Below are 115,343 nucleotides of genomic sequence, written 5' to 3'. Positions count from 1 at the left end.
TATCTCGACCACGCCCCGGATCGTCGCCTTGCCCGCGGCATAACTCGGGCACGTGGCGCTGATCAGAGCGACTGGCGCTGTACCGAGTAGCAGCGAGGACAGAAAAAATGCCTTTACTGACATGACAGGCACTCTTCGTAGCTCGTGGTCGCGGCGGTCTTTTTTGCCGCCTCGGCAAGGTCGGAGCTGTAATCCTCTTCCTCAAGAATATTGTTCTTGAGTGCCATATCGCTCACAGCATCGGCGCGCTGGATGGAGAGAGAGCGGCAGTAATAGAGAGACTTCACGCCGCGCTTCCACGCCAGATAATGGATCTGGTGCAGGTCACGCTTGTGAATATCCGCGGGCAAGAAGACATTGATCGACTGAGCTTGACAGATGAACGAGGCGCGGTCCGCCGCATGCTCGATAACCCAGCGCTGATCGAGCTCGAATGCCGTCTTGTAGACGTCTTTCTCATCCTGAGTCAGGAAGTCCAAATGCTGGACAGAGCCTTGTTCAGCGTGATGGACGACCAGATTGCATCGGTGTTCTTACCCTTCTTCTCAAGCAGCTTGAGAAGATGGCGGTTACGCACCGTGAACGAGCCCGACAGGGTCTTTTGCAGGAACACATTTGCCGAGATCGGCTCGATGCCAGGGCTGGCATTGCCAGCAATGATCGAGATCGACGCTGTCGGCGCGATGGCCATCTTGTTGGAGAAACGCTCCATGAAGCCGTATTCTTCAGCATCAGGGCACGGGCCGAGCAGCTCGGCGAGATGCTTTGACGCGGCATCGGCCTGCGTCTTGATCTGCTGGAAGATACGCTTGTTCCAGACACGCGCCATAACGCTCTCGAACGGGATCTCGCGCGCTTGAAGGAAGGAGTGGAACCCCATCACGCCAAGCCCAACCGAACGTTCGCGCATGGCGGCATAACGGGCGCGTTCCATGTCATCGGGCGCACGGTCAATGAAGTCCTGCAGCACGCGATCGAGGAAGAGCAGCACGTCTTCGACAAATTGCGGCTCGTCCTTCCACTCATCCCATGTTTCGAGATTGAGCGAAGAAAGGCAGCAGACCGCCGTGCGGTTTTTGCATGATGATCGAGGCCGGTCGGCAGGGTAATTTCGGCGCAGAGATTGGACGTCTTAACTTCAAGTCCGGCCAGCTTGTGGTGCTCGGGACGGGCCTTGTTCACATGGTCCGAATAGACAATGTAAGGCTCGCCCTGCTCCATGCGGGCCGTCAGAATACGGATCCAGAGCGAGCGCGCCGAGATGCTGCGGATAACGGACATATCCTTCGGCGAACGCAGACCCCATTCCTCATCTTTCTCAACGGCGCGCATGAAATCGTCGGTAACGAGAACACCGTGGTGAAGATTGAGGGCCTTGCGGTTCGGATCGCCGCCGGTCGGACGGCGCATCTCGACGAATTCCTCGATCTCGGGATGCCAGACAGGCAGATAGACAGCAGCCGATCCACGACGCAGCGACCCCTGAGAGATCGCAAGTGTCAGGCTGTCCATAACCCGGATGAAAGGAATGACCCCTGACGTCTTGCCATTGCGACCGACATTTTCACCAATCGAGCGCAGATTACCCCAGTAGGACCCAATCCCGCCTCCTTTAGAGGCCAGCCAGACGTTTTCGTTCCACAAATCGACGATGCCACGCAGGCTGTCATCTGCTTCGTTCAGGAAGCACGAAATAGGCAGGCCGCGTGTCGTCCCACCATTGGAAAGCACCGGCGTCGCGGGCATGAACCAATGCTTGGAGATATAATCATAGAGACGCTGCGCATGAGCAGCATCGGCACCGTAATAGGAGGCGACGCGGCCAAAAAGATCCTGATAATGCTCTCCGGGCAGGAGATACCGGTTATCGAGCGTCGCCTTGCCGAAATCGGTCAGCAGCGCATCGCGCGAGCGGTCGACACGCACCGGGTGATGACCCTCGAGCTGCACCACGTCGTCGAACATGTCAGGCTCGGCCTCAATCTCCTGCGGGGCGCGGGCGCTTGGATCAGGCAGAACATCAGCCGAAGCGGAAACCGGCTCACGGGTCGTGTCTTCTAGCAGGCTCACGGGCCATCTCCCCAAGGTTAAAATCGGATCAAATTGGAAAATTCAGATTGTCCTCTTGGCGCAACTGACACCCCTGAGACAAGCAATATATCGGGTAAAATTTCTTCAGACACACTATATATGGTGTTGACAGGGCGGAACCCCTTGGGAGAGCTCGGCATTCCCGCAAAGCGTTTTTTTGCCTTTCCGAATTCCCGTATCCGAGCGTGGCGCTCACGACACAGCATCGACTCATCAATCGCGATGAACATTTTTCATCACACCGCGTTGGCAGCACAACCGACCCGGATCGGGTTCGGAGCAGCAGGAGATCATTCCATGACGATCAAGAAGTCAGCCAGCGCCCAGTGGAGCGGTGGTCTCAAGGACGGCAAAGGCAGCATCTCAACCCAGAGCGGCGCCCTCTCAACCCAGCCTTATGGTTTCAACACACGCTTCGAAGACAAGCCTGGGACAAACCCGGAGGAGCTGATCGGCGCCGCGCATGCAGGCTGCTTTACGATGGCTCTCTCGATGATTCTGGGTGAGGCCGGTCTTACCGCGACGTCGCTGGAGACCAAAGCGACCGTCTCTCTCGACAAAACCGACAGCGGTTTCGAGATTTCGGCCATCCATCTCGACCTCAAGGGGAGCGTACCCGGGGCCGATCAGGCCAAGTTTGAAGAACTCGCGACCAAGGCCAAAAACGGCTGCCCGGTCTCCCAGCTTTTCAAGGCCGAGATCAGCCTGACCGCAACGCTCGCCTGAGCTTGCACAAATGGCATCGTGTCATGGCCGTTCAGCAGAACGGCCATGAACGACGTCTATCAAGACCGCGCGCGATGCCAGCTATTCTGGGCGTGATCGCGAAAAAGATGATCGACCAGCAGGCAGGCGACCATTGCTTCGGCGACCGGCACGGCGCGAATTCCAATGCACGGGTCATGCCGGCCCTTCGTCACGACGTCGATGTTTTCGCCCTGACGATTGACCGAGGGTACAGGCACCAGAATAGAACTTGTCGGCTTGATCGCAAATCGTGCATGATCGGTTGACCGGTCGAGATCCCTCCGAGGATACCGCCAGCACGATTGCGCTCGAAATGGATCGCACCGTCGCGCATGCGCATCGGATCCGCATTCTCTTCGCCTCGAAGAGAAGCGACGCCGAAACCCTCACCAATCTCCACGGCCTTGACGCCATTAATTCCCATCAACGCCGCAGCGAGATCGGAATCGAGCTTGCCATAGAGCGGTGCGCCGAGCCCCTGAGGGAAGTTCTCAGCAACAACCTCGACCAAGGCACCGATGGAAGAGCCGTCTTTCCGGACACCTGACAACACCCCTTCCCATTCAGAAGCGGTCACAGGATCGGGACAGAAAAACGGATTACGATTGACCTCGTCCCAATCCCAGCGATGACGGTCAATCGCCAGGCCGCCAATCTGCACGAGGGCTGCACGAATGAGAGCGGCCTCGCCGAGGAGCTCGGTGATCACGCGCCGCGCCACACCACCAGCCGCAACACGACAGGCCGTTTCGCGTGCCGAGGACCGCCCGCCCCCCCGATAGTCGCGATGACCGTATTTCATGTCATAAGCGACATCGGCGTGGCCCGGGCGATAGCGCTGGGCGATCTCGGAATAATCTTTCGAACGCTGATCGGTGTTCTCGATCATCAGCGAAATCGGCGTTCCGGTGGTCCGACCTTCGAAAACACCAGAAAGAATGCGGACCTGATCCGCTTCCTGCCGCTGGGTCGTGAACTTGGATTGCCCCGGACGACGACGATCCAGCCAAGGCTGGATATCAGTTTCGCTGAGCGCGATTCCAGGCGGGCACCCATCGATCACGCAACCGATGGCTGGCCCATGGCTTTCGCCCCAGGTTGTAACTCTAAAAAGCGTTCCGAAACTGTTATCCGACATATCAGCCTTCTGAAGACACAGCCGCAATATCGGGTGCGCCAGGGTTCTTCATGCCAACCACGTGATAACCACAATCGACGTGATGAATCTCGCCCGTCGTCCCCGAGGAAAGCTCGGAGAGGAAATACAGCCCCGCGCCGCCGACATCCTTGAGCGACACATTGCGCTCCATCGGAGCGTTGAGCTGGTTCCAGCGCAGAATATAGCGGAAATCGCCAATCCCGTTTGCGGCCAGTGTCATGATCGGGCCGGCAGAGATGGCATTGACACGGATGTTATCCTTGCCGAGATCCGCAGCCATATAGCGAACCGACGCTTCAAGCGCGGCTTTCGCCACACCCATCACATTATAATGAGGCATCACGCGCTCGGCCCCAAGATAGGAGAGCGTCAGCAAAGATCCGCCCTCGTTCATGAGCGCTGCCGCACGACGCGCCACGGCTGTGAAGGAGAAGCAGGAAATATCCATCGCTTTGAGAAAAGCGTCGCGAGGCGTATCGACATAGCGCCCGCGCAGATACTGCTTGTCAGCCCAGCCGATAGCATGGACGACGAAATCGATCTTGCCCCAGGCTTTCTCGATTTCATCGAATGTGCGATCGATATCGGCATCATCTCCGACGTCACAGGACAGAACGAGTGAGGAGCCGACGCTCTCTGCCAGTGGCTTGACCCGCTTGCCCAGCGCTTCACCCTGATAGGTGAAGGCAAGCTCTGCTCCTTGGGCAGCGCAGGCAGACGCGATGGCCCAGGCAATGGAACGGTCATTGGCGACGCCCATTACAAGGCCGCGCTTGCCCGCCATCAGCGTCCCGGTTGGGAGATCGAAGGAAGCGGTGGACATGAGGCAGATCCCGGTTAATGTCAGCAGTGAGAATAAAAGCGAACCGCTTCGTCGCACATGCCCGCCGCGCAAACAAGTCTGGAGTTGACACGTTAGGTTAGGCGAAGAAGACGGATCGAATTCAAGCAGGAGGCTCCTGTCATGCCACCAGAAACCACCCTTCCCCTTATTCCCCTCGATGCAGACCCCTTTGCGCTGTTTACTGAATGGATGGAGGAGGCCGAGGCAAAGGAGCCAAATGACCCGAACGCGATGGCCATCGCGACTGCTACGGCCAGCGGCGTTCCTTCTGTGCGCATGATCCTTCTTAAAGGCGTCGATGAGCGCGGTTTCGTCTTTTATACGAACCTCGAGAGCCGCAAGGGGAGCGAACTGCTCGCCAATCCTCATGCAGCGCTGCTGTTCCACTGGAAATCGCTGCGGCGTCAGATCCGTATCGAGGGACCGGTGGAGCCTGTCAGCAACGAGGAAGCCGATCGTTATTTCGCGAGCCGCAGTCGTAATTCGCGCATCGGCGCGATCGCCTCGGACCAGTCTAGGCCGCTGGCCTCGCGCGTCGAATTCGAAGAGCGGATCAAGGCAGTGACGGATCGCTTCGAGGGGCAGGAACCGCAAAGACCGGATAACTGGTCTGGTTTCAGGCTTGTCCCCGATCAGATGGAATTCTGGCAGGACCGTCCTTTTCGCATGCATGACCGCGCCACCTGGACCCGACAGGAGAATGACTGGGCGGTGACCCGTCTCTACCCCTGATCCCAATGCCTCTCCGGGTCCGGCTCTGAACCCGGCTGTCTCTGTTCACCTTGATGACTAAGTGAGATCCCCATGGCCAACGACATCCGAAATATCCTTGTCCCCCTTAATGGTGCCGGGAACATCGATGCGGTTCTGCGTGTGGGGCTTTTGCATGCTCGAGCGTTCAACGCCCATCTTTCGACGGTTCTGGTAGGGGACGACCCCAATGAGATGTCGGCGCTGACCGGAGAGGGTCTTTCGAGCTCGATGATCCACGAGATGATGGAAGCTGCCGAACATGAAGCCCATCGTCGGATGCTTCAGGTACGTCTGAAATATGACAGCTTCATCAAAGAGAACGACATCGACGCCAAACAGGGCTTTCTCGAAAACGAGCCTCTTGCCGCAGCCAGGCTGAGCGCCTCTCTGGAATTTCTGACCGGTTCGGAACATGAAGCCGTCACCTGGCGCGCGCGTCTGTCGGACATCACCTTGATGCCGCATCTGGGGCCCAACGATAACGCAAGAGCGTCTGAAGTCCTGCACGCCGTCCTGTATGATAGCGGCTGTCCTCTGGTCATTGCCCCGCCAACCCCGCCTGCCAGCTCAGGTAAGCGGATCTGCATCGCCTGGAACGGAACGGCCGAAGCAGGATCGGCCCTTCGTGGCGCTCTGCCTTACGCCAAGCGCGCCGAGGCCGTTCAGATTCTGACCAGTGTCGATTACCACCGTCGCGGTCCAGAAGCGGATACGGTTCAGGACTATTTGAAGCTCCACGGCGTTGATGCCGAGATTTGCGTCTTCAAACCAATAGAGCGTGACATTGGGGCCGGCATCCTCGCAGCCTGTAAAGAATTCAACGCCGACATGCTCACGATGGGGGCATACTCCCATTCTCGTTTGCGACAGATGATCCTCGGCGGGGCGACCCGGCACGTTCTGGAACATGCCGAATTGACCGTTCTCATGAGCCGTTAATGATTTTTGCTATCAGAGGTCGGACATGCTACCGGCCTCCCATGCGTGCTTGCCCTTCAGTCACCGAATGAACCGCATCACTCTCAAAAACCTGAGAAACCGGGCGCTTATGATTTTGGCGCGGGGTTATGTGGATCTCACCATACGCACCACGCGCTGGACCGTTACAGGGGCATCCGAAGCACTTCCGTCTCTCCTGCAGAAATCCGACCGAAGCGCTAACGGGTGCATCACGGTCGCGTGGCACCGGACCTTGCTCATGCTGCCCGCAATGTGCAGATGGGCCCACACACTCAAGCCCGAACTCAAGATCACGGTCATGGTCAGCCGCAACCGAGATGGACAGTTTATCGGCGACCTCATTGCGCCATGGGGCATCACAGGGATCGAAGGGTCGAGTGATCGAAACGGCAAGAACAAGGGCGGAAGCAGAGCCCTGCGTCAGGCCTGTTCGGTCCTGCGTGATGGTGCAATCTTCGCGATCACACCCGACGGCCCTCGCGGGCCTGCGGAGACTGTCCAGCCCGGTGCGGAAGCCTCATGCGCCTGGCAGGCTCACCACTGGTACCGATCGGTGCCGCATGCACGGGCATCACCCTGCCCAGCTGGGACCGGCTTCGTGTGCCCCTTCCTTTCGGTCGGGGCTATCTTCTTTATGGAGCCCCCTGCACGCTCCCGGTTACCCCCGAAGAAATCGGCCAAAAACTGAAGGCTCAATCGGCCCGTGCCGAGGCCTGCCTGAAACTGGGCCGTGCTGGCCTGGCCGATCACCTCTGGATGGCTCTGGGAACCGCGCTCATGCCGGGTCTGCGGGCCATGATGCTGATCCGTCTACGCCGCGGTAAAGAACGCCTTGAGCGCCTTCCCGAGCGGCGCGGCCGGACCAAACTGGCGCGACCCGAGGGCACTCTTCTCTGGCTTCACGCCGCAAGCGTCGGTGAGACGCATTCCATCCTGCCTCTGATCGAAGCCCTGGCGGAACGACATCCGACACGTCAGTTCCTAATCACCACCGCGACGATCAGCGGAGCGGATATCGTCACAGGGTTCTGTGCTCAGGCAGGCGAGCTTTCCAACCGCCTGATCCATCAGTTCATCCCCTATGACGTGCCGCTCTGGACAAGGCGCTTCCTCGATCACTGGCGTCCCTCTGCCCTGCTGCTGACAGATAGTGAGCTTTGGCCCGGCATCTTACTGGCCTGCACCCGCCGGGCTATTCCCGTCGGCGTTCTGAATGCGCGCCTTTCAACCAGATCCTGGAAGCGATGGCACCAGATGAGACGTCTGGTACCACCGATCTTCAAACGTCTCGATTTCGTTGCCGCGCGGGGCGAGCAGGACGCGGCCCATTTTGCCGCACTGGGAGCCCGGGACGTCGTTTGCTATGGCGATCTCAAGGCAAATGCACCGCCCCCTTCTGTCAATATGGACGAGCTTCGGTCGCTCAGGGCGCAGATCGGGACGAGACCTGTATTTCTCGCCGCGTCGACCCATAGCGGCGAAGACGAGATCATCCTCCGGGCCATTGCGAAACTTCGTCTCAGCATCCCGGATCTGCTGACAATCATCGCGCCAAGGCACCCGGTGCGCGGGGCCCAGATCGCCACGTTGCTCGACAGCAAACCGCCCTTGCGCTCAAAAGGTGCCGCACCAGGTCCGACAGACTCCATATGGATTGCCGATTCTCTGGGCGAGCTCGGACTCTTCTACCGCCTGGCCCAGTGCGCTTTCATCGGCAACTCCCTTGTGGCTCCAGGTGGGGGACACAACCCTTTCGAACCAGCCAGACTGGAAGTGCCTCTCGCCACCGGACCGTTTTGCGACAATTTTCGGCCTGCCTTCGAGCAACTCACGGGGCTCGTAGCCCCTATACAGAGTGACAACGATTTGGCTGACTGGATTGACTCGGTGATGAAAGACCCCATGCCTTGGCGGGCGCGTGCGCAGCAGGCGAGGGCAAAGCTCCAGTCGGAGGAGGGCGTCCCCGCAGCCCTTCTCGACCGCATTGACGCCTTATGCGTCTGAAGCTCGGCCCTCCCGCATTTTGGAAACGCACGACGCCGACATGGCAGGCGCACGCCCTAGCCCCCCTTTCCTGGGCGGTGGGGGCGGTCGGCAGCCTGCGGACCCTTCGCGCGTCCCCAGCCCTCTCCTCCCTGCCCGTTCTCTGCTGCGGCAATTTAAGCGTCGGCGGTACAGGCAAAACCATCCTGGTTCGCGATCTGGCCAAACGCCTTCAGGCACGCGGCCAGGTCCCACATCTCCTGAGCCGCGGCTACGGTGGCACTCTTGAAGGCCCCCTGCGTGTCATTCCAGGTGAGCACACCGCTCGTGATGTCGGGGATGAACCTTTCATGCTTGCTCAGGATTTCCCTGTCTGGATAGGGCGTGATCGGGGAGAAACGGCATTTCTGGCTGCCGAGGCAGGCGCGACCTGCCTTGTGATGGATGATGGGTTACAGAATCTGACCCTGCACCAGACTCTCAGGCTCATTACGATCGATGGCGGAGCTGGACTGGGCAATGGGCGTATCGTCCCGGCTGGCCCCCTGCGAGAACCCGCCCACAAGGGGCTGGCACGCTCTGACGCGGTTATCCTGATCGGGCGCGACGACACCAATCTCGCCCCCTCCCTGCCTGCATCACTCCCCTGTCTTGCCGCAAAGCTCATTCCCTCAGCCTCGATCAGAAAGCTGCAAGGGAAGCAGGTCATCGCGTTTGCCGGCATCGGCAGGCCGGAGAAATTCTTCGACATGCTGACCGAAGCGGGCGCCCCTCCCATGCGGACGATCGCCTTCGACGACCATCACGATTACACCGAGCGTGACTGCCGGCGCCTGTCGGTGCTCGCGAGGCAGCCCGGCACCGTTCTGGTCACGACGCGAAAGGACTGGGTCAAAATACCGGGATGGCTTCGCGACGATGTCGTCGTGATCGATGTGGAGCTTCTTTGGGCGGATCCCGGAGCACCCGAACGTCTGCTGGACCTGCTTCTGACGAATGTGTAGAGCCGCCTTATGAGCGAGACACCTGCCATCACACTGCTACACAGGGCCGAATATGCACTGGCCCGCATTTTGTTGGCAGGACTCTCCAGCCTTCCTCCAGCCACGGCGTCAAATCTCGGCGGCTGGTTGGCCCGAAAGATCGGGCCTCGTCTGCCCGTCTCCGGGGTCGCTCACGCCAACCTTGCTCTCGCCCTGCCCAGGACAAGCGAGGTCGAAAGAGACAGAATCGTTCGGGACTGCTGGGAAAATCTCGGACGTACCGTGGCGGAGTTCCCCCACCTCTCCCATCTCAAACGTGACACTGCCACGGGCCCGGGATGGAGTATCGGCAACTCACAAATACTTGAACAGGCTGCCGCAACGAAACGACCGGTTATCTTTTTCTCCGGCCATATCGGCAATTGGGAGATGCTCCCGCCCATCGTGGCGCGTCACGGATTACCCTTTGCCTCTTTCTACAGGGCAGCGGGAAACCCCCTGATCGACCGCTTGATTATCGACCTGCGCGCGAGGGCCATGGGCTGCGATGCACCCATGTTTGCAAAGGGTGCCAAGGGAGCACGCCTTGCTTTACGTCACCTCTCTCTGGGACATCATCTTGGTATTCTGGGCGACCAGAAGATGAATGATGGCATTGAGTGCCGATTCTTCGGTCTGCCTGCCATGACCGCCTCGGCGGCGGCCGTATTCGCAGTCAAATATAATTGTGTAATCGTGACCGGACGCATCATTCGTCGCGGGCCGGCCCGTCTCCATCTGGAAGTCGGACCGGTTTTATCGCCAGATCCGGAAGCACCCAGACAACTCGAAATCGGGTCTCTTACCCAGCAACTGAATGATTGCTTGGAACGATGGATCCGTGACATCCCGGGATCCTGGCTCTGGCTGCACCGACGCTGGCCCAAAGAGATCTATACTAGAACAAAGAGCTGATTATCTTCTTTTTGAAAGTATTTGATACTTTTACTTGAGAGCGTCGCCCGCGAAACAAACCATTGTTTTTATGCAACACCAAGTCATTCTCATGACAGAAATTGGTCACAAGACGTAATTTTACGTTGAGGCCGTCCACTTTTGCCGTCTAGCCTCTGAGTCGAACCCAGATATGTAGGACGCAACGTATGGCCCAGACGCTGCCGTTTCCCAAGAACGAAACTCCAGCACCTCTCAGCAATGTGATTCCATTGCGATTCAACGTCCTGCCCCGCCATCGCGAGTATCTCTCGCAGTGGCTGCAGGCCGGCATGGCGATGGGCCTGTGCGACGCGGACATCGAAACCGAGACGTTGGATGGCCGCGACGAGACTGTCGCCCATATTCTGGTTTGGGTGCGTGAAAATGCAGACCCCGCCTATATGATCAAGCCGCGTGGTCTGCGCTGGGTTCTGATCGACCACATTCGGGACCATGAGCTTGGCGTCTATGCCAGCCTTGAGCTTGCACTCCACACAGTGCGACCGGTCCTTCCGCTCAAGTCGATCGCCGCAGCCTGAGCATCCTCATCGCCCCCATGCTGTGTCAGGGGCGATAAGAAAACATCGATTTAATAGCGCTGCGTCTGAAGCAGCGCCGATCAGGGTGCGGTTCGGGCAAGCCGCCTTGGTGCCGCAGAAGTCATTTTCACACCCCCACCCGGCAGGATCTCGTAGACAGCAGCCCACGAGCGACCGTTCCATTCGATTGCAGGACGAAGGTCCCGTCAGATCCGGCAAAACCGTCGGGACGAAGCAGCGATTTCGGTGAGAACCCTGTAGGCTGCTGGCTGAGTACAGCCGCCATGGTCGCCGTGTCATAGGCAACATTTGCCAGCACCGACGGCGCATATCCGAAACGACTGCGATAACGCTGAACGAAATCTGTGCGCGCCGTCGGATCTGGAGCCGCGTACCACCCGCCCTGCAGCGCGCCCAGCTTGCCCGCGAAGACACTCCAGAGTGCGGGACCGAGAATACGGGTCTGATGAGGATCGATCGCGGCCTGTTTGAGACCGTCAATGACGGTTGCGAGCTGGAGACCCGTATCCCCAAGCAAGAGCGCGTCGAAAGGCGGCGGAGGAAGCGCCACGGTCGCAGTCGGCACAGTCGGTGTCGGCGGTGGCGATGCCGTGTAGGGCGTCATGCCAGTTGCAGACGCCTTGGTGGCGGGAAGCGTCGGCGCCGCAGGCTCACGACCGAGAGGATTGATGGCATCGGGCTCAGCCGGTTTCGCATCGAGCGGCGCGGGTGCGACCTGGCCCTGTCGAAACTGCAGATTGGCAAAGGTCTTGAGCGCGCCGGCAATCGACTCCGGGGTCGAGGCATGGAAAAGAATCTGTGGTGCCGCGAGGCCCTTGATCGAACAGGCTCGCAGCAACGCGTCACCCAACGCATGACCGAGGGCGTTATCAGGCAGGAAAGCCGCAAAATTCTTGCGTCCCTCAGCTGCCGCTGCGTCGACAAGACGATTTACCTGCTGTTCGACCGTGATCCCCATCACCCAGACACCGGGAGCGGCCTGAGCCTGATCGCTCGTATAGGCGAATTCCGGGACTCCGGCAGGCTGAGCAAGCGTGGCGACCGCCGCCGTCTGCGGCGCCGTCAACGGACCGAGCAACGCGATATCGCCCTGCTCCAGAGCCGAGCGGGCTGCGCTCTCCGCCGTTTGACCGGGCGCATCGGTATCGCGGATGTCGAGTGTCACGCCGTGGCCTTCAGGCACGGCGATGCGCGCGGCATTCGCCATCTGCTGACCAAGCTTGCCAAATCGGCCGGTCAGCGGAAGCAGCATCCCGATTTTCTTGGTGCCGGAATCCTGCTGCGTTCCTGAGGGCGATACCGGAGAGATGGGAGGAGCCGTCTCAGGTCCGCTACAGGCGTTGAGCGAAAGTAACGCGACACCAGCGAGCGCTGAGACCTTGCATGCAGAGGCCGACCTGAGCGATGTGAAGGAAATCACGCGCTGACGGGGACCGAATGTCCGACTTACCATCTTGCACCCATACTCCTGTTGACGATTCGACCCCTGAAGGTCCGCAGCATGCTTATGACACTTCACCAGCTTCTGCGACCCTGCCCGCAGGCAGCCTCACTCTTGTTGCGACGCCGATTGGCAATCTCGGCGATATAAGCGTTCGTGCAATCGAGACGCTCAAGGCTGCCGATATTATCCTGTGTGAAGACACACGGGTAACAGCCAAACTGCTCAAGGCCTATAATGTTTCCACACCGACACAGATTCTTCACGATCACAATGAAGAAGGCCGGATCGCAGGGCTTCTGACACGGCTGCATTCCGGTGCCTCGATGGCTCTCGTCTCCGATGCCGGAACCCCTCTCGTGTCAGATCCCGGCTTCCGGCTTGCACGAGCCGCGATTGCAGACGGCGTCCCGGTAGGTGCCGTGCCGGGTGCCAACGCCGCAACACTCGCCCTCACCCTCTCGGGCCTGCCCCCTCATCCTTATCTCTTCAGCGGGTTTGCATCTCCGCGCTCTTCTGCAAGACGCAGTCAGTTCTCCATCCTGCGTGCAGCAGAACAGGTCGGCTTTTCTGCGACTTTGATCTGGTATGAAGCGCCACACCGTCTGCTCGACATGATTGAAGACCTGATTGTGGTTTTTGGCCCAGAGCGTCAGGCTGCCGTAGCTCGTGAGCTGACAAAGCGCTTCGAGGAAATTCGCCGCGGCAGTCTCGCAGAGCTTCAGGCTCATTTTGTCGATACCGCACCTCGTGGCGAGATCACCATTCTTGTGGGACCACCAAAGGAAGATTCTGCTCCCTCGGAAGACGATCTCGATTCACGGCTTCGCGAGGCGCTTAAAACGCATTCGATCAAGGATGCCGCCGCACTGGTCGCGGGCGCCGTCAATCTTCCCAAACGCGTCGTCTATGCCCGCGCTCTGGAAATCGGGAAGGAATAAGCCCGTCGGTCGCGTGTTATCGAGGTCGGTTCAGTCCTGCTCTTTGGGCAGGGCAAACAGACTCTCAGCAAGGCTCTGATCGGCCGCGACATCGAACAGATCGATCTGTGTCTCACGCCCTTGCGCGTCCTTGACGACCCAGGAGCGCAAGGTGAGCGGCGATTCTGCAAAAATGAGCGTCAGGCTGCCTTCGGAAGGTGTCGCCGTTCGCACGAGCGTGACCTGCACCAATCCGTGTCCATGTTCAAAAGCGGTCACGGTCACATCGCCTGAGAGCTTGAGATCGGGCCGCAACAAAAGACCGAGCGGTGTCCGGTCCAGAGGCAGTGTCGTCACCTGCCCCAGTTCGCGGTCCTGATAAACAATCTTCCCCTGATTGGCGACGAGGAGCAGCGGGCTCGGCTTGTCATAATCGAAGCGCATCTTTCCCGGACGCTCAAGCCAGGCCTGCCCGGTCGACCGAGCCCCATCGGGTGCGATCTGCTGAAACCGCGCCTTGATGACATGGATTGCGTTCAGGGCATCCTGAACGCGGGCGATCCAGCCTGCGTCAGTCGGACGCAGGGCAGCCGGCTTGAAAGCGGCCGAATCAGCCGGTGCGGCTTGGCCGGGATGCACAAGTCCAAAGCTTGCGATGATCGAAGAGAGAGCGACAAGGCGAAACTTCATGGTCGTACCGTCAGACTGCTGCTTCTTGGAAGATATGCCTGACATCGCCCTGCCACGCTCCGTGATAGCGCTCAAGCCAGTGCTCTGCCTGCGTCTTGCCGCCTTCGGCAATCGCCTGCAAGGGGGCAAGATAGGCTTCCTCGCCGAGGTTGCGGGCACGCAATCCTTCATGAGCGAGCGCGATCACTCTGGCCGCAAGGGCACGTAATCCCCCCGGAAACGACGCCTCCATGCCTTTTTCCGGCACGTCTGCCCGCAGCCCGCGATAATCGTCCCATGCGTATTCGCGCACAAGCGCTTCAGCTGCCTGAAGTGTCGCGGGGTCGTAGAGAAGTCCAACCCAAAGCGCTGACTGCGCCAGCATCATCTCGGGGCTGCCAGCATCGGCGCCGCGCATTTCGAGAAATTGCTTCAGTCTTACATCGGGAAAGGCTGTCGTCAGATGGTCTTCAAAGTCACCCATCGTCGGGGTCAGTCCGTCGAGAGCGGGTTGCGCCTTGCCGGCCAGCCAGTCCCGAAAGGATGCCCCTGCGACATCCCGAGATTCGCCGTCGCGCATCACGAAATACATGGGCACGTCCAAAACCCAGTCGACATAATGCTCGAAGCCGAACCCGTCTTCAAAGCAGCATTCTGGCATTCCCGATCGAGCATTATCCGTATCGGTCCAGACGCGGGCCCGGTTGGAGAGCAGTCCGTTCGGCTTTCCCTCATAAAAAGGCGAGTTCGCAAAGAGCGCCGTTGCCAGAGGTTGCAATGCCAGCGAGACGCGCATCTTGCGCGCCATGTCTTCTTCCGACCCGAAATCCAGATTGACCTGAACGGTGCAGGTGCGGGTCATCATGTCGAGACCCAGCATGCCGACCTTGGGCATGTAGTTCCGCATGATCGCATAGCGGCTTTTGGGCATGATCGGCATCGCACTGGGAGACCAGAGCGGCTGAAAGCCAAGCGGCGCAAAACCCAGACCGAGCGCCTTGGCCGGACCACGCGCCTCTTCGAAATGCGTGGCCATCTCCGCTTTTGTCTCATGCAGATCGGCCACGGGGCGGCCCGACAGCTCGAACTGCCCGGCGGGCTCCAGAGAAAGAGATTCTCCCTTATGGGCACCCTGCCCCTTGAGGCCGATCAGCTTGCCATGATCTTCGATGGCCTGCCATGCGCTGCCATCGCCCTTAATCGCGTGCAGAAGCGCCTCAATGCCGTCCTTCTCATAGGATGGGGGCGAAAAGGCTTCGCGACCCGACCGATCGTCAGGAAGAACGAACCCGAATTTTTCGTGTTCCGTGCCGATGCGCCAGGAAGACTGTGGCTTGGAGCCCTCTGCTAGAAGAGCGATAAGCTGGGCCTTGTTCTCGATGGGCGTATCGTTCAGGTCACCGGGATTAGACATGGGCGGTACAGGAGCCTCAGAGGGAATTTCTGGAAAAAGAAACTAATCAGTTCCGTTCTATATGGACCGGGATGCACGAAACGCCAACTGTGCAAGTCCTGCAACAACTGCCGTATCGGCCCGAAGAATACGTTTTCCGAGCGAAAACGGTATAATCGACTTATGTTCCGTCAGAAGACGGCGCTCGATTTCCGAGAATCCCCCTTCAGGCCCGATCAGCAACGCATGATCCTGCGGCACCTCCTCAACGTGCGGTGAGTCCTGTCGTTCCAATGCCGCAAAGAGCCGACGCTCCTCCGGCCACGCGGACAAAACCTCACCAAGCGACCGAAGAGGGTCGATCTGCGGAATGTCGAGCCTTTCGCATTGCTCGGCGGCTTCGATCGCAATGGCCCGGAACCGCTCGGCGTTGATTCGATGCGTATTGGTCCGGTCGGTAATGACCGGGCAGAATCGCGTAACGCCCATTTCGGTCCCCATACGAAGGACAAGGTCTGTGGCATCTCGCTTGAGGGGCGCAAAGACCAGAACAGGCCCAACGCTTGGTTCCGGCGTCCGCGCCTGCTTCACAAGAACCGCAGAACCCCGATCCTTGCGCTGGATATCGAGCCGCGCTTCCCATTCCCCGGCTCCCTCATTGAAGACATGAACCGGATCACCGTTTGCGAGACGCAGCACCGTCGCGAGATAGCGCATCTGTCCAGGATCGAGCGTAATCGCATCGCCCTCGGCAGAGGTCGAAAGCAGCAGATCGAGATAAAGCCGGGGCGCGTCCTGCATGGAACCCTCATGATGCGTGATTGACGTTCCCCGTTCATAGCCGCAATGAACCCTCATGACGACATGGAGACCCGAATGATGCGCGAGACTGTGCCCCATACCGATATTCGCGCACATGGCTGGGTAGCCCGTCTCCCCGAGGGGCTGCGCCCCTACGTGCTTCTGGCGCGGCTCGATCGCCCCGTCGGCACCTGGCTGTTACTCCTGCCCGGCATCTGGGGCATCGAGCTGGCACAGGGCGCCACATCGGAGAGGCGTGCATTCCTGATCCTGCTCTTTGCCATCGGCTCTCTGGCCATGCGCTCGGCGGGCTGTGTGGTCAACGATATCTGGGACCGCAAGATCGACGCTCAGGTTGCCCGCACCGCAGGGCGCCCTCTGGCGAGCGGTCGTCTTTCCGTCACGCAGGCTCTGATCGTCCTGGCTGGCCTCCTCGCGATCGGCGCTTTCGTGCTTTTTCAGCTGCCTTTTATCTGCTGGGCGCTGGCCCCCCTCGCCTTGCTGTTGGTTGGCCTCTATCCCGCTGCCAAGCGTGTCACCTGGTGGCCGCAACTCGTCATGGGTTTCACCTTCGGTTTCGGGGCCCCCATGGGCTATGCCGCCAGCGCCGGGAAAGTCGACTGGATCTGCGCCCTGCTCTACGCAGGCACGATCCTGTGGCAGCTCGGTTTCGATACGATCTACGGCTTTCAGGACATGGATGACGACGCCCGTATCGGCGTGCGCTCCACCTCACGGCTCTGGGCGCCACGGGCAAAGCCTTTCATTGCGGGCTGTTATGCGACTGCCATTGCGCTCTTCGCAGCCGCCTTGGCACTTGGGGGACTGCACTGGGGTGTCTGGCCTGTGGCCGCACTGGCCTCACTCCTTCTGGTTAGCCAGATCACCAAACTGGATATCCATAATCCATCGCTCTGCCTGAAGCTTTTCCGTCAAAACGTGCCTTTTGGCCTTGTTCTGGCGCTCGCGCTCATCATCGGACGCGCCTTCGCATGAACGATCCCGCTGAGTTCATCTTCAGCCAGACCGTGATCGGGACTGCGCCGCTCGTGCCAGAGCTACGCCTTCATCTTGCGACCGAAATCACACCGATCTGGCAGGCCACGGAAAGCCATCTCGCGGCGCTCAACATCGAGCCTCCGTTCTGGGCTTTTGCCTGGCCCGGTAGTCAGCTCCTCGCCCGATGGATCCTTGACCACCCGGCGTTGGTGCAAGGACGAAAAGTGCTCGATTTCGCTTGTGGTGGCGGCCTTGCCGCCCTCGCCTGCGCCAGGTCAGGGGCCAATACGGTTCTGGTCAATGATATCGACCCACTGGCTTTGGAAGCTGCCCAGCTCAATGCGGGTCTTAACGCGCTGTCCGTGACGCCCCTCTCGGGTGACCAGATCGGGACGCTTCCTGAAGTCGATCTGCTGCTCTGCGGTGATGTCTGCTACAATCAGCAAATGGCAGACCGGATTATTCCCTGGCTACGCAACTGCGCGCAGACAATGGAAGTCTGGATGGCCGACCCGGGTCGGCCTTATGCGCCGAAAGAAGGCATTGAAGTCATCACCTCCAAGACCTTGCCAACGACAATGGAGCTTGAAGGCAAGACGAGCCGGGACACCCGGCTCTGCCGTATTTTACCGCTACGGGCATCAGGGTCTTCTCATCGCTCTTAGGTCCGTAGCGTTTCCCTGAAAGTCGCTTCACCACAAAGAAGTCCAACAGAGAGAAGGGCTGTCGTTCCCCTTCAGCAGCGATCTGTATTCAATCACCCGATCTCCGACGAGCGGATATCGTCTCTCGGTAGGCATCGCAAATGATCGACTCACGAAGTGCGGCATCGCTCTCGGCGTTCAACATCGTGGTCGTGCGGGCTAGTGCTTCGACCTCTGTCATGAGACTCTCGATCTCCTCCCCCACGGGCTCTGCCCTGAGGTGACCGAGCTTGATATCGCGAAGGTGAGTCGCCTCAGGACGCGGGAAGGTGATCGATCCTGTGCTCAGCAGCTCGCGTATCTGATATCCCACACGCACCGCATGGCTTAGCCCCTTCCAGTCCATCCCTTGGGTCGATGCCTTGGCGCGCGCACCGTAGCTATCGGCAGCGCGTCCCAGAACAGCGAGCGCATCGCCCAATTTGCTCGTGAAGGGGATCTTCCGGCCTGCGCAGCTCAGATGCGCCAGAGGCACGTCGCAACCCGGCTGCTCAATGAAGATGAGTTCGGTGTGAGCGTGGCGGCCATCACTCAGATAGCAGCGGATCTCCTCATCAATCTCTTTCAGCCGCGCGGCTCGACCATGCGTCGTGATGGCTTCCTCAATCGCTTCGATCAGCTGATTCAGTTCAGACAGCCGGGCACCTCTCGCGCCATGCGTTCAGCATGGGTCCGGCAGTAACCGAGGAAGCTCGCCGCATTCAGCCCGATCAGAGACAGCGTGAACCGATAATCCGATGCCAGACCGGGTGGGGTGGTTCGCGCCAGAACGCCGGAGGGGTGAAGACCATATCGAGCGCTATGATCTGGCCTTGCCCCAAAAAATCGAGAAAGCGATGAAGCGCAAATCCGGTTTCATCGAGATCATCGGCGTTGTTACGCTCGCCTTTTGCCTTCTCACGCCCGTGCACAACGACATCCTGACAGGTCTGCATCAGGATATCGCGAGCGGGCGGGATAAAAACCGATTTGATATCTGTATCGGATGCGGGGGTTTCTGTGCCGTACAGATGAGCACCGGCAACCAGGCGGCTAACGGGAGTCATGGGCGTGAACGCTCCCACTCATCGAGCACGCGGCTGACCTCACGATGCACTCCGCGATCCCCTTTCTTTAGAAGAGGAAGGAGCAGTTTCATTTCGCGCAAAAAGGTCACGGCAAAGTCCTTGTCGTGACGAATGATCGACCGTGCATTATCGAGCAGATCTGCCAGCTTGATTGTCTGCCCTTCAGCTGTCGCGCGCGCCGAGTGCGCCCTGTCGATCGCCTTGCGAGCGGTGCGGTTGCCGTCCTCGGGCTTGCTGATATCGGTCAGCATCTCGACCAGACTTCCGACATCTGGCCCGAATTCGCTTTCGATCTCGGCAAGGGTAACGGGCGTGTCTTCGACCAAATCGTGCAGCCAGGCTGCTGCGACTGCCTCGGGTCTTCCCCCTGCCGTTGCAACAATCAGCGCCACGGCTTCGGATGGACGCTGTAATCCTTGCCGTCATATTTGCGCTTCTGCCCGATCGATTCATGAGCCCTTGTCGCGAAAATCTTGGCGCGACGGACGAGACCGTTCATGGTTTGACCTCTCCCCTGTTGGTGGCAGTGACCCAACTCTCAACGCGTGCGGACGCATCGCAAGCCCAGCCCTCAGGCCCGTGATCGGCCACCGAAAGCACGCGCCAGACTGAGGCTGGCGCCGAGCCACGCAATCAGCATGGCACAGACGAGGCACAGCGTAGAGGCGTGCGTGCTGAAGCGAAAGACACTGGCCACCAGCAGGGCGCCCAATGTCTGACCGCCAAGACGCGCGACGGAGACAAGACCGCTTGCGCTTCCCTCACGACCACGCGGCGCCGCGAGCATCATGACCCGGTTATTCGGAGGCTGGAACATACCAAACCCCGATCCGGCAAGCAGACTGCGCCAGATGATATCGAAATTCGAGGCATCCGCAGGCAGAAGCCAGAGCAGCGCAAAGCCGGTTCCCGTAATCGCCAGACCCAGGCTCGATAAAAGGGTGGCAGGAATACGATCGGTCCATCGTCCGATCAGAAAGGACATCATTGCCACCCCGACCGCCCAGGGCGTGATCAGAAAACCCGTTACCGTCACGGGCCGATGAAACACGGTCTCGAGCGTGAACGGCATGGCAATGATGAAGAAATTGGACGCGACGAAGCCGGTCATTCCGACGATGAACGCGATCAGAAAAGACGGCAAAGCCAGAAGATCGACCGGCACAATCGGTTCTGCACTGCGACGTTGATGGCGGAGCAGCGCAATCCAGCAGACAATGCCAACACCAGAGAGCACCAGCGCACTCAGCAGCCCCCCATGAACGGCGTCATCCACGCCGATCACCGTGAAGGTAAAGGCCGCAATCGTCAGCAGAACCGCTTTGACATCGACGGCCCTGTCCGAGCGGGGGGTGATTGGCAAGGCGAGGCTCGCCATGAGCAACGCCATCCCGCCGAGCGGTACATTGATCCAGAAAATCCAGGGCCATGGGGCCACCGCCATCACCAGCGAGCCAATGGTCGGACCTAAGGCCACCCCTGTCCCGACAACGAGACCATTCAGGGCAAGACCCTTGCCAAGAAGATGTCTGGGGTAAATGAAGCGAATGAGGGCGATCGCGACGCTCATGATACTGGCGCCCCCGATGCCCTGAAGAGCCCGGGCCAGAGCCAGCTCCAGAAGATTCTGCGACAAGGCGCATAAAACCGACGCCACCAGGAAAATGGCAATTCCCAGCCGGCACATCCGCGCAAAGCCGATCCGCGCGCCGATTGACGCAAGGGGAAGCAGCATCGCCAGAGAGGCGAGCTGGTAGGCATTGATCACCCAGATCGACTGGGATGAGGCGATGTGCAGATCATGGGCGATGTTCGGCAGCGCCACATTGGCAACCGCATAATCCAGAACCGAAAGCAGCACAGCAAGTGCGACGGCCAGCATCGCCTTGGCCCGCTCCCAACCGTAAAGACCGTCTCCCTGCTGCCTCGGCTCCATGAGTCAGGGCTGAGCGATGAAGGTGCGCTGGAACAGGGCATTCGTCCAGTTCATGCCCTGAAGGAAAAGTGCGGCGTCAAACCGTGGGGCTCCGTCACGCAGAAAGGCATGCTGACCATCGACCTCGTGCCACTCCAGCGCAGTTGCTGCTTTTTCGAGCGCCTCGCGGATCTTGTAGCGCCCCTCGAAGGGAACATGGGGGTCGTGACGACCCCAAACCATCATGATCTCGCCTTTGATCTCGTCGGCACGCGCCAATGTGCCGTCGTTGCGTTCGCCGCCCAAGGTGCCGGTATGAAGATCTGTCGCGTAGAAGCAGGCAGTCGCCTCAATGGCGGGATTGAGCGCTGCCCTGAAGGCGAGATGCCCCCCCAGACACACGCCGAAAGCGCCGAACCGCCCGCTACACCCCTCATGACCACGCAGCCAGTCGATCAGGGCGACGTTATCGCTATCGAAATTGCCGACAGGCTTTGTATATTTGAGGTCGTTTCCGCGATCTGTGCCGGGCTTGTCATAGGCAAGCACGCATCCCGCGCCTCATACTCATGATAGACTTCCGGCACCGCGACCAGATAGCCCAGACCTGCAATCATGGCGGCAAGACGCTCGATCGGCGCCGTAACCTGATAGATCTCCGAGAAAAGCAGGATGGCGGGAAACCGCCCGGCGCGCGTTGGACGGAAAAGATGCACCCGCATGGTCCCGGTCGGGGTCTCGATATCCGTTTTCTCGTCGCTACGAATCAGCACGTGAACTCTCCCTGCACGATCATGGTCTCGCTCCGGCCTCTGGCTGCGATCAAGACTCGTTCATTCACCATAAGAAGCGCATGAGCGACACATGACAATCGTGCTTAATGCGTCTGCCTCCATGACGCCATGCTCGCGCCCGCTCAACGACTCGTGACCTTATGGATCATCGACCTGGATCGATCCGATCTTTTTTCCAACGACAACCGAGGCGTCGTGCGGCTTGTAAGATTCTTGCCCAATATGTGAAGTTTCTAAACTGCTCCGGCAGATTGACAGAACCCCGCTAACGGTCCCGAGATCACGCCATGTCTCCGCTCTTCGCCATCTCCCTTGCTGTCGCCGCGATCCTCGCGATCGTCGTTCTCATCGCCTATTTCAGGCTCAACCCCTTTATCGTGCTCTTCACCACATCCCTCGCCCTCGCCCTGGCAGCCGGCATGCCCGCCAACCAGGTCGTGAAATCCTTCGAGGAAGGGGCTGGCCATGTCCTTGGCCATGTCGGGACGGTGATCGCTCTCGGGACCATGCTCGGCAAAATGCTGGCTGAATCCGGCGGTGCGGACCGAATTGCCCTGACCATCTCAAGCTGGGCGGGGCGCTCACGCGTCGACTGGGCGATGATGGTTATCGGGCTGCTCATCGGGTTGCCGGTCTTTTTCGAAGTCGGCTTTGTGCTGCTGATCCCGCTGGCTTTCGTTCTGGCGGCCCGCACCAACACGCCGCTTTTGCGGGTCGCCCTCCCCATGGGAGCAGCGCTGTCTGTCACCCATGCGATGATCCCGCCGCATCCGGCCACCCTGCTGGCTCTTTCGGCCTATCACGCCAATACGGGTACGACGATTTTCCTCGGCATCCTCATCGGCACGCCCATTGCCATCATTGCGGGTCCGCTTTTCGCCCGGTTCATCGCCCCGCGCGTGCCGCTGACCGAGGCCAATCCGCTTGCCGAGCAATTCGTCAATCGTGAGCCGCCCAAGAACATGCCGGGCTTTGGGATCACCGTCTTCACGATCCTCTCCCCCGTCGTGCTGATGCTGATCGCCTCGATTGCCGACAAGGTCTCGAGCCCCGGCACCCGCCTCAATTCAGCGCTGCATTTCGTCGGCAATACCGATATCGCGCTGGTTCTGGCTGTCATTCTCTCGTTTTATGTTCTCGGTCTGGCACGCGGCTTTTCGCGCGACACCATCCTGCGTTTCACGAATGAATGCCTCGGCCCGACCGCTCTTATCATGCTGCTCGTCGGCGCTGGCGGCGGGTTCGGGCGCGAACTGGTCGATAGCGGCGTCTCGAAGGTCATCACCGACACGGCGCTCAACTTCAACGTCCCCATTCTTGTTCTCGGCTGGCTTCTCGCGGTGATCGTCCGCGTTGCCTGTGGATCTGCCACGGTCGCCATGAGCACGGCCTCGAGCATTGCCGGACCGATCCTGCTGCAAAGCCGGGGGGTATCGCCCGAACTCATGGTGCTCGTCACCGGAGCGGGCTCTGTCGCCTTCGGCCCGATGAACGATGCCGGGTTCTGGCAGATCAAGGAATATCTCGGCCTGACCGTGCCTCAGACCATCAAGACCTGGTGCACCATCGAGACCCTGATCGCCTTCCTCGGTCTCGGTTTCTGCCTACTCGCGTCACTGTTCATCTAAAACCGCACTGAAATCGGTGCCGGGTTCCCGGTCCTCCTTTCTCAGGATGGACCGGGTAAAATGATCCAGACAGACGGCCCGCCAAGCCTCCCCCGCACGCGATAGAACATGGTCGCGCCGGGTTGCCAGTGCCAGCTCAAAATCCATGCTGGGTGATTGCAGATGCAAGGCGCGCAGACCCTCCATCCAGCCGCCTCGGCAGAGGCTGATGGGACGATACCCAGCCCGACGCCGCCCGGACCATGGCCATCAGAAGATAGATATCGCTCGTCCGCCCGGCCACAATAGGGCTTGCCCCGTGCCCCGCAAAAGCCTGAGCGATGAAGCTGTTGATCTTAAAATCTTCCCGCAGCAGAACCAGCCGCTCTTGCAGGATATCAATCAGAGCGCACTCCTCCTGCCCTCCAATGCGTGCTGCTCCGGCACAACAAGACAGAGATGGTCGCGCCCTAGAGAGTAGAAGCGGAGATCCCTCTCGCCGATGGGCAGGATCAGGGCCGCAATTTCCGTCTGTCCCCCTCTCAGGCGCGGGATGAGCCTGTCGGACGGGCACTCATCGATCTCTAGCCTGACGCCGGGATACCGACTGCAGAAACTTTCGATGATGCCGGGAAAACAGATCGAGGAGATCGCTGGCGGGACTGTGACGCGTAGGGGACCCTCCAGCGTCTTCTGATCCACTGAAAGCGCCTCGCGCAGAGCAATTTCTTCCCTGAGGGTGCGCTCGGCATAACGCCGGAACATTTCCCCTTTTTCAGTCAGGATAACGGTCTTCTTGCTGCGGATGATCAGCTGCGTCCCGAGCTTGGCCTCGAGCGCCTGAATGGCCTGACTGATCGACGGTTGGCTGATATTGAGCGCTTCACTCGCTCTCACAAACCCGCCCTGACACACGACCGCCAGAAAGTAATTCAACTCGCGAAAGGTGATCTGAGATGTTATCATAGCCAAATACCTATCGTCCCCATCAGAAGATTATATTATCTTATGGGTAACAATCCCGTTAGAGGCTGCGTGTCCCTTCCTTTTTTCGTCTCTGAGCCCTGTCATTGCGCCACATGACAAAGGCACGAGATCGCCCTCCGGATTTCGACCGCCATGACGTCTCTCGCCGAAACGCCCTACGAACCGGGCCTTCGTCACTCAACCGCCGAAGATATCTACGCTTTCCTCATCGGATGTTCGCTGATCGTCATGGGGTTGATCTGTCTGCACAAAGCCGGGCTCGTAACAGGGGGTATGGCAGGGATTGCCCTGCTCATTTCCTATTTCGTCCCAATGGCGCCCGGACTTCTCTTCACGCTGATCAACATCCCGTTTCTGGCTTTCGCGCTGCGCGCCATGAGCCCGGTCTTCGCCATCAAGACGATGATTGCGAGTTTCGGGATTACCTTTTTCGCGAGCCTGATGCCTCATGTCATTACAGTCTCGCAGATCGATCCGATCTTCTCCGCCATTTTTGCCGGAACGATCATCGGGCTGGGGATTCTTTGCCTCGCCCGTCATCAGGCCGGTGTCGGCGGGACCGGCATCATGGCCCTCTGGCTCCAGAAGACGCGGGGGATCAATGCAGGACGAGTGCAGATCTCAATCGATATCGTGATTCTGGCTATTTCGGCCTACTTCCTGCCTGCCTATAAAATTGCCTTATCGCTCCTGAGCGCAGTCGCGATGAGCGGGATCCTGATCGTCTATCACCGTCCAGGCCGCTATATCGGGCATTGAAGTGCGCGATAATGTCAGCGCTACGGGTCGGTCAGATCAGTCAGCACTCGTCTGAAGAAAAGCCTGGCCCGTCATGGGATGCGAGAACATCGGAAAGGCATGAGCGATGGCCGCTTCATGCTGCGCCTGAGACAGTGTCGCCGTGCAATCGGTCAGACCCACCACGTCGTACCCGAGCTCGTATGCCGTCCGCATGGACGACTCAACGCAGCAATCGGTCAGCAAGCCACCGAAGGCGACGCGTGAGATGCCGTTTTGTCGCAATACAAAATCGAGATTCGTGCTCGCGAAGCCGCAGAGGCCGCGCTTGCCTGCAATGACGATCTCATCGTCCTGAGGCCGTAGCGCGTCGATGATCTGCGCACCCCAACTGCCACTCTGAAAGGCGTTGGTTGCCTTGACCCCTGCCAGAATACCGTAGGGCTCGGCAGAAAGTTCAGGATAGCCGGGCGCAAATTCGATTGGCACCCAGATGATCTTGATCCCCTTCTGACGCGCCTGTGTCACCAGATGCTGGGTATTTTCCAGCATCCGTGTGCGCGCCAGTTCCGATCGCAGGCCCTCATGAAGAGCCCCGCCCTCGGACAGAAAGTCATTCTGATACTCGATCAGGACGAGGGCAGTTCTGGTCATGATTTGCTGTCTGCGTAAGGGTTCTTGGTTCCACGAAGCTGCAGGCGAATTGGCGTTCCGGGCAAATGGAATGTCTCGCGCAGTCCATTGACCAGATAACGCTTATAGGCCTCAGGCAGCATCTCGCACGAGTGCCGAACAGGATGAAGGTCGGCGGGCGCGACTTGGCCTGAGTCATGTAGCGCAGCTTGAGCCGACGCCCATCGACCAATGGCGGCTGATGCCGCTCCAATGCGCTTCGAACCAGCGATTGAGCTCGCCTGTCGTGACGCGGCTGTTCCAGACCTCATGCGCCCGGCGTACGGCGGGGAGCAGCTTGTTCACACCAGCCCCGGTCAGCGCCGAGAAGGTAACGACCGGGATACCGCGCATCTGGGCAAGCGACGTCTCGATACGATCAGCAATCGCCTGACGGGTCACGGCACGGTCTTCGACCGCATCCCATTTATTCAGCGCAAGCACGCAGGCTCGACCCTCACGCTCGATCAGACGGGCGATTTGCAGATCCTGCTCATGCACGCCGAGCGTGGCATCGAGCGTCAAAACGACGACTTCCGCCATTTTGAGCGCTTCGATCGACGCCGAAACCGACATCCGCTCGAGGTCTTTTTCGATGCGGGCCTTACGGCGTAGTCCGGCTGTATCCACGAGCTGGATCGGCCCGACCTCGTCATGCAACGCGACGGAAATGGAATCGCGCGTCAGCCCCGGCTCTGGCCCGGTGATCATGCGCTCTTCGCCCAGAAGGCAATTCAGAAGAGTCGATTTCCCGGCATTGGGACGACCGACGATCGCGAGACGCAACGGTCCAGCGGGGCGCTCGTCTTCTTCTTCGGTCTCGCCATCTTCGTCAGACGGTTTCGAACGCGAGCGGGATTTGACGCGGACGCGCTCCCCTTCGGGCAGTCGATCGGCAATTTCACCCATGAGATGAGCGATGCCCTCACCGTGCTCGGCTGAAAGTGCCAGCGGCGCCCCCAGACCGAGCGAATAGGATTCGAGGACCTCGCTCGTCGCGGCGGACCCTTCAGCCTTGTTGGCAAGAAGCAGGACAGGCTTGTTCTGCTTGCGTAGCCACGCAGCAAAATGCTTGTCCGCAGGCGTCACGCCTGCGCGGGCGTCGATGCAGAACAGCACCAGATCGGCCTGAGCCACAGCGGACTCGGACGAGGCACGCATACGCCCGTAGAGCGTATCAGGCGCCGCCTCTTCGAGGCCTGCCGTATCGATCAGACGGACCCTGCGCCCTCTGAGAAGGGCCTCCCCTTCCTTTCGATCGCGCGTTACGCCCGGCATGTCAGACACGATGGCCTGACGACGCCCTACCAGCCGGTTGAAGAGAGTCGATTTACCGACATTGGGACGCCCGGCGATAACGACGAGCGGAAGAAAGGAGGAGTCAGTCACGAATTAACCATATGCGTTCAGAGTGCCATCCGTGGACAGCACAAGCGCCTTGCCGTCACAGATGATGGGTTCGACAAGTGTCGGAGTTTTGGTCTTGATCGGTGCTTCGGCCTTGCCGGTCACGGCGTCAATGACCTGAAGCCCGGTTTCTTCGAAAGAAGACGCGCAGAACAGCTTTCCATTCCCCATGACCGGTCCGAGCCAGGTCACGGCGTATTTCTGCTTGTTCTCGTTCTTGAAGCGACGCAGGTCATGAATCCAGCGAACATGGCCAGACAGGCGATCCAGACAGGCCAGTTGCTGATCCGAAGAGATGACATAGAGCCAGTCTCCGACGATCAGCGGCGTATTCTGCCCACTCGCTTCACGCTCCCACAGTCGGCGGCCGGAGCGCATATCGATCGCGACCAGCACCTTGGAAAGCGAGATGGCATAAGCCGTACCGTCCTTGATGACTGGCGCCCCACGAACGCAAGCGAGATCGAGCATGGCGCCACGGCCATTCGACCCGCCCAGGCTGTCGCTCCAGACGAGCTCACCAGATTCTGCACGCAGCGCGACAAGGTCACCACTGCCGAACCCGGCCACCACGACGCCATTCGAAACCGCAGGAGCAGCCTGACCGAAGATCACCGTATCGGCTTCGGTCGCCTGATAGGTCCAGATCTGTTCACCGGTTTCGGCATTCAGCGCGAAGAGACGTTCGTCCATCGTCCCGAAATAGACACGACCATCGACGATTGTCGGAGCCGAACGTCCCGGCACAACCGTCTCGGCGCGCCACTTGACCTTGCCCGTCTCGGCGCCAACCGCAATGACCTGCCCCACGCCGTCAACGATATAAAGCGTATCGCCCGACACACCGATGCCACCGCCTATATCGCTCGAACGGGCCTTGTTGCCCTTTGGAATGAACGTCCAGAGCGGGCTCATGGCAGGCCAGTACCAGGCGCGCACAGTACCGACACCGTCACGCGTATAGATACGACCGCCCTCGATAACCGGCGGTGACTGGATCGCGCCGCGTCCATTCGGCCCAAGCGCTGCAAAATGCAGAAATGCCGGTTCGGACACGCCATGCCCGATGGAGTGAGACCAGGCAGGATGCGGACCGGCCCATTCGGCATTGACCGAAATATGGTCAGGCACACGTCCGACGATGGGATAGGAAGAGACCGCCTGAGCCGGGGGCAGCACGATCTGCGTGTGGTCTTCATCATCGATCACGAGCGGCGCCCGTGGACAGCACGTCGTAGCGCTTGCCCGCGAGGATCGGCTTGGGATCGTCCTTGAAGATACCGCAGCCCGTCAGCATGGCCGTACCCGCGAGGGTCGATCCAAGAAAGAAACGACGCCCCGGCCGGCGCAGGGTGTTTTTGTTATCGATGGGCATCAACCGGCTCCGCCGAGAGTTTGAAGAAGGATGGAAGCGCGCTGCCTGACACCGTCAGGCGCGTCAGGAGACTGGAGCAGACCGGTGAGAAGACGACGCGCTTCCGCATGCTGCTTCGGCGTTGCATCATCACGCAGATCCAGAGCAGCAAGCCCTTCCTGCGCGAAGGCGCGCCATGGTCCTGCATTGGCAGCAAGAAGCTCGAGCTGCTTGCGCGTGTCTGTCACGTCGGCATCGTTGATATGGCTGTTGAGCATCAGCAGACGCGCCAGCGCCTTGAGCGAGGGATCGACATCCTTGGTATCGATCACGCCCTGCCAGGCTTTTCTGGCCCCCTCGATGTCACCCTTCTGCGCGCGCAGCTGAGCCAGTCGAATGGCTGCAAAGCCGCGGGTCGCCCCCGGAGCCTGCGCCGCCAGATCGGCCAGAGTGGCTTCGTTTTCTTTTTCCGAGGCTACACGACGGGCCGCGTCGGGCTGCTCAGCCTGAAGGCCATCCAGCGCCGTAAAATAGCGGCCTGACGCCTCTATCCGAGCCTGATGCTGACGGTGGATCTGCCACTGCCAGCCACCCACGCCAATCAATACCACCAGCGCCGCACCGATCGCGACACCTCCGAAACGCCGGGCAGTTGCACGCAGCTCTGCTGCACGCATTTCCGCCTGGGCCTGACTGAAAAACTCGTCTGCCACCGTGATCCTCTTGCGACACTATCGTGAGCAGCATACAGACGGCGCGACCCTGCGGCAAATCGCTTTGTCATTTTGGTGCCGCATCGGTCAAACTTCGGCCACAACCCGCCGTCAGAAAGAGGCACCACCTCAGGAAAGAGACCCATGCGATCACTGCCCGACATGCAACTGGCAAGGCGAACCCTGCTCGTCAGCCTGCCCTTGATCGGGATATCCACCCGCATTCGTCCCGCCTCGGCACTCCCGCAAGCCAAAGACAGCACCACCGTAGCACCGCTTCAGAACGCCCTTTCTGACATCGCGACACGCTACGAGCGCGCTAGCGGAGGGCGGATCGGCGCGCATCTGTTCTGCCCGCAAACCGGTCTCGCAATCTCCTGGCGCGGTGAAGAGCGATTCCTGATGTGCAGCAGCTTCAAGGCCTCGCTTGCAGCCTGCGTCCTGAAACGCTGTGAAGGAGACGAAGACGATCTGACACGCCGTCTCTCCTTCGTCGATTCCGATTTCAAAACTGAGTGGGCGCCCGTTGCACGGCAGAACCGGGATGCGGGAAGCCTGAGCCTGGCTGCACTCTGTGCTGGCGCGGTCAGCATGAGCGATAATGTCTGCGCCAATATGCTGCTACGTCATATTGGCGGACCTGCGGCTCTCACGAAGTTCTGGCGCGACAGTGGCGATGATATCACCCGGCTCGATGCCTATGAGCCGGAACTCAACCGCCCCTCTGCCGACCCGGAAGCAAACACCACCTCCCCCATTGCCATGGCACGCACCCTGCATCGGCTGATCCACGGGACGCTCCTGCGCCCCCATTCGGCGGCTCTGCTTCGCGACTGGATGACAAGCTGCGTCACCGGGACGCACCGGTTACGCGCCGGCCTGCCTCTGACCTGGGCGGCCGGAGACAAGACCGGCAATAACGGCAAGGATATTTCCGCCGATATCGCTTTTGCCTCCCCCGCGGGAGAGAATAGCGGTTCGGTCATCATGGCCGCCTATACGGCAGGCGGCAAACCGGACGAAGCACGGTTTCGCTCGGTATTCCATGACCTTGGAGCCCTTGCCCCGAAACTGATCGCCTGAACGAAAAAGAGGCGGACAAGCCGCCTCTTCATCATCGCGTGCTCAGAATCGATTTCTGATGATCAGTGCTTGGACAGTTTCTTGCCGCCACTGGTCAGATCAGCCGCAAGTCGGCTGAAATTGGCCGAGATCTTTTGCTGAACGCTGGTGCTGAACGCGTGCACCTTGGCGATACGATCCTTGGCCTCATCACTGATCGCCTGCTCTTCTTTCTGAGCCTGCGTTGCGACACAGCTATTATAAGCACGCGCCTCTTTCTCATACGCCTGAAACTTGTCCACGCTCGCATTGTAATGCGCGGTATCGCTGGCGTTCACCGTGGGCGCTGTGGGCTCCTGCCCGCATTTAGCCCGCGGGTCAGCAAAGGCAGAAGCTGCCGTCAGACCCGAGAGGATCAAAGAGGCGATGAGAAGCGTACGAACGATGCGTGTCATGATCTGATGATCTGCCGGTTGGGTTGAAAAAGCACTGATAGATTTGAACAGAAATTAAGGCGCAAATCGGGCCAATTGTCCGATCGGACCAGAGACGATTTCGTCATCACGCATGACGATATTTCCGCGCACGATCGTGCCGACAGGCCAACCCTTCACGCGCTTGCCGTCAAATGGCGTCCACCCAACCGGGCTTGCAATCCAGTCATTGCGGATCTCGCGCTCGGCCCGCAGATCGATGAGCGTCAGATCGGCATCGAACCCGACAGCAAGACGTCCCTTTGTCTGCAATCCATAGATCCGCGCGGGCCCGGCAGCCATCAGATCGACGAGACGTGTCAGACTGAGACGCCCTGCATTCACGTGATCGAGCATGACCGGCAGGATCGTCTGCACGCCCGTAAGGCCCGCCGGGCACTGAGGCCAGGGCTTTTCTTTCGCTTCGCGCGGATGCGGCGCGTGATCGGACGACACCACATCGACACGACCGTCACGCACGGCAGCCCAGCACGCATCGTAGTGGCGCTGATCACGGATCGGCGGGTTCATGACTGCGTAGGCGCCGAGCGTCTCGTAGCAATCAGGACCGATCTGTGTGAGGTGATTGACAAGCACTTCGACACTGACATGCGAGCGATGAGCCGCGAGCCAGTCCAGCTCTTCAGCGGTGGAGGTGTGCAGAATATGAACAGGGCGCCCCGTCTTGCGCGCCAGTGCCGTGATACGGCGCGTCCCGAGAAACGCACATTCCTCATCACGCCAGATCATGTGGTTTACATGCGGCATGCCGGTCTCGAAAAGCGCCTTACGGTCCTGAAGGCGGTATTCATCTTCGGAATGAAAGGCCACGCGGCGATGACCGTGACGCAGCACGGCTTCGATCCCCGCGTCATCCTCGATCATCAGATCGCCGGTCGAAGATCCCGCAAAGACCTTGATCGCACAAACACCTTCTTCCTGCTCCAGTGCCCCGAGCTGGGGTGTATTGACACGGGTGGCACCGACATAAAGCCCCATATCGATCAGGGCGTTGTCTGCAACGGTGCGGCGCTTGTCGGCAATCGTCTCCGATGACGTGATCGAGGGCGAGGTGTTCGGCATGTCGAACACTAAAGTGATGCCTCCCAGCGCCGCTGCCCGCGTCCCCGTGGCGATAGACTCGATGGCGGCATTACCGGGGTCACGCAGATGTACATGCGCATCGATCATGCCGGGCAATACATGGAGCCCTGTTGCATCGATTTCCTGCGCGGCGCTGTCCTGCGCGGTGACGGCAAGGCTGGCAATGCGCCCGTCCTTGATACCCAGATCGGCCTGAGCTTCACCCCAGGGAAATACGCAAATGCCGCGCCTGACAATCAGATCGTAATGCAAGAGTTTCTCCTCAACTGCGGAAAAGAATGGAACAGAAAACTAGGAAGCCAATGTCTCGAACACGTCGCCATCAACGGGTGTTCGTTCGATATGAAGGCGATGCCACAACGCATAGAATAACAGCGCCCAGGCGGCATGACGCTCGCGTCGCCCCTCCGCCTTGTCAAAGACGCCTCTGATCACATTCGGCGCAATCACGCCACGAAAGGCATCACAATTTGTCACAAGCGGACCGAGACGGGCTGATTTCGAGGCAATCCACTGCCCCACCGGCACGGTGAAACCCTGTTTGGGGGCAAATGGCGCGGAACCGGGGACATGTTTTTCGACCCAGAGACGCAGCAGATATTTTCCATGCCCGTCCCGCACCTTGAGCGTATCGGGCAGGCTCCAGGCCAGTTTACTCAGGGCCGGATCGAGTAACGGGGTGCGCCCCTCGATCGCATGAGCCATGAGACAGCGATCGAGCTTGATGAGCAGATCATTGGGCAGCCACTCATCCAGATCGAGCGCCTGCACGGCGCGAAGCCGGGTCTCCTCAACAGGTGGCGCAAAAACCTCGCGCCATTGCTTGCCCGTTTCGAGAGAGACGATTTTGTCCACGATGCCGCGTCGCCAGGGCAGACGACCGCCGCGCCACCAGGGCCGCATGGCGCGACGATAACGGCCATAGCCGCCAAACAGCTCGTCGCCGCCTTCACCACTGAGAATAACCGTCACGTCCTTGCGCGCCTCGCGCGCCAGAAACCAGCTCGGTATCACTGCGTAATCGGCCACAGGATCATCCAGACAGCTCACAATTCGGGGCAGATCCTGCCAGACCATCGCTTCCGTAACCGTCAGAACCCGATGCTGCGCTCCAAGAACTTTTGCGGTCTCAGCGGCGGAAGCACTCTCATCGACAGAGCCTGCGTCAAACCGGGCTGTCCAGGCCAGCGGGGCCCCATTGCCGAGACGCGTCATCGCTGCCAGCACCGCCGTGCTGTCGATCCCGCCTGACAGAAACATACCGAAAGGTACATCGGCACGCTCATGGGCCTGCACGGAGTCCATCAAAGCCTCATCGAGGCGCGTGAGCGCTGCCTCTTCAGTCAGGCTGTGATCGATCTTGCCAGAGCGTGAAGGCTGTCTTTTGGCGCGGTCGAGCACCCCATTGACGAAGCGAAGCGTCTCCCCCGGCAGGACACGCATGATCCCCGGATAGATCGTCTCACGCCCGGCGACAAACTGCGCCTGAAGAAGCTGATCGCGCGCTTGCGGCCGCACGGCACGCGACGTCAGCCCCGTCGCGAGCAGAACCTGCGGCTCAGAGGCGAAAATCACGCCACAAGAAAGCTGGGCATAATAGAGTGGCTTGATCCCGAACGGGTCGCGGCTCAACGTCAGAACACTGTCGGACCCGGTCTCGTCGAGAAGCGCAATGGCATACATTCCGCGCAGCTGGAGTGTGTAATCGACATCGCTGTCCGGCCAGAGAAAAAGCGGTGCTTCGCAATCGCTTCCGGTCTTGAACGGTGCATTAGCCAGACCCTGACGCAAGGCCGGATCGTTGTAGATCTCGCCATTGGCGACCAATGCAAGCTTGCCCTGCACCAGAGGCTGCGCCCCGCCCTCCAGATCGACAATGGAAAGACGGCGATGCACGAGCGCGGCAGAGCCCGTTTCATAAAAACCTTCACCATTGGGTCCACGATGACACAAGGCCCGCGCCATACTCTGCAAGACCGCCTTGTCGGGCCGGTGTCCGGGGAGACAGGCAATGCCCGCAATGCCGCACATCGGCTTAGACGCTCCCGCAGCGGCGAGAGGCCATCTCATGCAGAAACACATCCCAGCGTGCCAGAACGGTCGGAGCAGAAAACTCACGCTCGAACCGCGCCCGACCATTCGCACTCAGCCGGTCGGCCAGCTCAGGCGTCTCCAGCACAGTCGCGATCGCTTCGGCGAGAGCTACCGGGTCTTCCACCGGGGCCAGAATACCGTCCTGCGTGCCGGATAGCACCTCTTCAGGTCCCTGAATGGCGCTTGCAACAACGGGGCGACCCGCTGAAAGGGCTTCGATCACCACATTACCCAAAGGCTCGATCCGGGAGGGGCAAACCAGAAGATCGCAGGCCTTGAGCCACGCACCGCTATCCTGCACCCAGCCCGGCATATGCACGCGATCTGCCACGCCCTCACCCACGGCCAAAGCAGTCAGCGCCTCGCGCTCAGGACCCTCTCCGGCAATCACCAGATGCACGCCCGGCAATGCTTCATCGCGCGGATCAGGACGTCGAAGGCCTTGTTCTGGTGGAGCCGCCCCAGAGCCAGAATGAATTTCTGCCCCTCGGCCACACAGCCGGGACGTTCCGGCGCAACATCCGCCAGATCGGTGGCGAAGTTGGGAAGGTAATGGACTTTCTCGGCAGGCCAGCCCTGCGCAATCATCCAGCGCGCCAGCCCTCTCGTATTGCCGATCAGATCGGAGCATCGCCGATAATTCGACAGGTCGTAGTATCCGCCAAGGCGGCCGGCGATGGGCCAGGGGCCTTTCGGCATCATGCGGGCGGCACGGCTCATCCAGGCAATCACAACCTGCGGGTCGAAGCGGGTGAGGCTCTGCCGCAGCCTGGGTGTGGTCCACAAATCCAGTCGTCCGCCAAAGCGCAGCGCTTCGGTTGTCACGCCCCTGGCCTTGAGACGTGCTTCACGGGCCGGGTCACGGCGCAGCAAGGCGCGAACCTCATGCTCTGCGTCGTGCTGGGCTATGCAGAGACGCTCGTAAAAGAGTTCGGCGCCCCCGCTTGGAGCCCCTGCCATCACGTGGGCGATGCGCAAGGCTGAAATGGGATGATGGCGCGCCTGACTCATGGCTGCTCTATCCTTCATCCGCCAAAATCGCACAAGCTTCCTGCACGACGCGCTCGGTGGTGAGGCCCGCAATCGGTGCCTCCCCCTCTGGTCCGGGAGCCGCGACAAAGCGGGCTTTCGGCCCAGAGGGCGCATATTCAGAGGCGCGACTTGGTCCGAAAAGGCCAAGTGTGGGGATGCCCGCCGCAGCAGCCAGATGCATCAGACCCGAATCATTGCCGACAAACAGCGCGCACCGACGCAGCAACGCCGTCACTAATCCAAGCTTTGCCTGACCTCCAAGATCGATCGCGCCTTCCAACCCGTCCAGCACGGGTTGTGCCCGTGCGCGTTCGTCATCACCGGGACCGTAGAACAGGACCGGCACGAGACCGCGCGCGCTCATCTCCCGACCGAGCGCGATGAAGTTTTCAGCAGGCCAGATCTTTCCGTCCCAATTCGCTGTGGGGGCCAAGGCACAATAACGCCCTGTCTCGGGGAGGATCGCACCGGCAAGGCGTTCCTGATCGGGACGCGCCCAGGCCTGCGGAGTCAAAACCGGCTTGTCACGAAACAGCGCTGAAAGATGGCCGATACGCGCGCCCGGTCGTCGTCCACCACGCAGAATACGCTTACGAAAACTTGGCAGGAAGAGAGAGACACCTGACCCACGCAGATCGACGACAAGGCTCCACCACTGACCCACGCACGCCCACCAGAGCGCCGCCCAATGCAGATCGAAGCGTCTCTTGCTGACGACGATGACGCGCTCGACACCGGGACATGCCTCGAAATAAGAGGCCGCAACCGGCCCACAGGCGATTGTAAAGCGCGCATCGGGATAGCGGCGCCTGAGTTCAGCCAGCGCGCCGGAGGAAATGACGGCATCGCCCAGACGATTGGCCGTGATGAACAAAATGCGTTTCATTGCAGCCAGATCGGCTCCTTGAGGCTGGCCACGAATTTTTCATGCGCGGCAAGCGTCTCCTCATCTGGCGCGGCCATGGGACGCGGCGTGCGGTGCGGATTGCCTCGGTAGGTCGCAACCCCGCCCCCGCTCCCGGATACGGCAAGCCCGAGACCGCGCTGACGCCCGCCCATCAATTCGAGATACACCTCGGAGAGCAGCTTGCAGTCGAGCAACGCATTATGGGTCGTGCGGGCTGAGAGATCGATATCATGGCGACGGCAGAGTGCATCGAGAGAGTTCGGCAGACCGGGGTAGCGCTTTTTGGCCATCTCCAGCGTGTCGACCATCCGCTTGCGATCGAGCGGTGGCTTGCCGCAGGCTTTGAGCTCGGCATTGATAAAGCCGAAATCGAAGGGCGCGTTATGGGCGATCATTTCATCCTCGCCGATGAAAGCGAGAAACCCATCGGCAATCTCGGCAAATTTCGGCTTGTCGAGCAGATCGTCGAGCGTGAAACCGTGCACCCTGCTCGCCTCAGGCGGGACATCCCGCTCGGGATTGATCAACACATGAAAACTCTCGCCCGTCGCAGATCGTCGATCAACTCGAGGGCCGCGATCTCGATCACCCGATCGCCCGTTGCCGGGTCGAGCCCTGTCGTTTCCGTATCGAATAGGATCGACCGTTTCATCGGGCGCTCTCCAGACTGGCCATCAGGCGTTTCACTTGCTGGGCGGTATGGCCGCGTGACAGCCCATTGCGCAACACATGATCGGCGCGTTTGTTCCGCTCGCGCTCGTTCATCTGGCGGGCAAGAAGATGGCGCGCCTGCGTCTCGCTCAGGGACCGCCGCCTCATGACGCGCCTCAGACGCACCGCGAGAGGCGCCGTCACCGCGATCACGACGTCACAATCACGGTCTGCCCCGGTTTCGAACAGGAGCGGTATATCGAGCACGCAGATCCTGATCCCACGCCGTGCCATGCGTCGCAGAAAAAGACGACGTTCCGCACGAACGAGAGGATGAATAATGGCCTCAAGCGCTGCGATTTCTTCCTTATGCCCTATCACGGCATGGCGCAGCGCATTTCGGTCAACAGCATGATCGCGAACCACGGCAGGCCATCGGCGGGCGATTGCCGTAACGGCCTTGCCCCCTCTGGCCTGCAGAGCGTGGACGGCGGCATCAGCATCGAAAACCGGCCACCCCGCCCGACGCAGGAACCGCGCAACGGTCGTCTTCCCAGCCCCCATGCCGCCTGTCAGCCCCAAGACGATCATCTCAGTCGAGCGTCTCAACCACACGGGCGCGCAAAACGGGATCGGCATCGGGATAGGTGCCGAACCATGCCTTGAATCCGGGACGAGCCTGATGGATCAGCATTCCGAGCCCGTCGACGCCGATAAGCCCATGCGCGCGCGCAGCGGCGAGAAGTGGGGTTTCCAGCGGCATATAGACGATGTCCGAGACCACGAGCTCCGGATCGGCATGGGTCAGGCTGCCGACCCAGTCGTACCCGTCCTGCCCCGCCATGCCGAGCGAGGTGGTGTTGACCAGAAGATCGAACTCACCGAGGCGCTCTGACCAGCTTTGCCAGTCCGTGACTGCGCCACCACCCAGCGCCGCAATCAGGTTGTCCGCCCGAGTTCGGGTGCGGTTGGCAAGCGTGAGGCTGCACCCGGCATCAAGCAGGGACGCACAGACTGCCCGTGAAGCGCCACCTGCCCCTAGCACGAGCGTCTTGCGCGGCAGCTCGACCCCGGCCTCTCGCAGGGAATCGACATAGCCCACGCCATCGGTGCATTCGCCCCGTATCTGCCCGTCAGCCTCGAAAATCAGCGTATTGACCGAGCCCGCACGTTGAGCAGACAGACCACGCTGATCGACCAGCGCAAAGGCGGTCTCCTTATGCGGGATCGTGACATTGAGCCCGGCAAAACCAAGCGCCTGAAGCGCACGAACTCCGCGCTCGAAATTCTCCGGGGCAAGCGGGAGACGCAGATACAGCCCCTTGATGCGGTAGCGCTCACACCAATAGCTGTGCAGGATAGGCGAGCGCGTATAGGTCAGCGGCCAGCCTGTGACAGCAGCAAGTTTGGGCATGCCCGCGGGGAACAAGGCCGCAAGAACCTCCCTCGCCTCCTCAAGGCTCAACGCGCCTACGAGATGGCGTTCCAGTAGAGCGGCAATAGCCGCGCCAGTCTCTGTGCCCAAGATATCTGCCCTGCCTCGTCTGCTATCAGATCCTGACGGATCTCAATCTCCAGATAGGGCAGATCTGCCCCCTCTGCATGATGGGGAACGGTATAATCCGATGTCGCTGTCAGGACATAGGGTTCATTATCACCGACACAAAGGTCCCCCTCCTGCCGAAGCAGATCGAGCATGATGCCTGCCGAGCGCTTGTCTCGATGATAGAGGATACCGACCTGCCAGGGCCGCTTCACCCCCTTCATCTCCGGCGTGAAACTGTGCAGGGCGATCAACGCGGTCGGGCGCGTTCTCTGGCGCAGCGATTCAGCAATCCGGTCGTGATAGGGATGCAGGATCTCGCGCTCCCGCTGCGCACGACCGGCCTCTGAAAGCCCGGCATTTCCCGGAATTTCGGTACCGTCTGAGAGATCGGGGATCGATGTCGGATGGCCGGGTGCGCGGTTGCAGTCGATCACAAGGCGCGAATAGACCTGCTCGATCAGCTCGGCGCCGAGCAACCGCGAGAGCGCGATACCGACACCGTGGATGCCGATATCCCAGGCAATATGTCTCTCCCAGTCACCCTCCCCAACACCGAGACGATCGAGAGTCCGGGGGACCGCGCGCCCGGCATGATCGCTGACAAGGACGAACGGCCCCTCCGCTGTCGCTTGCGTGACACGAAATGGCACCGGATCATCCGGGCCAAGAAGAGACAGAGAACCGCTCATGAATTGCACGCACCATGCTGACTGATTAGGTTAGGTCTTTCTTGACCATAATCCTTACGCCATGGACAACCCCGTGACCGAGACCGAACAAAGACTGGCCAACCCGCAATGGGGTGGACGCTTCGCCGCTGGCCCCGCCGCCATCATGGCAGACATCAATGCCTCGATCGATTTCGACCGGAAATTATGGCGTCAGGATATACGCGGCTCTCTTGCCCATGCCGCCATGCTGGCACGCGTCGGACTGCTGACCGAAGCCGAAGAGCAGGAAATCCGTGACGGGCTGCATGGGATCGCCCGCGATATCGAGGCCGGGAATTTCACCTTCTCGCAGGACCTTGAAGATATTCACATGAATATCGAAGCGCGCCTTTCCGAGCGCATCGGCGAGGCCGGCAAGCGGCTGCACACGGCGCGCTCGCGCAATGATCAGGTGGCGACCGATTTCCGCCTCTGGGTACGCGACGCCATTGACGGCATCAGCGGTCAGATCACGGCGCTCATGCGCTCGCTCTCCACGCGCGCGCTGGAGCATGCCGCCGACGCCATGCCGGGCTTTACCCATCTTCAGGTGGCGCAGCCCGTCACCTTCGGCCACCATCTTCTGGCCTATGTCGAGATGCTGTCGCGTGACCGCGATCGTCTGCACGATGCAAGGGCTCGCCTGAATGAATGTCCGCTCGGTTCTGCGGCGCTGGCGGGCACCTCCTTTCCGATCGATCGTGGCTTTACCGCCTCGCTTCTTGCTTTGATCGCCCCACAGCCAATTCTCTGGATTCGGTTTCGGACCGCGATTTTGCGCTCGAATATCTCTCGGCACTCTCGCTTCTGGGCATGCATCTGTCGCGTCTGTCAGAAGAACTCGTTCTGTGGTGCTCGGCACCTTTCAGCTTCGTGCGGCTGTCAGACGGGTTTACAACCGGCTCCTCCATCATGCCGCAGAAGAAAAACCCCGACGCTGCCGAACTGGTACGGGCCAAGGTTGGGCGGATCACAGGTGACTTCATGGGTCTGCTCATGGTCATGAAGGGCCTGCCTCTCGCCTATGCCAAGGACACGCAGGAAGACAAGGAACCGGTCTTCGACGCAACCGAGGCCGCCACCCTATCTCTGGCGGCCATGGATGGCATGATCCGTGACATGACAGCCAATACCGACAAGATGCGCGCTCTGGCCGGTGCCGGCTTTGCGACAGCGACCGACCTTGCCGACTGGCTGGTGCGCGTGCCGCGCCTCCCCTTCCGCACCGCGCATCATGTCACCGGTCGTCTGGTCGGCATGGCCGAAGCGAAAAACTGCGATCTGGCTGACCTGACGCTGGAAGAAATGCAGAGCGTCGAACCGCAAATCGATGCCAGTATTTTCGACGTGCTCACCGTTGAGTCGTCTCTGGCATCGCGCACGAGCGAGGGCGGAACAGCCCCGGAAAATGTCAGCCGTGCCGCTCAGGCCTGGCTCACCCGCCTTGAGGAAAACGCGGCATGAATCTCTCAGCACGCCTGCTTTGTCTAACCTTGCTCGCCTCGGTCATGCTGACCGCCTGCGGCAAGAAAGGCGCGCCACATGCGCCCGGCCCGGCAAGCAAAATTACCTATCCGCACACCTATCCGCCGGGATAATCATCCTGGATTGAAGGACCTCCCGCGCCCGGGCCATCAGCCCGGCTGCGGTATGGCCGTTTTCCCGGAGTGCACGCAGGCTCTCTGCTCCGTCCCGTTTCGACAGCTTCTGGCCTGACGCATCCAGAGCGAGCGCGTGGTGTGAATAAAGAGGCTGGGGAAAGCCAAGTAATTCCTGCAGCACCCGGTGGACCGACGTCGCTTCGAACAGGTCCGCTCCACGCGTGACATGGGTCACACCTTGCCTGGCGTCATCGCAGGTGACGCATAGATGGTAGGAAACCCCATTATCGCGTCTGCCCAGAACCACATCACCGAATTCTGCCGCACGGTTAACGATGGTCCTGCCGGAGAATTCGCGCCATGAAGGGCCTCCACCAAGCCGTTTGAGCGCCTCAGCCATATCCAGACGCCAGACATGAGGGCGGTCAGGCTCAAACGACTTCCCCCTGCATGAACCGCCATAGACAGCACTGCCATCCGGAGCGGTTCCTTTCGCATGGGCCTGAACCTGTGTCCGCGAGCACGTACAGGGATAGACGAGATTTTCGTTACGCAACCGATCGAGGATAGAGTGATAAAACGGTAATTCTGCTGATTGCCTCACTATCGGTGCATCACTCTTCACACCGAGCCAGTCGAGATCTTCCAGTAATGCCGTCTCGAACCGGGGAAGACAGCGTTGCGGGTCTATATCTTCGATGCGGATCAGGAACTTACCCGCATCTCCCGCAAGATCCCGCGCATGACACGCCGAAACGACATGGCCAAAATGCAGAAATCCGGTCGGACTTGGGGCAAAACGCGTACAGAATCGTGTCATCAAACCTTCGCTTGCCCTGCTCACGGAAAGCTGAAATAGTCAGCTAAATAAGACAGACGGCGCGTATCTAAAGGCGCTGGTTTCCCGTCGCGCTTAAGATAATACGATCGTGCCGCCCTGTAAAAGAGGATGCGATCGATGCTTGCCCACGCCCAGCATTACCCCGCCCTTGTATTGAATGCGGATTTTCGTCCGCTTTCTTACTTTCCTCTCTCGCTGTGGTCATGGCAGGAGAGCGTCAAGGCGGTCTTCCTCGATCGCGTGTCCGTTTTAAGCGAATATGACGAGATCCAGGTGCATTCGCCAAGCTGTGTCATGCGAGTTCCCAGCGTCATCGCGCTCAAGGAATATATCCCGACGGCACGCCGCCCGGCTTTCACACGCTTCAATGTCTTCCTGCGTGACAATTTCGCGTGCCAGTACTGCCATGATCGGCTTCCGACGCACGAACTGACTTTCGACCACGTCATCCCCCGCGCCAAGGGCGGTCGGACGACCTGGGAAAACGTCGTGACAGCCTGCAGCCCGTGCAATCTGCTCAAGGGATCGAAAATGCCCTCCGAGATCGGGATGCACCCCCGCCTCAAGCCTGCTCAACCAACGACACGGCGCCTGCAGGAAAACGGGCGCAGTTTCCCACCGAATTACCTGCATGAGAGCTGGCGCGACTATCTCTATTGGGACACCGAACTGGAGGGGTAAGTCTCCACCCTGTTGCGCTCAACCTGCGGTGAACAAAGCGCCGTAAAGCTCAGGTTTAAAGCCCAACGTGACTGAGGCGCCTCGAACGAGGACAGGCCGCTTGATTACTGTCGGATATGTAAGCATGAGCTGACGCGCCTCTGCGACTGAGGTAACGCCCTTCTCTGCCTCCGACAATTTACGAAACGTGGTGCCTGATCGATTGATCAGCGCCTCCCATCCGACCGCCTCTATCCATGCGGCTAGATCAGTCTCGCTCAAACCATCCTTGCGAAGGTCATGGTAGCGAAAGCTAATATCCTGCTCCTCTAGCCAGCGCTTCGCCTTGCGCACTGTGTCGCAGGTCGTAATTCCATACAGAACCGTATCACTTCTCATCGAATCAGCCGCCCCTGATGCTGAAGCCTCTCCCGTGGATGGCCTTATTCAGCCGCCTCACGCAAGCACTAGCCGAGCAGGTCGAATACGGCAATTCCGGGCGCCAAATTGAACGGGTACTTGCCAATATAACCAAATATATGATGCTTCTGACAGCAGTCGTGGAACTCGTTCCCAAGTCCGCACGTTCAGGCGCATTCGTATTATCTTTCGATAAACCATGAACTATAAGTTATATATCTATAAGTAAATAACGTTTTTTTTATGCTCCCTTTTGATGCGGTTAATCTCCTTTTAATCAACTTTCTTCAATCTGTAATAAGTTCACGAGGTCTGTTCGCGCACGCTTCGAGACCAGGGATCTTCTCTGATTTTCCTTAAATTATGGTGGTCTTTATGACGTGGTTTGCCAATTTAACCGTCTATCGCAAAATGGCCTTTGGTTTCGGCAGCATTCTCATTATTTTTGCGATCAGTTCCGGAATTATATTTCAAAAGTCGCAGCGTTTGACTGAAGTGACACGCTTGAACAATACTTCAGACAAGGCAATTGACCTCCTTGATCAGGTTTCGTTCGCCTTGGCGAGATCGCAAGGAATGGTGCGTAAATACATTATCACCCGCCGATCCGTTGACGGGAAAGCTGTGCAGGATGCGGAAGCGCTTCTGGCGGAGAGAACCCAGCAACTCAGAGAAATCATCCGCAAGGACAAGCCTGATTTTCTCCCATTGGTCGATGCTCATACTGCCGCGGTCAAACGTTACGTCGATGAAGCCGTAACGCCTGAATATCGCCTTAGTGCCGATCCGACCAAACAGGCTGAAGCCATGGCTTTGGTCGCCTCTCCCGAGGCGGATCATCTCATTCGCGAACAAAGAGCCGCCTTCAAAGCACTGAGCGAAAAGCTCACCGTGTGGGCAGACTCATGGACAGTGACGGCCATTAAGACGGCACGACAGATTGATGCTGTCGTGCTGACCTCAGCTTTCGTCAGCTCCATCATCGCTATCGCAGTTGGCTGGTTCATTGCACGTTCGATCGGCGGCCCATTGGGAAGCATGACGAACGTGATGCAGCGCCTCGCAAGTGGCGACCTCTCCGTCGAAGTTCCAGCACGGAACCGCCGCGATGAAGTTGGAAAGATCGCTGCCGCTGTTCAGTTCTTCAAGGAAGCAGGGCTTGAAAAAGTCCTTCTTGAAAAAGAGGCTCGCCTTTCTCGTGAAGCGGCTGAGGCAGAGCGCCAGAAGCGCGCAGCTGAGGACGCCGCCGCCGCAGAGAGACAAAACGCCGTCATCAAGGCTCTTGCCGTCGGGCTCGGGCACATGGCTGACGGCAATCTCGTCGCGCAGATCACCACGTCTTTTTCACAAGAATACGAACAACTTCGCGCAGACTTCAACGCGGCAATCGGCGCTTTGTGCAGAGCGCTGGCTGAAGTGTCTGACAAGACCGACGGTATCAATACGAGCGCTTCGGAGGTCGGTTCTGCCTCTGACGATCTATCACGTCGTACCGAGCAGCAGGCGGCAGCTCTCGAGGAAACCGCTGGCGCCCTTGAACTCATCACCAAGAGAGTTGAAGGCACGGCGAAGGGCTCCAAGGAGATGCGTCATGCAACACAGCTTGCCAGTGAGGAAGCAGCCCGCTCGAGCGTGATCGTCGAAAACACGATGAACGCCATGGCCCGTATCGAATCTTCTTCGACCGAAATCGGTGAGATCATCGGCGTCATCGATGAGATCGCTCTGCAGACCAACCTTCTGGCTCTTAACGCAAGCATCGAAGCTGCGCGTGCAGGTGACGCCGGACGCGGGTTTGCTCTGGTCGCCTCTGAAGTTCGGACACTGGCGCAGCGCTCGGCAAATGCAGCAAACAAGGTCAAGGACCTCGTGACCAAGGCCCGGACGGAAGTCACAAGCGGTGTCGATCTCGCCAAAGACGTTGATGCGGCATTGCAGCGTATCGTCGGGCAGATCAGCGGGATCAACGGTACAGTCGTCGAGATCGCATCCAGCTGTGAAGAACAGGCGAGCGGCCTTGCACAGGTCAATACGGCCATCGGAGAACTCGATCGCACGACCCAGCAGAACGCCGCCATGGTTGAAGAGAATACGTCCGCAGTGCTGAGCCTGGGCAACAACACCCGCGACCTGGCCATGCTTGTCAGCCGCTTCAAAACGACACGCTGAGAGGCGCATTTAAATCTCTAACGGTTACGTCAGAGGTTTTCGGACCGCGCGTTTCCTGCCTCAGCCTCCTGAGAAAACCACGTCGAGCCGAGACCCCATAAAAAGCCCGCTCATTGAGCGGGCTTTTTTACTCTCATCAGTGATCGGAAAAACGAATTTCGTTCACTCCCACTCGATCGTTGGATTCCAGAAAATAACCCTTGAATTCAAATTCCTATCCAAGAACTTATTGTCGATACCATGAGAAATACCATATAGAGAAACGGCTTTGATTGGGAACCGAAGCCTGTCAGGCTACCTTGTTGCGCCGGCATTGAGCGATTTGGCCTCCTACGGGATCAGATCAACGGCACCGAACCACCCCGCACTATTTCAATAACTCGGGAGTGGCACCGAGAAGGCAGCCCTAGTTGTGCAACGCCGCTTCACACCCTCACCTTGGGCGCAAGGGGCTACGCAGCGCAAAAGATGCATTGAGGCCGATCCTGATTCCGGACATAGGAGAAGCTGACCCATACACTGACTCAACAAGACGATGGATCTCCTAGACCAGCAACTTCCGGCGCCGAATAATTGGGACAAGTTCGAAGCACTGACGCGAGCCCTGTTCGCGGCAGTATGGAAGAACCCGCTCATACAGCGGCACGGCCGGACGGGTCAGGCGCAGCACGGCGTCGACGTCTTCGGCTCATCGAAGGACGAGCCCGGTCGCACCTATGGTGTGCAGTGTAAAGGGAAGGATCAGCTCTACAGCGCCGCCGCGACGGCTGACGAGTTCGATACCGAACTCGCAAAAGCGGAACACTTTTCGCCGCAACTCAGTCAGTGGGTGTTTGCCACCACAGCTCCAAACGACGGGGCGCTTCAACGACACGCCGCGGCTATATCGGAGCGGCGTGTAAAGGCTGGCCAATTCCGCGTGGCAGTGCTCGGGTGGGAGTCGATCGTTGGCTTGCTATCGTCCCACCCCGAGGTCGTCGAAGAGTTCTACCCAGAGCGGTCAAGCGCGATCCAGCAGCTCTTCGGCGCCCTAGCTACAAAGACTGCCCCGGCGCCTGACTGGGCAAAGATCTCATTCACGTCGCTGCGCGATCTTGGCCCTGCCCTCATGGGGCGCCCACTTGGGCCCGCAGACGTTGGCGCCTGCCCAACCTTGCCAGAGGCCGAAACCCTAATCCAAGAGCTTCGCCAAGCCGGGACGGCGCGTCTGGCCGGTGTTCCTGGCGCGGGAAAGTCGATCTGCGCCTTGCAGGCCGCCCGCGCCATAGGCACGAGCGGGTGGCGCATCTTCCGTCTTACCGACCCGACAGCGGGTCTTCCAACCGCAGCGTCGAGTCCGGAGCCGACGCTCTACATCGTTGATGACGCTCATCTCGCGCCACCCGCACAGCTAAGGGCACTGGAGGAATCAGCCTCAGAAAACCGATGGGTACTGAGTGCTCATACCCTGTCGGATGGAAGGGTGACTGCCGCTGGCACCATTCACCTTGACGCCAAGAGAGCGGTCGCGGTCATCGCCCACGGCCTTCGTGCGGATGTTGAACGTACACTTGCCGCCGTCCGGAAAGCTGATGACCGCGTTGGGCCTGGGTTGTCCGAGGAACCTCTCGACTGGCGCCTTAATCAGGCTGAAACTGCGAAATTTCCATGGCAATTCTGTTTTATCCTCGGTGGAGGCTGGCGACGGTCTAAATCTATGGCCGATTCTGCGCGCGCCGCCGGCGCGGACGTGGTACTGGCTGCTGCAGCCATCCGACAGCTTGCCTCTCGCGACGCGTCCTGTCCGTTTGATAGTCTGAGAGAACAAGTGGAAGGCCACGTCACAGATGCCGAACTGCAGCCCGCCGTTGACTGGTTGGTTGCCCAACGCCTGCTGCTCACTCGCTCCGACTTGCGCTGCCCTCACCAGCGCCTAGCCGGCGTTCTGCTCGGGCAAATTCTCAAAGGCCAGAACCCGGAAGGGATCAATCGAATAGCTCGCCTGCTGCAATCCACACTCGCAAACCCGATGCTCCCCTTGGGAGGCTTTGCGGTACTTCTTGGTGAATTGTTGCGCACTGGCGACTTTGGGCGCTGGTCGTACCTAATAAAGCCGGAATGGCTGCGTCCGCTGCTCGACCGGGCTTGGGCCGCCAGTACCCCTAATGAAATCCTCCACGCAAGCTGGGCCCTGAACGAGGTCAGAAGCTACCTCACACCTAACGGTATCGGCGCCGCAGACCATCAAGATGTCGTCGTCGGCTGGATCGAGGCCGCGCCAAAAGGCGCCTGCTATGCCTTGGGCAGGCTTGTGAGCCAGATCATTTCTTATGAAGAAGAACTGGGCGCCGCCATCAAGGCCCGAATCTCTCCAAACGTACTCGCGGACGCGATCAGCACCGCGGCCCCGGTCCATGCCTGCGAGATCGCCGAGCTGGTCTCAATAAGTCAATTGACGAACGACGAGCCATGGAAGGTCGCCTACCTAGCTGCGCTTGATCGCGACCACCTTTTTCGCGTGGTCTCCGCTTGGCCCATCGACGCCCCGCTCTCCCTTGTCGCTGACCTTTGCAAGCACATCAGCTACACCGATGAGGCTTTGGCCTGCGAGCTGATCGAAGCGCTCGCGCCTTCGATCGCAGGGCGGCTTCAAAACGATCCGCAAGGCGCGTTCCGCGAGCTCGACGATCTCTTCTGGCATGCGCTACGAGTCTACGATCCGCTTGGGATATACGTGGGAAAGCGGCGCCCCACGACCAGGATGAAACACGCCGCACGCCGGATATGCACCTGCTGGAAACCGAGACACCTGGCGGACAAGCTGTCGCAAAGCGACCCGCGATCATTTCAAGCAGCTGCCGGTATCTTGCATGTCCTGAGAACAGTCTCCCCCACCGTCTTCGCGGAAACGGTCCAAGCGCTCGATTGGCAAAGGATTGGAACCGCCATCGGACCCGGCTGGAAGGAGGAGATCGGCGGCGCGCGCACGCTGTTGTCTGTGGCTTGGCAGCTTCCCGCGGCCCGGCCGACTATCAGCCAACTTATTGCACGCAATGAAGCCCAAATCGCCAACCTCTCGCCCCATCTCGCCTGGATGGCTCCCGAAGTAGCTTTTCGTCACTTGGCCGCGGGCAAGCCCGTCTTAATTACCAAGCACGGTCACGGTGAATGGGGGCTCGGCGTAGCATGCTGGCACTCGTCGCGCGCACTAGACCCAGCCTATTGGCCGCCCTCCTCGAGCCGCACTATGCCCCCATCGCAGCGATCTTGTCGCAGCAAAGTCCGACCTTCTGTGACAAGGCCGCCCTGTTTATCCGCGCTCTCGCCGAAGTCGATGAAGCCGGCTTGACCCGCATCCTGGATCAGATCGATCCGGCAAGGGCCACGGAGGGATGGCGCAAGGCCCTGCTCGGGGGGGAAGCCCAACGCAAGCACAATAAGGATGCCAACCCGCGCGAAGCGGCAGCGCTCCTCATCCACTATGCCATTGACCGCGTGGATGCCCTCGGTGATGTGGCGCGATCTCTGCGCCGCGAGTACCCCAAACGCTCGACCCCTTCCGCGAAAATGCTGGAACCGATCGTGTGGCCGGAATCGTTTGATGACGCTCTTGTTACCGGAAAGCCATCAAATGCTGTGCCGCGAGAGGCCTGACAAGGTGTCTTCGCTCGACCCATTGACCCATTTCCGTCGTGCTCCGATGACGATTGCCGGAGCTCGCTTGTCGTTGCTCGCGCGCGATTTTGAAGCCCTGATCGTGAAGGTCCGAGGACGTTCACGGTGGTTCCGCAAACGGATTCGTTGTTTTCGATTAGCCGCTAGAAACACCTGGCGAAGAGGACGACTAAGAAATGGAACCGCAAGCCTACGTTCGCGCCCTGCACGCACAATTCACATACTTGTTCACCTATGCGCGGACGATCAACGAGATCGACACCGCCGCAGCTTTGTCAAGCGAGTTTCGCGGTGCGCAGTTTGGTGTCAGTCAGCATCGGTCCATGGCACTCCAAACGGCGATACCATGACCAAAAACCATTAAAATAACCGGATAAAATCACTATTATTCATATGGTTATTAAACATCGATACCGTGACTCGCGTAGAGTTCCCGACATGGTATCGATAAAAATCATGGCATCAGACTTAATCAGTGCCATGCACCGTGCCATAAAAAGTTACTGCTGGGCGATACCTTTCGGTGCCAGAGAATGCCGAACCAAAGAACAAAAAAGCCCGCATTTCTGCGGGCTTCGAGGCACTTTCATGCCGGGTAACGCCACCCTATGCCAGACGCGGAATCATTCCCACTCGATCGTGCCCGGTGGCTTTGACGTGATGTCGTAAGTCACGCGGTTGATGCCGCGCACTTCGTTGACGATGCGACCAGCGACACGATTCAGGAAGCCGAAATCGAAAGGATAGACTTCAGCCGTCATACCGTCAGTGCTGGTTACTGCGCGCAAGGCACAGGCCTGATCGTAAGTCCGTCCGTCTCCCATCACGCCGACTGTCCGAACCGGCAGCAGAACCGCGAAAGCCTGCCAGATCGCGTCATAAAGACCCGCATTGCGGATCTCTTCCAGATAAATGGCGTCGACCTTGCGCAATAGATCCAGCTTCTCACGATCGATCGCACCCGGGATACGGATGGCGAGCCCTGGCCCCGGGAAAGGGTGACGCCCGACGATTGCTTCGGGAATACCCAGCTCACGACCGAGCGCACGAACCTCGTCCTTGAACAGCTCACGCAAGGGTTCGACGAGCTTCATGTTCATACGGTCCGGCAGACCGCCGACATTATGGTGCGACTTGATGGTTACCGATGGGCCACCCGTGAAGCTGATCGACTCAATCACGTCAGGATAAAGCGTGCCCTGAGCCAGGAATTGTGCACCGCCGAGCTTGGTTGCCTCTTCCTCGAACACTTCGATGAACAGACGACCGATCGTCTTGCGCTTGACCTCCGGATCGGTAACGCCAGCCAGAGCGTTCAGGAACAGGTCCGACGCGTCACGATGCACAAGACGGATATTGAACCGCCCACGGAATGTCTTGACCACCTCATCGGCTTCGCCCGAACGCAGGATACCCGGATCGACGAAGATACACGTCAACTGGTCGCCGATTGCATCGTGAATAAGCTTGGCGGCAACAGAAGAATCCACCCCACCTGACAGCCCGCAAATGACGCGGCCGGAGCCTACCTGCTCACGGATGCGCGCGATTTCCAGATCGCGGAACCCCGCCATGGTCCAGGTGCCCTTGCAGCCCGCGACATCATGCGTGAAATTTTTGATCAGTGCCGCACCATGAGGGGTGTGCACTACTTCCGGATGGAACTGCACACCGTAAAGGCGACGCCCTTCATCTGCGATGATCGCGAAAGGCGCGCCTTCCGACCAAGCGACAGCGCGGAAGCCAGGAGCAACGCCGTGACACGGTCGCCATGGCTCATCCAGACCTGCTCACGATGACCGCGCGACCACTCTCCGCGGAACAGGGCACAATCCTCGGCGATCTCGATATGCGCGCGGCCGAATTCACGATGCTCATGAGTTTCGACCTTTCCTCCCAGACGGGCACACAACGCCTGCTGGCCGTAGCAGATGCCGAGCACGGGAATGTTGAGATCGAAAACCACTTCGGGAATCGTCGGCGCATTTTCGTCATGCACACTCGCTGGGCTGCCCGAAAGGATGACACCCTTGGGATGAAACCCACGGATCTTTTCCTCTGTCGCGGTGAAAGGCCAGATCTCGCAATAGACGCCGCTCTCACGCACACGGCGCGCAATGAGCTGCGTCACCTGACTGCCGAAATCGAGGATCAGGATCCGATCCTCATGGAGCTGCTGATCGAGATTATCGGCGTTCAACGGGGCTGTGTCGGTCATAGCGCTCTTTCAACACGTCATGCATGGGCAAATTCTGTGGGCATCGTATAGAATGTCTGAGAGGCAACGTCATCCCAAACGACACGTTAGAGCCGCTCCTAATGTCATGATTCCTTCATTCAGACGAGACTGATATGCGCCATCACCGTTTTCCCCACCTGCCCCATGGGGCAATTCTCGGCGTCCTGGCTCTTTTGACGGCTTGTGGTAGCCCACAGCCCCCGAGCAAGGATCCAGTCGGGATCTGGACCGGTGCCCTCGTGACCGATCAGGGATCATGCCCGACCGACACGAATTCGACGCTACAGATCGGTACATCCGTCATCAGCTTCACGCCGGGAGACGACGCGCTGGTGTTGAAGGGGACGCGTAGCAATGACAAACAACATTTCCACGCTCAGCTCACGCTCAAGGACGCTCAGGGCAAAGCCTACAGCATCGTCTTCAACGGCTACCCGGTCGGGAATGCCATCGGTGGCATCTACGGTGCTCCGACCTGCCGGGCCCATATCGTCATGACCCGTCCAAATCACTGATCAAAAAAATTTCTTTATCCCCCTTGCCGGTCGGGAAACTCGCAGTAGAACCCGCCCCACGACGCACCCGTAGCTCAATTGGATAGAGCACCAGACTACGAATCTGGGGGTTAGAGGTTCGACTCCTTTCGGGTGCGCCACTACAACATCATGAGCACGCAAGCGCTCATTTCGCACCCGTAGCTCAATTGGATAGAGCACCAGACTACGAATCTGGGGGTTAGAGGTTCGACTCCTTTCGGGTGCGCCATTCTTACTTAAAACAAATCAGATACTTCTTCTGTCCGCTGGCTGGTGACGCACCATCGTGGCGAGGCGTTGATTCGAGGGTGCATCGCTCGACGAACCCTCCACGCCCCTTTCCTGAAGGAGCGTTGGATAGTTGAAAGATCGACCAGGCGGCGAAACTCAGTGCACCAACTGCGCCAGAACAGCACGCACGTCGATCTCGAAGAAAGGCTTCGGCACAAAGAGGCTTTTAGGCGGTAAGGCGGAGCGGTCATCGACCTGGCGACCCGAAGTCAACACGAACGCCATCTCAGGGTGGGTTCTGAGCAAATGATGCCCCAGATCGAGCCCACTCATTTTACTCGGCATCTCGAGATCGGAAAAGACGAGGCGAATATCGGGATTTTTTCCGATCATCAGCAGAGCCTCATCGGCGTCGCCTGCAGAGAGAACAGTATAACCTGCTGCCTCAATCATGTCCGAGACGTGCAGTCGAAGAACGATATGGTCCTCAACCACAAGCACCGTCGGCGGCTTGATCGTCAGTCGACGACTTTTTACGCCTTGATGAGCCTCTCCGAACATAATCCCTGCACCTCTCGCTGATTGTTGTTAGCAGTCTGTTAACGATGTTTAGCGCAAGGGGTTTGAAGAAGCGGATTATTTTTATCTGACGGTTTCGTTAGATGTTGACGTCCCTAAAAACTTGACGGCTGTCCCTCCCTGTCCCTGCTGCGCTGTGACATCGATCCCAGCCACTCCCCAGCCGGCCTTTGTCTTGACAAGAAGCGGCGCACCGCTCGCACCGTGGGTTGCCGCACAATCATGGTCGATAAGCTGACCGCGAACACGGACCACCTGACAAGCGAGATCGCCCATAGCGAGTTCCTTGCGGTCCTGCTGATATCCTGCGAGCATCGCTTGATCGCCTGCGTGTGCCGTCACGACCGGAGGCAACTCGCCAGACGTTGCCAGGGCATGATCGAGAATGATTGTCGCATGATCGGCCTGACTCGTTCGCAGAGGATGGACGGGGTCATAAGCAGGTGGGATCACAAAGCGCACCGCGCGGGCGGTCGCACGCCATGAGCCTGTGTCGTAGCCCAGCATGAAATGGACACTCGACGGCTGGATGAAAGCAGCAGCCTCGTCGCGCCACAGACAATGAGCCGCAGTCATAATGACCGAAGGCGCAACCAGAAAGCCGGTGCACCGTCCCCCGAGTTCGGTCTGCACGCGCCCAAGGATCCGCCAAGCGCTCGGCTCACGTCAATGACATGGCGAGCCCCATTTCCGACTCCGGGCAGATCTACCTTTGCGGCATGAGCCTGCACGCATGATGCTGCCCATAATGCTGACAGCATGCTGATCTTGCACAGAAAACGAATCTTCATTCCCTCCTCCGCCATCGCTTCACGCGAGATGATCTGGACCGAACGACCAGGGAAGCAACGCGCCCAGCGTCGTCTCCAGAAGGAGAGCACCCTGCGGATTGACGATCCTGATCGGCAGATCGATTGCCGCAAACTCCCGCAATCTCTGGCGACACCCGCCGCAAGGCGTGCAAGGAGCTTCACCGCCACCGACGATGACGATCTCGTCAATGTGACGACCGCCACCAAGCACCATTGCCGCAATCGCCCCCGCTTCAGCACAATTTCCCTGAGGATAGGCGGCGTTCTCGACATTGCAGCCCTGATAGACCACCCCCTCGCAGCGCAGCGCCGCGCCGACCTGGAAGCGCGAATAGGGGGCGTAAGCCTGCTCGCGTGCAGCAAGTGCCGCCCCAATCAGCTCGTCAGTCATGAATAATCCTTCCTTGGCACAATCCCAGCTTGGAAGCTGTCGAGGTCAACTGTAATCTATTCGACATGACACGCCATGACCCTGATATCATGAACCTTCTCGCCTCTCGTCCTTCACTGCATATGGACGGGCAAGACGGTCTGCTTTTTGAGGGGGTGCCTCTCCAGACCATTGCGAGCCAGGTCGGCACACCCTGCTGGGTCACGGGAGCAGGCACGTTACGTCGCCGCACCCGCAATCTGAGAAAAGCCTTTGTCGAGCGCGGTCTCGATGTCGCCCTGCATTATGCGCTCAAGGCCAATGATCACCTCGCGACCCTGACTGTTCTGCGTCAGGAGGGATGTGGTGCCGACGTCGTCAGTGGCGGTGAGCTCAGACGGGCGCGAGAAGCAGGGATCGATCCCGCTTCCATCGTGTTTTCTGGTGTGGGCAAGACGGATGCAGAGCTGACACTCGCGTTGCGCGAAAATATCGGCCAGATCAACGTTGAGAGCGCTGAAGAACTGCATCGACTCTCCAGAATCGCTTCGGCTCTCGGACTGACAGGCCGCGTCGCCCTGCGCGTCAATCCGCATATCGACGCCGCGACCCACGACAAGATCAGCACAGGCCGGCTCGGTGACAAATTCGGCATCGACTGGGCGGATTCTGCGGCACTTTACCGCGAAGCCTCCCGCCTTCCTGGCATCGAAATCCTTGGTCTCGCGACCCATATCGGCAGCCAGATTCTCTCACCCGCTCCTTTCAAGGCCGCCTATGCCCGCATTGCCGAGCTGGTGATTGGGCTTCGTAGCGAGGGTTTGACGGTCAGAAGCGTCGATTGCGGCGGAGGACTAGGCGTCCGCTATCGTGACGAACTGGCGCCTCCCCCCGCTGCTCTGGCCGGAGCCATTGCCGAAACTCTGGGTGACCTCGATCTCAAACTTGCTATCGAGCCGGGACGCTGGATTGCCGCGCCTGCCGGGGTTTTGTTGACATCGGTCATCGATCTCAAGGCACAACGAGAGGGCGTCTCTGATTTCGTGATTGTCGACGCTGCCATGAACGATCTCGCCCGCCCCAGCCTTTACGGCGCCTGGCACGGCATCGTCCCCGTCGCCCCCGATCTCGCCTATGCAGAGACGGTGTCGCAAACCGTTGTTGGCCCAGTTTGCGAGTCCAGCGATATCTTTGCAAAAGAACGGCAGCTCCCTGCTGTTCGCCCGGGTGATCATCTCGCCATTCTCGACACAGGCGCTTACGGTGCCGTTATGAGCTCAACATATAACAGCCGCCCGCTTGCCGCTCAGGTGATGATCGAAAACGGTCAGTGGGCAAGTATCCGTCCGAGACAGCGCGTAGAAACGCTCTGGACTGACGAGAGCATGCCGGAGTGGCTGGACGCTGAATGAGCCTGGCTCCCCACGTGGCTTCACCCTCCTCTCTGCTTGAGAAGCGCGTCGACCGTGCGCGACAGCGGACACGGCGCGTTCTCTGGATCGAATCAGCCTGGTCGGCCATTCAATGGCTTTGGGTCTTGTAGGAGGGTACACGCTGAGCGGGCTTTTCCGCCTGCCCCAATCCTTGCCCGATACCCTGCACGCCTTTTTGCTTGCCGGTGTCGGCGGAGGCGCCATTGCTCTGGCGCCCGCAATCTGTCGCGTCTGCCGCCCCCGCACCGCACCGCCATCGATCGGCGCATTGAGACGCGCTCGGGCCTGCGGCATCAGCCTCTTGCCGCTCTGGACGATTTTCCGGCCTATGAAGAAGATACCGCCCTGTGGGATATCCACATGGTGCGCCTGCGCGAAAGCCTCGGCTCGTTACGCTCAGGCTGGCCCGGTATCGGCTGGACAACCGGACGGAAGTTCGGCTGGGCGGGGTTTTCCGTGGCGCTGCTCGGCGCCTTCATCCTCGCTGGCCCTGCGGCACCATCGAGACTTGAGGCCGCCTTTCTGCCGGGCGTTGACGACAGCGATGTGCCTCTGCCGCAGATCGAAGCCTGGGTTGACCTGCCTGATTATGCGAGCGGCGCTCCGGTTTACCTCAACGACCAGTCAGTACCGCCCCGTATTCCACAAGATGCAAAGCTGACACTGCACGTCACAGGGGCACGCTCCGGTCCCCATCTGCTGGGCGTCGATTCCGGCGATGTTTCCGCCAGACAGCTCGACCCGAGCAGCTGGACCTTTGTTACAACCCTGAGCCATAGCGGCAGAATCTCGATCCGCTCACGCGGCCGGACAATCGGCGAATGGCTCTTTGACATCGAGCCCGATCTTCCTCCCGATATCAGCTGGAAAGCCCCGCCAACGCAGGCCAAGGACCGACCGGATGTCGTCCTGCCCTGGCATGTGGCACAGGCGCATGGCGTCGCAGGGCTTGATGCGGAAATCACGCTGAACGCCAAGCCCGACCTGCCCAGGATCACGGTACCGATCCCGCTCAAAGGTCAACCCACCAAAGCAGAAGGCGAATTTTCGACCGATCTGACGGACTCCCTCTGGGCGGGCGAACAGGTGACGATCCGGCTCCGTGCGCGCGCCAAAAGTGGACGCGACGCAACCAGTTCCGCTGAAAAACTGATCCTCCCCAGTCGCGTTTTTCACGATCCTACTGCCCGCGCGCTCGTCGCGCTCAGGCATCGCTTCGGCCTCGATCGCGAGACGACCGAGCAGGCATCCGACGAACTTAAAGCTCTGGCGCAGACACTTCCCTTGGGAGAAAAAGGCAGCATCCTCGCCCTGCTCTTCGCGGCAGCACAGCTCGATGATCCCGATGCTGCGGAATCAAAAGAACATGCGCTTGGCCTCTGCTGGGCGGTTGCTCTTTATCTCGAAGAACTTCGGGAAACGGGCCGGGAAACGGCCCAGGCCAATCTCGAAATCCGTGCGGCGCAAAAGGCTGTGCAGAACCAGATTGCGCATATGCGCGCTCTCGGAGAGGCCGGGCATACGGAAGAGGAACAGCAGGAACTCGCAACACGCATGAAGCGTCTGCGCGAGGCGTTGAACCAGCGTATGCAGGCCCTGATGCAGCGCAGCATGCAGCTCGGCACCGTCATACCCGATATCGGTGGGTCGTCTCAGGACGGTTCCGACCCGGTATCCCGCCTTATGAGAAGACTGCAATCGGACGCTGCCGGTGGCCATTCCGACGACGCGCTGAAGCGTCTCGAAGACCTATCCAAGATGGTCGAGCGCATGCGCAGTGCAACCCCTCAGGATCTTGCCCAGATCGCACAGCAACTTCAGGCGCAGGCGAAAGCCCAGGCTCAGAAAGCCACACTGCACGATCTGGTACGGCGAGAAACGACATTGCTCGATCATGCTCAGGCCCGATTAGGCATTGGCGTGCGCGAAGCCAAGGAAGCACAGCAAAACCAGAATGGGCCCAATGCCCCCGGCTCGGATGTCAGCACCATGCCGACAGCCGAATTGCTGAGGCGTCTCGGCCTGACGCCTCCGCCCGATATGGAGGCTCCGACGCCTTCAGTGTCCAGCCCGCCTGCCGCACTCTCTCCCGCCGAGGAAACCGCGCAGCACGAACAACGTCGCGATGATCATGCCGTCCAACGCGCCCTGCAAATGGTCGCGCGTCTCCTCAATGAAGACATCAAATCGCTGACAGGCAAGACAATGGACGGTCTGACCAAGGCGGATAAAGACATGCACGCCGTGCGTCAGGCGCTTGCTACGGCCAAGGACGGTCCTGCTGAAACCGCTATTCGTCAGGTGTTGAAAGATCTGGCCGAGACAGGGCAGCAGATGAGCGAAGCCCAGAAGGGCAAGAGCCATGGAGGCGGCCCGCTGGCTCTGCTCCCGACAATGGGGAGCGGCGCCGGAAGCCAGGGCGGCAAGGGTAAAGGCCAGCAGGATCAGGCCCAGAGCGATGACGAGGACGACGAAGGTCAAGGGTCTGACAAGAGCGATCGGGATCCGCTGGGCCGCAAGCTCGGCAAGGGTAATTCCGGTGCTGACACAGACGGGACAGTTCCCGATGCGGATAGCCGTGAAAAAGCCCGCGCGATCGAGCGTGAGCTAAGGCGGAGAGACGCGGATCGCACCAGATCGCAAAGCGAACTCGACTATCTGGACCGGCTGCTCAAATCCTATTGAGCGCACCTGTTTCAGGAATGTTGGCCTCATTCCTGAAACGCTTGGTTACGCCCTCCAGGCGCTCAACTCTCTCGCAATGAAACCCATCAGAGACTTCTAGACCAGCCGAGGCCTCACCTCGTGTCGCTGTGGCTGAACAGACCCGCCCCAAAATTTGACGGTCTATAACGAACTAACCATCTTGGGAGGACCCACCCTCTCTGCAGCTGACACATATTGATGCAAATTCGCAACAGAGCGTCGCATGAATAACGCAACAGGGCGTCACAGAACGATAACACTCTTGCAATGAAATGACGAAAACCGCAGCCTCGTGACATAATGTTATTTCGAGGGTCATTTTTATGAAAATCGTTAAAATGCGAGGGCGCGCCCGCCTGCTTCTGGGGGCGGTCATTTTCCTCTCCCCGGTCGCAGCCATGACGACCAGCCATGCGCAGACGGCCTCCGCCACAACGCATCATCGCAAACCTGTCAAATCCGCCACCCATAAGAGCAGTGCAACAAAGAGCGCCGCCAACGGCCCTCTCCTGAGTGCCCAGACGGCTCCGGCTGCAACTCTGGTGCCCAGTCATTCCCAGAATGCACTGCAGAACGTCACCAGCACCGAGAGCCTTTCCTTCAATGGCAAGGGCAAGTCCGAAGAGCTCATCGTTGTCGGCTCGGCGCTCAACACCGCCAACAACACCAGCGCCAATCCGGTACAGATCGTCACGTCCAAACAGATCCAGCAGACGGGAGCGACCAACCTTAACGATTACCTGTCACGCCTGCCTTCAATCGGCTCCAGTGGCACGACAAACAACAACACAAATGGCTCAGGTGGCGCCGCGTGCGTTGATCTGCGTAATCTTGGATCAAACCGCGTTCTGGTGCTTATCGACGGCAAGCGCACCACGCCAAACGGCAATAATGACTGTATCGATCTCAACACCATCCCGGTGCAGATGATTCAGTCGGTTGAAATACTGAAAGACGGTGGTTCGGAGCTTTACGGCGCCGACGCAGTCTCGGGTGTCATCAACATCAAGCTCCGCCATGATTTGAATACCGGAAACGTCACAATCCGTGGTGGGATCACTGGCCATGGTGACAACCGCACCGGAATGATTTCAGCCATGAAGGGTTGGAACTTCGACCACGAGAAAGGCAATCTCACCCTTGGCGGTAGCTACATGACCCAAGGTGGAATCCAGCAGCGTAACCGCTCCTGGTCTTCTACCGCTCTGGGTGCTGCTGGCAATTATCCGAATCAGTCCACGCTTCAGGTGGGTTCGATCACCACGCTAGGCGGCACTTATTTCGGTCAGGATAGCGGCAATCGATATGTTGGCAATCTGGATACCGGCGCGCTGAGTCCGTACAGCAGAAGTAAACGTTATAACTACGCTCAAAACCAGTGGCTAGCGAACGCCCTTCAGGACTCAACCCTGTCTGGCGATCTCCATTACGAGTTTAACAAACATTTCGATGCCTATTCGAATGTGCTTTATGCACATCGCTCATCGAAAACCCAGCTTGCCCCCCAGCCGGCAACCGGTAGCGTTCCCCCCTCGCCGCTTCCGAACTCCATCATTCTGCCTTCTGATTATCCCGGCAATCCGACGGGTGAAGACCTTCAGCTCTATCGTCGTCTGGGCGAATTCGGTCCCCGTATCAACAACAATACCAGCGACACGGTGACGGGCATGTTCGGGTTGCGCGGTGATATCGTGCATGACTGGAAATATGACCTTTCCTACACCTATGGTGTAAGCCAGGATACAGATCAGCTTCAGGGCGTCGGAAATTACGCCAAGCTTCTGCAGCAGTGGGGTCTCGAAAATACCGTTGATCCCAACGACCCCGATGGTGCGCTGATCTATAACCCGAATTCTTGTGTGGGTTCGGCCGGTTGCGTGCAGTCCAACGCATTCAAGCGCCTCTCACCGGGTGCGGTACAATACGCAAACTACACCACCTATCAGCACACAATGTATCAGCTGCGTGATCTCAATCTTCGCATTCACAACAATCACGTCGTTCACATGCCCTGGACGGGAGGCGGTGATCTCGGCATCGCGCTCGGCATGGAGCATCGCGGCGAGCAGCTTTCGAATAACCCTGATCCGCTGGTTCAAAGCGGCTATTCATTGACAAACACGGTTGCGTCGACTTCAGGTGGTTTCAACGTCACGGAAGGCTACTTGCAGGGCCATGCTCAGCTTCTGAAGGACGTTGCCTTCGCCAAGGATCTCTCCCTCGACGCGCAGGGCCGCTACTCGTCTTACAATACTTTTGGCGGTGCCAAGAACTGGAAGGTCGGCCTCGACTGGGCACCGACACGTGACATCCGCTTCCGCGGCACGCTCGGCACCTCATTCCGTCAGCCTAACGTTTATGAGCTGTTTGGCGGCGTCGGCCTCAACTATGTTTCTGCATCCGATCCATGCGCCGGCGCCACCAGCCCCACACTCGTCGCAAATTGCATTAAGGCGGGTGTCGCCAATCCACAGAACTTTGCATCGGCCAATTCTGGCCAGGTGCCGACCTTGCAAGGGGGCAACAAGGCACTTAACCCTGAAACGGGCCGTACCTATACATTTGGCACGGTCATCACGCCGCGTTGGGTCCCTGGTCTAGCAGCGTCTGTCACCTATTGGCATTACACGATCGGCGGCCTTGTTGGGTCTCTTCCGACCCAGTTCATCCTGAACCAGTGCTACCAGGAAAGCGTGCAGTCTTACTGCAACTCGGTCAACCGCTTGTCGAATGGGCAAATCAACACCGTCTCGGCTGTCGATCAGAACCTGGGCAACCTGCTGACCAGCGGAATCGATTTCGACCTGAACTATCGTTGGAAGCTCACCCATCATGATGCCTTCATCGTCGATAACAATTTTCAGCAACTCGTGAAGTATAAGCAGCAGCAACAGCCGGGCGGAGTTTACCTAAACCAGACCGGGGCATTGTTCTACCAGAACGGCTCCAGCAATCCGCGCGTGCGAGACTATGCCACCCTGACCTGGCAGCATGATGCTTTCCGCATCTCGTATATGTTCCAGTACATTGGCGGCGTAAACTGGAATGACGGCTCTGCTTTCCTCAGCGAAGAAAGTCCTGCCGCCAATGCCCGCATCAAGACTCCCGCGATGGTCCAGCAGGATATCTCGATCGCCTATAGCTGGAAGCGCTGGAACTTCGAAGGCGGCGTACAGAACATCGCCGGCAAAAACCCGCCTTTCGTTCTCAATGCAGCGTCGAATTCGGGCGACAGCACCTATGGTGGCTTCTACGCTGGTCGCTATGTCTTTCTTCAGGCCGGTCTCAATTTCTGATCATTCCGACGCGGTCTGATCGCCGCGTCAACAAAGAAGGCGGGAAAGGGTCGAACCCCTTCCCGCCTTCTTTACGACCGGATACTTGCTACCGGTGATTTCAGCGATCGCGCATCAGCTCCCGCGATAGGTGGAGTAGCCGAAGGGGGAGACGAGCAACGGCACGTGATAATGCCCGGTCTCCGTCATACCGAAATCGATCTGCACGACATCGAGAAAAGGCGGTTCAGGAAGATCAAGCTCGCGCGCCCTGAAGTAAGCTGCAACCTCGAAGCGCAGCACATGCGCACCCGCAGTAACCTCGACTTCTTTGAGCGCTGGGCAACGCCCGTCTTCATCTGTCACGCCCGAAAAAAGCTCTTCATCGCCCTTGAGCAGCGTAACGGCCATTCCGGCTGCCGGTCGGCCAGCTGATGTATCGAGAACATGGGTCGAAAGCGTTGTCATGGCGATATCTTGTCCTTCAGACGTAACAGGGCGATCTGGTCAATCTGGTCGAGCGCCTCGGCCAGTTCGGCCTCAGAACTCTGGAGGAGACGGCGTTCGATTTCCTGTCGCATGCGTTCTTTTGTAGCCTGTCGCACACAGATGACGAAGGGCATATCGAAACGTGCCTGATACGCGTCATTCAACGCACGAAAGGCGACAAACTCGGCCTCGCTCAGGCGATCCAGCCCTGCCCCCTCCTGCTCTGCGGCAGAAAGTGCCCCTAGGTCGGGATCGATCCCGAATTTCCCCGCCAGCTCGGGATGAGCCTTGACCAGCGCTCTCTGCCGTTCCTCACCAGCAGCGCGGATGATCTTCGACGTGGCGCCGATCATGGTTTGTGCATCGACAAAAGGGGCCTGAGGCCAGACCGCCTCGACGATCCAGGGGGTGTGCTCGTAAATCGCGCCAAAACGCTCGACAAACGCTTCACGCGTTTCTGCGTGGATCATGCAGGGTGTACCTCAAGCCAGTGACGCGCAATGTCGAGACGTGTGGCAACCCACGCATCCTGATGGGCTTTCACATGGTCCAGAAAACGCTTCAGGGCGAGTGCGCGCGCGGGACGTCCGGCGAGACGGCAATGCAAGCCAATCGACATCATGCGCCCCCCTTCCTGATACAGCATATCGAACGTATCCCGCAGGTAGCGGAAGAACTGCTCGCCTTCCGTAAACCCGTTCAGCGCGACGAGCTTCATGTCGTTCACATCGAGGGTGTAGGGCACAATCAGCTGCGCCTTGCCGTAGCGTCGATCATAATAAGGCAGGTCATCCGCGTAGGAATCCGCATCGTAAAGAAAGCATCCTTCTTCCACGACGAGACGCCCGGTATTGGGGCTGGTGCGCCCCTGATACCACCCCAGAGGAGCTTCACCGGTGACTTCCTCGTGCAGTCTGATGGCCTCACGGATATGCTCGCGCTCGATTTCTTCAGGTACGTCCTGATAGTCGATCCAGCGCAGACCATGCGTCGCGATCTCCCATCCCGCCGACTTCATGGCAGCAACAGCATCGGGGTTACGGGCCAACGCTTTTGCGACACCAAAAACGGTCAGAGGCAGACCTGCCCCGGTGAATAAACGATGCAAACGCCAGAACCCGGCGCGTGACCCGTATTCGTAGAGGCTTTCCATCTGCATGCAGCGTGCCCCGATGATCGGACGGGTACCGACCATTTCAGAGAGAAAAGCCTCCGAACCCGCATCGCCATGGAGAACGCTGTTCTCTGCGCCCTCCTCGTAATTCAACACAAACTGAACCGCGATGCGAGCCTTGTTCGGCCAATTGGCCTCAGGAGGATGGGCGCCATAGCCCGCCAGATCGCGTGGATAGTCTTGTGTCATGCGTGATCTTTCATCCGGTCAGTCATCTTCAAATTCAGGGTCAGAGTGCTGCGACACCGCCATCGCTGCGCGGATCGGTGGCGCCCTCCATCGTGCCGTCCTCATACCGCCGTATTGCGCCCGCGTGACCCATCGCCGTCGCGAAAGGAGTCAGCCCCTCGACGTCGTGACCCAAAGCGCTCAACCCGTCGAAGATCTCGGGAGCAAAGCGGGTTTCCATCTTCAGCGTCGTGCTCGTCTCACCCCATGTCCGGCCCAGCAGCCAGCGCGGTGCCGTGATGGCTTCCTGCAGGCTGAGCCCTGCGATGACATTCCGGGCAATGATGGCCGCCTGCGTCTGCGGCTGCCCTTCTCCGCCCATCGTGCCATAGGCCAGCAAGCTGCCATCATTCAGGGCGGCCATCGCCGGATTGAGCGTGTGGAAGGGTTTGCGACCGGGAACGAGGCTTCGCAATCCGCCCTGTTTCAGCTCGAAACTCGAGCCCCGGTTCTGCCAGACCAGCCCGGTTTCAGGCAGCACCACGCCCGAACCGAATTCGAAGTAGAGGCTCTGGATCATACTGACGGCCCAGCCTTCGGAGTCCATGACGCCGAACCAGGTCGTATCGCCCTGCTGTGCTTCATGCGGCCAGGGAGAAGCCCGTGTCAGATCGATCGAAGCCGCGAGACGATCAAGCTCTGCCGGGTCGGAAAGGAGCGTCTGGGGAGAAATTCGCATGATTGCAGGATCAGCAATTTCACGATCGCGCCAGATGAAGGCAGCCTTCGTGGCTTCTACCCAGCGATGGATATCCTCGACCGTATCCGCGCCCTGCACGCCAAGCCGCTCGGCAAGGGCAAGAATAAGCAGGGAAGCCGCCCCCTGAGTAGGCGGCGCGACGTTGAAAAACCGGCCATGGTGCAGCATCGTTTCGAGAGGCGCGCCCGCCACAACGTCATGGCGGTTCAGATCATCGAGACTGACAGGCGAGCCGCAGGCAGCCAGTTCCGCTGCGATCAGATCGGCCAGTTTCCCATGATAGAAATCGCCCAAGCCCGCAGTCGCCAGTCTTTTGAGCGTCCGCGCCAAAGCCGGATTGCGATGGACGCTTCCGGCAATCGGCATGTCGCCCGCCGGAAGAAACAACGAACCGAAATTCGGCATGTAGTTGAGTGTGCCGAGATGAGCCGCCATCAAACCTGCCATACTCTCGGTCACCACCATGCCGGATTCAGCATGATCGATGGCATCGGCGAGCAAGGTGGTCAGAGGCAGGTTTCCGCCTGCATAGGCCAGGGCGCGGTTCCAGCCTGCGACCGTTCCGGCCACCGTATTCGCAGCAAGTCCCCCGCGCCATGGCACGGCATCAAGCCCCTGATACAGCTCAGGCCCAGCGCTCTGCGCCAGTCTACCGCAGGCATCGATCGCCAGCATGGCCCCATCTGGGCGGCGGATCAGCCAAAAGCCGTCGCCGCCAAGGCCGGTCATGTGCGGATAGACAACGGAAAGCGTCGCTGCGACGGAAACCGCAGCCTCTACGGCATTGCCACCCGCTTTGAGGATGTCTCTTCCCGCCTGCGCGGCGAGATGATGGGGGGCTGTGACCATCCCCTTTCGCGATCGCGCACTGAAAAGCATCAATCCTCCAGAATTCGCGAGCGAGCGAGACCCGATTGCTCCAGAGCCTCGCCAAACGCAATCAACCGATCCTCGCGACCCGGCGGCGCGACGACCTGCACCCCAAGCGGTAATCCGGACACGTGAAGCGGGACGGTCAGGACAGGGAAACCGGCCAGTGTCAAAGGCTGGGTATAAATTCCCAGATTGGCGCGCGCCGGAACGGCTTTTCCGCCGATCATGAGAGTTGGGTTGTCGCAAAGAGGCGCTTCCCCAGTGACTGCAGGCGCGATCAGAAGATCCGCGTCGCGAAACGCCTCATGCATCTTCGACCGAAAATGCCGCCGAACCCGATGAGCCCGGAACACACTCGGTGCCGGAACGAGCGCGCCCGCCAAAAGGCGGTCCCGCACAGCTGGATCGTAAAGCACGGCCTGATCTCGCAAACGCTCCAGATGGAGCGATCCCCCCTCCGAGGCGCTGATGACAAAAGCCGCCGCGCGCGCAGCAGCCACATCAGGCACGTCCACTTCTCTGACGATCTTCAACGCGTGACAGAACTCGCTCAAAGCCTGAGCCATTTCCGTGGAGAGATCCGACGCGAACCAGCCGATCAGACGGGCCAGCCGCAACGATCCTGTCTCGACGGGAGGCAGTCGCTCCCCCGTCACCGCCTCGACCACCGCGCGCAGATCGGCAGCACTGGCAGTGAAGGGCCCTACTGTGTCGAGGCTGGCCACAAAGGGAAAAGAGCCCTCCGTCGAGAGGCGATTCTGGGTTGCCCGTAGCCCCCAGACACCACAGAGCGACGCAGGCACCCGGATCGAGCCATTCGTATCCGAGCCCAGAGACAACGGAAAATACCCAGCGGCCACACCCGCCGCCGATCCACCCGAGGAGCCTCCAGCGAGACGGTCTGTATCATGGGGGTTTCGAGTCAGACCGTGATGCGCGTTATCTGTGGCAAACCCGTAGGCAAATTCATCCATATTTGTCGTCGCAAGCGGTATGGCACCTGCTTCCACAAGGCGGCGCACCAGAACTGCATCCTGCGTCGCGGGCGGCATCTCGCGCAGGACTCTGGATCCTGCCGTGGTCACCAGCCCCTCGACGTCGAAAAGGTCCTTGATCCCGAAAGGCACCCCCGCCAGAGGGCCGGGGTCTTGCCCTCTGGCGACCAGTCCATCGATCCTGCGCGCCTGCTCTAGGGCGCGTTCCGACAGGAGCCTCGTGACAGCGTTGACCGTGCCATCGCGGGTCTTCACCCGCGCGAGACTGGCTTCGATAGCCGAGACTGCCGAAATTTCACCCGCGCGCACTGCGCGGCTGATCTCGACAGCCCTCATGGACGATACTCGAAAGCAGGCTCAAGCCGCTCCGGCAGCTCGATCGCGCTGACGAGCGCTTCATATTCGGCAATCAGGGCGAGATTGCGCAAGATCTCGAAACGATATTCTTCCGGAACAATCAGATCGAGTGCAGCCGCACGGGCTGCCAGACACTCTTCTGCCGTCATGCTTGCGTCTCTTCCTCGCGACCAAGGCTGATGAGTTCTTCTGCATCGTAAGAAAGCAGACTCTCAAGATGTTTTTCGCCGTCCTGCACGAAGAGATCGCACGCGATCGAGCGTGCGAGACGATCAACGCCGTAACGCATCCCGCTGATCGACGCACCGGACAGACCCATGCTCGGCGTTGCCGCAAAGGTGAAATTATAGATCGCTGCCAGCATCGCCGCATCGGGATGGCTGGGGTCACGCGGCAAAAACTGACTTTGCGGGCTGAGATAAGGGTAAGAAGTCAGCACAGCGCTTTCCTCCCCCTCAGGCGCAGAGAAGCGATCGCCCCACAAGGCGATGTTGGACGCAAAACCGGCTGTCTCCGGCCGCTTCGTAAAATCGATAACGAACCCCGTACCGATAATCAGATAATCGAACTGCATATCCCCATGCGGGGTCGTCACGACGATGGTTTCCCCTTCGCACCGCGCATCGAGCCAGGGCGTATCACCGTGGAAACTGAACCCATCATGACGGCTGCACCGCCAGAACGTATCCTGCGGGGGCGGCTGATTGAGATCGAAGATACGACGCATGAAGCGCCAGCGTGTCAGATCCGGCAAAGACGGAAAATGGCCGAGAAAGCCTGCGTTTTCCATCCAGCGATAGGGATTAATGCGGGGCAACGTCTTGCGACGGATGCAGACAGAGACGGAAGCCGCCCCGGCTTCCAGCGCTGTAGCTGCATTATCGAAAGCCGATGCCCCTCCGCCAAGCACCCCGACCCGCTTGCCACGCAACGCCTCGAAATCGATGTCCTGATGCGTATGGGCGTAAAGATGTGCAGGCACGGCATCGCGGATGAAGTCGGGAACGTGCCACGAGCCGCTCCCCTCAATCCCCGTCGCCAGAACGAGACGTCGTGCCCAGACCTGCTCGGTCTCACCATTCTGCGCGCGGAATGTCAGGTGGAGCAGCCCGTCCTGCCAGACCACCTCCACCAGCTCGCGATCATGCGCAACAGGGAGTGCAAGGGTGGTGCGATACCAGTCGAGATAGGCCTGCCAATCGCGACGATCGATCTTGCCAAGCGACATCCAGGCTTCCTTCCCATAGCGTGCCTCGAACCAGGAACGCGGGGTCAGTGAGGGGATACCGAGATCCGGCCCCGTCACATGCTTGGGGGTGCGCAGGGTGATCATGCGGGCAAAGGTGACCCAGGGCCCGGCCTTACCTTCCCGAGCGCGCTCGAACACACGCACATTATGAACACCGATACGCCGAAGCGCGAAGCAGGACGCTAGCCCGCCCTGCCCGCCCCCGATGACAGCAACATCCAGAACCGGCTCTCCCTTATGGGTAACCACAGACGACACCCATGGGCCGGAGGCATAGGCAATTTTCTCAAGATCGGCGTGAACCTGCTTCGTGAGATCACTGAGCGCTTGGTTTTGCATGTCAGGGCACCCGGTAAAAAGGATTGGGGAGGAGAAAGCCACGTTCGGCATGACCGCCAGCAAGATCCGAAGGCTGATCTCCGATATTGGCGATGATGCGATAGCCGTCCTGCTCGATCCGGGCTCGCGCCGGTGTCTTGTAGTCGGCGGCAGACGCAGTGTGGCTGCCATCTTCACGCAGAACGAGACCTGCCCAATCGCGATAGCCCGCAGTTTCAAGATTGAGGGCAGTCGCCTCACGCTCGTTCTCATACCGCCCGGTCACGAAGAACACCGCAACGCCGTGCTGACGCGCCTGGGCGTAGAGCGACAAGGTTCCGGCAAAGGCTTTGGCCTGAGCTGTCTTTTCCCACGTATCGACGCCGCAAGGACCTTCAGGAAGAGCGTCGCATGGCCCTTCCCGGAAATAGGCGAAATGATTGGCAGCAATTTCAGGCCAGTTGGAGAGCGAGGTTTCGTCGATGTCGAGCACGATGGCAGGCTTGCTGACATGACCGGCACGGAGGCGAACCCACTCCGAGGCTTCCTGAATGACCGACCGGAAATCCCGGTCATAGGAGCCGCTGTCGTGATAGGCCATTGCCGCTGCCGCGACGTCGCCGACATTGGCTGGAGCCGCTACGGCTGCGCGCGGCATCCCCGCCGCAAACGACAGGATTGAGGAGACAAGCGTCAGAGAAATCATGCACCGCACACGGCGCTGCCTGATTTTCACCTGCGGCTGGCCGTCAACGCGCCCGAGTGGAAATGACTGTCTTTTGTGATCGCTCGAGCGCGATGGATATGCCGCACAATTCACGTGAAGACCAACTCCCCTCTGACGATCTCTTAAGGCCTCATCTTCACAGCTCTACGGTAATGCGACAAGAGCTCCTTCGTCTTTTTGTTACGGAGAAAGAAGAAAAATTAATTCATACTCTCCATGTCCTGAATAGAGCCGAACATCGCGGTAAGTAAGGAGACCATAACTTACCACACACGCCGTGTGGATCTGTCACTGCTTCCTGCCGCACTCACATCTCGTTAAGGTCATGGTACTCAAGCTAAATAGCGACCTCGTAGAACATAACCCGTGGATCGAACCTGAAATCTCTTCCGATCTATGGCTGACTCCTGCATGGCGAGGCACCCGAATTTAGTTTTAACTGGCTTATATTCGAAGGCTGATGCCACATTAGGCGCAGCACGCTAGAGGCAACTGAGTAGAACCATCTAACGCTTTCCTGTAAATCGTCTTATCTGTATCAAACAATGTGACAGAAGTATTACGATAGATCGTGATAATATCTTTATAGAAGCGAAGAATCAAATGTCCCGCATTATAGAATTGGGATCAGAAGAAATCCCAAACGACAGAGAAAGCGTTGTATTTCTCGTCCCAGAAAAAATAAAAGGACTAGAGCAGTTTTTTAATATCTTTCGTACACTCTTGAATTTTCCGTCTTATTTTGGCTTCAACTGGGACGCATTTGATGAGTGTATAAACGATCTACACTGGATAACATATCGGGATGTCTGGATCGTTTTTAATGACATACCGATTATTGGAGAAGATGATATATCGGTACTATATTATTTACTCAGGGAATCTGTAGATCGATGGAACAAGACAAATGAGATAAATCTCAATATTGTCATACCCCGTGGCTTCGCCAAATAGCCTTCGCCGTCGCAAAGACCTCCTTTGCGGTCACTATTCCGGAATGAATATCGGCACGACTGTTGCAGCGCGATATCGCGCTGACGGGGGCGTATCGCTTGCAAGATCGAAAGCAACCACCATCCGTGAACTCTTCGTGCCACCCGCCTTACCATTACCGCTCGATACCGAGACATCCATCTTCTCAGGGGTCTCCCCAGATCGAATAAGGTGACTAGCACCGGCGGCCCGACAATCGCTTTAAACGGGGTCGGTTAACGCTACGTCACCAGCGAAAGCTCAGGTGAGAGAGTGCATTCCCCTCAGGGACAACCGCGATAGATCCTATACCTCGGTTTTTGAGACCGTGGGTAATCTAAACCTACCGTCACAACACGTGACAATTGGCTCCCTTTTCATCACCCCGCCGAAATCGGGCCTCTCGGCTGCGGTTCTCATCAACGACCAGATCCACTTAGCACGGCCCGATCAAGGCGCTGATACGCGGCGGTAGAAGAACACAATCAGAAACGCCAGCGCAGCCAGCGCGGCGCCACTCATAGACACGGCACCGTAGCCGAGACCATGAGAGAGAACGATACCACCCAGCCAGGCGCCGAGGGCGTTGCCGAGATTAAACGCTCCGATATTGACGGAAGAGGCAAGTCCCGGAGCTTTGCTCGCAGCCTGCATGGTCCGCATCTGAAGTGCGGGCATGATCGCGAAGGAAGCCGCGCTCCATACCAGAATGCCCCCGATTGCTCCGGCGGGAGTGACCGCCAGGGTCGGGTAGACGAGCATGATGATCCCGAGCACCGGCAGCATCGAAAGCAGGGCAAAACGCGTCGAGCGATCTGCCAGACGGCCACCGAGCGCCGCCCCGATGCTGAACCCGACACCGATCATCATCAAGGCCAGTGTGACAAGCGTCGTGCTGGCATGGGTGATGCTATGCAGGAATGGCGCGATATAGGTGTAGAGCACAAACATGATGCCAGCGCCCAGCGTCGTGACGGTGAGAGCCAGCAGCACCTCGCCCCCCATCAGGACACGCAGTTCCCCGAGGACATCGGGACGTGCGCTGCGCCCGCGGGGCGGCAGAGCAAAACTCAGGGCAAGCACGGCGATCGCCCCGAGCAAGGCGGTGACCAGAAAAGCAGTCCGCCAGCCCATGGTATCCCCGAGCCATGTTGCTGCTGGCACACCGAAGATATTGGCAATGGTCAGCCCCAGAAACATCGACGCCACGGCAGAAGCCCCGCGACCGGAGGGGACGACACTCGACGCCTCAACAGCGCCGAGACCGAAAAAGGCACCATGTGAAAGGCTGGTCACGACACGCCAGAAGAACAGCATTTCATAGCTATGGCTCATCCCCGCACCGAGATTGCCGACGATATACAGGCCCATCAACGCAATCAGGGCTGCCTTCCGCGAGATAGCGCCCAGCAGCAATGTCATGATCGGCGCGCCGATCATGACGCCGAAGGCATAGGCACTGACAAGTGTTCCAGCCTTGGGCACGCTGATGTGCAGATCCTGCGCAATGACGGGCAAAAGCCCCATCGGGGTGAATTCCGTTGTGCCGATGGCAAAGGCGCCAGCTGCCAGTGAGAGCAGGGCGATGCGGGGAGAGGCCATCACGGCTCCTTGAAATAATCTGTTCACGCAAGTTCTTCTTACTTTGCAGATCGCGCTCATCATGCAAGATTTTCGACCCTATCTTCTCTTCAATCGAGCCGGAACCCAGGCCATGACCTCTTCGTACGCCGATACCAATCACGATGCTCTCTGGCTCCCCTTCACCGCTAATCGGCAATTTCGCGATGCACCGCGCATGCTGGTTTCCGCAAAGGGCATGTATTATCGCGACGATAAGGGTCGTGAAGTGCTCGATGGCTGCGCGGGTCTGTGGTGCGTCAACGCGGGTCATGGTCAGCCACGTATTATCGAAGCCGTGCAAAAAGCCGTGGCGACTCTCGATTTCGCACCGGTTTTCCAGATCGGTCACCCGCTTGCCTTTCAGGCAGCTGACCGTATCGCCCAGCTCGCACCCAATCCTCTGAATCACGTTTTCTTCTGCAATTCCGGCTCGGAAGCTGGCGATACCGCTTTGAAAATCGCCCTCGCCTATCAGCGCCTGCGCGGCGAAGGCACGCGCACCCGTCTGATCGGCCGCGAGCGCGGCTATCACGGGTCGGTTTCGGCGGGATTTCTGTCGGTGGCATTTCCGGCAATCGCAAACTCTACGGATCATTGCTGACCGGCGTGGACCACCTTCCCCACACGCTCGATTTGCGTCGCAATGCCTTTTCCCGTGGTCTGCCCGAGCACGGCGCAGAACTGGCCGACGAGCTGGAACGGATCGTGGCCCTGCATGACGCCTCGAATATCGCTGCAGTCATTGTCGAACCCATGGCCGGATCGACCGGTGTCCTGCCCGCGCCGAAAGGCTATCTCAAACGCCTGCGAGAAATCTGCACAAAACACGGCATCGTGCTGATCTTCGATGAAGTCATCACCGGGTTCGGGCGTCTGGGCGCGTCCTTCGCCGCCGAAAAATACGGTGTCGTGCCCGATATCATGACAGTGGCCAAGGGCATCACCAACGGCACCATTCCAATGGGGGCCGCCATCGTTTCTGACGAGATTTTCGAGGCCTTCATGCAAGGTCCGCGTGACGCCATCGATCTCCCGCATGGCTATACCTATACGGCGCATCCAATCGCCTGTGCCGCTGCTTTGGCCACGCTCGACACCTATGCCGAAGAGCATCTCTTCGAGCGTGCGGCGACGCTGTCGCCCTATTTCGAAGAGGCCGCTCACTCCCTGAGAGATTTCCCTCATGTGGTCGACATTCGCAATGAGGGTCTGGTTGCGGGTATCGAACTGGCACCACGAAACGCGTCAACGACACGCGCCTTCGAGGTGTTCGAGCGCGCTTTCCATGATGGACTTCTGCTGCGCTACACCGGGGATACGCTGGCTGTGTCTCCGCCTCTGATCATCGAAAAAGGTGAAATCGACCGCATCTTCGAGACGATTGGGCGTCTCCTGAAGAGCATCGACTAGAGGGTTTTTCCTCACTCCCGCAGACACACAAGCCTGTGGGAGAAGGCTCGCGGCGAAAGCGTCATCTGGCTCTGAGGCTGCACCTTTCCGGTTGCAGCACGAGGCGGTGACGCCGCCTCCTCGCGCTGAACTCAGTGAGTGACTTTGGAAGCCGCCTGCCCGGCCGTCGCGTCGATCACCCCGTGACAGGCATGATCCTGCAACTCCTCGCCAGACGCCCGGTCCAGTCCCTGCGCCGTATCATCAAGCAGAACGTAACCCTCATCGAGCGGAGCCAGAACAAGCGTGTGATTCCCCATTTCTGTCTCTGGGTGCTGAAGCGTGGCAGCAAGAATGAGAAAGGGCGACGCGTTCAGGGTCGCGAGATAAAGAGCGCGATAATGATGTCCGTTCAGGGGCTCGGGCAGAATCGACCAGTTCGGACCGATACGGCCGTCATTGCGGTCAAGCACTGCCCTCACCTCGGGCACAAGGCAATCGAGATGAATATGAAGCTGATTTTGCGAACGCCCTTTTGACGAATTGATCGCCAGAGACAGCATTCTCTCCGGGATAGGCAACCCGTAAGACGCGCTGACCCGGTCACGGTACGACCAGGCTTGCGCGAAATAATTGGGCTGGTCCGCGCGTAGCACTGCCGCGCTTTCTATGCCGGTCACCTTATCGGTCGGGATCAGCAGATACTGGCCGCGCCCTTCGATGGAGTGCAACAACGCAATGCCCCGCAGCGCGTCATAAACCGCACAGGGTTTGGCACCCTTCGCGCATTTCTCATGCACGATTTTCCAAAGAGCGTCAGGATCATGATCCTTATGAATGACCGTCCCTGCATAGGCAGAGACAGCCAGCCCTAATGCCGCCCCCACAAGGCAACTGCTCTGCCAGCAGGATGCCGGATCAGCATTCGCGCGTGTTAGCAACGAGATTCATGCTTTGACCCAGGCGATCCAGACGACGCTTGACCCCACCACCCGCAGCAAAGCTGCTTTGCTCGTTATGAGTCAGCCAGAGCTGACCATCTTCGATCGACAGGGTCGTGTTTCTGAGGAGATCCGCTGTCCCGCCGCAGATGGTGTAGGCAAGACGCAGCGCAAAGCCGAGCTGTATGGCGCGATCGCAATCATCCGGGTCCAGAAGCGTCGGGACACGTCCATCAGCTGATCTGTAGGGTCTGCTTCGTAGCGCACCGCGAGCGTCATCGCGACAAACGCCCTTGCCTGATGATCGAACCCCACACCATGCATCCGCATGACGCGCAGATAGGTCTGGGGTGCCCGATATTCAGGGTGATCGAACGACCCGATATCGGACATCCGGCACGCCATGTCCCGCAAGGCCGTTTCCGTAGGGGTTTCGTGCTGGAAAAGGGGTGCCGTCCATCGCACAAGCTCACCTGGCAACTCCATGCTGCGACTGAGGCGCGCCGCAGTCTCGTCAGCCAATGCGCGACAGGGATCGAGCGAAGCAACGGCCTGCCCCACTTTGTGCATGTACCAGCCCTCGCGAAGACCATCCACGCTGAAGATGATCTGGGAAGGCTGCACGATACGCATCAGTCGTCGCAGCACAGTGGCCGCAAACGGGACATCATCGAGACGCTTGCGCGGGAAACCCGGCAGTTTTTCGAGTATCTTGCGCGGCGTTTCGATCAGCCACGTCGCCATTTCTCGGGCTTCGTCCGCTCCAAGCGTATAGAGATGGACGATATTCAGCGGATATCCGGTACGTGCGATCTGCAGCTTTGCCAGGGCACGGAAGGCTCCGCCGACGAGATAAAGCGGCTTGCCCTTCTGCGCAGGCAGCCATGCCACATCATCAAGGTCTGCCTCGACGACCTCACGTGCCCGCTTCAGGTCTCCCTCAGCACGATCAGACAGCCGGATGACCCCGAGCGGCCTTGTGCAGGCTTCATGATGGCGCCCTTCCGCCACCCGGATCAGTTCGAGCGAGCCTCCTCCGATATCGGCAACAACACCATCGGCGTCAGGCAAACCGCATAAGACACCGGTCGCTGCGTAATCGGCTTCTTCCTCACCCGTGAGAATGCGGATCGGCACGTCGGGCATGCATTCATGCAATGTCTCGACAAATTCTTGACCATTGCTCGCGTCACGTACAGCGGCTGTCGCCAGCACCTCGAAAGGATGGGCGTTCATCGCGCGCGCAATGGCATTGAACCTGCTCATCACATCACGAGAAACCAGAAGACCTTCCTCGTTGAGACGTCCTGTCTGCTCCAGACCGCGACCGAGCCTCAGGGTCGCTTTTTCGTTGAAAATGGGGATCGGATTGCGCGTCACTCCCTCGAAGACAACCAGTCGAACCGAATTCGAACCGAGGTCGACGATGGCTGCACGATGGTGGCCTTGCGGAACGTCAGTACCGGACACTTTACCCTCTTTCTTAATCTTCACGAACCCGATCCGGCCGCTCGCGGCGACCCGCATCCTTGTCCTGCGGTTTCTCCCTGGCTGCCGACCCACGTCCGGAAAGCGACGGGTTGTGCATGAAATACTCATGCGCGGAGAAGGGATTAGCCCCCGGAGCCACGCGCTGCCAATCCCCCTTGGAAGAGAGAACCCAGCTCTGGAGCGTGTCACGCAGATCCATCGTCATGATCTGTCCCAGGATCTGGGCATGGACGGTTGGATTGCAGAGCGGCACCAGGCTTCGACACGCCGATCCATATTGCGTCCCATCCAGTCCGCAGACGAGGTGAAGACCTTTGCCTTGTGTGACGGCATGCGATGGCCATTGCCAAAGGCGTAGATCCGGGCGTGCTCCAGAAAACGCCCGACGATCGATCGTATCTCGATATTCTCGGACAATCCCGGCACGCCGGGACGCAGGCAACAGATCCCGCGAATGATCCCCACCACTTTAACACCGGCGCGCGAGGCGCGATAAAGGGCATCGATCAGAGACGGATCGACCAGACTATTCATCTTGAGCCAGATCTTGGCCGGGCGCCCCGCCTTGGCATGGACAATTTCCGCGTCGATCAGATCCATCAAGGTGTCACGCAGCGTGATCGGAGCAAAAGCGAGCGCTTCCATGTCCGCCGGGGCGGCGTAACCCGTCATGTAGTTGAAGAGCTTGGCTGAATCGCTCGCCAACTGCGGATCGCAGGTAAAGAAAGACAGATCGGTATAGATACGCGCCGTGATCGGATGATAATTGCCGGTCCCGAAATGAGCGTAAGAGCGCAACCCGCCTGCCTCACGGCGGACAACGAGGCTCAGCTTTGCGTGCGTCTTGAGATGCGTGAAGCCAAAGACAACCTGAACCCCGGCTGATTCCAGCGAACGCGCAAGACGGATATTCGCCTCTTCATCGAAGCGGGCACGCAGCTCGACCATGGCCGTCACCGACTTGCCCAACTCTGCAGCCTCGATGAGCGCGCGCACGATCGGACTGTCCCGTGACGTGCGATAAAGCGTCTGCTTGATCGCCACCACATTGGGATCGAGCGCTGCCTGCTTAAGGAACTGCACCACCACATCGAAACTTTCGAAGGGTGATGGACCACAATATCCTTGGCGCGGATCGCAGCGAAACAATCGCCGTCATAATCGCGGATGCGCTCGGGAAAGCGCGGTGTGTAGGGCTTGAAAAGCAGATCGGGCCGGTCTGAAACGATCATCTGCTTGAGATCGACCACGCCGATGATGTCAGGCTGGATCACCACATCGTCTCTGGCGACATCGAGCTCTTCGGCAAACTCGTAACCGAGCGCTTCAGGGATGGCCGTGTCGAGAGAAAGATGGATCCCGACGCCTCTACGACGCTGTTTGAGTGCTGTCTCGTAGGACAGAACCAGATCTTCGGCCTCGTCCTCGAACTCTACATCGGAATCGCGGATGATACGAAGGACGCCGCCCTCGGCAATCTCCAACCCGGGGAACAGGCGGGTGATATGCAGACGGATAACATCTTCAAGCAGCACGAAGCGTACATCGGGACGAATATCGGGCTCTTCCCGATGCGGCGCGGGCAGCCTGATGAAACGGTCGATCTGCTGCGGAAGCAGAATGAGCGCGTCCATCGTAAAGCCAGGCACGGATGGGTCGTTCAGCCTGAGTGCCAGCGCCATCCCCAGATTGGGTATGAACGGCATCGGATGAGACGGATCGATCGCAAGCGGCGTAAGAACGGGATAGATTTCTTCCTCGAACTTTGCGGCGATGCTCGCACGCTCGGCATCAGTCAGCTCATCCCGGTTGCATAAGCGAATGCCGGCCTGCGCAAGCTCGCCGCGAAGCAGACGCCAGATCCTCTGCTGAGCGGCAAAGAGCTTGGCGGCGCTCCGCCGCACGCTGGTGAGCTGGCGTGCTGGGGTCAGACCGTCGGCCGAGGGAACGACCAGCCCCTCACGGACCTGACCGACGAGACCAGCCACGCGGACTGAGTAAAATTCGTCGAGGTTGCTGGCGCTGATCGACAGAAAGCGCAGTCGTTCGAGCAAAGGGTGGCGGCTGTTTTCCGCCTCCTCGATCACGCGTTGGTTAAAGTCGAGCCAGGATAGCTCGCGGTTGATGAAACGTGCGGGGGACGTCACGATCCCCGGATCCGGAATCCGTGCCACAGCACGGGTCGTCCGCGGTGATCTTGTGCGCCTGTTTCCGGCAGTTGAGGGTGCCCCGGTTCGGGCAGCCTTTGGGTCTTTTTCCGAAGACGACGTCACGCGATGCGTTCCCTGTTCCTAACTGATTTGTGAACACAGCATCGGCCCAGAAATGGCGGTTCGTCAAACCCCTTCACCCAATCATCACAAAATTTCAGAGCGTGTCAGCCGCCGATTCATCGAGCAAGCCGGCCAGAACTTCACGAGCAAGAGCGCGCGTTAAAGGCCTTCCATGAGCAAGGCCAGCGTGATCGAGACGCTCCACTGCCGCCACGATGGCATCACCCGTGCGCGGCAGATTTCGCGTCAGCCAGTCCAGAATCGGCTTGGAGACGACCAGCTGACGCTCGGCGATCAGGCGCAGCAGCAACGTGAAACGTAATGAGTCCTCAGGCGGCGCGATACGGACCGTCGTGACCGCTCTCAACCGGCTCGCCAGATCGGGCAGGATGATCGGCAACCTTACCGGAGCGAGACGTGCTGCCATGAGCAGCGTCGTGCGCTGCTCACGCGTCAGATTGAGCAAATGGAGCAAAGCGCGCTCGGACGACACGTTGTCCAGATGATCGAGAGCAAGCGCTGCGGGAGGCGCCTCCGCCAGGGCCGTGACATCGGCCATGTCAAGTTCTGCGGCATCGAGCACACGGGCGCCGCGGGCCGACGCCCAGATATGAAGCAAATGCGACTTGCCGCAGGCATCATCGCCGCAAATGAGCAGTCGCCGATCGGGCCACCCTGTCTGGTTCAGCCATCGTCTCGCAAGGGCATTCGAGGCCGCTGCAACGAAGTGGCGGGCAGCGACACTTGCAGGCGGACGCAACGCCAGAGCGAGTTGCCCAGCGGCCCCCTTGGCCAACAAACCGTCATTTCCCGCCTCTTTGTCCATTCAATAACCGTTCCGGTCCTTTCCGAGCCGGGTCGGCTCCAGTAATAGGAGCGGATAATAACGCAACCGGCCAGGTTAATCGAGCGAGGCGACAGCATGACCGACCCAATCTCTCCTTCAGCGAGCTATCGCGAGTCCGGTGTCGATATCGAGGCCGGGGATGCACTGGTCGAGGCGATCAAGCCTGCTGCCAAATCGACCGACCGTCCCGGCACGATGGGCGGCCTCGGTGGCTTCGGCGCCTGTTCGACCTGAAAGCTGCGGGCTTCAGCGACCCCATCCTTGTCAGCTGCACCGATGGCGTTGGCACCAAGCTCATGGTTGCCATCGAGAGCGGCCAGCATGACACGGTCGGGATCGACCTCGTCGCCATGTGTGTCAACGATCTGGTCGTGCAGGGCGCGCAGCCGCTGTTCTTCCTCGATTATCTGGCGACCGGCAAACTCTCGGTCGACGATGCGTCCCGCGTCGTCCGCGGCATCGCTCAGGCCTGCCGGGATACAGATTGTGCCTGGTGGGTGGTGAGACAGCCGAGATGCCCGGCATGTACGGCCCTGGCCATTACGATCTCGCTGGCTTCAGCGTCGGGGCGGCAGAGCGCTCGGCCCTTCTCCCTGCCGGCATCGCTCAGGGGGATGCGCTAATCGCTCTTCCCTCAAGCGGCGTGCATTCCAACGGGTATTCACTGGTGCGTGGCATTAAGGCCATGAGTGGCCTCGACTGGAACAGCGAAGCCCCCTTCGAACCTGGCAGCACCCTGGCCGAAGCCCTGCTGCGCCCGACAGCACTCTATGTCCGTACGGTGATGGCCCTGCACAAAGCGGGACTTCTGCATGGCTGCGCCCATATCACGGGTGGTGGTCTACCGGGCAATTTGCCGCGTGTCCTGCCTGAAGGGCTTGGCGTTCAGATACAGGCCGATAGCTGGCCCGTGCCGCCGGTCTTCCGTTGGCTGGCCCAGACTGGCAACGTGGCCCATGACGAGATGCTCAAAGTCTTCAATTGCGGCATCGGCATGGTGCTGATTACCTCCGAGCCCGACAAGGTGCTTGCTCTCCTCGAAGAGCGCGGCGAGAAAGGCTATCGCATTGGTGACATCACGGCGAATGGCCCGCGCTATGCGCTTGATGGAACGGTCGATTTCGCCTCATGACGAAAACACCCATTGCCGTTCTCATCAGCGGGCGTGGCAGCAACATGAATGCGCTGATCGAGGCCTGTGCGCGCCCGGACTACCCGGCGCGCATTGCCCTTGTGATGAGCAACAACCCTGACGCTCCGGGGCTCGAGACAGCGCGTCTGGCCGGGCTCACAACTCTGGCGATCGATCACCGTCTTTTTCCGAGAGATCGTGAAGGGCATGAAAAGGCAATCGACGCTGCCCTCGCAGAAGCCGGGATCGAAGTGATCTGCCTTGCGGGATATATGCGCGTGCTCACGCCCTATCTCGTATCGCGCTGGAAGGGGCGGATGCTGAACATTCATCCGAGCCTCCTTCCCGCCTATCCCGGTCTCGACACCCATGCGCGAGCACTCGAAGCTGGCGATACCGAGCATGGCTGCACTGTGCATCTCGTAACCGACGGTGTGGACGAAGGTCCTATTCTGAGACAGGCACGAGTGCCAATCCACGGCGACGACACGCCTCAGAGCCTTGCCTCTCGCGTGCTTGAGCAGGAGCACGTACTCTACCCTGCCGCCCTGTCGGAATTCCTGAGCCACACATAAAAAAGCCCGGCATCACGCCGGGCTATCACATTGTCGATTGCCTGCCTTTGAACCTACCAGTAGCGCGATGCCAGAACGCAGATCAGCGTTACCAGATCAACGCTGAGAAACACCGTCATGGCAGTCATAGCCACCTGATGGGCGCGTTCTGAACCGATGAGCATGCCCGGCTTGCGCACCAGCGGGAAAATCAGAGCCACAAAAGGGGCAATCGGCAGGAAGTATCTTCCCTGAACCCCATCGATGACGGGCGCGCCAACTGGCGTCCAGATAACATATAGCGAAAAGAAAACCGCCGCGACGGCCAGCATCACCGAACCGAGCGAAACCCAGACAGCGAGAGCACTCTGTCTCAGCTCTCGCTGTCGCAGTGCCGGATAAAGCGAAAACAAGATCGTTGCGACTATCAGGATGCAGATCATCAGATAGAAGCTGGACGGAAAAACCGTATCCAGCCAGCCAAGCACACCGATGAATTGCCTGATGAAATCGGTCAGACGCAGGGATAATGTGTGATAGGCGACGCTAGGCAGAGAGAAGGGATGGGTCAGCACCCAGTGCACCTGCGCCGCGTCAGAGACACCCGATCCATCGAGAAACTGAACCTTTGTCGGGGAGAGACCGATTTTCTGCCAGATTAGGAACGCCAGGAAACTCATTGCCGCAGGGATTGCTCTGACCAGTCGGTTACCGGCAAGGCCCAGCGCCAGAGGAATGAGACTGCACAAAAGCAGAGGGGGCTTACTCACCGTCAATACGGCAAAAAGAGCACCCAGACCGATCCAGTAGCGTGTGGAAACCAGCTGCATCGCGTCAAGTCGGGTCAAAAGCCCTGCCGTCAGTATTGCAAGACCTATTAAAATCCCATCCTGCGAGCAGGAAGCTCCCAGAGCAAGGACCATAGGCAGGCTCGACAGTAAGGACAGATACAGCGTCCCTCGCCTCGCGATCGCAACTCCCAGGCCGCAGAAGGAAATGGTCAGGATGATATTGACCAGCCGCACCAGATAGCTCGTCTGAATGATCGTCGCGTGTGTCTTACGTGCAATTAAGGTCGTCACAGCAGCGGGGAGATACGTGATCGGTGCATAGATCACGGTATTGCCGAACGACGTCCAGGTCTTTTCCCGATCCCAGTGTCGTTGGGAAAGAGCCTGCAATTCCGTCGTATCAACCTTTTTTTCCGGATGAAAACGGAGATCGTTGAGTAACTCGGCTTCACTCGGGAGGTTTTTAGGCAGATATCCCCCCGCTTCGCTCGGTGTGAGCTTGAGTCCTACGAACCCTCCCTGAGAAATCTGGACGATACGGGCAAAATGATTGCGCTCATCGGGCATCTGCTGGGGGAATAAGAAAGAGGCACGCCAGCCCGATCAGGGCTGCGAAAAAAACATAAAGCCGAGCGGGCGAGGACGGCAGGATCGTTACGAAATGTCGAAGCAAGAGAAATCCCCGAGGAAGAAAGCGTTTGGCAGGTAAGTTTCCGGCAAGCGCCGGTCACCCCCCGGCGCCGGTGGTGCCTTGAGGGAGAGATAGGCTAATCTCTTTGCCTCCTGACGCCCCAGGGTCACACTGTTCAAAATCAAACCGCAGACGAGCGACAGTGCTGCCAGCATCTCAAAGCCTGTAGCCAACACGGCCGAAGGAAGATGCGGGACCTTATGCGTCTCCACATAATCGAGCACGGGAAGAAGACCGACCCCGCCACCGACAGCCGCGAGAACGCAGCCAATTGCCCCAAAAAACAAAAACGGGCGCTCCTGCTTGAGAAGCCGGACGATTGTACCGAGAATTCTGAAGCCGTCGCGATAGGTATTCAGTTTGGAAAACGACCCTTCGGGTCGCTCCACGTAGCGTGTGGTCACCTCACCCATTGCCATATTCAGTTCAAGCGTATGGACGGTTAACTCTGTCTCAGTCTCGAACCCCGATGACAGGGCAGGAAAGGACTTGACGAAGCGCCTGCTGAACACACGATAACCGGAGAGCATATCCGACTGCCCACGACCGAAGAGGCTGACCACAAGACCTGTCAGAATTCGGTTACCGAGAACATGACCCGCCCGGTAAGCCGCGGCTCGCTCATGCACACGAACCCCCATCACAGTGTCATAGGAATTCTCCCAGGCAAGGCGGATCATTTTCGGTGAAGCTGCGGCTTCATAGGTGCCGTCGCCGTCGATCAGGACATAATAATCGGCCTCGATATCGGCAAACATCCTTCTGATGACATGCCCTTTACCCTGGAGACGTTCATGGCGGGTAATTGCGCCTGCCTCTCTTGCTCGGCGCACCGTCCGATCAGACGAGTTATTATCGTAAACATAGATCGAAGCGTCAGGCAGGGCCGCGCGCATATCCCGGACCACATCTCCAATCGTGACCTCTTCATTATAACAGGGGATCAGAACGGCAATGTTTAGTTCGGAAGAAGAAAAAGGGGTGCCAGGAAAAGCTTCCTGCTGATTGTGTTCCACCTGCAACCCTCACTCATCATTATAAATTGTGCCCAGCGCTCGTAGCATTTTGCTCAGGGTGAGACCAGATCGGCACCCAAATAGCCCGAGCACGTCGCGGCATCGCCCGATGGGCCGGACCGAAGTAACTTTCCGGGAGACGCTGGACCTCCAAGACCTCACTGACCGAAAAACCAGCGATGCGAGGCTTCCCGAAGCGTTAAAAGCGTATTGGATCGCCCTCTTCAGCTTAGCTTCCCCGACAGAAGAAAGAGCTTCGGACGCTCAATCGTGTCGAATATCTGTCGATAACGCTGCCTGTTCGCTCGGGTCGGGCCGAGGATATGCCGTATCATTGCCAGCCTGACTGGATCCCTCGCTGGATTGACTCCTCCGAGCCGGTGCTCGGGTCTCAGGCATCGCTTCACATAGCGAAACAGACTCACTCCAGTCGAAACATCGAGCAGGATCACGCCTGTTGCGCGTTCGACCCTTTCATCGAGACAAGACGAATAGTTGCCATCGATGACCCATTCTGCCTGCTGTATCGCTCGGGCGTGATCGGCATGAAACTCTGCTATCGGCCTGAGCCTATCAAAGGTTCCGGGCTCGTGACGCAGCCTGTCGAGATGAATGACCGGAAGGTTGAGCTGTCGGCCGATCAAAACCGATAAGGTCGATTTTCCACTATTGGATGGCCCGAAAATACAGATTCGAGGCCCTAAAAATGCAAAGGGCGTGCTGGCAGGATCGAGCCTGTCTGAGGATCTGATACGTCGCATCCTGCATCCTCCGAAAAAAGCCGTTCTTCAGGGCATATGGAGGAACGACGTTCTGCTGTTCTCAACTATCCCGCTCACGACGAGAGTGTTTCGTCACTCAGAAATACGACGCCCTCTTTCCTTCCGTCTCATGAGCTAAAAAATGGACGGAACACGGACAAAATAATCATGCGTTGTCCGCGCTCCATCCAGATTCAAAAATCTGCGTCAGAAACTATACCCTGCGGTCAGGAAAAAGCTTCTGCCCGGCAGGACAATCTGGGGAATTTGACCCGAACGCTTCCCACGGGTCGCACTGTAGCTCGCATCCCCGAGCAAATTCTGAGCCGAGAACGCGACGTTGAGACGCTTGGTCACATTGTAGCCCAGAAAGTAATCCAGTCGCTGAATCGGCTGACTCCACCACGAGATATCGACTGTACGACCGTTCTGCGCGCTATAGGTGTAATAGGTTTCGAGAAACCGTCCGGATTTACGAAAGGACAGGTTGGTCGAGAGGCGATGGTCGTCATAACCAAGCGATACATTGAACATCCAGGACGGCGCATACTGGATCGGTGTCCCGTTCCCGATCCCTGCCAGATTCAGATTGGCATGCGTCCTCTGGAGCGTGGCGTTGCCTGACAGCGACACGTTTTTCCAGAATGATGGCAGGAAGGACAGGCGTTTATTCGCTGCCATCTCCAGCCCATACGCGCGGGCGCTTCCTCCATTACGCGGCGTAATCACGATCAGGGTCGGAGAAATCTGCTCGGTCCCGTTCGCACTCAGATAGCGAGTGCCGTCGCTCCGCGTCGAATTACCGGCGTCGAACAGGTAGTGTGACATCAGCTTGAAGAAACCCGAAATGGCGAAGCTGGAGCCGTCCGGCATCAGCCATTGCCCCCCGACATCGAAATTGCGCGAGACTACCGGACGGAGCGACGGATTACCCTCTTGTATCGTAAAGACATTATCGCCGTTGGACGTCACCGTTCGGGCACCGCCCAGAAGGAACGTGTTCGGGCGAACATAGGACGTATCGAACGAGGCCCGGTACACCGAGCGCGCGTCGGGCCGCAGGGTCGCGTACACACTTGGCAGGAATTCATTGAATTTCGTGGAATTGGACGCAAAATTGCCGCCGGTAACTGCGTCATCCTCGTCGTAGCTGGCTGTCCAGAAGCGATTGGAAATTTCAGAGTGCTCGAACCTCACTCCCGGCGTGAGGGAGACCATGCCGAAGTGAAATGGCAAGGCCACATATCCGGCCGTCACGTGCTCGCGCGCGCTTTGCGTATTCACATTGGCATTATAGGCGGTTTGTATGGCCGACCCGGTCCAGTTACCACCGTATGAGGCGCTCGCGTAACTCATGGGCAGCCCCTCAAGATACCGCCCGAGCATGGCTGTATCGAGTAAAGGGGTCTGATAGTTTGCCAAGGATTTTAGCTTGCCTAGAACGGGTGACGAGAGTGAGCCGTTCTGCAAGCGGTTTCCAACGAGCGATGACGGGAGACCAGGCAGCAATCCATCGGGGTTGTCGTAGGAGTAATCCCGATTGGTCGCATGACGATCGCTCATATAATATTTTGCACCGAACAGAATGGACGGCAGAAAACTCTGCCCTGTCGTTGCCCGAAAATCCGCCTTGATCCCACCGAGAGCCTGATTGTTTTTGTATTCTGTGCGCTCAACTCCCGGAAAGCCCCAGTTATCGTTTGTCTGAGGGACATAGCCACCGAGATTGTTCATTTCGGCGAGCTGCGCCTGAGCCAACGGCACAATCGGAAATCCTGGATTCCCCCGATAGACCGGGTTCAATAAAAGCGTCTCGCCCGACGGGTCGAGATTGTAGTTTTTATAGGCAATTTGGATGGCATCCTGATCGTCAGACGCAAAACTTCCAAACCCTGTCAGCGTCGCGTGGAACCAGCGATAATCCACCTTGCCGCCCAGCTGCATCGTCGCAAGATCCTGTTTTTCAGGATTTGTGTTGACGTAATAGGAGCCAACAACTCCTGCCTCATCGGTCAGGAAGGTTCCGTCAGGCTGCTCAACCGCAATCTGGTTTGTCGATTGAAGGCCGCGCTGGATAGTCGTTTGCTGTGTATCTGAGGACGCGTAAGTGCCTCTGGCAAAGAGGGAAATACCATCTCCCCGCCAATCGAGCGCCAGATTACCCCCAAAACGCTGCGAATTTCCGTAGGAGACCTGCGGATTAACCTGCTCGGGGATCATATTCTCTGCGGGAGCAATCGTACTGAGCGGGGCATGGTTCGACCCCGTTTCAGTCCGCAGAAAGTCCCAGTTCCCCTCGTTCTGATTACTCGCCTGACTGGCGAAATTACGAGACTGGTAATAGGCCAGTGCATGCACCCCAAAGCGGTTTTCGGGTCCGAGTACCTTACTCACTTCTCCCTGAGCGATACCCCCGCCATTAAAAGGTCCGCGATAGAGCCCGTAATCATAGCCCTGAACACCGAAATCGCCACGGCCCTTCAGGGAAATGACATCATGGCCGAGTTCGAAAGCGCTTGGCGTGCGAAAATCGACAAACCCCGCGATCCATTCCCCCATATCAGATGCCTGACCGGTTTTGCTCACGACGACCTGCGAGAACCCAAGCGGCGGCATCAAGGAGAGCTGAACCTGACGGCTGGCGGGTTTCGCCGTCGCAACATTAACGCCGTCGATCAGGTTAAGCGTGTAATCCGGTCCAATACCCCGAACAGAAATAAACTGCCCCTCACCCCGCGAGGCGTTATCGATCATCGACGCCGTACCACCAATGCTCCCACCGACCGTCGTGGAGAGGACGTTGACGCCGGGCAAGCGCGCCAGGGTTTCTGCGATATTCGTATCTGGATGATGCGCGATGAAATTGGCATCGACGACCGAGACGTCGTTATGCGACGCAAGCTGCGTCTCGGAGGCCGACCGTATACCCCGGACAGAGATTTTCTCTCCCTTACCAGCCTGAACAGAGCGCACAGTCTGCATACGGGATTGGGAAACGGATTTCGCATTCTGGGGAAGGGTCACAAGCGACGTCTTCGCGGCCTTGGAAGAGGGAGTGGGATGCGCCTGCACGCCCTGCCCCAATGCTTGCTGCGTCAAGGCGGTCATGCTCAGCAGAACCGCACCGAACGACAACACGACCTGACGACGCGCAAATACAACCCTGACGCTCATTGTCTGCACCCTCACTTTTGGCGCAAGTCTCCCACAACAGGAGAAATGCTTTGTTTTTATGAAATAGATATGGAGTGATCGTCCAATATCCATGAGTATGATCCCGTTATCCATAAATACGGGACAACATCAACAGATGCCGTTACGCTATCATATAATCTTAATATGGATATTATTTCTAAGTATTTCCGGTAAAAATATTTAAATACATGCTTCTCGGAAATATCTCATCATTTTTATAAGTTCTTAATAATTATTACACCCAACCACTTTCCTCCCCGTCAGCAAGCGCCTCTCTGGCACCAATCCTTACTGTGCGAGACAGAAACCCATCATGCCGAGCTATGTGAGATGCCCGCTTTCGTCGATCACGCGAACGCCGGTCGGATAACAGGTGAAGCTGCCTTGTGCGGTAAGGGCCGTTTTGAACCGACAATAGCCTCATTCTGGTGACTGACGTGAAACCACGCCTGACACTGACGCAAGCACCCTGATGGTGACCGCCAAGCAAACTCCCGGCGACAGCCTTCGCACAAACTCTGTTGACTTTGCCTGAGGGTGGCGCAGCTTTATCGAGAGTTCAGATTGGGAGAGGCAGGTGCGCGAACACGCAGAGAGACGGATGAGCGTCGAGGAATGGTCGCTTATCTTTCTGCTTGCCCTGCTATGGGGCGGCTCCTTCTTATTCTACAAAGTGCTGGTCGCCACCATTCCCCCCTTCACGGTGGTTCTGGGCCGGGTCGGCCTCGCGGCGATGGCCCTGAACCTTTTTCTCTTGTCGAAGCGAGATCGCCTGACTTGCGAGCCTGGCTTATGGGGCAAGTTGCTTTTGCTGGGGGCCTTGAACAACGTTATTCCCTTTTCGGCGATCGCGTTCGGAGAGACGCTGATCCCAAGCGGAGTTGCCGCCATCCTGAACGCGACCACACCGGTGTTCACCATTCTTGGTGCCCATTTTCAGACCCATGACGAGAAACTCCAATGGGGCAAGGTGATCGGTATTGTCCTCGGGTTCCTTGGGGTCGCCCTTCTTGTGGCTCCTGCTTTGATCGACGGTGAGATCCATCACTCCTTGTTGGGCGAGGGTGCCTGCCTTCTTGCTGCGCTCAGCTATGGCTTTGGAGGCGTCTACGGGCGCAAATTTCGCGGAATGGCACCGCTGAAGATTGCAACCGGGCAGCTGACCGCGAGCACGATGATCGTGCTTCCGCTTTCACTGCTCTTCGACCGCCCCTGGGGGCTTCCAGCCCCCTCCTCGTCAGTCATAGGCGCCTTTGCCGGACTTGCTTTTTTGAGCACTGCGCTCGCATTCATCCTTTATTTCCGGGTTCTGGCAACAGCAGGAGCGACGAATCTGTCTCTCGTCACCTTCCTGCTTCCCGTCACAGCACTCCTACTGGGCGTATGCCTGCTGGGAGAAACAATCAGGTGGTATGCCATCACCGGGCTCATCATCATCGGGGCGGGGCTTGCGGCGATCGATGGACGGCTACTGAAAACGGCCAGAGACTTTCTGAGTGACGATCCGAGATGATGACATTCACTGTCCTATACGGTCGAGGCGACGAAGAGCTCAGTCATGAGAGAACACAAGTTTCAGAGAGATAAGCGCGACATGCGCAGGTGACTGGCGCGCCAGAAATAATGTCTTCCCCGGGTCGATCCAGCGCATCCCTCCCTCACTGGCTGCGCGTTCCTCCTCAGATACAGCGATCTCGGTCACAGCATCAGCCTCCGACAAAATCACTTTTCCAATCTTGATGAAGGCCTCTCCGGGGCCTCCGCCGTCCTGAGCGGCCGCTGGATATTCCAACGTAATCGTCTCCACCTCAGGTAATAGGATATAGCAGCACTCCGTTCCGGACATGCCCATCTTGTCGAGTATTCGACCGTCGATTGCCCTGACTACAATCCCGGGATCGCTCATCTTCGCAGATGACACGCTGGGACGTCGCGGCCTCTTTGGGAAAGGGATGACAGTATCGCGTTTCACGAGGTCGATTTGCTCTCTATTTTCTCTTGCACCACCAGATGACCGAGACATTTAATGTAATATCTTCATAAAATTTTTTTCGATTTGCAGAGTTGCAATTTTTTACCTGAAGATTCTCACCGCACCATTTAAGGCAAAGTGATGGGAATTTGGCAATTAAGCTGTTCGTCGCCGAGATTGCTCTCAACATAAGGCGCTCAGAGACTTGATGCCGATCTAAACGTCGCGTCATGTTTGGCATTATTCATTAAAATCACTGGACACATATAAAAGAAGGGCGGCCTAAGGCCGCCCTTCTTCAACATTCGCAGCGTTTGCTCAAAAATTTGGCACGTCAGACCTTGCAGGTCGGATTAGCCAATTGAGCATATCCACTTCTCACGCGACGATTTCGGTCTCAGCAAAGAAGAAGGAGATTTCGTTCTTGGCGTTTTCGAGGCTGTCAGAGCCATGAACCGAGTTTGCCTCGATGCTCTCGGCGTAAAGCTTGCGAACCGTTCCCTCTGCAGCCTGAGCCGGATTGGTTGCGCCCATGACTTCACGGTGACGCGCAACAGCGTTCTCACCCTGCAGAACCTGCACCACAACCGGCTCGGCGAGCATGGAAGAAACGAGGCTGCCGTAGAACGGACGCTCTGCGTGAACCGCGTAGAAGGCCTTTGCCTGATCTTCGGTCAGCTTGATGCGCTTTTGCGCAACGATGCGCAGACCGGCTTCTTCGAACACGGCGTTGATCTTGCCGGTCAGGTTACGACGGGTCGCGTCAGGCTTAAGAATCGAAAGGGTACGTTCCAGGGCCATGGGGGCATCTCCTGCATAAAAAAGAAAAGCGATGAACGCCCCTCCCCTAGAGCAAAACACGCGTTCCTGATAGTCCGCATGGCATCAAAACGCGTCCATTCCACCGGGGACTAAACTGTGAGCCTGCTGACCATCACCGATCTGACCTTGCGCATCGCCGGAAGAGTCCTGCTCGACAGCGCCTCTCTGGCCGTCAACCCTGGTCGCAAGATCGGATTGGTCGGACGCAACGGCGTCGGAAAATCGACCTTCTGGCAGCGATAGCGGGCGATCTATCCCTCGATGGAGGGTCGATCCAGCTCTCGAACCGGGCGAGCATGGGACGCGTGAAGCAGGAAACCCCGCAAGGAGACGCCTCGCTGATCGAGACTGTTCTTGCCGGTCATCTCGAACGCGCTCGCCTGCTGCACGAAGCTGAGACAACGTCGGACCCCACCCTTCTGGCAGATATTCACGAGCGGCTCCTTGTGCTCGATGCCCATACGGCACCGGCGCGCGCGGCCAGTATCCTCTCGGGTCTGGGCTTCGATCACGCGGCGCAGCAACGACCCGTCTCATCCTTCTCTGGCGGCTGGCGCATGCGCGTCGGGCTGGCGACAGCGCTCTTTCTCAGCCCCGATCTTCTCCTGCTCGATGAGCCAACAAACCATTTGGACATCGAAGCGACGATCTGGCTCGAAAACTGGCTCAAATCATTCTCCGGGGCCGCCATCGTGGTCAGCCATGACCGATCCCTGCTCGATAGCGTGGTCGATTCAATTGCTCACCTCGACAAGGGGAAAATCAGCCTGACCCCGGGGGGGTATGACGAATTCATCCGTATCCGGACCGAGCAGGCTCTACAGCAAAACCGTGCTGCCGAGCGACTTTCGGCGCAACGGGCCCATATGCAATCTTTCGTCGACCGCTTTCGTGCCAAGGCCACAAAAGCCCGACAGGCTCAGGCGCGCTTGAAAGCGCTGGCCCGGCTGCCCCAGATCGACTCAGTCGTCGAGGACAGCCCGACACGTTTTTCCTTTCCGGAACCGGTCGCCCTGCCTCCCCCCATGCTGACACTGGACAAGGTCTCGGTGGGCTATAACGGTCAGGCCGTACTCTCCAATCTCTCCTGCCGCCTCGATCTGGACGATCGCATCGCGCTGCTTGGGCAGAATGGCAAAGGCAAGTCGACTTTCGCCAAGCTGCTTGCGGGCCGCCTCGCTCCTCTCTCAGGCGAAGCGCACCATTCCTCGCGTCTGCGCATCGGTTATTTCGCTCAGCATCAAAGTGACGAGCTCGTTCTGACCGATACGCCGATCGACCATATGAGCCGTGCTCTACCCGACGCAACGCCGGTCGCCGTGCGTGCGCAGCTCGATCGCTTTGGCCTTGATGCCGGCAAAGCAGAGTCCCGGGTCGGAGATCTTTCGGGCGGCGAAAAAGCGAGACTGCTTCTTGCCCTGGCAACCCGCAACGCACCTCATCTTCTCCTGCTCGACGAGCCGACAAACCATCTGGATCTCGACGCACGCGATGCATTGATCCGCGCCTTGTGCGACTTCGAAGGCGCTGTGGTGTTGATCAGCCATGATTCCCATCTCGTTGAGTCAGTCGCCGATCGTCTGTGGCTTGTGGACGACGGTACGATCACACCGTTCGACGATGACATGGATGGCTACCGGAACTGGTTGATCGAGCGCGCCAGAAAGGCGGCGAGCGAAACCAGAATGGACAACGCTCCCGACAATTCAGCACGCAAAGACATTCGCCGCGATCGTGCGGAGCAAAGACGGGCACTGGCCCCCCTTCGCAAGGAAGCCAAGGCCGCGGAGCATCTATTGGAACAACTTGGCAAGGAACGGGCGAAGATTGAGGCGCGGCTTGCGGATCCGTCTCTTTATGAAAAGAGCGATGCCCATGAAATCACAAAACTCAATACCAGGCTTGCCGCCCTCACTCTTGAAGAACAGGCCGCAGAGGAACGCTGGATGAATGCAGAAGCCGAGATCGAACAGGCGAACCAGAGCTGATGACCTTCGTTACACTGTGAACCGATTTACGAGAACGGAAAAAGATGTCTGAAACTCACTCTGACGACGCGCCGAGCGCCAGTCGCGAATTGCTGCAGATCTTTCGAATTCTGCGTTTTACTCTCATCGTTACTGTTGTCATCCTGGGACTTTGGCTGCTGGGCGATGTGCTCATGGTCGTTTTCGCGGCAACATTATTTGCGGTCATTCTGCACGGACTGGCGCGTATCCTACGGGACAAGGCGCGCGTTCCCTATCAACTCGCAGTCGGCCTTGTAGCGGTCGTCATCCTGATTGCTATTGCTGCATTGTTCTACTTCAGCGGACCGCAGATCAGCGACCAGTTCGTCAAGCTCAAACAGGCCCTGATCACGCAGTATGGCGAGTTGCGCGGGAAAATGGGATCGAGCACCTGGGGACAATTCGCGCTCGACCACCTTCCGAAATCACTTGGCGGTAACGAACAAGGAGGTGGGGCGTCGCTCGGAGCTGGTCTGGCCAATTCCGTCACAGGCATTCTGAGCAGCGCCTTCGGTCTTCTTGGCACTCTTGCTGTGATCGTCATCGCTGGACTTTATTTCGCCCTTTCTCCCGCGATTTATGTCGATGGGATGCTGCGTCTCGTTCCGAAAGGACATCGCCCGAAGGCACGCGAACTGATCCTGACCGCAGGGACGACGCTCTGGTCCTGGACCATCGGCCAGGCCCTCGACATGCTCGTCGTCGGCATCGCCTCCGGTATCGGCCTCGCCTTTCTGGGCGTTCCCCTTGCCATGGCTCTGGGTGTTGTCGCCGGGTTGTGTAATTTCATTCCCTATATCGGCGCTATCATGGGAGCGATCCCCGCCCTGCTGATTGCGCTTTCTCAGGGAACGCGCACCGGGCTGATGGTCGCCGCGCTCTATGCCGTCATTCAATTCCTTGAAGGCAACGTGCTGGCCCCTATCATCCAGCGCCACGCGGTCCATATGCCTCCGGCGCTCGCTATTCTGGCGCAGACCGTATTCGGCACCATTCTCGGTGTTCCGGGTCTGATCCTCGCCTCGCCTCTCACCGCCGCTCTGCTTGCAATCGGTGATCAGGCTACGGCACCACTTGCCGATGACATGCGCACAGGCAAAACCATGGGCGACGCGCCCCTGGCGCATGACGACGAAGACTAACGACACACTCTAAATGTTCAGGTCTGGCTGATTGTCGATCAGCCAGATCTCGCCTCCTGCAGGCGACAGAAAACGCAAAACGACGCTTTTCTTTTCCGACTTGTCTCAGAGGTTAAGGCGTATCTTCCTTTGCCGGAACGTCGCGATAACGCAGCTTCAAAAAATCTGATTTTTCTGCTTGCTCCTCCCCCTATGTCAGCAAGGCATCCTCGCGGCGGCAAAGAGAAAAGGGGCACAGCATGACGCGAAACCGATCGATCGGTGAAATGTCGATCCAATCAGGACTCTCAATACGCAGCCTGCGTTATCTTGAGGCGAAGGGACTTATCAGCCAAGCGTACCGAGGCCGGAAGACGCGTCTATGGGGGTGAGGAAGTCACCCGGATCACCCGCATCCTTGTTTTGCGTCAGGCAGGATACCCCCTTTCAACGATCTCAACAGCGATGCTGACCCCCTCTCTCGATGCCCGGAGCCTCGTCGAAACCCAGATCCTGCAGCTCAATGCCAAGCACAAGCAGATCTCAGCCATGCTGAGTCGCTTGCGGCACACCATGACCCTGTTGGAAACGCGCGATGCGCTGGACGTCGACAGTCTCTGTTCTCTCATCAAAGAGGCACAGGACATCATGACCCAGAACGATCTCAAGAATGTGGCCAGACAATACTTCAGCGAAGAAGAGTGGGAGCGCTGGCGCGACGTCGGCTCACGCCTTTTCCCGGGCGAAGCACGCACGCAGTACGAGCAGGATTGGAGCGCACTGATCTCACGCGTGGAGCTTGCCATCGCGTCCGATGTTGCACCGGGCTCGCCAGAATCTATCCAGCTTTTAAACGAGTGGATGGCGCTTCAGAACCCCATGATCGAAGCGTTGGGCAAAGAGCACTGGACCAAGGCCGCCAAAATGTATTCGGAAATGGATCAATGGCAGAGCGAGACCGCCAAAGCCCCCTTCAGCGCCGAGGTTTATCGATTCATCAATGAGACGGGCAGGCTCGCGAAGATGGCCTGACGCAAAAAAGGAGGGGAGGAAGCATGCCTCCCCTCCTTTTCATGATGGAACTCGTCACGCGTCAGGATCGAGGACCCAACCTGTCCTCCTGCTCTTTTCGGCTTACGGAACCGTGCTCTTATCGTACCCTTGCCCATCAATCAGGTGGCGGAGATCCGCCCAATCTTCTTCGCTAAAGCTCTTCTTCTTCAAACGAGCGGCCTGATCCACACGCGTGATGGCAGTATTATTCCAGTCGGCGCCACTCACGCCCGTCCACAAGGCCATTTCGAAAGCGCCCCCGTCAGGTTACGCCCTCTGATCACTACATCGCCGGTTGACGGCGCTGGCGACGTCAAAGGAGCCCAATGGATCTTATGGTTTTGCAACCAGTGGTTGAGTAATCCGGTCTCCTGCGCATTCAGCGCCCGGGTTTGGCCTGTCTGTTCAATCGTCAACGTAACATCGCTCAGAGTCTCGAATTTGAGCGGGCGCAACGCAGGCAACGCGAACGACCAGATCACGGCAACGGTAGAGAGGACGAGCGCCAGAAAGCCGATAACGAGAAGGGTTTCCTTCCTCATGCTGCCTGCCCCTGCGCGAAGAAGGCTTTGACAGCAGAGACGACGCGCGCCACTTCTTCGTCGGTCAGTTCGGGATGAAGCGGAAGAGCGAGAATTTGAGAGCCGAGGCGCTCGGACACCGCAAGTGAGACACTCTCATCATGATGTTCCGAATAGGCGGGCTGCTCATGAAGGGGCTTCGGATAATAGACCACGCTCGGAACCCCCTGCGTGCCGAGATAAGCCTGAAGCGCATCACGCTTCTCCGCATCGGGAAGGAGGATCGAGTAGATCGCCCAGGCACTCTCAGACTGCGGGACACGATGGGGCGTCGTGACGAGCCCTGACAGGGCTTCGTCATATACACGCGCGATCGCATCACGACGCATCAGCTCCTCATCGAAGCGATCCAGCTTGGCAAGAAGCACCGCGGCCTGGAGCGTGTCGAGCCGTCCATTCAGACCGATACGCAGCACCTCATAACGGGTACGTCCCTCACCATGGCTACGGAGCGACCGATAGAGAGCGGCACGCTCCGGGTCATCGGTCAGAATAGCGCCGCCATCGCCGTAACCGCCAAGAGGCTTGGACGGAAAGAAGGAGAGCGTCGTGGCCAAAGCTTCGCAACCGAGCTTGCGTCCCTCGAGCGAGGCTCCGAAAGCCTGGGCACAATCGGCCATGAGGACCAGATCGTCAGCCGCAGCGATGCGTCGAAGGCTTTCCCAGGGAGCAGGCTGCCCGAAAAGATCGACGCCGATGATCACCCGCGGTTCGAGCTCGCCCTGCGCGCGGATAGACGCGATCCGTTCCGTCAAATTCGCAGGATCGATCTGGAAAGTTGCGGGTTCCACATCGACAAAAACCGGCGTCGCGCCGAGGAGCAGGACCACTTCTGCCGTCGCCGTATACGTAAAGGCAGGCAGAAAGACCGCGTCGCCCGGACCGACTTCCTCGGCCATCAACACCATGAGCAGGGCATCGGTACCAGAAGACACGCTGACGGCATGAGCCGCACCGCTATAGGCGCAAAGACGATCCTCGAGCTCCTCGACCTCGGGGCCCATGACAAACTTGCAATGCGCAAGGACAGCATCGATACGCTCACGCAGAGGCGCTCCGAGACGGGCTTGCTGTCTGGTCAGATCAAGAAAGGGGATGGGGGCTTTTTCGTTCATTGCACCTTGTTTTCCATCTTCAGCCACCGGTGGCGACCCTCGTCATGCGACGCGTTATCGCATAGCCGCACTGTTTTCCGAAGTCTGCGCCTCGGCTCGCATTGCCTCAAGAGGCCCTGTCGGTCATCGCTTCGCGATCAGCGGTTGGTGCTGCTTTCGGAAGCCGCACCTCGCCAAGCGGATTATGAGCAAATTCAGGCACAATTTCCTTGATCACGCTCAGGGCGCTCGGCACGTCATCACGCAGACTTACCGCTTCAAGCGTCTGTAGCAACGCTGCAGCTGCCTCGAGGTCTATCAGGCGCGGCGTTGCCATTCTGAGCCCCGGCGCATCGGTCGGTACCGGAGCCTCTCGCCCGTGGAACAGTTCTTCATAGAGTTTTTCGCCAGGACGAAGCCCTGTAAACCGGATCGCAACATCTTCGTCCGGCTTGAGCCCGGCGAGACGAATCATCTGCCGAGCCAGATCGAGAATACGAACCGGTTCCCCCATATCGAGGACAAAGATGCCCCCTTGCTGCAGACGTTGATCGGTTTCGTCCGTCTGCTTGCGCAGCGCCGTTCCTCTCACGCTGGCTTGCAACACAAGTCCAACTGCCTCTGGCACCGTCATGAAGTAACGGGTCATGTCGGGATGGGTCACAGTCAGGGGGCCGCCCTGCTCCAACTGACGACGGAACAGAGGCACAACGGAGCCGGTCGAGCCAAGCACGTTGCCAAACCGAACCGTGACACAGCGGAAATCAGAGCCCCGCGCTTCCGCTGCAACCGCCAGCGCCTGACAGTAGATCTCGGCACAGCGCTTCGTCGCGCCCATGACGCTAGACGGGTTCACAGCCTTGTCGCTTGAAATCAGAACCATAGCTGACGCCGCGTGCCGAATGGCGGCATCGGCAACAACGCGCGTTCCGATCACATTCGTCAGCACGCCCTCGCAGGGATTGGCTTCAACGATGGGCACATGTTTCAACGCCGCCGCATGAAACACCAGAGCGGGCTTGTACAGCGCAAAAATCTCATCGATGCGCTGAGAGTCCCGAATATTGGCAACGATGACCTGACGGGCGACCGAGGGGTACAACTCGGACAGTTCAAGGTCGATCTGCCATAAGGCGAATTCTCCGTGATCCAGCAGCAAAAGATGGCTCGGCCCGAATTGCGCAACCTGACGCGCCGCCTCCGACCCGATCGTCCCACCAGCCCCTGTGACAAGTACGACCTGCCCCTGAATCAGTCGGGCCATGCCTTCCCGGTCGAGGGGCACCTCAGGCCGGTTCAGAAGGTCTTCCAGTGCGATAGGTCGCATCTGGATTTCCTGCGCCGGCATCAAACTTGTCAGGGAGGGTGCGCGCTGCACGGCAATACCGTGTGCTTGGCCCGCATCCAGCACCACTGAAAGCTGCGACCCACGCCATTCCGGATCGGTGACGATCACGCTATCCGGCAGGGAATCGCTAAGAGCCATGCGTTCCAGCACCGCGGGCAGACTGTCAGCCACACCAAGAATCGGCACCCCGTGCAGGCGTCGTCCCTGTTGTCCAGGCGATCGGGTGACCAGTCCCACGACGTGATAATGGCGATCTGAGACACGCTGCAAGGCACGCATGAACAGATCGGCACTCAGGTCTGATCCAGCGAGAAGAACGCTGACTTTCTGGCCCTGAGCCTGCTGACGCATCGTACCGTAAACACGCGTCAAAAGACGCCCACCGCCAAGGCCGATCAAAAGAACAAGCGCGTGAATCAGAGGAAACGTGGGTGACGGCAGGGGAAAGCCGGTCAGATACAGCATGAGCGAAAACAGGGCCGCTCCGGCAACAGACGCAGCGGCAATCCCCCTGAGATCAGCCACGCCAGAAAACCGCCAGTATTGCTGGGGAATTCGAAACGGCAGGCCGCTGACGAGAAGCGTGATCGCGCCCCCCATGACGAACCAGAGCGGGTGCAACAACCCGTCATGGGGCGCTGCCAGAAACCGGGCGGCAGGCGCAGAAAGAGCGGAGATCAAGCCATCGGCAAGGACATTGATCGCAATGCGACCTGAGGATCGACGGCGTCCTGGCGGAGACTGAGGTGTCGGGGCCGGACCAAGGGAATGTTGCTTCGCGTTCACCCGACACTTATAGCCCCGAAAGACTTCTTTTCGCGATGGCCTCTCACCGGGCTTTTATCTCGGTTTCGAAAAAAAAATGCGGATCTGACGATGATATCACTGTTTCTTTGCTGTCTCAGCGCCGCCGGTATCAGCGCAGCTCTCATTCGCCACATGATTCGTGTCGGGGTGATGGATATACCGGGTCATCGCAGCTCCCATACGCGCCCGACGCCGAAAGGTGGAGGAATCGGTATCGTCATTGCCTTTCTCCTCATCTTCCCGATCAGCCAACTCCTCTCACGCGGCGACCTTCCCGGCGCAGCGCTCCTGCTTCCCCTCATGGCCGTCGCGTTGCTCGCCCTGTTTTCGTGGCTGGACGACATTCACTCCTATCGCGCCGCGCTCAAGCTTGGCGTCCAGGGGCTGGCCGCATTGATGATTCTGCTTGGCCTGGCTTCCGGATATTTCGACGTCCACACCTCATCGGTTCTGCCTGCCTTGTTTTTTGGCGTGGTCGGGTTCTGCTGGCTCGTCTATGTTACAAACGCGATCAATTTTATCGACGGCATCAACGGCCTTGCCGCAGGCAGTATGGCTCTGAGCGCTCTCATTGTCGCCGCCATCTTCCACAAGGCCGGTCTTGAGGGACTTGGCCATGCGGCCCTCGTCCTCTCCGCCTGTCTGATCGCTTTCCTGCCGTTCAATTTCCCCCGCGCACGGATTTTCATGGGCGATGTGGGCAGTCAGGGAGCCGGGCTTGCGTTGTCATGGCTTGGAATCGAAGCCGCACTGAGAACGCCTCATCCCCTGATTGTGGCGTTCCTGCTCTCGGGAATTCTGTACGACGTGTCCTTCACCCTGGTTCGGCGCGCGCTGGCGGGCGATCCTCTGGCGCAGGCGCATCGAAGCCATCTCTATCAGCTCGCTACGCGCACCGGGATTTCGCCGGTGTTTGTGAGTTTGCTGTATTGGAGCTTCGTCCTCTGGGGGGGGGCTGATTTGCGTGCAAGACTGGCCTCTTGGCCTGAGGCTGGGTCTTCTCTTAGCCCCTCAGTTGCTCTGGACGCTGTTTGTCGTCAGACGCGCCCGTACAGCCTTTCTCGGCAAATGGTGATTATCCTCAAGCACGATCCGAAGAACGAGACCCCCTCGCTAGACTGGTTTGCGGCGCTCCAGAATCCGAACAGGCTCACCCCGAAAGGTTGAGCTTGCCAGCACAACAAAGCCGTTGCGGGCTGCGACTTTGAGAGAGGCCAGATTCTCCGGGTCGATCATGCACCGCGTACGCTCGAAACATGTCTCGCGGTCGAGCCACGCACAGGCAGAAGCGATCGCCTCATTGCCATAACCCTTGCCTTGGCAACGAGTTGTCAGCAACCAACCCGCTTCAGGGATGCCGTCTAGCGAAGGCGACACGCCACGACGGGCCTCGCCGAAACCGACGACCCCCACGAAATCGCCGGTTTTACGCTTTCTGAGGATCCAGAAACCAAATCCCAGGACCTCCCAAAAACCACGATACCGCATCAATCGATCCCAGCTTTCGGCTTCTGGTGACGGCACTCTGGAGGTGTATCGGACAACCCCATCTTCCCTCCGCATCGCTGCGAACTCTGCGAAATCTGGTCTCGTCGGCAGACGAAAACTCAGTCTTTCGCTCTCGAACTCACGATCCCCAGCCATCTTCGTTGCCCCTTCGCCAAAACGTCTTGCTCTGACAGAGCGCGCCTGGAAGCGGGCCTAAGTCAAATCCCCTCTGCCTCAAAAACGAAAAGCCGCCTCCCTTTCAGGAAGCGGCTTTTTGTACAATTCCAGAAGGGCAACTTCTTGAGAAAGAGAGTCCTTGTTCCCGGTATCGCGTCAGATATTAACCGGCAATGCGGCGCACATTCATGCGCTCGACAGTACCGCGTCCGGTCTTCGCTGTCGGCTTGACAGCGCCGGTCGTTGCCTCGCTCATGAGCGAGCGCATCTCGCGCAGGAAAGCAGAGCCCTTGAGCGTGCGCTGCACCAGCACCGAACGGCGATCCAGCGGATCAACCTTGCGACGAGCAAGATCGAGTTCGCCAAGGCGGTCGAGCGCACGGGTAATGGCTGGCTTGGAAACGTTGAGGTCCTGAGCAAGCCCGCGCACCGTATGCGCACCGTCCTGCAGATAGCAGGTCAGAAAGACGCCGAGCTGGCGCGCAGAAAGGTCGGGGCCGTCCTTGCGGACAAGCGATACAATGGTGTCGCGGAGAAGGTTCAGCATCTGGTCATTCTGTGCCTGGGCCATCGAAAAAACTCCTAAATGCGTCGCGCTACGGGCGCGGCCTGAATAGTCTCAACCGTCGCCCAGGTGAGCCTTTCCCTCGCCGCCCTTCGGTCGCTCGGGATGCCACGCCATGGGTGCGTGTTCTACCGGTGCATGCTTCAGGAATGAGTCGGGTTCAGGCCCGATTAGCGTTGCATTCCTACAACATGCGCCAAACGATACGCAGTCATATAGGTTCGTTTTTGAAATTGGTTCAGTATCTTTTTGTTGATTGTCAGGGACTAAGCTGACTTTGATCCTACGTTTTCATTAATCATTCGTAATGCCGCCTCCATCAGGGCGCGAAGTGCGAGTGTCTCTCCCCCTTCCGGTCGGCCTGAACTTACGCTGTCATTCCACGCGTAAGTATCGAGATGTGCCCATTTTACAGTGGGTTCGACAAAGTTCTGGAGGAAAAGTGCCGCTGTAATGGCGCCTGCCATTGGCTTATCGGTTACATTGCCAAGATTGGCGTTTTTACGGCGGAGCCATGCGTCATAACCATGCCAGAGTGGCAATTGCCACATAGCATCACCGACGTCGCAACCAGCTTTCAGAATAGTTTGCGCCAAATTTTCGTCATTACTGAAGAGCGCGGGTAGATCCGGGCCCAACGCAACGCGTGCGGCCCCGGTCAGAGTCGCCGCATCGAGCAGCCAGTCAGGATGCGATTCGCATGCCTCGGTCAGCAGATCGCTCAGAACAAGCCGCCCTTCCGCGTCGGTGTTGCCCACCTCGACGGTCAGCCCTGCACGTGTTGTGAGGATATCACCCGGCCGCATGGCGTGGCCTGAAATGCTGTTTTCCACACAGCCAAGGCGTAGCTCCAGACGGATCGGCAGATCCTGCGCCATGAGGACATGCGCCAAAGAGAGCATGAGTGCTGCACCGCCCATGTCTTTCTTCATACGCAACATGCCGCTTGCAGGCTTGATGTCGTATCCGCCAGTATCGAAGCAGACCCCCTTGCCGACCAGAGACAGCAAGGGCGCCTCGGCCGAAGCGGCGCTCCCCCGCCAGCTCGCTTTGACAACACGGGCGGCGCGGTCGGATCCGGCTCCTACAGCGGCCAGGCAGGGATAAGCGTTGGTGAGCGCCTCACTCGAGACGATCTCACACTGCGCTCCATGCACTCTAAGGACATCGGCAGCCGCCTGAGCCAGCTCCTCTGGTCCAAGAAGATTGGCGGGCTGATTGATAAGATCGCGCCCCAGCCAAATGGCCTGCGCCATCGGCACCACCGAACGCGCGCCCTCGGAGAGAAACAGGCGCGTCTTGAACGTGACTTCAGGACCGGATGCAAAACGATAAGCCCCCATGCAGAAACCAAGCGTCGCATCCGCTGCAATATCAGGACAAATCGCGCGTAGTTCCGCCGATGGCTTGAGCCGCCAGTTTCCGGCGGGCAGGCTGGTCGCGAGATCGCCGAATCTAGCAACATCACGTGCTGCCGGATCGACGAGGAGAACGGCCTGCGCAACGCCTTCGGGTCCTGGCACAAGATAGAGACGGCCCGGCTCAGGAGAGCCGCTCATTTCAAACAAAGCCGCTCTGTGAGAGCCGAGCAGGGCATCAAGATCCTGATCGACAAGAGCGAGATGGACGGCTCTCGCATCATCGGCCTGCTCGATAAGGCAAAGGAGTTCGGGATTGCGCATGTCGTCGCCCTTTCACTTCCGGTCACGATCTGAACGGGATGTTCGGAGTGGTGCCAGCGAAGAGGCCGTCTTGCAATTCCACCCGGCATGAACAAGCATCGCCTTCATGAAGAACCAGCACCATGCCATGCCTCGCCGTGTTCGCGCTGTGCTCGGCCCAACCAATACCGGCAAGACCCATTATGCGCTGGAACGGCTTCTCGCCCATGAATCGGGGATAATCGGCTTCCCTCTTCGACTCCTCGCCCGTGAGAATTACGAGCGCATGGTGCGCCTCAAAGGCGCGCGTCATGTTGCCCTGATTACGGGGGAGGAAAAAATTGTTCCCCCAGAGGCCAAATGGTTTTCCTGCACCACAGAAGCCATGCCTCTGACCCGCAAGGTCGAGTTCGTAGCGGTCGATGAAATTCAGCTGAGTAGCGACCCCGACCGTGGTCATGTCTTTACAGACAGGCTTTTGAACGCACGCGGTAATGTGGAGACACTGTTTCTCGGCGCAGAAACGATCCGTCCGCTACTTCAGCGTCTGGTACCCGGCATCGAAATCGATACCCGCCCTCGCCTGTCGAGCCTGGTCCATACCGGCCACACCAAGCTGTCCCGTCTCCCGGCGCGCTCGGCCATCGTCGCCTTCTCGGCGGCCGAGGTCTACGCCATCGCCGAGATCATTCGTCGCCGAAGAGGCGGCTGCGCACTCATAATGGGACAGCTCTCGCCTCGCACGCGTAACGCGCAGGTCGAGCTCTACCAGAACAAGGATGTCGATTATCTCGTCGCGACCGACGCCATCGGCATGGGCCTCAATATGGACGTCAACCATGTTGCCCTCGCTTCCCTGACCAAGTTCGACGGCTCGACGATCCGCCCGCTGACAGCGCAGGAATGCGCGCAGATCGCCGGGCGTGCCGGTCGTGGCATGAAGGACGGCACCTTCGGGACAACAGCTGAAGCCCGACCGATGTCGGAATCGCTCATCGATGCTATCGAGGCGCATCGTTTCGACCCGATCGAGCGGGTAAGCTGGCGCAACGCAGAACTCGATTACGGATCACCCGGTGCCCTTCTGGCGAGCCTCAACGCCGCACCACCGCGCCGAGGCCTTGTCGCCGGACGGCCCGCTTCGGACGTGCTGACCCTTGAGAGCCTGACAGGCGAAAAGGAAATCCGCGACGCGGCACGAGGCAGAAAGGCGACCGCCCTGCTTTGGGAAATCTGTCAGATACCGGATTTCCGTAAGCTCGGAGATGACTCCCATGTCCGACTCTGCCATCGGCTGTTCATGCACCTTCTCAATGACGGCGGCATTCCCGCCGCATGGTTCGATTCCCATATCGCCGGGTTCTCCAAGCTTGAAGGGGACATCGACACGCTGATGCACCGCCTGACCGGCATCCGTGTCTGCGCCTATGTCGCCGCGCGAAGCGACTGGAGCGATCGGGCTCAACACTGGCAGGAGCGTACAAGAGAGGTCGAGGATCTTCTCTCTGACGCCTTGCACGAGCGCCTGACCGCCCGGTTTGTCGATCGACGCGCAACGTCACTTTTGCGTCGTCTCGACAGCGACGGGGCCAAGGAGCTTCTTTCGGCAGTCACGCAGGATGGTCAGGTGATTGTCGAAGGCCATGCTGTCGGCACGATTGAGGGGTTCACGCTCAAACCTGACCGTGAAGAAGCCCTGCCGGAAAAGAAACTCATGCTTAGAGCGGGCCGCCGGGCCTTGCTGCACGAAATCCCACGGCGCGTGCAGTCTCTGGTCGCTGCTGATGACGACGCCTTCACCCTCAATGTCGAGACCGGGGATCTCGCCTGGCAGGATGTCGTAATTGCTCGCCTCTGCCGGGGAGCGGCGCTTCTTTCCCCGGGCGTTCAGATCCTCGGGGGGGAATTTGCCGACACCCGCCAGCGCGACCTCGTGCGGGACCGTTTGCAAATCTTCGTCCGCGCGACCTTGCGCGATCTTCTAGCTCCCCTTTATGCCCTTGAGGCGCTCCCTCATCCCTCGCCCGCCCTTCGGGGCCTCGTTCACCGACTGATCGAGGCTGGAGGCGTCGCTCCCCTGCTAGGCAAAGAACCGGGCAGCCATGGCTCGCAGGCTCTTGCCCAGTTCCGTCGTCTGGGCGTCATCTTCTGCACTCAGGGTGTCTTCATGCCTGCCCTGCTCAAGCCAGCAACCATGGGGATCCGCGCGCATCTCCTTGGTTTGTGGCATGAGAAAGAAATGCCTCCCTTCGACGCAAGACAAGTGGCGCTGTCCGGCGTCGGAAATTCGCTCCTCGTCCCACTCGGCTGGGTTCCGACGGGGCCTTCATGGCTTCGACTGGACCGGGTTGAGAAACTGACCTCGGATCTCCACCGCCTTACACGTAAAGGCCCACACCCCGCACCCTCCGACCTGGCTTCGTTCTACGGGCTGAAAAAGAGTCATCTTGCTGAAAGTCTGAAAGCACTCGGTATACGCGTGCGAGCACCAGTTTCGCTGCCAGGCAATGTGTATGGACCGGAGACACCCTTGATGATCCTTGGCCCCGTCAGACATCATGAAGCCACCAGAAAACGCTCTGAAGATCGAGCCGATCGTCCGCGTGCGTCGATAGACAGCCCTTTCGCTGCGCTGGCGGGACTTTCCTTCGGCCGGAAGCGCGCCTGATGGCAGATCTGGAGTATCAACGCTTGGATATCTGGCTATGGCATGCCCGCGTCTGTCGTCAGAGGCATGATTGCGCTGCCCTCGTCGAGAGAGGCGCGGTGAGGATAAACCGACAGGTCACCACAAAGCCCCACAGCAAGATCCGCATAGGAGATGTCCTTGGACTTCCCGGACATCCAAAGCCTGAGGTCAGAATATGGCGGGTCAAGGCGTTAGCTGAAAAGCGGGGAAGCGCTCCGGAAGCGAGCTTTCTTTATGACATCATCCACGAAAATTAGTCCGGATCGTCAAGTTTACAGCGCTTGAGGCAAACATAAGCTTGCCTTCACAGGGAAGTTCCGCCTATCTGCGGCATCCCTATTATGAAAAATCCTGACGGGGTTACTCACGCCTCCTGGGATCCTTCTCGGGTCATCTGGCCCCAGCTCAAGATCGGAGACACCAATGGCCTATGTGGTCACCGAAAACTGCATACGCTGCAAATACACGGACTGCGTCGAGGTCTGTCCGGTCGACTGCTTCTATGCAGGCGAAAACTTCCTCGTCATCAATCCTGACGAATGCATCGATTGCGGCGTCTGCGAACCGGAATGCCCGGCCGAGGCCATTTTCCCCGACAGTGACGACCGCGCGACGCCCTGGCTCGAGGTCAACACCAAATATGCTGCCGTGTGGCCCAACATCACGCGCAAGATCGACTCCCTTCCCGACGCCGAAGAGTGGAAAGACAAACCGGGCAAGGACGTCATGCTCTCCCCCGAACCTCACAAGGACTGAGGAAGCCGCCCGATTGTGTTACGCAATCGGGGTTCTTCTCTTCCAAGTCGTCGGACCAAAGAAAAGGCCCGGAGGAAAATCCTCCGGGCCTTTTCTGTTACCGGCATTGTCTTCAATCCCGGCTCACCCTGCAAGAGAGTGAGCCGGGAGGAAGCATGTCAGCGCGACATCATGTTCATGCCGACATCGTGGATAACGAAGATTGTTCCCCCGATGATGATCAGCACGCAGACTGCCGCGAAGGCAAAAGCCGTGTTGTTCCAGGACTGGCTCGAACTGCTGTTCATGTGCAGGAAGTAGATCAGATGAACGAAGATCTGAACCACTGCCAGCCCCGAGATGACCCCGAAGGTCATGCCGGGTGACAGGAGGTGCATCTCGACGATTGCGAAAGCCGCAACCGTCAGGATGGCCGCCAGAACGAAGCCGATGATGTACGAGGCGAAGCTACCGTGAGACTCGCCTTCGTGTTGATGGGTCGATGCTTGGCTCATCAGATCACACTCAACAGATAAACGAAGGTGAACACGCAGATCCAGACGATGTCCAGGAAGTGCCAGAAAAGGCTCAGGCACTGGAGCTTGTCCATGTAGCGTGTCGTGAAAACCTGCGGTGTGAAGCTCTGGATCATGACGATCGCAATCCAGACCAGACCACAGGTCACGTGAAGACCGTGTGTCGCAACCAGTGTGAAGAAGGCGGACAGGAACGCAGAGCGATCCGGACCGGCGCCTTCATGAATCAGGTTGGCGAACTCACGGAGCTCGAGCACGAGAAAGCCGAGACCGAGCAGGAAGGTGATGGCGAGCCAGACGAGCATGGCACCGCGCTTTTGCGCGAATGCCGAAAGCATACCAAAACCGAAGGTGATCGAGCTGAGCAGGAGGAGAGCTGTTTCCAGCCCCACCCCATTGAGTTCGAACAGTTCCTTACCCGTGGGGCCACCAGCGAACTGGGTGCGCATCACGGCGAAGGTTGCGAACAGCGTCCCGAAAAGGATGCAGTCCGTCATCAGATAGACCCAGAACCCGAACACGTTATTCGTGCCGTGATGCTCGTGGTCGTCATGGGCAGAGCCATGCGGCGTTGCTGAAAGATTTGCCATTTTTATTCTGCCGCCTGTGCTGTCAGTGAGCGGACATATCTGGCCTGGTCCAGCTCAATTTCACTCACGGGGACGTAGTAGTCCACATCGGTGTTGAAGCTACGAATGATGACCGTTGCAAACACGCCAGCAAGGGCGAGTGCTGCAAGCCACCAGATGTACCAGATGGATGCAAAGCCGAGCACGAAGCTGAAGGCTGCAACGAAGATGCCAGCTGCCGTGTTCTTCGGCATATGGATCGGCGTCAGCGTCTTGCCTTCATAGCTACGACGACCGATCTGCTTTTCGGTATGGAACGTATCGATTCCATGAACGTCCGGTAGAACGGCGAAGTTGTAAGCCGGCGGGGGCGATGACATCGACCATTCCAGCGTACGTGCATTCCACGGATCACCCGTGAAGTCACGGTTCTCTGCAAGATTGCGATCACGGATCGAGACATAGATCTGCAGCAACTGGCAGACAACACCCAGAGCAATGATGCTGCGCCACCGCTCGCGATCAGCATCTGAACATGCCAGTCAGCATTGTCATAGTGGTTCATACGGCGCGTCATGCCCTCGAAACCCGCGATGTAAAGCGGAACGAATGCAACGAAGAAGCCGATAAACCAGCACCAGAAGGCGCGCTTGCCCCAGGATTCATTCATCTTGAAGCCGAGAACCTTCGGCCACCAGAAGTTCAGACCCGCGACGTAACCGAAATACACACCGCCGATGATGACGTTGTGGAAATGAGCGATCAGGAACAGGGAGTTATGCAGCACGAAGTCTGCAGCAGGCATCGCCATCATGACGCCGGTCATGCCACCGATGGAGAACACCACCATGAAGCCGATGACCCAGTACATCATGCCGTTAAGCTGGATGCGGCCCTTATACATGGTGAACAGCCAGTTGAAGATTTTGACGCCCGTGGGGACGGCAATAATCATCGTGGCAACACCGAAGAAGGCATTCACGTTCGGGCCTGCGCCCATGGTGAAGAAGTGATGGACCCACACGATGAAGGAAAGAACACCGATCGCGAGCGTCGCATACACCATCACGCGATAACCGAAGAGCGGCTTACGTGAGAATGTCTGAGTGATTTCGGAGAAGACACCGAAAGCAGGAAGGATGAGGATGTAGACTTCCGGATGGCCCCACGTCCAGATGAGCGAGAGGTAGAGCTGAACGCTGCCGCCGCCATCATTGGTAAAGAAGTGCATGCCGAGATAACGGTCGAGCGCGAGCTCGCCCAGCGTCACGGTCAGAACCGGGAAGACGGCCATGATCAGCACGACGGTCACAAGAGCCGTCCACGTGAACACGGGAAGCTTCATCCAGTCCATGCCAGGAGCGCGCATCTTCACGATCGTGACGAAGAAGTTCACACCCGTAAGCAGCGTACCGACACCCGCGAGCTGTACCGCCCAGATGTAGTAATCGACACCGACGCCGGGGCTGAACTGCTGCTCGGAGAGAGGCGGGTAAACCAGCCAGCCACACTGAGCGAATTCGCCGATGAAGAGCGAGACATTGATCAGAACAGCGCTGATCGTCGTCATCCAGAAGCTCAGCGAGTTCAGGAACGGGAATGCGACGTCACGTGCGCCAATCTGCAGCGGCACGATGACATTGAGCAGACCGGTCATGAACGCCATGGCCATGAAGAAAATCATGATCGTGCCATGGGCCGAGAAGACCTGGTCGTAATGATGCGGCGGCAGGTAACCGGGGTTACCGTTGTAAGCCAGTGCGAGCTGGCTGCGCATCATGACGGCGTCGGCAAAACCACGGAACAGCATGACGAGGGCAAGCACGATATACATGATGCCCAGACGCTTATGGTCGACCGAGGTCAGCCATTCACGCCAGAGATAGCCCCATTTGCCGAAATATGTGATCGCGCCAAGCACGGCGAGCGCGACAATGACGACGCCGGTGAAGGTGCCGACAAGGATCGGCACATCCAACGGGATCGCAGAGAGGGTTAATTTACCTAACATGTGTCCCTATTCCTTCATCTGCATGTCGGACATGGCGGACTGCATGTGCATAACCTGACCGGTCGACTTATCGATCACCATGCCATTATTGTACTTGGCGACGATGCTGTCGAAGAGGTTAGGCTGAACATGCGCGAAATACTTGACCGGAGCAGCTTCCTGCGGTGCTGCAACCTGCGGGTAATCGGCTGAGTCGAGCGAGTCAGACGCGCCCTTGACCTTGTCCACCCACTGGTTGAAGTCGTCATCGGACATCGCAAGCGTACGGAACTTCATGTCCGAGAACCCACGACCGGTGTAATGAGCTGCCTCACCCAGATAATCGCCCGGCGCGCTGGCCAGAAGATGAAGCTGGGTCTGCATGCCTGCCATCGCGTAAACTTGGCTGCCCAGACGCGGAATGAAGAACGAGGTCATGACAGCGTCAGACGTGATGCGGAAATTGATCGGCGTGTTCACGGGAACGGCAAGCTGGTTGACCGTTGCGATCCCCTGATCCGGGTAGATGAACAGCCATTTCCAGTCGAGCGCCACAACTTCGACATTCAGCGGCTTGCGACCTGCGGCTTCAGCAGAGTGAAGCGGGCGATACGGGTCGAGCGTGTAACTCGTCCAGAGCGCAATGGTCCCAAGGATGATGATCACTACTGCCGGAATGCCCCAGACGAAGAACTCGATCTTCGTCGAGTGATCCCAGTTCGGCAGGTACTCTGCCGACGTGTTGGTCTCGCGGTACTTCCAGGCAAAATACAGCGTCATGATGATCACCGGGATCACGATGCTGAGCATCACAGCCAGTTCGATCAAAATGATGTTGCGGTTCTGAATCCCGACCGGACCACGCGGATCAAGAAGATCGAGCGTACATCCTGAGAGGAAAAGCGCCGGTGTCAGCGGCAGAAGCCGCCGCAATTTCGGCAAAAATCGATTAATCATTGTCTGCCCCGCTCGTTGAACCGACCGTCAAGCTCTGTGGCTGCGCTAAGCTGCCGCTCAACCCGACCTCGGATTGGTCGAACATGGCGACAACACCTTCAGGGGATGTCATCCATCTCTCCTATTCCAGTTGAGAGCACGTCTCGCCGCGCAGCGTGACACCTGCATGCGATCAAGGTCGCATGGAGATGTAACGTTACGTTTGCCAGAGGGATTTTTGCCTCTGCCTGCAACACGCGCCATCGTTGCCTCGCCTTCATTCAGCAAGCGGGAAACTCAGGTCCTACCTGACCCGCCTGCTCACTGGGCGTGGGTGCCCAGCTCTGATGTGTTGTTTCCGCCCGATTGACGCGCAAAGCAAGCACTCATCCCGAATGATTGAGGCAGCCTTCATATTTTGACCACAACTCAAGTTGTTTGATTTCATGGACTTAGCCGACGAAAACGCTTTTTCGCCGCATTTCATTGCCGATTTTTTAGATTCACCTTAGCTAGAAATGCCAAGTTAATTAGACCGAAATAGTCTGGATAAACAAAAACGGGACACATCAGAGATGCGTCCCGCCAAGTAACGATCAGACCAATAACAAAAGTTAACCGTTGTTATTATTACGGACACCCATGAACTGGAGCAGAAAGGTGAACAGGTTGATAAAGTTCAGATAAAGAGAAAGCGCGTCATAAACACTGCGCTTGCCCATTTCCTCAGGCCCGACATAGCTGAGGTAATATTGATAGGTCGACCGGATGCGCTGCGTATCGAACGCCGTCAGCAACGTGAACAGACCCACGCCAATGATGCTCACCAGGAATGACATCGCCGGGCTGTGCAGGAACGTGTTCACAAGCATTGCGATGATGAGACCAATCATGCCCATGAACAGGAATGAGCCGAGCGAGCTCAGGTCACGTTTGGTCGTGTAGCCCCAAAGCGACATGGCCGCGAATGTCGCCGACGTGACAAAGAACGTGCTCGCCACCGAGGTATGGGTATACACAATGAGGATATTCGACAGGCTGGCGCCCATGACCGCGCAGAAGCCCCAGAACAGTCCCTGAGCAGCCTGACGCGAGAGACGATTGACGCCAAACGACATGACAAGGACAAAGACCAGAGGCGCGAAAATGGTCAGCATACCGAGGCCCGTGGGGCGCGTCAGAATGCCTCCCGGGGTCAGCACCTGCTGAAAGAAGAGACCGCGCAGCGACGTTTCTGCGACTGCATAGGCAACGACACCGGTTACGACCAGCCCGGCCGTCATCCAGTTATAGACGCTAAGCATATAGGCGCGCAGACCGGCATCGACCGTATCGAAACTGGCAGTACCCGCTTTACCGGCGTTACCGCTAGAACGAGAATTGGGAACGAAAGCCATGACACCCTTTCCTGAAATCTGGCCGGATTGGCCTTTTCATCTCTCAATGTGGCGTTTTGGATACAATGGTCAAGTCAAACGCGCCTTGCGACATCCTACGACACATTGACCTGCATACTGAAACTGGCGCGTTTCACCGCGTTTGCGTCATAGATGTTAGAATGAAAGGTGCCGTTCACGCTACAGATTTGGACGGGACATTACGCCGATACCAGCCCTCCTCGTTTCCCTGACCGAGATAACAGTCTCTTTTACGACGCAGGAAAGCCTCATGCGCCTCTTCACCGCCCTTGATCTTGCCAGCGAGCACAAGCGCCTTCTTTCTTCCCTCCGCCGCCCGATACCCGGGGTCATTTGGTATCCGCCTCAAACCTATCATCTCACCCTGCGCTTTATGGGCGAGATCAGGGCCAGGCCTCAGCTCGAAGAGATCGACCATGCGCTTTCGGCGATCAGCGTCCCACCCTTCGACCTCGAGCTTGCCGGCGTCGGCGTCTTCAGCCGTCCGACGCGTTCACGCCTTTGGGTGGGCGTTCCCCCGTCCGAACCGTTGACCGCCCTTCAGGCTAAAATCGAATCAGCACTCAGACGCGCAGGTCTGCCGCCGGAAAAACGTCGCTTCACGCCTCACATTTCCCTCGGGGTCTTTCAGGGAGATCAGAGCCCGGAAATCGTCAGGTGGGTTCAGACTCATAATCTTCTTCGCGGAGCAGAAGCGCACGTCGAGCATTTTACCCTTTTTCACTCACACAAGACGTCTGACGAGCCTCACTACGAACCCTGCGCGGACTATCCCCTCGATCTGCGCGCGCTTCCCCGCGTTGAGGCCTGATGGAAACAGAACGACTTACCGATGACACAAGCGTGCTGCCTCAAAGCCTTGAGGCTCTCGTCGAAACAATCAGGGGCTGCACGATTTGTGCCCCCTTTCTTCCGCTCGGCCCCAAACCCCTCATCCATGTCTCGACCGAAGCGCGCATTCTGATTGCCAGTCAGGCACCCGGTACGATCGCCCATGAAAGTGGAAAATCGTTTTACGACCCGTCAGGTCGGCGACTTCGGAGCTGGATGAATCTATCAGAGGAAGAGTTTTACGATACCCGGAAAGTCGCCATCCTACCCAGAGGTCTCTGCTATCCGGGTCGTCTGCCGAACGGAGGCGACAAGCCCCCTCGCTCCGAATGTGCCCCAGCCTGGCGGGACAAGGTTCTTGCCCGCATGACCTCGCTCAGGCTCATTCTGCTGGTCGGCAGCTATAGCCAGCACGCCACGCTCGGCCGAGGTCCTGTCAGCGAGCGGGTGAAGCATTTCAGGGATTACCTCCCCGGCTATTTTCCGCTTCCCCACCCCTCGTGGCGCACAGGCGTATGGGAGAAGCGCGCGCCCTGGTTTCAGGAAGACGTCATTCCGGCCTTGAGGGAGGAAATTCAGAAAGCGCTTGCCTAGGGGACCGAACGCCAGTCAGCTGATCTGATGAAGGTGCTTCAGCGTCGAGAACACAAAACCCTCCAGCCCTGAAAACAGGATCTGAACCCCGATACAAAGCAAGATGAGGGCAGCCAGTCGGCTGACGATGCGTGCGCCTGTCCGACCGAGCGAACTTACGATCCGCTCGGCATAGGTATAAAGAACGACCACAGTCAGGGCGATTGCAAGAACCGCGAGAGACAGGCCGATAATGTAGCTTGCAGCCGAGGCCCCGAGAGTCCGGCCGGAGCTCAATGCAATGGCAACGGCAATGCTCCCGGGGCCGACCGTAAATGGCATGGCGAGCGGAAAAAAGGCCCGGTCGCCGAGATCGCTCTCCTGTCTGGCTGCATTATGGTCGAAGACCTGACGCTCCTTGCGCGCCTCACTTTCTTCCGGCGCTAGAAGCAAGGCCCAGGCGCGGGATGCGACAACGAGGCCGCCGGATACGCGTAGCGCGTCGATGGTGATCCGGAAGAAACTCAGGATCCATCCGCCAAGCCAGATCGAAACCATGAGAATAATAAAGGAATAAAATCCGACCATGCGGGCGAGAACGATGATCTCACGCTTCGGACGCCCAAGCGTCGTCTGGGCGAAGATCAACGAAGCGCCAAGCGGATTGACTATGGAAAAAAGCGCCGAATAGGCCATAAGCCAGATGGCAGTCACATCGCTGATATTGACCTTCTGGGTGAGCACCTGAGGCAGATACATCATCCAGCCCGATCGATCCGGGCCTTGACCGATAGAAAATGTCTTGCGTTGAGCAGGCGCTTCAGCCGTTTATGCTCGCCACCCAGAACCGCTTTGACCGCCTGAAGATCCTGAGCGAGACAGCAGAGCATCCCGGTTTCCCCGGGGCCCTTCGGGCAAACGGTCATCCCGATGTCATGATAGACGCCGAGCAAGGCCTGACCGACCTTGATGAAAACCGGGTGGCGGCCTTCCTCCATCGCAAGATCGCGCAAACGCCAGATCGCCGCGATGCAGTCATTTTCCGCTCCCGCGGGGTCTCCAACACCGATAATGAATTGGCCTGTTCTGAAAAAGGGAATTCCCGCGCGACCGTTATCATTGAGAATAAGTCCACTCGGACGCCTTGGCCCGAGTTCCTGCAGGGCATGGGCAAGGCTTTTGTAAAAGCTCTCACTTTCCTTGTCCCACGGACGCACCAGCACATGGGAGCGGCGCAGCATCTGGATGACTGCAATGATGCCGAGTATGGCGGAGATCGCCAGCGCCCAACGAACGACCGATGTATGAGCGTCGTAGATCAGGGATCGCCACCAGGAATGACCCAGATGATGACGCAGGGCAAAAAGTCCGACACTGCCCAGACTGATAAACCAAAGCGTCACAGGCGTGATCAGGCTCGGGTTGAGAGGCTCGGAAAAGAGACGAGCCTTGCGATAGTAACAGGATCGAAAAGGCGCGATCAGAAACATCACCAACATAAGACCGAGTGAGATCGCCAAGGGCCCCTGACGCAGGATCACAAGAGGGATGGCGATCCCGAGAAGGGTCAACGCAGCACGCCACGCTGCCGTCACACGCTGGGCCAGACCCGCCGCCACGCCAACCAGCATGACGCCGGACAGGCATAGGAGAAATTCTGCAGCCTGAAGAATGAGATGCGCGAAAGGTGTCCCTTGCAGGGGAGCGGGCACGGCGACCGCGTAGAACACAAGCAGAATACCTGTTCCGGCTACAACTCCGGTCGCTACGGTGACCGAAAAATCAGCTTCCGACTCACGCACGACCTGGCTCGGCCGCCGCCCCAGAGCGACACCCTCGACACAGCCCTGACGACGGGCCCAGGCAGCATCCCCCCTGAGAAACAGCTCGTGGGCTGCAAACATGGCCCCGGCAAGAACCAGAGGGATGATGTAGTAAAAGAGACGGAAGGTAAGGATGACCCCGAGAATCTGCGGGGTCGCCATGTAAGGCCCAAGTGCCAGAAGCATGGCACCATCGAACACCCCGAGCCCGCCGGGTACGCTGGCGACAAGACCGGCCGTGTAGGAAGCGAGGTAAATGGCCAGAAACGCCGGAAAGCCGATTGTCGCCTGCGGGGGGAGCAGCACATAGGCAATCAATGCCGTCGCTGCCATATCTGCTGCACTGACGACCACCTGCGCCAGAGCCACACGAAACCCCGGAACATCGATGGTGTAGCGCCAGATCCGTAGCTGTCGATAACGCACCGAAACGACAAGATAGGCCAGAACAGCAAGCCAGGCGGCCCCCCCGCCCAGTCGCAGGAGCACATGAGGCAAATGGCCGATCAGCGGCAGATGGGCAGGCTCCAGAAGCAGCACCCCCCCGATCAGCGCCAAGGCACCGAGCAGGTAAGTGGTGGAGCAAAAAGCGATGATCTGCGCGATGCCACCAGAGGAAACGCCCCAGTTGCGGTACAGCCGAAACCGGACAGCCGCGCCCGAGATAGCCGAGCATCCCAGATTATGGGAGAGCACATAGGAGCAGAACGCCGCGAACGCTGTTCTGCGGAAGGATTGTTTCGTGCCTATATGGGAGCAGGCGAGGCAGTCATAAAACGACAGGATAAAATAAGAGAGAAACGTGCAGCCCACTGCTGCCGCCACAGCCTGATCAGGGATGGCTTCCAACGCATTTCGCATTTGGGCGAATGAGAGCGTCTTAAGCTCTTTCTGGATGACATAGATTGCCGCCACCAGAAGAACGAGCCCGACAACAGCAGGAAGGCGACTAGCCAGACGACGCCAGGAACTGGCTGGTCTGGCCTCACCTTCATCACAGCAGGGAGTAGTCTGCTCTTGAACGGTCATGAACCCTCTATCTAGGCTGCCGAACGCTTCAGTTACTCAGATCTCGGTTCCCTCATCGGAGGTCTTACGCGCAAGCGACTCTTCGATGAGGCCTACCGTCTCAGGAAGGCCGAAGAGCGAGGCAAAAATCCCGAACCGGGGTCCCTCTGTCTGTCCAAGCAGGACTTCATAGAGGCAGCCGAACCAGGCCCGCAAAGGCTGGATTTGATGTTTTTTGCCGATTTCGAAGACGATATCCTGAACCTCTACCGGAGATAGGCTCGGATCCGCCTGTTTCAAGGCATCGGCCAGATCCTGCAACGCAACGCGCTCAAGATCGGTGGGCGCGCGGAACGTCTTGGCCGGGCGCACGAACTCTTTGAAATAGACCAGCGCGTGGCCAACCAAACGGTCGACGTAAGGATGCGTTTCCGGTGAGAGAGTCGGATCGTAGCGACGCAGGAACTTCCAGAGCGTCTCGCTCGATTCCGCATTGGCAACCGAGGCAAGGTTGAGCAACGCGCTGAACGACACCGGGCTGGAAAGCCCCTTGTCGAGCACGCCCCCGTGGATGAACCAGGCCGGGTTCGCCCGCAGGATCGTGTCGTCCTGCGTTTCGACCGCCTTGTCGAGATTGGCCAGATACTCATCCATGGCGCGCGGAATGACATCGAAAAAAAGACGCTTGGCACGGGTCGGCTGGTTGAACATGTACTGCGCCAGGCTCTCCGGCGGCGCGTAATGCAGCCACTCTTCGATGGAGAGCCCGTTGCCCTTGGACTTGCTGATCTTCTGTGCATTCTGATCCAGAAACAGCTCGTAGGTCAGCCCTGCCGGCGGGGCCTTGCCCAGAATACGGCAGATCTTGCTGGACAGCTTCACGCTATCGATCAGATCCTTGCCCGACATTTCGTAATCGACGCCAAGGGCGTACCAGCGCATGGCCCAATCGGCCTTCCACTGCATCTTGCGTTGCCACCAAGCACCGAGGTCTCGAAACTCTCTCCGGTTTCCGGGTCTTTCCACTGCACGGTCGCCGCATCGGGATCGACCTTGAACACCGGCACCTGCATGACCTGACCCGTGCGCGGATGGATGGGCAGCACAGGCGAATAGGTCGCGCGACGCTCTGCGCCGAGTGTCGGTGCAATCGTCGCCACTACCTCATCATGCACTTCGAGCATGCGGCGCAACGCACCGTCAAAAACGCCGGAGGTGTAATAATCCGTGGCAGAAGCGAATTCGTAGTCGAAGCCGAAACGGTCGAGAAATTCGCAGAGCATGGCGTTATTATGCGCCGAAAAGCTCTCGAACTTGCCGAAAGGATCGGGAATACGGCTCAGCGGGAGACCGAGATGCTGGGCCAGCATTTCCTGGTTCGGAACGTTGGTCGGAACCTTGCGCAGGCCGTCCATATCGTCGGAAAACGCGAGGAGGCGCGTCTTGCGGCCTGTCAGACGCTCATAGGCGAGACGCACCCATGTGGTCCGGGCGACTTCGCCGAACGTCCCGATATGGGGCAGGCCCGACGGCCCGTAGCCCGTCTCAAGCAGCGCGGGCGCCTCGCCACCCCGCGCCTCGACATGAGCCACGATTTTTCGTGCCTCCTCAAACGGCCAGGCTTTTGGCAGCGCGAGAGCGTCGGGAGTGAGCGGGAGGTTTTTTTGGATACTATCGGACATGATTGGAGGAAAACTAGAAATAGTTCCGTTCCGGGTCAAGCAACATGGCGTCAAGCCCGGCATAAATGCCTGTTATAGATCGCGCCTTGATGCCCCGCGTCAAAGAAAGGTTTCGTTCCCGACTTTATTCACCGGCTAGCATTTCCATCGCCTGCTTGCTCGCTGGCGGCAAGCGCCCTGAGCGTCTAGACTAGGGCCGATGCCCACGCCCTCTCGCGCCTCGCCCTACGATGCTCCTGCTCTCATCACGACCCGTGCCCGTGCCTCGGTCCTGACACCCGATGGAGAAATCCTGCAGCTCGATGCGCAGGAGGCTGCCGATCTCCTTGCCACTTTACCGCCCCCACTCCTGATTCACGGTCCCGCTACCATACGTCGGCTTGGGCTAACGCCCCCGGGACAGGTCGTTCCCTGGTTCGATCTGCTCGAATTATTCCTGTTCCTTTTTCCGTCGCGAGCCGTGGTGCCAACGCCACGGGGCATGGGTATCGCTCTGGGGCTCACAGCACCGGAACCGTGCGAGGCAGATTTTCTGCTCCTTCTGCTCGAAAAATTGCGGCAGGCGCTTGAAGCCATGGTTCAGAGCCAGGAGGCAGATGCCCTGAGAAGCCTCCTGCCCCTGCTCTCGAGAGCGGGCTGGAGCTGGGCCGGGTTCGTCGAGACCGTGCTCGAGGCAAGACCGAGTCAGCATCGCCATCCCTATGAGGCGTTGCGCGTCTGGCGTCGCC

Annotated in this window: 92 protein-coding genes, 2 tRNA genes and 17 pseudogenes (1 of these 111 running past the window's edge); 45 read left to right on the top strand and 66 right to left on the bottom strand. The window is 58.7% G+C overall.

Translation table 11 applies throughout. The features are described 5' to 3' along the window. Both JCM15831_RS06075 and JCM15831_RS17060 read right to left on the bottom strand, forming a co-directional pair. Positions 1-123 carry the 5' end (the start) of an META domain-containing protein gene (locus JCM15831_RS06075; RefSeq protein ID WP_025823475.1) on the bottom strand. The gene continues 693 nt to the left of window position 1, outside the view, so 123 of the gene's 816 nt are visible here — the first part of the coding sequence; its start codon is at positions 121-123; its stop codon lies beyond the left edge, outside the window. After that, positions 114-1,965: pseudogene (locus tag JCM15831_RS17060) on the bottom strand (ribonucleoside-diphosphate reductase subunit alpha). Before JCM15831_RS17060 ends, JCM15831_RS06075 begins: the two are co-directional and overlap by 10 nt. A 423-nt stretch (positions 1,966-2,388) precedes the next feature. On the opposite strand from JCM15831_RS17060, the gene JCM15831_RS06065 reads away from it, so the two are divergent. After that, the gene (locus tag JCM15831_RS06065; RefSeq protein ID WP_198024257.1) at positions 2,389-2,817 is read left to right on the top strand and encodes an OsmC family protein; all 429 of its coding nucleotides are present in this window, start codon (positions 2,389-2,391) and stop codon (positions 2,815-2,817) included. 59 nt (positions 2,818-2,876) lie between these two features. Here the strand turns inward: JCM15831_RS06065 and aroC are convergent. Together aroC and fabI are read right to left on the bottom strand one after the other, a co-directional pair. Continuing rightward, a pseudogene (gene aroC / locus JCM15831_RS17055) lies at positions 2,877-3,976 on the bottom strand (chorismate synthase). A gap of 1 nt (position 3,977) precedes the next feature. Continuing rightward, the gene (gene fabI, locus JCM15831_RS06055; protein WP_025823471.1) at positions 3,978-4,820 is read right to left on the bottom strand and encodes an enoyl-ACP reductase FabI; all 843 of its coding nucleotides are present in this window, start codon (positions 4,818-4,820) and stop codon (positions 3,978-3,980) included. Between the two features lie 141 nt (positions 4,821-4,961). Between fabI and pdxH the strand changes: the two genes are divergently transcribed. The 7 genes from pdxH (at position 4,962) to JCM15831_RS06025 (ending at position 11,034) form a co-directional block, all read left to right on the top strand. Then, positions 4,962-5,573 carry a pyridoxamine 5'-phosphate oxidase gene (gene pdxH / locus JCM15831_RS06050; protein ID WP_025823469.1) on the top strand — a complete coding sequence of 204 codons (612 nt, stop codon included), beginning with the start codon at positions 4,962-4,964 and terminating at the stop codon, positions 5,571-5,573. 72 nt (positions 5,574-5,645) lie between these two features. Continuing rightward, the gene (locus tag JCM15831_RS06045; RefSeq protein ID WP_025823467.1) at positions 5,646-6,533 is read left to right on the top strand and encodes a universal stress protein; all 888 of its coding nucleotides are present in this window, start codon (positions 5,646-5,648) and stop codon (positions 6,531-6,533) included. Between the two features lie 109 nt (positions 6,534-6,642). Beyond that, complete coding sequence (locus JCM15831_RS22485; protein ID WP_232228017.1) at positions 6,643-7,242, top strand: DUF374 domain-containing protein; 600 nt, start codon at positions 6,643-6,645, stop codon at positions 7,240-7,242. Between the two features lie 68 nt (positions 7,243-7,310). Next, positions 7,311-8,558, top strand: coding sequence for a 3-deoxy-D-manno-octulosonic acid transferase (locus JCM15831_RS17050; protein ID WP_306301827.1), 1,248 nt, complete (start codon positions 7,311-7,313; stop codon positions 8,556-8,558). Then, positions 8,549-9,541, top strand: coding sequence for a tetraacyldisaccharide 4'-kinase (gene lpxK / locus JCM15831_RS21390; protein WP_035773965.1), 993 nt, complete (start codon positions 8,549-8,551; stop codon positions 9,539-9,541). The genes JCM15831_RS17050 and lpxK overlap by 10 nt, the downstream gene beginning before the upstream one ends. A 9-nt stretch (positions 9,542-9,550) precedes the next feature. After that, positions 9,551-10,474 (top strand): lysophospholipid acyltransferase family protein, encoded by a 924-nt coding sequence (locus JCM15831_RS21385; RefSeq protein WP_025823463.1) that lies wholly within the window; start codon positions 9,551-9,553, stop codon positions 10,472-10,474. Positions 10,475-10,662: 188 nt separating this feature from the next. Then, positions 10,663-11,034 (top strand): hypothetical protein, encoded by a 372-nt coding sequence (locus JCM15831_RS06025; protein WP_025823461.1) that lies wholly within the window; start codon positions 10,663-10,665, stop codon positions 11,032-11,034. A gap of 127 nt (positions 11,035-11,161) precedes the next feature. Here JCM15831_RS06025 and JCM15831_RS17045 read toward each other — a convergent pair whose 3' ends face one another. Continuing rightward, entirely contained in the window at positions 11,162-12,508 is a 1,347-nt protein-coding gene (locus JCM15831_RS17045) for a penicillin-binding protein activator (protein WP_084490573.1), read from the bottom strand. On the opposite strand from JCM15831_RS17045, the gene rsmI reads away from it, so the two are divergent. Then, on the top strand, positions 12,493-13,437 hold the full coding sequence (rsmI, locus tag JCM15831_RS17040) for a 16S rRNA (cytidine(1402)-2'-O)-methyltransferase (protein ID WP_084490572.1): 945 nt from the start codon (positions 12,493-12,495) through the stop codon (positions 13,435-13,437). The two genes, JCM15831_RS17045 and rsmI, sit on opposite strands and share 16 nt — an antisense overlap. Before the next feature lie 30 nt (positions 13,438-13,467). Here rsmI and JCM15831_RS06010 read toward each other — a convergent pair whose 3' ends face one another. Genes JCM15831_RS06010 through JCM15831_RS06000 form a run of 3 tightly spaced genes read right to left on the bottom strand, consistent with a single transcriptional unit; the run spans position 13,468 to position 16,378 of the window. Next, positions 13,468-14,151 (bottom strand): LolA family protein, encoded by a 684-nt coding sequence (locus tag JCM15831_RS06010; RefSeq protein ID WP_232228016.1) that lies wholly within the window; start codon positions 14,149-14,151, stop codon positions 13,468-13,470. Then, on the bottom strand, positions 14,117-15,499 hold the full coding sequence (locus JCM15831_RS06005) for a glutamate--cysteine ligase (RefSeq protein WP_025823457.1): 1,383 nt from the start codon (positions 15,497-15,499) through the stop codon (positions 14,117-14,119). Before JCM15831_RS06005 ends, JCM15831_RS06010 begins: the two co-directional genes overlap by 35 nt. Before the next feature lie 57 nt (positions 15,500-15,556). Next, the gene (locus JCM15831_RS06000; RefSeq protein ID WP_306301826.1) at positions 15,557-16,378 is read right to left on the bottom strand and encodes a 16S rRNA (uracil(1498)-N(3))-methyltransferase; all 822 of its coding nucleotides are present in this window, start codon (positions 16,376-16,378) and stop codon (positions 15,557-15,559) included. Here JCM15831_RS06000 and ubiA point away from each other — a divergent pair. Beyond that, positions 16,358-17,275: a 4-hydroxybenzoate octaprenyltransferase gene (gene ubiA, locus JCM15831_RS05995; RefSeq protein ID WP_025823453.1), complete on the top strand. Its 918-nt coding sequence runs from the start codon at positions 16,358-16,360 to the stop codon at positions 17,273-17,275. The two genes, JCM15831_RS06000 and ubiA, sit on opposite strands and share 21 nt — an antisense overlap. Continuing rightward, positions 17,272-17,943 carry a class I SAM-dependent methyltransferase gene (locus tag JCM15831_RS05990; protein ID WP_025823452.1) on the top strand — a complete coding sequence of 224 codons (672 nt, stop codon included), beginning with the start codon at positions 17,272-17,274 and terminating at the stop codon, positions 17,941-17,943. Before ubiA ends, JCM15831_RS05990 begins: the two co-directional genes overlap by 4 nt. Positions 17,944-18,031: 88 nt before the next feature. Here the strand turns inward: JCM15831_RS05990 and JCM15831_RS20065 are convergent, their stop codons facing one another. Then, a complete protein-coding gene (locus JCM15831_RS20065) occupies positions 18,032-18,403 on the bottom strand; it encodes a hypothetical protein (protein ID WP_025823451.1) in 372 nt (123 codons plus the stop codon). 39 nt (positions 18,404-18,442) lie between these two features. On the opposite strand from JCM15831_RS20065, the gene JCM15831_RS20060 reads away from it, so the two are divergent. Beyond that, positions 18,443-18,664: a hypothetical protein gene (locus JCM15831_RS20060; RefSeq protein WP_025823450.1), complete on the top strand. Its 222-nt coding sequence runs from the start codon at positions 18,443-18,445 to the stop codon at positions 18,662-18,664. 28 nt (positions 18,665-18,692) lie between these two features. Here JCM15831_RS20060 and JCM15831_RS20055 read toward each other — a convergent pair whose 3' ends face one another. From JCM15831_RS20055 to JCM15831_RS17025, 4 genes and pseudogenes are all read right to left on the bottom strand, one after another. After that, complete coding sequence (locus JCM15831_RS20055; RefSeq protein WP_051528345.1) at positions 18,693-19,028, bottom strand: DNA polymerase beta superfamily protein; 336 nt, start codon at positions 19,026-19,028, stop codon at positions 18,693-18,695. Continuing rightward, positions 19,025-19,441 (bottom strand): HD domain-containing protein, encoded by a 417-nt coding sequence (locus tag JCM15831_RS17030; protein WP_198024256.1) that lies wholly within the window; start codon positions 19,439-19,441, stop codon positions 19,025-19,027. The genes JCM15831_RS20055 and JCM15831_RS17030 overlap by 4 nt, the downstream gene beginning before the upstream one ends. A 179-nt stretch (positions 19,442-19,620) precedes the next feature. After that, complete coding sequence (locus JCM15831_RS05965) at positions 19,621-20,985, bottom strand: MFS transporter (RefSeq protein WP_025823448.1); 1,365 nt, start codon at positions 20,983-20,985, stop codon at positions 19,621-19,623. Between the two features lie 3 nt (positions 20,986-20,988). Next, positions 20,989-21,737 (bottom strand): annotated as a pseudogene (locus tag JCM15831_RS17025) (dienelactone hydrolase family protein). A 308-nt stretch (positions 21,738-22,045) separates the two neighbouring features. Between JCM15831_RS17025 and JCM15831_RS05955 the strand changes: the two are divergent. Next, complete coding sequence (locus tag JCM15831_RS05955; protein ID WP_025823447.1) at positions 22,046-23,386, top strand: GntT/GntP/DsdX family permease; 1,341 nt, start codon at positions 22,046-22,048, stop codon at positions 23,384-23,386. A gap of 381 nt (positions 23,387-23,767) precedes the next feature. On the opposite strand, the gene JCM15831_RS05945 is transcribed toward JCM15831_RS05955, so the two are convergent. Next, complete coding sequence (locus JCM15831_RS05945; RefSeq protein ID WP_025823445.1) at positions 23,768-24,331, bottom strand: LysR family transcriptional regulator; 564 nt, start codon at positions 24,329-24,331, stop codon at positions 23,768-23,770. Between the two features lie 153 nt (positions 24,332-24,484). Between JCM15831_RS05945 and JCM15831_RS05940 the strand changes: the two genes are divergently transcribed. Next, positions 24,485-25,111: a YitT family protein gene (locus JCM15831_RS05940; protein ID WP_025823444.1), complete on the top strand. Its 627-nt coding sequence runs from the start codon at positions 24,485-24,487 to the stop codon at positions 25,109-25,111. 36 nt (positions 25,112-25,147) lie between these two features. On the opposite strand, the gene JCM15831_RS05935 is transcribed toward JCM15831_RS05940, so the two are convergent. From JCM15831_RS05935 to JCM15831_RS05920, 4 genes and pseudogenes are all read right to left on the bottom strand, one after another. Further along, positions 25,148-25,744: a cysteine hydrolase gene (locus JCM15831_RS05935; protein WP_025823443.1), complete on the bottom strand. Its 597-nt coding sequence runs from the start codon at positions 25,742-25,744 to the stop codon at positions 25,148-25,150. Beyond that, positions 25,741-27,151: pseudogene (gene der / locus JCM15831_RS17020) on the bottom strand (ribosome biogenesis GTPase Der). The gene JCM15831_RS05935 and the pseudogene der overlap by 4 nt, the downstream one beginning before the upstream one ends. Before the next feature lie 3 nt (positions 27,152-27,154). Beyond that, positions 27,155-28,544 (bottom strand): annotated as a pseudogene (locus tag JCM15831_RS17015) (outer membrane protein assembly factor BamB family protein). Then, positions 28,544-29,236 (bottom strand): tetratricopeptide repeat protein, encoded by a 693-nt coding sequence (locus tag JCM15831_RS05920; protein WP_025823442.1) that lies wholly within the window; start codon positions 29,234-29,236, stop codon positions 28,544-28,546. Before JCM15831_RS05920 ends, JCM15831_RS17015 begins: the two are co-directional and overlap by 1 nt. A 144-nt stretch (positions 29,237-29,380) precedes the next feature. Here JCM15831_RS05920 and bla point away from each other — a divergent pair, with 144 nt between their 5' ends. Then, a complete protein-coding gene (gene bla, locus JCM15831_RS05915) occupies positions 29,381-30,319 on the top strand; it encodes a class A beta-lactamase (protein WP_051528344.1) in 939 nt (312 codons plus the stop codon). Positions 30,320-30,381: 62 nt separating this feature from the next. On the opposite strand, the gene JCM15831_RS05910 is transcribed toward bla, so the two are convergent. The 9 genes and pseudogenes from JCM15831_RS05910 to JCM15831_RS05870 all read right to left on the bottom strand — a co-directional run bounded on the left by JCM15831_RS05910 (position 30,382) and on the right by JCM15831_RS05870 (position 38,794). Further along, positions 30,382-30,753 (bottom strand): hypothetical protein, encoded by a 372-nt coding sequence (locus JCM15831_RS05910; RefSeq protein ID WP_025823440.1) that lies wholly within the window; start codon positions 30,751-30,753, stop codon positions 30,382-30,384. Between the two features lie 54 nt (positions 30,754-30,807). Further along, positions 30,808-32,127 carry a dihydroorotase gene (locus JCM15831_RS05905; protein ID WP_025823439.1) on the bottom strand — a complete coding sequence of 440 codons (1,320 nt, stop codon included), beginning with the start codon at positions 32,125-32,127 and terminating at the stop codon, positions 30,808-30,810. A 39-nt stretch (positions 32,128-32,166) separates the two neighbouring features. After that, entirely contained in the window at positions 32,167-33,906 is a 1,740-nt protein-coding gene (gene asnB / locus JCM15831_RS05900) for an asparagine synthase (glutamine-hydrolyzing) (protein ID WP_025823438.1), read from the bottom strand. 4 nt (positions 33,907-33,910) lie between these two features. Further along, positions 33,911-34,980 (bottom strand): annotated as a pseudogene (locus JCM15831_RS17010) (glycosyltransferase). A gap of 7 nt (positions 34,981-34,987) precedes the next feature. Further along, on the bottom strand, positions 34,988-35,887 hold the full coding sequence (locus tag JCM15831_RS05890) for a glycosyltransferase family 9 protein (protein ID WP_025823437.1): 900 nt from the start codon (positions 35,885-35,887) through the stop codon (positions 34,988-34,990). Beyond that, positions 35,884-36,560: pseudogene (gene dnaQ / locus JCM15831_RS17005) on the bottom strand (DNA polymerase III subunit epsilon). The gene JCM15831_RS05890 and the pseudogene dnaQ overlap by 4 nt, the downstream one beginning before the upstream one ends. Further along, positions 36,557-37,150: a dephospho-CoA kinase gene (gene coaE, locus JCM15831_RS05880; RefSeq protein WP_025823436.1), complete on the bottom strand. Its 594-nt coding sequence runs from the start codon at positions 37,148-37,150 to the stop codon at positions 36,557-36,559. The pseudogene dnaQ and the gene coaE overlap by 4 nt, the downstream one beginning before the upstream one ends. Position 37,151: 1 nt before the next feature. Continuing rightward, entirely contained in the window at positions 37,152-37,973 is an 822-nt protein-coding gene (locus JCM15831_RS05875; protein ID WP_051528343.1) for a shikimate dehydrogenase, read from the bottom strand. Positions 37,974-38,029: 56 nt separating this feature from the next. After that, on the bottom strand, positions 38,030-38,794 hold the full coding sequence (locus JCM15831_RS05870) for an N-formylglutamate amidohydrolase (protein WP_035773982.1): 765 nt from the start codon (positions 38,792-38,794) through the stop codon (positions 38,030-38,032). Between the two features lie 61 nt (positions 38,795-38,855). On the opposite strand from JCM15831_RS05870, the pseudogene argH reads away from it, so the two are divergent. Further along, a pseudogene (gene argH / locus JCM15831_RS17000) lies at positions 38,856-40,279 on the top strand (argininosuccinate lyase). Beyond that, positions 40,276-40,413: a hypothetical protein gene (locus JCM15831_RS21860; protein ID WP_198024255.1), complete on the top strand. Its 138-nt coding sequence runs from the start codon at positions 40,276-40,278 to the stop codon at positions 40,411-40,413. Before argH ends, JCM15831_RS21860 begins: the two are co-directional and overlap by 4 nt. Here the strand turns inward: JCM15831_RS21860 and gluQRS are convergent. After that, positions 40,382-41,236, bottom strand: coding sequence for a tRNA glutamyl-Q(34) synthetase GluQRS (gluQRS, locus tag JCM15831_RS05860; protein WP_025823431.1), 855 nt, complete (start codon positions 41,234-41,236; stop codon positions 40,382-40,384). The two genes, JCM15831_RS21860 and gluQRS, sit on opposite strands and share 32 nt — an antisense overlap. Before the next feature lie 138 nt (positions 41,237-41,374). On the opposite strand from gluQRS, the gene JCM15831_RS05855 reads away from it, so the two are divergent. After that, complete coding sequence (locus JCM15831_RS05855) at positions 41,375-41,938, top strand: HNH endonuclease (protein WP_025823429.1); 564 nt, start codon at positions 41,375-41,377, stop codon at positions 41,936-41,938. 18 nt (positions 41,939-41,956) lie between these two features. Here JCM15831_RS05855 and JCM15831_RS05850 read toward each other — a convergent pair whose 3' ends face one another. Then, positions 41,957-42,316 (bottom strand): ArsC family reductase, encoded by a 360-nt coding sequence (locus tag JCM15831_RS05850; protein ID WP_025823426.1) that lies wholly within the window; start codon positions 42,314-42,316, stop codon positions 41,957-41,959. A 597-nt stretch (positions 42,317-42,913) separates the two neighbouring features. Here JCM15831_RS05850 and JCM15831_RS05840 point away from each other — a divergent pair. From JCM15831_RS05840 to JCM15831_RS21855, 3 genes are all read left to right on the top strand, one after another. After that, the gene (locus JCM15831_RS05840; protein WP_198024254.1) at positions 42,914-44,506 is read left to right on the top strand and encodes a methyl-accepting chemotaxis protein; all 1,593 of its coding nucleotides are present in this window, start codon (positions 42,914-42,916) and stop codon (positions 44,504-44,506) included. 535 nt (positions 44,507-45,041) lie between these two features. Beyond that, the gene (locus JCM15831_RS20050) at positions 45,042-47,834 is read left to right on the top strand and encodes a hypothetical protein (protein ID WP_198024253.1); all 2,793 of its coding nucleotides are present in this window, start codon (positions 45,042-45,044) and stop codon (positions 47,832-47,834) included. Beyond that, the gene (locus JCM15831_RS21855) at positions 47,831-48,139 is read left to right on the top strand and encodes a hypothetical protein (RefSeq protein ID WP_035773962.1); all 309 of its coding nucleotides are present in this window, start codon (positions 47,831-47,833) and stop codon (positions 48,137-48,139) included. Before JCM15831_RS20050 ends, JCM15831_RS21855 begins: the two co-directional genes overlap by 4 nt. 644 nt (positions 48,140-48,783) lie before the next feature. On the opposite strand, the pseudogene guaA reads toward JCM15831_RS21855, so the two are convergent. Then, positions 48,784-50,378 (bottom strand): annotated as a pseudogene (guaA, locus tag JCM15831_RS16985) (glutamine-hydrolyzing GMP synthase). Between the two features lie 134 nt (positions 50,379-50,512). Between guaA and JCM15831_RS05820 the strand changes: the two are divergent. From JCM15831_RS05820 to JCM15831_RS05810, 3 genes are all read left to right on the top strand, one after another. Continuing rightward, complete coding sequence (locus JCM15831_RS05820) at positions 50,513-50,914, top strand: hypothetical protein (protein ID WP_025823421.1); 402 nt, start codon at positions 50,513-50,515, stop codon at positions 50,912-50,914. Positions 50,915-50,977: 63 nt separating this feature from the next. Next, positions 50,978-51,054 (top strand) — tRNA-Arg (locus JCM15831_RS05815). 33 nt (positions 51,055-51,087) lie between these two features. Further along, positions 51,088-51,164, top strand: a tRNA-Arg gene (locus tag JCM15831_RS05810). A gap of 158 nt (positions 51,165-51,322) precedes the next feature. On the opposite strand, the gene JCM15831_RS05805 is transcribed toward JCM15831_RS05810, so the two are convergent. The 3 genes from JCM15831_RS05805 to JCM15831_RS05795 all read right to left on the bottom strand — a co-directional run bounded on the left by JCM15831_RS05805 (position 51,323) and on the right by JCM15831_RS05795 (position 52,948). Then, entirely contained in the window at positions 51,323-51,727 is a 405-nt protein-coding gene (locus JCM15831_RS05805) for a response regulator (RefSeq protein WP_025823419.1), read from the bottom strand. Positions 51,728-51,808: 81 nt separating this feature from the next. Further along, positions 51,809-52,378, bottom strand: coding sequence for a trypsin-like serine peptidase (locus tag JCM15831_RS16980; protein WP_051528342.1), 570 nt, complete (start codon positions 52,376-52,378; stop codon positions 51,809-51,811). A gap of 177 nt (positions 52,379-52,555) precedes the next feature. Beyond that, positions 52,556-52,948, bottom strand: a complete 393-nt coding sequence (locus JCM15831_RS05795) for a cytidine deaminase (RefSeq protein WP_025823417.1) — start codon at positions 52,946-52,948, stop codon at positions 52,556-52,558. Positions 52,949-53,037: 89 nt separating this feature from the next. Between JCM15831_RS05795 and lysA the strand changes: the two genes are divergently transcribed. The 3 genes from lysA to JCM15831_RS05780 all read left to right on the top strand — a co-directional run bounded on the left by lysA (position 53,038) and on the right by JCM15831_RS05780 (position 60,362). Continuing rightward, positions 53,038-54,339, top strand: coding sequence for a diaminopimelate decarboxylase (lysA, locus tag JCM15831_RS05790; RefSeq protein WP_232228013.1), 1,302 nt, complete (start codon positions 53,038-53,040; stop codon positions 54,337-54,339). Between the two features lie 54 nt (positions 54,340-54,393). Further along, a complete protein-coding gene (locus tag JCM15831_RS16975; RefSeq protein WP_198024252.1) occupies positions 54,394-57,045 on the top strand; it encodes a DUF4175 family protein in 2,652 nt (883 codons plus the stop codon). 344 nt (positions 57,046-57,389) lie between these two features. Beyond that, the gene (locus JCM15831_RS05780; protein ID WP_025823413.1) at positions 57,390-60,362 is read left to right on the top strand and encodes a TonB-dependent receptor plug domain-containing protein; all 2,973 of its coding nucleotides are present in this window, start codon (positions 57,390-57,392) and stop codon (positions 60,360-60,362) included. Between the two features lie 114 nt (positions 60,363-60,476). Here JCM15831_RS05780 and uraH read toward each other — a convergent pair whose 3' ends face one another. Genes uraH through JCM15831_RS05740 form a run of 8 tightly spaced genes read right to left on the bottom strand, consistent with a single transcriptional unit; the run spans position 60,477 to position 67,430 of the window. Continuing rightward, positions 60,477-60,809: a hydroxyisourate hydrolase gene (uraH, locus tag JCM15831_RS05775; RefSeq protein WP_025823412.1), complete on the bottom strand. Its 333-nt coding sequence runs from the start codon at positions 60,807-60,809 to the stop codon at positions 60,477-60,479. After that, entirely contained in the window at positions 60,806-61,300 is a 495-nt protein-coding gene (uraD, locus tag JCM15831_RS05770; protein WP_025823410.1) for a 2-oxo-4-hydroxy-4-carboxy-5-ureidoimidazoline decarboxylase, read from the bottom strand. Before uraD ends, uraH begins: the two co-directional genes overlap by 4 nt. Then, positions 61,297-62,193 carry an allantoinase PuuE gene (gene puuE / locus JCM15831_RS05765; protein WP_025823408.1) on the bottom strand — a complete coding sequence of 299 codons (897 nt, stop codon included), beginning with the start codon at positions 62,191-62,193 and terminating at the stop codon, positions 61,297-61,299. The genes uraD and puuE overlap by 4 nt, the downstream gene beginning before the upstream one ends. A 40-nt stretch (positions 62,194-62,233) precedes the next feature. Then, positions 62,234-63,811, bottom strand: coding sequence for a gamma-glutamyltransferase family protein (locus JCM15831_RS05760; RefSeq protein WP_025823406.1), 1,578 nt, complete (start codon positions 63,809-63,811; stop codon positions 62,234-62,236). Next, on the bottom strand, positions 63,811-65,136 hold the full coding sequence (locus tag JCM15831_RS05755; RefSeq protein WP_025823403.1) for an AtzE family amidohydrolase: 1,326 nt from the start codon (positions 65,134-65,136) through the stop codon (positions 63,811-63,813). The genes JCM15831_RS05760 and JCM15831_RS05755 overlap by 1 nt, the downstream gene beginning before the upstream one ends. Further along, the gene (locus tag JCM15831_RS20905; protein ID WP_084490569.1) at positions 65,133-65,306 is read right to left on the bottom strand and encodes an AtzG-like protein; all 174 of its coding nucleotides are present in this window, start codon (positions 65,304-65,306) and stop codon (positions 65,133-65,135) included. Before JCM15831_RS20905 ends, JCM15831_RS05755 begins: the two co-directional genes overlap by 4 nt. Beyond that, a complete protein-coding gene (locus tag JCM15831_RS05745) occupies positions 65,303-66,745 on the bottom strand; it encodes an NAD(P)-binding domain-containing protein (RefSeq protein ID WP_025823401.1) in 1,443 nt (480 codons plus the stop codon). Before JCM15831_RS05745 ends, JCM15831_RS20905 begins: the two co-directional genes overlap by 4 nt. A gap of 1 nt (position 66,746) precedes the next feature. Continuing rightward, on the bottom strand, positions 66,747-67,430 hold the full coding sequence (locus tag JCM15831_RS05740) for an HAD family acid phosphatase (RefSeq protein ID WP_025823399.1): 684 nt from the start codon (positions 67,428-67,430) through the stop codon (positions 66,747-66,749). Between the two features lie 624 nt (positions 67,431-68,054). Here JCM15831_RS05740 and JCM15831_RS23905 point away from each other — a divergent pair. Further along, complete coding sequence (locus JCM15831_RS23905; RefSeq protein WP_025823397.1) at positions 68,055-68,405, top strand: barstar family protein; 351 nt, start codon at positions 68,055-68,057, stop codon at positions 68,403-68,405. Between the two features lie 33 nt (positions 68,406-68,438). Here the strand turns inward: JCM15831_RS23905 and JCM15831_RS21375 are convergent, their stop codons facing one another. Together JCM15831_RS21375 and JCM15831_RS05725 are read right to left on the bottom strand one after the other, a co-directional pair. Further along, positions 68,439-68,585: a hypothetical protein gene (locus JCM15831_RS21375; protein ID WP_156938756.1), complete on the bottom strand. Its 147-nt coding sequence runs from the start codon at positions 68,583-68,585 to the stop codon at positions 68,439-68,441. Between the two features lie 288 nt (positions 68,586-68,873). After that, entirely contained in the window at positions 68,874-70,025 is a 1,152-nt protein-coding gene (locus JCM15831_RS05725; protein ID WP_025823395.1) for an MFS transporter, read from the bottom strand. 112 nt (positions 70,026-70,137) lie between these two features. On the opposite strand from JCM15831_RS05725, the pseudogene JCM15831_RS16970 reads away from it, so the two are divergent. After that, positions 70,138-71,456: pseudogene (locus JCM15831_RS16970) on the top strand (aminotransferase class III-fold pyridoxal phosphate-dependent enzyme). Positions 71,457-71,587: 131 nt separating this feature from the next. Here JCM15831_RS16970 and JCM15831_RS05715 read toward each other — a convergent pair. The 4 genes and pseudogenes from JCM15831_RS05715 to JCM15831_RS05700 all read right to left on the bottom strand — a co-directional run bounded on the left by JCM15831_RS05715 (position 71,588) and on the right by JCM15831_RS05700 (position 76,966). Then, positions 71,588-72,376: a CDP-diacylglycerol diphosphatase gene (locus JCM15831_RS05715; protein WP_232228012.1), complete on the bottom strand. Its 789-nt coding sequence runs from the start codon at positions 72,374-72,376 to the stop codon at positions 71,588-71,590. Further along, positions 72,354-73,846 (bottom strand): annotated as a pseudogene (locus JCM15831_RS16965) (Ppx/GppA phosphatase family protein). The gene JCM15831_RS05715 and the pseudogene JCM15831_RS16965 overlap by 23 nt, the downstream one beginning before the upstream one ends. A 13-nt stretch (positions 73,847-73,859) precedes the next feature. Next, positions 73,860-76,140: pseudogene (locus tag JCM15831_RS16960) on the bottom strand (RNA degradosome polyphosphate kinase). A 94-nt stretch (positions 76,141-76,234) separates the two neighbouring features. Further along, the gene (locus tag JCM15831_RS05700; RefSeq protein ID WP_025823391.1) at positions 76,235-76,966 is read right to left on the bottom strand and encodes a DnaA/Hda family protein; all 732 of its coding nucleotides are present in this window, start codon (positions 76,964-76,966) and stop codon (positions 76,235-76,237) included. A gap of 96 nt (positions 76,967-77,062) precedes the next feature. Here JCM15831_RS05700 and purM point away from each other — a divergent pair. Together purM and purN are read left to right on the top strand one after the other, a co-directional pair. Continuing rightward, positions 77,063-78,119, top strand: a pseudogene (gene purM, locus JCM15831_RS16955) (phosphoribosylformylglycinamidine cyclo-ligase). Next, positions 78,116-78,694, top strand: a complete 579-nt coding sequence (gene purN / locus JCM15831_RS05690; protein ID WP_025823389.1) for a phosphoribosylglycinamide formyltransferase — start codon at positions 78,116-78,118, stop codon at positions 78,692-78,694. Before purM ends, purN begins: the two are co-directional and overlap by 4 nt. A gap of 53 nt (positions 78,695-78,747) precedes the next feature. Here the strand turns inward: purN and JCM15831_RS05685 are convergent, their stop codons facing one another. Both JCM15831_RS05685 and JCM15831_RS05680 read right to left on the bottom strand, forming a co-directional pair. Beyond that, positions 78,748-80,031, bottom strand: a complete 1,284-nt coding sequence (locus JCM15831_RS05685; RefSeq protein WP_025823388.1) for a DUF2142 domain-containing protein — start codon at positions 80,029-80,031, stop codon at positions 78,748-78,750. An 87-nt stretch (positions 80,032-80,118) separates the two neighbouring features. Beyond that, on the bottom strand, positions 80,119-81,171 hold the full coding sequence (locus JCM15831_RS05680; RefSeq protein WP_051528355.1) for a glycosyltransferase: 1,053 nt from the start codon (positions 81,169-81,171) through the stop codon (positions 80,119-80,121). Positions 81,172-81,494: 323 nt separating this feature from the next. On the opposite strand from JCM15831_RS05680, the gene JCM15831_RS21370 reads away from it, so the two are divergent. Beyond that, entirely contained in the window at positions 81,495-81,824 is a 330-nt protein-coding gene (locus JCM15831_RS21370) for a hypothetical protein (protein WP_156938755.1), read from the top strand. 315 nt (positions 81,825-82,139) lie between these two features. On the opposite strand, the gene JCM15831_RS05670 is transcribed toward JCM15831_RS21370, so the two are convergent. After that, positions 82,140-85,106 (bottom strand): TonB-dependent receptor, encoded by a 2,967-nt coding sequence (locus tag JCM15831_RS05670; protein ID WP_025823386.1) that lies wholly within the window; start codon positions 85,104-85,106, stop codon positions 82,140-82,142. A gap of 598 nt (positions 85,107-85,704) precedes the next feature. Here JCM15831_RS05670 and JCM15831_RS05665 point away from each other — a divergent pair. Beyond that, entirely contained in the window at positions 85,705-86,640 is a 936-nt protein-coding gene (locus JCM15831_RS05665; RefSeq protein ID WP_232228011.1) for a DMT family transporter, read from the top strand. Between the two features lie 39 nt (positions 86,641-86,679). Here JCM15831_RS05665 and JCM15831_RS05660 read toward each other — a convergent pair whose 3' ends face one another. Next, complete coding sequence (locus JCM15831_RS05660) at positions 86,680-87,048, bottom strand: hypothetical protein (protein ID WP_232228010.1); 369 nt, start codon at positions 87,046-87,048, stop codon at positions 86,680-86,682. 429 nt (positions 87,049-87,477) lie between these two features. Further along, positions 87,478-87,900, bottom strand: a complete 423-nt coding sequence (gene ndk, locus JCM15831_RS05655) for a nucleoside-diphosphate kinase (RefSeq protein ID WP_025823380.1) — start codon at positions 87,898-87,900, stop codon at positions 87,478-87,480. A gap of 117 nt (positions 87,901-88,017) precedes the next feature. Here ndk and JCM15831_RS16945 point away from each other — a divergent pair. The 4 genes and pseudogenes from JCM15831_RS16945 (at position 88,018) to JCM15831_RS05640 (ending at position 92,083) form a co-directional block, all read left to right on the top strand. Then, positions 88,018-89,909: pseudogene (locus JCM15831_RS16945) on the top strand (ABC-F family ATP-binding cassette domain-containing protein). Between the two features lie 44 nt (positions 89,910-89,953). After that, entirely contained in the window at positions 89,954-91,072 is a 1,119-nt protein-coding gene (locus JCM15831_RS05645; protein ID WP_025823378.1) for an AI-2E family transporter, read from the top strand. A gap of 239 nt (positions 91,073-91,311) precedes the next feature. Beyond that, a complete protein-coding gene (locus JCM15831_RS23900; RefSeq protein ID WP_373277612.1) occupies positions 91,312-91,443 on the top strand; it encodes a MerR family DNA-binding transcriptional regulator in 132 nt (43 codons plus the stop codon). After that, positions 91,382-92,083: a MerR family transcriptional regulator gene (locus JCM15831_RS05640; protein WP_198024251.1), complete on the top strand. Its 702-nt coding sequence runs from the start codon at positions 91,382-91,384 to the stop codon at positions 92,081-92,083. Before JCM15831_RS23900 ends, JCM15831_RS05640 begins: the two co-directional genes overlap by 62 nt. A 245-nt stretch (positions 92,084-92,328) precedes the next feature. Here the strand turns inward: JCM15831_RS05640 and JCM15831_RS16940 are convergent, their stop codons facing one another. From JCM15831_RS16940 to JCM15831_RS05625, 3 genes are all read right to left on the bottom strand, one after another. Beyond that, positions 92,329-92,646 carry a hypothetical protein gene (locus JCM15831_RS16940; RefSeq protein ID WP_051528339.1) on the bottom strand — a complete coding sequence of 106 codons (318 nt, stop codon included), beginning with the start codon at positions 92,644-92,646 and terminating at the stop codon, positions 92,329-92,331. Further along, positions 92,643-93,800 (bottom strand): DegT/DnrJ/EryC1/StrS family aminotransferase, encoded by a 1,158-nt coding sequence (locus tag JCM15831_RS05630; RefSeq protein WP_025823374.1) that lies wholly within the window; start codon positions 93,798-93,800, stop codon positions 92,643-92,645. Before JCM15831_RS05630 ends, JCM15831_RS16940 begins: the two co-directional genes overlap by 4 nt. Positions 93,801-93,906: 106 nt before the next feature. Beyond that, a complete protein-coding gene (locus JCM15831_RS05625) occupies positions 93,907-95,913 on the bottom strand; it encodes a polysaccharide biosynthesis protein (protein WP_025823372.1) in 2,007 nt (668 codons plus the stop codon). A gap of 90 nt (positions 95,914-96,003) precedes the next feature. On the opposite strand from JCM15831_RS05625, the gene JCM15831_RS16935 reads away from it, so the two are divergent. Then, positions 96,004-97,101: a glycosyltransferase family 4 protein gene (locus JCM15831_RS16935; protein ID WP_051528338.1), complete on the top strand. Its 1,098-nt coding sequence runs from the start codon at positions 96,004-96,006 to the stop codon at positions 97,099-97,101. Here the strand turns inward: JCM15831_RS16935 and JCM15831_RS05615 are convergent. From JCM15831_RS05615 to JCM15831_RS05605, 3 genes are all read right to left on the bottom strand, one after another. Continuing rightward, positions 97,048-97,578, bottom strand: coding sequence for a GNAT family N-acetyltransferase (locus JCM15831_RS05615; RefSeq protein ID WP_025823369.1), 531 nt, complete (start codon positions 97,576-97,578; stop codon positions 97,048-97,050). The two genes, JCM15831_RS16935 and JCM15831_RS05615, sit on opposite strands and share 54 nt — an antisense overlap. 184 nt (positions 97,579-97,762) lie before the next feature. After that, the gene (locus tag JCM15831_RS05610) at positions 97,763-98,170 is read right to left on the bottom strand and encodes a MarR family transcriptional regulator (RefSeq protein WP_025823367.1); all 408 of its coding nucleotides are present in this window, start codon (positions 98,168-98,170) and stop codon (positions 97,763-97,765) included. 260 nt (positions 98,171-98,430) lie between these two features. Beyond that, positions 98,431-99,846 carry a leucyl aminopeptidase family protein gene (locus JCM15831_RS05605; RefSeq protein ID WP_025823365.1) on the bottom strand — a complete coding sequence of 472 codons (1,416 nt, stop codon included), beginning with the start codon at positions 99,844-99,846 and terminating at the stop codon, positions 98,431-98,433. 106 nt (positions 99,847-99,952) lie between these two features. Here JCM15831_RS05605 and JCM15831_RS05600 point away from each other — a divergent pair, with 106 nt between their 5' ends. From JCM15831_RS05600 to fdxA, 3 genes are all read left to right on the top strand, one after another. Next, complete coding sequence (locus JCM15831_RS05600; RefSeq protein WP_025823363.1) at positions 99,953-102,493, top strand: helicase-related protein; 2,541 nt, start codon at positions 99,953-99,955, stop codon at positions 102,491-102,493. Continuing rightward, positions 102,493-102,771 carry a S4 domain-containing protein gene (locus JCM15831_RS05595; RefSeq protein WP_025823361.1) on the top strand — a complete coding sequence of 93 codons (279 nt, stop codon included), beginning with the start codon at positions 102,493-102,495 and terminating at the stop codon, positions 102,769-102,771. The genes JCM15831_RS05600 and JCM15831_RS05595 overlap by 1 nt, the downstream gene beginning before the upstream one ends. Positions 102,772-102,937: 166 nt before the next feature. Further along, a complete protein-coding gene (gene fdxA / locus JCM15831_RS05590) occupies positions 102,938-103,270 on the top strand; it encodes a ferredoxin FdxA (RefSeq protein ID WP_025823359.1) in 333 nt (110 codons plus the stop codon). Positions 103,271-103,428: 158 nt separating this feature from the next. On the opposite strand, the gene cyoD is transcribed toward fdxA, so the two are convergent. The 4 genes and pseudogenes from cyoD to cyoA form a co-directional block, all read right to left on the bottom strand. After that, positions 103,429-103,764 carry a cytochrome o ubiquinol oxidase subunit IV gene (gene cyoD / locus JCM15831_RS05585; RefSeq protein WP_025823357.1) on the bottom strand — a complete coding sequence of 112 codons (336 nt, stop codon included), beginning with the start codon at positions 103,762-103,764 and terminating at the stop codon, positions 103,429-103,431. After that, a complete protein-coding gene (gene cyoC / locus JCM15831_RS05580) occupies positions 103,764-104,375 on the bottom strand; it encodes a cytochrome o ubiquinol oxidase subunit III (RefSeq protein ID WP_025823355.1) in 612 nt (203 codons plus the stop codon). The genes cyoD and cyoC overlap by 1 nt, the downstream gene beginning before the upstream one ends. A 2-nt stretch (positions 104,376-104,377) precedes the next feature. After that, positions 104,378-106,365 (bottom strand): annotated as a pseudogene (gene cyoB, locus JCM15831_RS16930) (cytochrome o ubiquinol oxidase subunit I). Positions 106,366-106,371: 6 nt separating this feature from the next. After that, complete coding sequence (gene cyoA, locus JCM15831_RS05570; RefSeq protein WP_025823353.1) at positions 106,372-107,301, bottom strand: ubiquinol oxidase subunit II; 930 nt, start codon at positions 107,299-107,301, stop codon at positions 106,372-106,374. Between cyoA and JCM15831_RS23295 the strand changes: the two genes are divergently transcribed. Beyond that, positions 107,301-107,435, top strand: coding sequence for a hypothetical protein (locus JCM15831_RS23295; RefSeq protein WP_269530356.1), 135 nt, complete (start codon positions 107,301-107,303; stop codon positions 107,433-107,435). The genes cyoA and JCM15831_RS23295 overlap by 1 nt on opposite strands. 459 nt (positions 107,436-107,894) lie before the next feature. On the opposite strand, the gene JCM15831_RS05560 is transcribed toward JCM15831_RS23295, so the two are convergent. Beyond that, complete coding sequence (locus JCM15831_RS05560; protein ID WP_025823351.1) at positions 107,895-108,677, bottom strand: Bax inhibitor-1/YccA family protein; 783 nt, start codon at positions 108,675-108,677, stop codon at positions 107,895-107,897. Between the two features lie 271 nt (positions 108,678-108,948). Between JCM15831_RS05560 and thpR the strand changes: the two genes are divergently transcribed. Both thpR and JCM15831_RS05550 read left to right on the top strand, forming a co-directional pair. Further along, complete coding sequence (gene thpR, locus JCM15831_RS05555) at positions 108,949-109,509, top strand: RNA 2',3'-cyclic phosphodiesterase (RefSeq protein WP_025823349.1); 561 nt, start codon at positions 108,949-108,951, stop codon at positions 109,507-109,509. After that, on the top strand, positions 109,509-110,123 hold the full coding sequence (locus JCM15831_RS05550) for a uracil-DNA glycosylase family protein (protein ID WP_025823347.1): 615 nt from the start codon (positions 109,509-109,511) through the stop codon (positions 110,121-110,123). Before thpR ends, JCM15831_RS05550 begins: the two co-directional genes overlap by 1 nt. A gap of 15 nt (positions 110,124-110,138) precedes the next feature. Here the strand turns inward: JCM15831_RS05550 and JCM15831_RS05545 are convergent, their stop codons facing one another. The 3 genes and pseudogenes from JCM15831_RS05545 to JCM15831_RS16925 all read right to left on the bottom strand — a co-directional run bounded on the left by JCM15831_RS05545 (position 110,139) and on the right by JCM15831_RS16925 (position 114,615). Then, positions 110,139-110,861 (bottom strand): MarC family protein, encoded by a 723-nt coding sequence (locus JCM15831_RS05545; protein WP_035773961.1) that lies wholly within the window; start codon positions 110,859-110,861, stop codon positions 110,139-110,141. Next, a complete protein-coding gene (locus tag JCM15831_RS05540) occupies positions 110,861-112,954 on the bottom strand; it encodes a lysylphosphatidylglycerol synthase domain-containing protein (RefSeq protein ID WP_025823344.1) in 2,094 nt (697 codons plus the stop codon). The genes JCM15831_RS05545 and JCM15831_RS05540 overlap by 1 nt, the downstream gene beginning before the upstream one ends. A gap of 36 nt (positions 112,955-112,990) precedes the next feature. Next, positions 112,991-114,615: pseudogene (locus JCM15831_RS16925) on the bottom strand (lysine--tRNA ligase). A 199-nt stretch (positions 114,616-114,814) separates the two neighbouring features. Between JCM15831_RS16925 and JCM15831_RS16920 the strand changes: the two are divergent. After that, positions 114,815-115,343 (top strand): annotated as a pseudogene (locus JCM15831_RS16920) (ATP-dependent DNA helicase); the annotation flags it as partial.

This window comes from Asaia astilbis JCM 15831, assembly GCF_000613845.1.
Classification (GTDB): domain Bacteria; phylum Pseudomonadota; class Alphaproteobacteria; order Acetobacterales; family Acetobacteraceae; genus Asaia; species Asaia astilbis.
The sequence above is the reverse complement of the archived record's forward strand: the minus strand, read 5'-3'. Positions and strand labels throughout refer to the sequence as shown.

Bases quoted from the DNA above. Each gene is read 5' to 3' on its own strand.
- JCM15831_RS06065 (WP_198024257.1), top strand. From the start codon at position 2,389: ATGACGATCAAGAAGTCAGCCAGCGCCCAGTGGAGCGGTGGTCTCAAG.
- fabI (WP_025823471.1), bottom strand. From the start codon at position 4,820: ATGTCCACCGCTTCCTTCGATCTCCCAACCGGGACGCTGATGGCGGGC.
- pdxH (WP_025823469.1), top strand. From the start codon at position 4,962: ATGCCACCAGAAACCACCCTTCCCCTTATTCCCCTCGATGCAGACCCC.
- JCM15831_RS06045 (WP_025823467.1), top strand. From the start codon at position 5,646: ATGGCCAACGACATCCGAAATATCCTTGTCCCCCTTAATGGTGCCGGG.
- JCM15831_RS22485 (WP_232228017.1), top strand. From the start codon at position 6,643: ATGATTTTGGCGCGGGGTTATGTGGATCTCACCATACGCACCACGCGC.
- JCM15831_RS17050 (WP_306301827.1), top strand. From the start codon at position 7,311: ATGGCTCTGGGAACCGCGCTCATGCCGGGTCTGCGGGCCATGATGCTG.
- lpxK (WP_035773965.1), top strand. From the start codon at position 8,549: ATGCGTCTGAAGCTCGGCCCTCCCGCATTTTGGAAACGCACGACGCCG.
- JCM15831_RS21385 (WP_025823463.1), top strand. From the start codon at position 9,551: ATGAGCGAGACACCTGCCATCACACTGCTACACAGGGCCGAATATGCA.
- JCM15831_RS06025 (WP_025823461.1), top strand. From the start codon at position 10,663: ATGGCCCAGACGCTGCCGTTTCCCAAGAACGAAACTCCAGCACCTCTC.
- rsmI (WP_084490572.1), top strand. From the start codon at position 12,493: ATGTCCGACTTACCATCTTGCACCCATACTCCTGTTGACGATTCGACC.
- JCM15831_RS17045 (WP_084490573.1), bottom strand. From the start codon at position 12,508: ATGGTAAGTCGGACATTCGGTCCCCGTCAGCGCGTGATTTCCTTCACA.
- JCM15831_RS06010 (WP_232228016.1), bottom strand. From the start codon at position 14,151: ATGTCAGGCATATCTTCCAAGAAGCAGCAGTCTGACGGTACGACCATG.
- JCM15831_RS06005 (WP_025823457.1), bottom strand. From the start codon at position 15,499: ATGTCTAATCCCGGTGACCTGAACGATACGCCCATCGAGAACAAGGCC.
- ubiA (WP_025823453.1), top strand. From the start codon at position 16,358: ATGCGCGAGACTGTGCCCCATACCGATATTCGCGCACATGGCTGGGTA.
- JCM15831_RS06000 (WP_306301826.1), bottom strand. From the start codon at position 16,378: ATGGGGCACAGTCTCGCGCATCATTCGGGTCTCCATGTCGTCATGAGG.
- JCM15831_RS05990 (WP_025823452.1), top strand. From the start codon at position 17,272: ATGAACGATCCCGCTGAGTTCATCTTCAGCCAGACCGTGATCGGGACT.
- JCM15831_RS20060 (WP_025823450.1), top strand. From the start codon at position 18,443: ATGCGCCAGAGGCACGTCGCAACCCGGCTGCTCAATGAAGATGAGTTC.
- JCM15831_RS20055 (WP_051528345.1), bottom strand. From the start codon at position 19,028: ATGACTCCCGTTAGCCGCCTGGTTGCCGGTGCTCATCTGTACGGCACA.
- JCM15831_RS05965 (WP_025823448.1), bottom strand. From the start codon at position 20,985: ATGGAGCCGAGGCAGCAGGGAGACGGTCTTTACGGTTGGGAGCGGGCC.
- JCM15831_RS05955 (WP_025823447.1), top strand. From the start codon at position 22,046: ATGTCTCCGCTCTTCGCCATCTCCCTTGCTGTCGCCGCGATCCTCGCG.
- JCM15831_RS05945 (WP_025823445.1), bottom strand. From the start codon at position 24,331: ATGATAACATCTCAGATCACCTTTCGCGAGTTGAATTACTTTCTGGCG.
- JCM15831_RS05940 (WP_025823444.1), top strand. From the start codon at position 24,485: ATGACGTCTCTCGCCGAAACGCCCTACGAACCGGGCCTTCGTCACTCA.
- JCM15831_RS05935 (WP_025823443.1), bottom strand. From the start codon at position 25,744: ATGACCAGAACTGCCCTCGTCCTGATCGAGTATCAGAATGACTTTCTG.
- bla (WP_051528344.1), top strand. From the start codon at position 29,381: ATGCGATCACTGCCCGACATGCAACTGGCAAGGCGAACCCTGCTCGTC.
- JCM15831_RS05910 (WP_025823440.1), bottom strand. From the start codon at position 30,753: ATGACACGCATCGTTCGTACGCTTCTCATCGCCTCTTTGATCCTCTCG.
- asnB (WP_025823438.1), bottom strand. From the start codon at position 33,906: ATGTGCGGCATTGCGGGCATTGCCTGTCTCCCCGGACACCGGCCCGAC.
- JCM15831_RS05890 (WP_025823437.1), bottom strand. From the start codon at position 35,887: ATGAAACGCATTTTGTTCATCACGGCCAATCGTCTGGGCGATGCCGTC.
- coaE (WP_025823436.1), bottom strand. From the start codon at position 37,150: ATGATCGTCTTGGGGCTGACAGGCGGCATGGGGGCTGGGAAGACGACC.
- JCM15831_RS05875 (WP_051528343.1), bottom strand. From the start codon at position 37,973: ATGCCCAAACTTGCTGCTGTCACAGGCTGGCCGCTGACCTATACGCGC.
- JCM15831_RS05870 (WP_035773982.1), bottom strand. From the start codon at position 38,794: ATGAGCGGTTCTCTGTCTCTTCTTGGCCCGGATGATCCGGTGCCATTT.
- JCM15831_RS21860 (WP_198024255.1), top strand. From the start codon at position 40,276: ATGAATCTCTCAGCACGCCTGCTTTGTCTAACCTTGCTCGCCTCGGTC.
- gluQRS (WP_025823431.1), bottom strand. From the start codon at position 41,236: ATGACACGATTCTGTACGCGTTTTGCCCCAAGTCCGACCGGATTTCTG.
- JCM15831_RS05855 (WP_025823429.1), top strand. From the start codon at position 41,375: ATGCTTGCCCACGCCCAGCATTACCCCGCCCTTGTATTGAATGCGGAT.
- JCM15831_RS05850 (WP_025823426.1), bottom strand. From the start codon at position 42,316: ATGAGAAGTGATACGGTTCTGTATGGAATTACGACCTGCGACACAGTG.
- JCM15831_RS05840 (WP_198024254.1), top strand. From the start codon at position 42,914: ATGGTGCGTAAATACATTATCACCCGCCGATCCGTTGACGGGAAAGCT.
- JCM15831_RS20050 (WP_198024253.1), top strand. From the start codon at position 45,042: ATGGATCTCCTAGACCAGCAACTTCCGGCGCCGAATAATTGGGACAAG.
- JCM15831_RS05820 (WP_025823421.1), top strand. From the start codon at position 50,513: ATGCGCCATCACCGTTTTCCCCACCTGCCCCATGGGGCAATTCTCGGC.
- JCM15831_RS05805 (WP_025823419.1), bottom strand. From the start codon at position 51,727: ATGTTCGGAGAGGCTCATCAAGGCGTAAAAAGTCGTCGACTGACGATC.
- JCM15831_RS05795 (WP_025823417.1), bottom strand. From the start codon at position 52,948: ATGACTGACGAGCTGATTGGGGCGGCACTTGCTGCACGCGAGCAGGCT.
- lysA (WP_232228013.1), top strand. From the start codon at position 53,038: ATGAACCTTCTCGCCTCTCGTCCTTCACTGCATATGGACGGGCAAGAC.
- JCM15831_RS05780 (WP_025823413.1), top strand. From the start codon at position 57,390: ATGAAAATCGTTAAAATGCGAGGGCGCGCCCGCCTGCTTCTGGGGGCG.
- uraH (WP_025823412.1), bottom strand. From the start codon at position 60,809: ATGACAACGCTTTCGACCCATGTTCTCGATACATCAGCTGGCCGACCG.
- uraD (WP_025823410.1), bottom strand. From the start codon at position 61,300: ATGATCCACGCAGAAACGCGTGAAGCGTTTGTCGAGCGTTTTGGCGCG.
- puuE (WP_025823408.1), bottom strand. From the start codon at position 62,193: ATGACACAAGACTATCCACGCGATCTGGCGGGCTATGGCGCCCATCCT.
- JCM15831_RS05760 (WP_025823406.1), bottom strand. From the start codon at position 63,811: ATGCTTTTCAGTGCGCGATCGCGAAAGGGGATGGTCACAGCCCCCCAT.
- JCM15831_RS05755 (WP_025823403.1), bottom strand. From the start codon at position 65,136: ATGAGGGCTGTCGAGATCAGCCGCGCAGTGCGCGCGGGTGAAATTTCG.
- JCM15831_RS20905 (WP_084490569.1), bottom strand. From the start codon at position 65,306: ATGACGGCAGAAGAGTGTCTGGCAGCCCGTGCGGCTGCACTCGATCTG.
- JCM15831_RS05745 (WP_025823401.1), bottom strand. From the start codon at position 66,745: ATGCAAAACCAAGCGCTCAGTGATCTCACGAAGCAGGTTCACGCCGAT.
- JCM15831_RS05740 (WP_025823399.1), bottom strand. From the start codon at position 67,430: ATGATTTCTCTGACGCTTGTCTCCTCAATCCTGTCGTTTGCGGCGGGG.
- JCM15831_RS23905 (WP_025823397.1), top strand. From the start codon at position 68,055: ATGTCCCGCATTATAGAATTGGGATCAGAAGAAATCCCAAACGACAGA.
- JCM15831_RS21375 (WP_156938756.1), bottom strand. From the start codon at position 68,585: ATGGATGTCTCGGTATCGAGCGGTAATGGTAAGGCGGGTGGCACGAAG.
- JCM15831_RS05725 (WP_025823395.1), bottom strand. From the start codon at position 70,025: ATGGCCTCTCCCCGCATCGCCCTGCTCTCACTGGCAGCTGGCGCCTTT.
- JCM15831_RS05700 (WP_025823391.1), bottom strand. From the start codon at position 76,966: ATGGACAAAGAGGCGGGAAATGACGGTTTGTTGGCCAAGGGGGCCGCT.
- purN (WP_025823389.1), top strand. From the start codon at position 78,116: ATGACGAAAACACCCATTGCCGTTCTCATCAGCGGGCGTGGCAGCAAC.
- JCM15831_RS05685 (WP_025823388.1), bottom strand. From the start codon at position 80,031: ATGCCCGATGAGCGCAATCATTTTGCCCGTATCGTCCAGATTTCTCAG.
- JCM15831_RS21370 (WP_156938755.1), top strand. From the start codon at position 81,495: ATGCCGTATCATTGCCAGCCTGACTGGATCCCTCGCTGGATTGACTCC.
- JCM15831_RS05670 (WP_025823386.1), bottom strand. From the start codon at position 85,106: ATGAGCGTCAGGGTTGTATTTGCGCGTCGTCAGGTCGTGTTGTCGTTC.
- ndk (WP_025823380.1), bottom strand. From the start codon at position 87,900: ATGGCCCTGGAACGTACCCTTTCGATTCTTAAGCCTGACGCGACCCGT.
- JCM15831_RS05645 (WP_025823378.1), top strand. From the start codon at position 89,954: ATGTCTGAAACTCACTCTGACGACGCGCCGAGCGCCAGTCGCGAATTG.
- JCM15831_RS23900 (WP_373277612.1), top strand. From the start codon at position 91,312: ATGACGCGAAACCGATCGATCGGTGAAATGTCGATCCAATCAGGACTC.
- JCM15831_RS16940 (WP_051528339.1), bottom strand. From the start codon at position 92,646: ATGAGGAAGGAAACCCTTCTCGTTATCGGCTTTCTGGCGCTCGTCCTC.
- JCM15831_RS05630 (WP_025823374.1), bottom strand. From the start codon at position 93,800: ATGAACGAAAAAGCCCCCATCCCCTTTCTTGATCTGACCAGACAGCAA.
- JCM15831_RS16935 (WP_051528338.1), top strand. From the start codon at position 96,004: ATGATATCACTGTTTCTTTGCTGTCTCAGCGCCGCCGGTATCAGCGCA.
- JCM15831_RS05615 (WP_025823369.1), bottom strand. From the start codon at position 97,578: ATGGCTGGGGATCGTGAGTTCGAGAGCGAAAGACTGAGTTTTCGTCTG.
- JCM15831_RS05610 (WP_025823367.1), bottom strand. From the start codon at position 98,170: ATGGCCCAGGCACAGAATGACCAGATGCTGAACCTTCTCCGCGACACC.
- JCM15831_RS05605 (WP_025823365.1), bottom strand. From the start codon at position 99,846: ATGCGCAATCCCGAACTCCTTTGCCTTATCGAGCAGGCCGATGATGCG.
- JCM15831_RS05600 (WP_025823363.1), top strand. From the start codon at position 99,953: ATGAAGAACCAGCACCATGCCATGCCTCGCCGTGTTCGCGCTGTGCTC.
- JCM15831_RS05595 (WP_025823361.1), top strand. From the start codon at position 102,493: ATGGCAGATCTGGAGTATCAACGCTTGGATATCTGGCTATGGCATGCC.
- fdxA (WP_025823359.1), top strand. From the start codon at position 102,938: ATGGCCTATGTGGTCACCGAAAACTGCATACGCTGCAAATACACGGAC.
- cyoD (WP_025823357.1), bottom strand. From the start codon at position 103,764: ATGAGCCAAGCATCGACCCATCAACACGAAGGCGAGTCTCACGGTAGC.
- cyoC (WP_025823355.1), bottom strand. From the start codon at position 104,375: ATGGCAAATCTTTCAGCAACGCCGCATGGCTCTGCCCATGACGACCAC.
- cyoA (WP_025823353.1), bottom strand. From the start codon at position 107,301: ATGATTAATCGATTTTTGCCGAAATTGCGGCGGCTTCTGCCGCTGACA.
- JCM15831_RS05560 (WP_025823351.1), bottom strand. From the start codon at position 108,677: ATGGCTTTCGTTCCCAATTCTCGTTCTAGCGGTAACGCCGGTAAAGCG.
- thpR (WP_025823349.1), top strand. From the start codon at position 108,949: ATGCGCCTCTTCACCGCCCTTGATCTTGCCAGCGAGCACAAGCGCCTT.
- JCM15831_RS05550 (WP_025823347.1), top strand. From the start codon at position 109,509: ATGGAAACAGAACGACTTACCGATGACACAAGCGTGCTGCCTCAAAGC.
- JCM15831_RS05545 (WP_035773961.1), bottom strand. From the start codon at position 110,861: ATGTATCTGCCTCAGGTGCTCACCCAGAAGGTCAATATCAGCGATGTG.
- JCM15831_RS05540 (WP_025823344.1), bottom strand. From the start codon at position 112,954: ATGACCGTTCAAGAGCAGACTACTCCCTGCTGTGATGAAGGTGAGGCC.